Genomic DNA, 114,569 nt, shown 5'->3' on the forward strand with positions numbered 1-114,569 from the left:
GGGCCGGACGATTTTCGTCAGCCGCAACCGTCAGGACACCGGCCGCGAACTGCAGGACATGGCGGCACGCCTGTGGGACGGAGACGACATCGTCCTGTTTCCGGAAGGCACATCCTCCGACGGCTCGCGGGTCCTTCCGTTCCTGTCATCGTTCTTTGCCGTCGCAAAACCCGGCCGGCTGGAACAGGCTGGGCTTCCCAAGGCCCCTCCGGTCCTGATCCAGCCCGTCTCAGTGGTCTATGACCGCCTTGAAGGCCTGCCGGTCGGGCGCAGCCGTCGGAATGTCTTTTCATGGTACGGGGACATGGACCTTGCCCCCCATCTCTGGTCGTTCGGGCAATGGCGTTCGATGGGCGCCTCGCTGATGCTACATGATCCCATCAATCCCGAGGATTACCGCTCCCGCAAGGAACTCGCGCGCGCCACATTCAAGGTCGTCAATGACGGCGCAGCGGAACTCCGTCGCGGCCAGACAGACACGATCCAGTCCTGAAATCTGCGCGAAACCGGGCCCTGTCATCATGTTTGTCTTGACTTGAAGCCTGCCCACACGCCACCTTCGGATCATGACACGGCGGTAATCCAGCCTGCGTGTCCGGAGGTGGTGATACCCATTCAGGCCCGTCTGACAATCCGTCGGCCCGTGACATTCGGTTCGCCGTTCTCCGGAACAGGCTTGACCCCGTGGATGTCTGCCCCGATGTGTGTGCCTGATTCTGCCATTCCCGGACCGAGACCTTGACTGCCCCAACTTCCCCAGCCGTGCCTGCCTCTTCCGACACCGCGCCCACCGGGCCTGCTCCACGGGGCCTTCATGTCATTACATGGGGCTGCCAGATGAATGTCTATGACAGCGCACGCATGGCCGATGTCCTGCGGCCGCTGGGTTATGGCCCGGTCGAGCGCCCCGAAGACGCCGATATGGTCATCCTCAACACCTGCCATATCCGCGAACGGGCAACCGAAAAGGTCTTTTCCGAGCTTGGTCGCCTGCGCAAGATCCGCGACGAGCGGATGAGCCATGGGGCTGACCGGACCATCATCGCGGTTGCGGGATGTGTGGCCCAGGCGGAGGGTGAAGTCATCCTCTCCCGCGCGCCTTATGTGGATCTGGTGCTCGGGCCGCAGACCTATCACAAGCTGCCCGAAATGGTGGCTCGCGCCGCCCGTGCGGGTGGGGCTGTGATCGAGACGGATTTCCCGGTCGAGCAGAAATTCGATTTCCTGCCCACGGATGCCGCCCCACAGACACAGGGCAATCTCACGGCGTTTCTCACCATTCAGGAAGGCTGCGACAAGTTCTGTTCGTTCTGCGTCGTGCCCTATACCCGTGGTGCGGAAACGAGCCGCCCGGTCGCTTCGGTTCTCGCCGAAGCCCGCCGGATGACGGAAAGCGGCGTACGCGAGATCACGCTGCTCGGGCAGAACGTCAATGCCTATCACGGCGATGACGGCAAGGGCGGCAGTGCGACGCTGGCGGGACTGGTCGAACAGCTCGCGCAGATCCCCGGTCTGGGCCGCATCCGCTACATGACGTCCCACCCCCGCGACGTGGATCAGAGCCTGATCGACGCGCACCGGGACAATCCCGCACTCATGCCGTTCCTGCATCTACCGGTGCAGAGCGGCTCGGACCGGATCCTCAAGGCCATGAACCGCGGCCATACGGCGGACGAATATCGCGAGAGCGTTCGCAAGCTGCGTGAGGCCCGTCCGGATCTAGCCCTGTCTTCCGATTTCATCGTCGGTCATCCCGGCGAGACGGAAGAGGATTTCGAAGCGACGATGCAGCTCGTGCGCGATATCGGTTTCGCCATGGCCTACAGCTTCAAATATTCCCCACGTCCTGGCACCCCAGCTGCTGGCCAGCCGATGCAGGTGCCCGAGGACGTGAAGGATCGTCGTCTGGCCGAACTGCAGGCGCTTCTGCGCGAACAGCAGGACGCCTTCAATGCCGACATGGTCGGAACGGTGCAGGAAATCCTGGTGACGAACCGGGGCCGCAAGCCCGGGCAGATCGCCGGGCGTTCGCCTTACCTGCAACCCGTTCATTTCGACGGGCCGGATCATCTGATCGGGTCCACCGTCAAGGTCGCCATCACCACGCGCCGCACCAACTCCCTGGGCGGCACCCTGATCCGGGAGACAGCCTCCGCTTGCTGACAACGCACCCGACCCGTCCCGTCGCCACCAGCAGTGGCTCCGAAGGCAACCGCACCGTTGCCCTTCGCTTCAACGACAACATCCTGCTCCAGCGCCTGCTGGGGGACCACGACCGGCATCTCGTCCGGCTTGAGGAAGGATTCGACGTCAAGCTGTCCTGTCGTGGCAACAAGATCGCCATTTCCGGAGAGACGGAATCGGTCGGCCGCGCACAGGCGGCCATCATCGCGCTGTACAACCAGCTCGAACAGGGCGGCACGATCGATGCCTCGCAGGTCGATGGCGTGATCCGCCTGACGGCCCTGCCGAGCCGCCCGGAACGGCCGGTCGACACGAGGCAGGCCCGGCCCGCTCCCGAAGAACGCCCGCGTGGCAACAACGGTCATCGGCGCCCGGAAAAGGGCCATGGCAAGCCGCATAACGCGCCCGCAACGGCATTCGGGGATCTGCCCGCCATCAAGACCAAGCGCGGCGTCATCGCACCGCGTTCGCATGGTCAGGCCGCCTATATGGAAATGCTGGCCAATACCGACATGGTGTTCGGCATTGGCCCGGCCGGTACGGGCAAGACCTATCTGGCCGTGGCGCAGGCCGTGGGCATGCTGCTGGCCGGACAGGTGGACCGGATCGTGCTGTCGCGCCCGGCCGTTGAGGCTGGTGAGCGCCTCGGTTTCCTGCCCGGCGACATGCGCGAAAAGATCGATCCCTATCTGCGTCCGCTCTATGACGCCCTGCATGACATGATGCCGGGCGATCAGGTGGTGCGCCGCATGGGGACGGGTGAGATCGAGGTGGCGCCGCTCGCCTTCATGCGCGGACGTACCCTGGCTCATTCCTACGTCATTCTGGACGAAGCCCAGAATACGACCGCAGCCCAGATGAAGATGTTCCTCACCCGCATGGGCGAAGGCACACGCATGGCCATTACGGGCGATCTGAGTCAGATCGATCTGCCGAATGGTGTATCATCCGGTCTGCGTGAAGCGGTCGAGACCCTCGAAGGCATCAAGGGAATCGGCATCACGCGCTTTTCTTCAGAAGATGTGGTGCGCCATCCGCTGGTTGCCCGTATCGTCGATGCCTATGAACAGAAAGCGCCAGCCCCCCGGGACGTGTTCCGGAACAGGCTGCGCCGGGAAAACAATGGAACCTCCAAGTCGACACGCCGGTACTGACATCATCATCGAGGACGCGCGCTGGCGCGCCTCGGTTCCGGGGACGGAGCGTGCAATCCGGCGCGCCCTCGTCGCGGTCGCCCGTCAGGGTGGACCCGACTTCACGCAGTCTCCGGCTCCTTCGATCCTTCTGGCGACAGACCGGATCGTCAAGCGCCTCAATGCGCGCTTCCGGGACAAGAACAAGCCCACGAATGTCCTGACGTTCGAGCCTCTCTCGCCCATGCATGGCGGAGACATCGTGCTGGGTTACGAGACGGTACGCCGCGAAGCAGCGGCTGCCCGGCGCTCACTGAGGGCGCATCTGTCGCATCTTGTGGTGCATGGCGCACTGCATCTTGCCGGTTACGATCATCATCATCCCGGCGAGGCCCGGGAAATGGAAGGAATTGAGACCCGTACCCTGCGGTCCCTCGGTTTTGGGGATCCTTGGCGCCAGGGGAACTGGCAGCAGGCTGGGAGTGTCCGGATATGAGTGACGATTCACACGACCGCCCGACCGAAGAGTCGGGCAAGAGCCGCCCTTCCCGCGGCCTTTTCGGACTTTTCAACCGCCGCGGGCGCGATCAGGGCCTGCGCGAGTCCATCGCCACCCTCGTTCAGGAAGCCGGACAGCCGACCGAGGATGCAGGCGACGAACCGGAACTCGACCGGCAGGAACGCGCCCTCATCATGAACGTGCTGCGCCTGCGGGACATCACGGCGGATGACGTCATGATCCCGCGCGCGGACATCGTCGCCATGCCCGAAGCCCTGCCCTTCAACGAAGCGCTCGACCTGATGCGCCGGGAAAACCATTCCCGCCTTCCGGTCTATCGCGACCAGCTCGATGACATCGCGGGCATGATCCATGTGAAGGACCTGATCGCCTATGTCGGCGATCCGGAAGCCTTCGATATCCGCCCGCTCCTGCGTCAGCCGCTGATGATCGCACCGACCATCCCGGTGCTGGACCTGCTGCTTCAGATGCGTCAGCGCCAGATGCACATGGCCCTCGTGATCGACGAATATGGCAGCATCGACGGGCTCGTGACGATCGAGGATCTGATCGAGACCATCGTGGGCGACATTTCCGACGAGCATGACGATCCGGTCACGACCATGTGGGTGGAGCGCCCGGACGGTTCGTTCGACATCGATGCCCGTCTCCCTGTCCGGCAGCTTGAAGAACGGCTTGGCGCCGTACTGACGGATGCCGAACGCGAGGCCGAGATCGAGACGGTCGGTGGGCTGGTCTTCCGTCTGGCCGAGCATGTCCCGGCCAAGGACGAGGTGCTGACCCATGAAAGCGGCCTGGAATTCCGGGTGCTGGATGCGGATGCCCGGCATATCCGCTCCCTGCGCATGCGAGTTCCGGAAGGCTGGGAAAACAAGCCGCTTCCCGCTCTCAAGACGCAGGAAGATGACCGGGGCTCTTGACGGAGGCCCCGGTTCATCGTTCGAGTAGCACATCGTTTCCAGCGGAGCCCCGCCCATGTCTGCCGACCAGCCTCTCGGCCGCCGTACCCTTCTCGTTTCCGGAATGGCCCTTGTGGCCAGTGCGGCCGTGCCGTTTGCACGGGCGGATGACCTGCCCGCCAGCGATCCGCGCATGGGGCCCCGGGTCATCGGCTTGCCGGATGCAAAGGTGATCGTGGACGAGTGGTTCTCGCTGACCTGCTCGCACTGCGCCCATTTCGCGCAGGAGATCTTTCCCCAGATCCGCAAGAACCTGATCGACACGGGAAAGATCCGCTACCGCTTCCATGACTTTCCGCTTGATCAGGTCGCCCTGCTGGCGTCCATGGTCTCACGCTCCCTGCCCGCCGATCGGTACGAGCCCTTCGTGACGGATCTGCTCGACCATCAGGACGAGTGGGCCTTCGCACAGAATATTGACCCCGTGGCTGAGCTGAAAAAGCGCGCGGCGCTGTTCGGCGTGAGTGCTGCCGAATTCGACAAGATCAATGCCGATAATGCCCTGCGCGAGGCCATTATCAACAGGCAGGACCGTGACGGCGCTTTCCTCCAGATCCAGGGCACGCCATATTTCCGCATCAATGATGTTCCCGCGCCCGACGTGGTCGGGAGCTATGATGATTTCGCCAAAGCAGTTGCAAAGGCTTCCTGAATGACCCGTCTTTCCCTTTCCCGCCGCTTTTTCGTCTCTGCCGCGCCGGCTCTCGCCGTGGCCGGAACTGCCGCCGGCACGGCCCGCGCGGCCGGTGCAGGTTCGACCGATGCCCGGCTGAGCCCGCGTATCATCGGCAACCCGAATGCCAAGGTCCTGGTTCAGGAATGGTTCTCCCTGACCTGCACGCACTGCGCGCATTTCGCGACGGAAGAATTCCCCAAGATCAAGGAACAGCTCATTGATACCGGCAAGATCCGCTATCAGTTCCATGATTTCTGCGGAGATCGCGTCGGCCTGACGGCGGCCATGGTGGCCCGCTCCCTGCCGGAAGAGCGTTACGTCCCCTTCCTCGAAGCCCTGTTCTCCAGCCAGATGCAGTGGGCCTTCGCATCCGGTGGCGACCCGATGCAGCGCCTGCAACAGATGTCCGCTCTCGCCGGCGTTTCGGCTGCGCAGTTCGACGCCATCAGCAAGGATAACGTGTTCGCCGAGGCGCTGTTCGATCAGGTCAAAAAGGATTCGGACACCTACAACATCCAGGGCACGCCGTATTTCCGCTTCAACAACACGCATTACGACCAGGATCCGGAAACCTACGAAAAGTTCGCCGATCTCGTCGCCAAGGCGTCCTGATCCGCTAAGGTAGGGCCAGTATTTCCATACCCTGATGTCGAGCCGCGCCACGACGATCGACCGCCTGAGCATTGGCGGTTTCAAGAGTTTCGCCGATGAGGTGCGTCTCGATATCCTTCCGGGCCTGACGGGGATCATCGGGCCGAACGGCTGCGGAAAATCCAATGTCGTCGAAGGCCTGCGCTGGGCCATGGGCGAGACCTCCGCCCGTGCGCTGCGAGGCGGAGAACTCGATGACCTGATCTTCGCGGGCACCGGCGCGCGCTCGGCCCGCAATATCGCTCAGGTCACGCTTCATCTCAGCAATGCGACCGGTCTGGCCCCATCCCCGTTTCAGGACGCGGACGAGCTGGAAATAAGCCGTCGGGCCGAGCGCGGATCAGGCAGCGAATACCGCATCAACGGCCGCGTCATGCGCGCCCGTGACGTCCAGACGCTGTTTGCCGATCTGGCATCCGGCGCGCGCAGTTCCGCCATCATCAGCCAGAACCGCGTCGGCCAGCTCATCGCGGCCAAGCCCGAGGAACGGCGCCTGCTGCTCGAAGAGGCCGCGGGCATCACCGGTCTGCATGCCAGACGTCACGACGCCGAACTCAAGCTGCGCCAGACCGAGACGAACCTCTCCCGCGCCGAAGACCTGCGCCTTCAGCTTGAGGAACGCCTCGAAAGTCTTGAAAGCCAGACCGTCCAGGCCCGGAAATACCGCGAGATTTCCGAAAAAATCCGCCAGACGGAAACCGAGCTTCACGCCCTGCTCCATGCCCGCGCCAATCTGGCCGTCCAGCGCAGCCGGGACGATCTGGCCAAGGCGCGCGAAGACCTGAAAAAGGCCGAGCTGGCCGCCGAAGCCGCCGCCACGGCCGAGTTCGAGGCCCGCAAGGCCGCCCCGCAGGCCCGCGAGGAAACGGACCGTCTTCGCAGCGCTCTGGAGCGGCTGAAGGTCCAGTCCGAAATCCTGAAGCAGGATCTCGACCGCGCCCGGCAGACCGAGTCCGAAACCCGCCTGCGTCTTGAACAGGCCGAAGGAGACCTGACCCGAAGCGAAGCCAGTCTGACGACGGACCGAGAAGCCGGGCAGAAGGCCGCGGAAGAATGTGCAGGCCTTGAAGCCGAAATAGCCGCTCTGCCCGGTCTGCGCTCATCCTGCACAGCAGAGTGCGAACGTCTCGATGCGCTCGAAAAGGAGCAGGCCCTCGCTCTGGAAAATGCGACCCGCCTGCGTGATGCCGAAGCCATCCGCAGGGACGGCGTGATGGAAGGGCTGGATGCCCTGACCCTTCGTCTGGATGCGGAAATCGGCGCGCTGGACGCTCTTGAGGCGGAAATCGCGGCACTGGATCAGGCGACACCCGATAACGATACACTGGAGACGCTGCGTCAGAAAGCCGCGTCGATGCAGGAACAGGCGCAGCTCGCCAGCGGCCGGGAACAGGACTGCACAACCGCGTTGCAGGAGGCGCGCCTCAAGGCCGAGCTGGACGGACGGGCACTGGCTGAAGGCAGAAGCCGCCTCGAAGCGCTTCAGGCCACGGAAGCCGATCTGGACAGACGTCTTCAGACGACCCAGACCCAGATCTCGCAGGACCGGACCACACGGAATACCGCTCAGGCCGCACTGCTGACCGGAGATGCAAGAGCGGATCTTGAAACAGCCCGCGACAACACGGCACAGGCCCTGACCGAAGCCCGCGAGCGCGAGGACCACGCCCGTCAGGAACAGGAGCGGCTCGGCGCCCTCTGGCTGGAAACCCGCGCTGCGGCAGAAGAAGGCACGCAGCGTCGCAAGGCGCTTCTCCGAACCGTTGAACAGGCTCGGCAGTCCCTCGATCAGGCGCGGCAGAAGGTTCAGTTGGCCACTACAACGGAGACAACGGCCCGGGCTGCCCTTGTGCCCGAACAGACCGTTCAGGACGCCCGCAATACCGTCACGCAGACCGAAGAGCGCCTGACAGGTCTGCAAAAGGCTCTCACAGAGGCGGAAGCTACACTGGCAGAGACGCGCGAACAGGAAGCACAGGCCCGGCAGACCCTGTCCGCGCTGGAAACGCTCATCCTGCGCACACAGGGCGAATGCGAAGGGCTGGAGCAGAGCCTCAACGCTGTTGCCGCCCAGCCCGATCCGCTGGAAGACGCGCTGGACCTCCCGGCAGACATGGCCCGCGCCGTCGCGGCAGTGCTGGCGGACGGGCTGGACGCGTCCCTGGCCCCGGACAGCATTCCCGCCGACCGGCGCTGGCGCTCTCTGGACCGGCTTACCGTCGCGGAACTGGCGGGCTGTCGTCCACTCTCGGATCTCGTTCAGGCCCCTGCGGCGCTCCAGCGCTGTCTGGACGCCGCATTCCTGCTTGAGGATGCCAGCGCCGGACCGGATCTGCAAAAAACCCTTCAGCCGGGACAGGTTCTGGTCTGCCGCAGCGGCGCGCTCTGGCGCTGGGATGGATTTACCCGCTCTGCCGATGCCCCGGATGCCGGAGCAGCCCGGCTGGAACAGCGGCGCCGTCTGACGGAAACCCATGCCCTGCTTCAGTCCCATCAGGCCGATCAGCCCCGCCTGAGCCAGACCTGCACCACAGCCATCGAGGCGCGCGAACAGGCCGAAACGGCCCTTGCGGCCCTGCGTCGCGACCGCACAGCGCTTGAGCCGCAGCTTGCTGAAGCCCGGACCGTGGCATCGCGGATCGAGCAGAAAGCAGCCTTGGCCCGCACCCAGTGGGAACAGGCCGCAGAGCGCCTGAAGGACGCCGAGGCTACACTGGAAGCTGCCCAGGGCGCAGCAACACAGGCCGAAGCCGAACTGGAAGCCCATCCCGCTCCCGACGACCTGCTGCTCAGGGCACAGACCAGCGCTCAGGACGCTGAAAACGCCCGCAATGCCCTGCGAAACGCCAGCAGCAGGCTTCAGGATGCACGGAGCGCCGCGGACACCGCAGCACGCGTCCTGGATCAGGCTCTTCTGCGGCATGACAGCACGCTCACCCGCCTGCGGGATCTGGATGAAGGGCTGACGCGGCTGGAGCAGGAACACGAGCGTCTGACGGCCCAGCGTGTTGCACTCCAGCAGCAGGACAACCGGCCCGATATCCCCACACTGCAAGCCGCGTCTCAGGCCTCGCAGCAGGTTTTCGATCAGGCACGTTCCTCTGCCGAGGCAGCATCGCAGGCGGCACGGAAAAGCCGTGAAGACGCCACCCGCCTGACGCGGGAGCTTCAGGCACTCGACCAGTCCGCCGCAACGGCCCTCGCCCGGCGTTCCGCGCTGGAACCGCGTCAGCGGGAGTTGCACGACCTCGTCAGCCGCCTGCGCGACGATCATGCCAGACGAACGGCCGAGCTGGCCGAGAGGCCGGATCCTGCGGTGCTGGAACAGGCAGTTCTGGACGCCACGACGCCCCTTCACGAAACACGCCATCTGTTGGATGCCGCCCGGACCGAAAGCGCCCGCCTGTCTCTTGAAGACGTCCGTCTGACAGGCGCCCTGGCTGCGGTCCGTGCCCGGCTTGAGGCACTCGGCACCCGGATCGCGGGCGAAGAAGCCAGTCTTGCGCATCTCCGCAGCCGACGGGACGAACTGCGGGACAGCTTTCAGACGCACAGCGCAGTCCCTGCCGAGCTGGAACGGAAACTCGCCGGTCACGATCAGACCCTGACGGATGCCCAGAACGCTTATGACGTGGCACGTACCCGGGACGAAGCGGCGGGGGCTGCGGGGCTGGAAGCGCAGGAGCAGCGCCGCAACGCCGACCTGGCACTGGCGGCAGGACGCGAAGCGATCGCACGCCTGACCGAGCGCGCCGAACAGGCCATCGCCGCCCGCGAACGCCTGCTGGCCGACAGCGAACCGCCTGAAGGCGGAGCACAGGGCGCCGCCTACCCCTCCGATCTTTCCGAACAGGCCGAGACCTCGACCCGCCGCCGCCTTTCCCGCCTGACCCGCGAGCGCGAAGACCTGGGCGCGGTCAATCTGCGAGCCGAAGCCGAGTTCGAGGAAGCGCGCGAAACAGCCGAGACCATCGCCCGCGAACACGCCGAACTGACGGCGGCCATCAACAGGCTGCGCGGCGGGATCGGCACGATCAACCGCGAAGGACGCGAGCGCCTGCTGGCGGTCTTCTCGGAAGTGGACCGGCATTTCCAGTCCCTGTTCGCGCGCATGTTCGGCGGCGGACGCGCGCATCTGGGCATGGTCGGCAGCGATGATCCGCTGGAAGCGGGACTGGAAATCTTCGCCCAGCCACCGGGCAAGAAGCTCTCGACGCTCTCCCTGCTTTCGGGTGGCGAGCAGGCCCTGACTGCGCTTTCGCTGATCTTCGCAACCTTCCGCTGCAACCCCGCGCCGATCTGCGTGCTCGATGAAGTCGATGCGCCGCTGGATGATGCGAATGTCGAGCGTTTCTGCTCCCTGCTGTCCGACATGACAAAGGAAGCCGGCACGCGCTTCCTGGTCGTGACGCATCATCAGCTGACAATGGCGCACATGGATCGTCTTTATGGTGTCACGATGCAGGAACGTGGTGTAAGCCGGGTCCTGTCAGTCGATCTGGGGCGCGCCGTCGCGCTTGTGGACGGCTGAGGTCAATTTTCTCAAACAGATAAATTGACGTTGGACCGTTCTGGCCCTTTGATAGAAGGAAAACCGGAAAGCACGCGCCATCTTCGTTGATCCACCCCTTCCCGAACCCATCATGACGCGAATCCGTGAACACGGCATCCGTGTCGTGGGAGACGTGCATGGTGATTTCAACGCTTTCCGTCATGCCACCGCAACCGACCGCTTTGTCATCCAGCTCGGAGACCTCGTCGATCACGGCCCCGACAGCGCCGGCGTGATGGAACTGATGCTCGAACTTCTGGAGCAGCAGCGTGGGCTGTTCATTCTCGGCAACCATGACCGCAAGCTGGGCCGCGCCCTCGAAGGCAGGCGCCTGCGGCGTGACCCCCCGCTTGAGGAGACGCTGCGCCAAATTTCGCTGCCGGAATATGAGGGGCTTCCCGAACGCGCCTACAGGGCTATCGATCAGGCGCCGACATGGCTGCGGATCGGCCGCTCCCTGTTCGTGCATGGCGGATTTCATACGGCCATGCTCTCCCATTCCCCGGTGCCGGGTCTGGGCGAGATGTCCGCGCCGCTGTCCCGCGCCCTTTTTGGTGAAACCACCGGCCGCATGCAGCCGGATGGCTATCCCGAACGCCGCCTGACCTGGATCAACCGCATCCCTGAAGGGATGACGGTCTATGTCGGCCATGACCGCCGCTCGACCGACGGACGCCCCTGGCGCCGGACGGGACGTCTGGGGGGCACGGCTGTCTTTACCGATCTCGGTGCCGGAAAAGGCGGCCATCTTGCATGGATCGATCTGAATGAGCCCTGAGCCCTCCAACATGCCTCACACATCCAAGCCGGCTGCCTCCGACCCTGCCCTGGCCGAACTCGAACGCCTGCGCGCGAGCATCGACAACATCGATGCCGCCCTGATCCATATGCTGGCAGAACGCTTCCGCTGTACGCAGGAAGTCGGAAAGCTCAAGGCCCGCGCCCATCTCCCGCCAGCCGACCCGTCCCGTGAGACGCGTCAGATCGAACGCCTGCGCCAGCTTGCCCGCGATGCCCATCTGGATCCGGATTTCGCCGAGAAGTTCCTGGCCTTCGTCATCCGTGAGGTCATCCGCCATCACGAAGCCATCGCCGCAGACGCCCGCCGGGCATCGGAAGGCTGATGCGCCGTCTCCTGCTTCTGCGTCACGCCGAGGCCGTCCCCCATGTCCTGACGGAGAAGGGTGACCGCGCCCGCGCGTTGACCCCGAAGGGACAGGAGCAGGCCGCCAGCATCGGCAGACAGCTTTCCACACTGGACCTGCCTTCCCCCATCCGGATCCTGTGCAGTCCCGCCATCCGCACCCGGCAGACCGCGCAGGGCGTGCTTGCCGCTTCTGACACGGATGCCTCGCTTGAAATCGAAGACAGCCTGTACTCCGCAACGGCCGACGATCTTTACGGCCTCATTCACGCTACGCCGGAAACCGTCGGGACCCTGCTGATCGTCGGCCATAACCCGACCATCGGCGACTTTGCCTGCGATCTTCTCGGTCTTGCCCTTCAGAGCGCCCGGTTTTCCACGCTCTACCGGTCTTATCCGCTGGCAGGCCTAACGGTTCTGGGCGTTCCGGGGCAATGGCTGGATGTCCGGCCGTCCACGATCCAGCCCATTACGCTCCTCCAATCCTGAAAGAGCGTCCGGAGGGCTTCTCTGGACATAAAAAACCTTTCAGAGATAAAACAGAACAACATCCTTACATTCCAGGCGGGTTATCAACTGCATGTCCGAAAACCGTTCCGCAACCTTTGGTCTCGATGGCCTGAGCCGTCAGTTTCCAGTTCTGGAAGGGACGATCGGTCCGGATGTCGTGGACATGCGCGCCCTGTCCCAGAAAACGGGTGTCTTCTCCTTCGATCCGGGACTGGGCAGCACCGCGACCTGCACCAGCGCCATCAGCTATATCGATGGTGACAAGGGCGTCCTGCTGCATCGTGGCTATCCGATCGAAGACCTGGCCCTCAACGCAAGCTTTACCGAGACGGCCTATCTGCTGCTCTATGGCGAGCTTCCGACAGCCGCGCAGTATCAGGCGTTCCGCACGGACATGAACACCCACCGGCTGCTGAACGAGCAGATCCGGAACTTCTTCAACGGCTTCCGTCGCGATGCGCATCCCATGGCGATCCTGTGCGGAACGGTCGGCGCACTTTCAGCCTTCTATCATGACGGTCTGGACATTTCGGAGCCAAAAGCCCGGGACCTCTCGGCCCGCCGGCTGATCGCCAAGGTCCCGACCATCGCAGCCTGGGCCTATAAATATTCCATCGGAGAGCCCTTCATCTATCCCGATGAAGAAATGTCGTTCTCCGAGAACTTTCTGCACATGCTGTTCGCCCGGCCCGGCAACCATTACCGGGTCAATCCCGTGCTGGCCCGCGCGATGGACCGCATCCTGCTGCTGCACGCCGATCACGAGCAGAACGCCTCCACGACGACTGTCCGCCTCGTCGGCTCGACCGGCGCAAACCCCTATGCCTGCATCGCAGCCGGCATTGCCGCCCTGTGGGGACCCGCGCATGGAGGGGCCAACGAGGCTGCGCTCGGCATGCTGGAAACCATCGGCACCCGCGACGGCATCCCGGCCTTTCTCAACGAGGTCAAGAACCGCAATTCCGGCGTGCGCCTGATGGGCTTTGGCCATCGCGTCTACAAGAACTTCGATCCGCGCGCGAAGATCCTTCAGGCAACCTGTCACGAAGTCATCGAGGAACTCGGACTCAAGCGCGACCCTCTACTGGATCTGGCGATGGAGCTGGAGCGCGTGGCGACCGAGGACGATTATTTCGTCAGCCGCCGCCTCTATCCGAATGTGGATTTCTATTCCGGACTGATCCTCAAGGCTCTCGGGATTCCCAAGAGCATGTTCACCGTTCTGTTCGCAGTCGCGCGGACAGTCGGATGGGTCAGTCAGTGGAAGGAAATGATCGAGGAACCGTCCGTTCGCATCAGCCGCCCGAGACAGCTCTATATCGGTGCGGCAGAACGGAGTTTCATCCCCATGAGCGAGAGGCGCTGAAGCGCCTCCCCGGCGTTCAGCAGTCGCAGCCCGGCGTCTGGCCGCGGGCCTGACGGACGACGTGATGGTCGATCCATTCGGCCACGAGGCGGCGTGCTTCCTTCACGGAAGATTCGGGATGGTGGATGCGATACAGCGTCGTGCAGGCCGCAAAGGCCTGCATGTCCGGCTGGCCGACTTCACGCAGTTCCTGATAGGCCGTCACAACAGCGCGTTCGCATTTCCGGCCGATCCGACTGGTCTCTATGCTCACTTCTGTTCCTGCCGTAAATGAGAATGAATATCGATATCTCTCCCTAGAACTCCGGACGCTCCCATGCAAGCACGAAGATCGATGGGACCGGTAACACTGACAGGCAGCAGATAAAATTCACACAGCCCGGAAGCGGGACATATTGCCCCTACCCTTCCCGGCAACAGCCCGGTAAACCACGAGAAAACGACGTCAGCGGAGACAAGCATGACCCAGTTCGCCGAAAGCCCGATGGCGGGCCGCACCCAGTGGGACCGTGACGCGGCCCTCACCACGGCCCGTATCCTGCTTGAGATCAAGGCCATCAACTTCCGCCCGGAAGAGCCCTACACCCTGACGTCCGGCTGGAAGTCCCCGGTCTATATCGACTGCCGCAAGATCATTTTCTTCCCGCGCGCCCGCACCAAGATCATGGAACTGGCCGTCGAGAAGATCGGCCGCCATATCGGCTATGAAAGCATCGACGCTGTCGTCGGTGGTGAGACCGCTGGCATCCCGTTCGCCGCCTGGATCGCGGACCGGATGATGACGCCGATGGCCTATGTGCGCAAAAAGCCCAAGGGCTTTGGCCGCAACGCCCAGATCGAAGGCGATGTGCCCGAGGGCATGCGCACCCTGCTGGTCGAGGACCTGACGACGGATGGCGCGTCCAAGATCCGATTCGCCAATGCCCTGCGTGATGCAGGCGCCATCGTGAACCACACCTTCGTCGTGTTCTTCTATGGCGTGTTCCCCGGCGCTCACAAGACGCTGGCGGACATGGACATCTCGCTCCACTCGCTCTGCACCTGGTGGGACGTTCTGGAAGCCTGCGCCGGCGGTGACTACTTCTCCGAAAAGGACAGCGCCGAGGTCCGCCGCTTCCTGGAAGACCCCTGCGGCTGGTCCAAGAAGCATGGCGGCGTGAGCAGCGCGGAAGAGGCGCTGGCTCTCAAGGCCAAAGCCGAAGCCTGATGGACACTGGCGCATCCGTGCCAGCCGGCCGGAGTCTGGTTTTTGACTCCGGCATTGGCGGGATGGGTGTCGTGCAGGCCCTGCGCGATCTCCTCCCCGCCCTACATATCGACTATCTCGCCGATACAGCGCTCTTCCCATATGGCGAACAGCCTGACGATCTGCTGACCTCCCGGATCGTCAGTCTTCTGGTTGCCGCCTGCGAGCGCCTCCAGCCCGACGTTCTGGTTATTGCCTGCAATACCGCCAGCACGATTGCGCTTCCCGCCCTGCGACAGCGCCTGAACATTCCCGTAGTCGGCTGCGTACCACCGATCCGCTGGGCCGGGCGCGTTTCCAAGAGCCGGGTCATCGGTCTGCTATCGACGTCGGCCACGGCGCGACGCCCTTACATCCTCCAGCTTCATCGCGATTTTGCGCCCGACTGCCGCCTGATCACTCATGGTGCACGCCGACTGGCGGATCTGGCAGAGCGCGCCTTTCTGGGTGAGGCCATCGCAGATTCAGACGTACAATACGAACTGACCTGCCTCTTCAATCAGCCCCATGGAGGCGAGATCGACACCGTGGGCTTGGGCTGCACGCATTACACATTTCTGATGGACGCTTTCGAGCGCCTGTCTCCCCCCCGCATCACCTGGCTGGACCCCGCTCCAGCCGTTGCACGGCAGGTCAGGACTGTCCTTCAGGACGGCCCATGCCCTTCAACATCCCGACCCGGCAGACTTCTGATGACCTGCGCACCACAGGACGCCGCAAGACTGGAAGCTGCGGCACAAAGACTCGGTTTTTCGCAATGGGATGTGTTCGCGGCTCCCGCACCGGGCATGGTGGAAGCCTGAAAAAACGCCCTGTCCGCTCTGGAACAGGGCGTGTCAGAACTTCTCAGCGGGCGCGATCGACGGTGTACTGAACCGTCTCCGTCATGAGACGACGCAGTTCACTGTCCGGGAAAATCGACAGCGCATCGACGGCCTCAGCCGCATAGGCCTGCGCGCGGGCAATCGTCGTTGCAATGGCGCCGGTCTTCTCGATCAGGGCCAGGGCATGCGGCAGATCGGCTTCCGTCTGCTCACCTTTTTCAATGACACGTTCCCAGAAAACACGGTCTTCGGGAGAACCGGCTTCATAGGCGGCCAGAACCGGCAGCGTGATCTTGCCCTCGCGCATGTCGTCGCCGACCGTCTTGCCGAGAACCTGCTGGTCGGCCGCGTAGTCCAGCGCATCGTCAACAAGCTGGAATGCCATGCCCAGATTGGTCCCGAAACGGTCCAGCGCCAGCTCTTCCGCTTCCGGACGATCGGCGACAACAGCGCCAACACGACAGGCCGCCGCAAACAGGGCGGCTGTCTTGCCGTGAATGACTTCAAGATAACGATCGACCGGCGTGGACAGGTCGTTCTGCGTCACCATCTGCAGGACTTCGCCTTCGGCAATGGTCGCCGACGCGTCGGACAGGATCGCCATGACCTTGAGCGACCCGTCCGCCGTCATCAACTGGAAGGAGCGCGCAAACAGGAAATCGCCCACCAGGACGGAGGCCTTGTTGCCGAACACCGCGTTGGCAGACGCCAGACCCCGGCGCAGGTTGCTCTCATCAACCACGTCATCGTGAAGCAGCGTTGCGGTATGGATGAACTCCACACAAGCCGCCAGACCGACATGACGCTGGGTTTCCGGCGTCGACTGGTAGCCGCACAGACGGGAGGAGGCGAGTGTCAGCAGGGGTCGCAGACGCTTGCCGCCAGCCGCGACAAGATGGGCGCCAAGCTGCGGAATGAGCGGGACCGGGCTCTCCATCCGCGCGATGATGGCGCGGTTGCAGGCCTGCATGTCCTGTTCCAGGTAGGCGGACAGAGCGGAAAGGGCGCTCTCGCCCCCTGCATCCCTGACCACAGCTTTCTCAACGGTCGCAGAAACGTCCGGTGCGGCAGAATCCAAGGGTCATTACTCCAGTTCCCGCAGCGGACCCGGAGACTGGCCCAGGACCGCACGGGCACGATATGATGTGGCGTGGCCCCGTTCTTTCTCTCCTGTCACGGGAAGAACGAACGGACCATGTAACGCCGGACGACAGGTTGGAAAGACCATATGAGCGGCAGCAGGAAGACGGTCAACCCATTGCAGCCCCCGAAGTCCCATACCGGGAACCCATCAGCCCCTCCTGCCCCCACACGGGAAGAGGGTTTCCTGCTGGGCGGCCGGGTCCGCTACGACCAGTTCGCCAAGGGCTACAGGACCGGCCTTGAGCCTGTCCTCATGGCGGCCTCGATCCCCGCAAGACCAGGCGAAACCGTGCTGGAAGGGGGATGCGGTGCAGGGGCTGCCCTGCTCTGCCTCTCGGCCCGTATTCCGGGCATGCATGGAGTCGGACTGGAGTCCGATCCCGAGACACAGGCACTGGCCGAACAGAATATCCGGAACAACATGCTTTCGGACGGCATCCCGAGGCTCCGGATCCTTCAGGCCCATCTGCCTGATATCCCCAGGAGCCTGCGTGTCCTCACGCCCACCGCGAACGGCCGCTTCCATCACGTCATGGCCAATCCGCCATGGCACAGCCCTTCCGGGACACCGTCGCCCGACAGCCGGCGCCGTCTGGCCCTGAGCGCGGAGACAACTGCGCCGGAAGAGTGGATCCGCGCCCTGACGAAATGGGTGCTTCCGGGTGGAACACTGACCTTCGTCCTGTCCACCGCCGTCGCGGACCGGGCCTGTCAGACATTGCTGGAAAATGGATGTGGTTCGATCCAGTTCTACCCCTTCTGGCCCCGGGCGGGGCGCGAAGCGAAACTGGTTCTGGTCCGCGCGGTTCATGGAGGCCGCGGGATCTTCCGGCTGCGGGCCGGGCTGGTCCTGCACGAGGCAGACGGACGTTTTACGGCTGCCGCCGAACATGTCCTGAGAGACGGAGAAGCCCTGCCCGAAGACTAGGATTCTCCGTCTCAGATCTCAGCTGAAGACGTTGCCTTCGAACGCCTCTTCCCAAGTCCCGGACGTGGACGCACGGGAATATTCGGTCGAACGGTTCTCGAAGAAGTTGGCATGTTCGACAGCATTCAGCATATCGTCGATCCACGGCAGCGGGTTGTTTTCCTGCCCATAGATCGGGTCCAGGCCCAACTGCGTCAGGCGGCGATCCGCGATGAAGCGGATGTACTTCTTCACGTCATCGGACGACATGCCCTCGACCGGCCCCATCTCGAACGCCAGATCGATGAACGCATCTTCATGCTCGACCGTCGTGCGGCAGACCTGCGTCAGTTCCTCACGGAAGTCAGCGGTCCACAGTTCCGGATTCTCACGGATGAACGTACGGAACAGTCGAATCATGGACAGGCAGTGCAGCGTCTCGTCACGCACCGACCAGGACACGATCTGCCCCATGCCCTTGAGCTTGTTGAAGCGCGGGAAGTTCAGCAGGATCGCAAAGGATGCGAAAAGCTGGAGCCCTTCCATGAACGCCCCGAAAGCCGCCATGGTCTTGGCGATTTCACGCTTGTTGTCGATGTTGAACGACTGCATGAAATCGTATTTGTCCTTCATCTCCTTGTATTTCAGGAAGGCCGAATACTCGGTCTCGGGCATCCCGATGGTATCAAGAAGATGGGAATACGCGGCGATGTGGATCGTCTCGATATTCGAGAACGCGGACAGCATCATCAGCACTTCGGTCGGTTTGAAAACCTGGCTGTAATACTTCATATACGCGGAATTCACTTCCACGTCGGCCTGCGTAAAGAAGCGGAAAATCTGCGTCACCAGATGCTGTTCGGCTTCCGTCAGCGTCCGGTGCCAGTCCTTCACGTCATCGGCAAGCGGCACTTCCTCGGGCAGCCAGTGGACGCGCTGCTGCGTCAGCCAGGCGTCATAGGCCCAGGGGTAGCGGAAGGGCTTGTAGACCGGGTTGGCGGTCATCAAGTCGAAATGCTGCTCGCCCTGATGATCGGTGGTCGGAGTCGTGTCGCTCATGATCGCGTCCTTTCACATCCCGCCATTACTGGCAGGACAGGCACTCTTCGTAATCGCCGCTGCTCATCTCGCCGCGCGGGGCAGCCTGAGCCGTGGCTTCGTATTTTTCATCTTCCAGAATGTCACTCTTCACCGCGAGATTGGACACGGCATCCGCGCGCTGCACGGACAGAGAGCGGCAGTAATAGAGGGACTTCAGGCCCTTCTTCCACGCCTGGAAATGGATCTGATGCAGGTCGCGCTTGTGAACGTCGGCCGGCAGGAACAGGTTCACCGACTGCGCCTGACAAATGAACGGCGCACGGTCGGCGGCATGTTCGACGACCCAGCGCTGGTCGAGTTCGAACGCCGTCTTGAACACGTCCTTCTCGTCCTGCGTCAGGAAGTCGAGGTTCTGCACGGAGCCTTTGTTCAGCGTGATCGCCGACCAGACCTCGTCCGTGTCATAGCCGCGCTCTTCCAGAATTTTCTTCAGGTGGCGGTTGCGGACCGAGAACGAGCCCGAAAGCGTCTTCTGCAGGAACACATTCGCGCTGATCGGCTCGATGCCGGGGCTGGCATTGCCCGTGATGATGGAAATCGAGGCCGTCGGCGCAATGGCGAGCTTGTGCGAGAAGCGCTCCATGAAGCCGTATTCCTCGGCATCCGGGCACGGGCCACGCAGTTCCGCCAGATGCTTTGACGCAGCATCGGCCTGCTTGCGGATATATTCGAAAATCTTCCGGTTCCAGACCTTTGCCATCACGGATTCGAACGGAATCATCCGGGCCTGAAGGAAGGAATGGAAGCCCATCACGCCCAGACCAACCGAACGCTCACGCGCGGCAGCATATTTGGCGCGCGCCATATCGTCCGGCGCGCGGTCAATGAAGTCCTGCAGCACGTTGTCGAGGAACAGCATCACGTCCTCGATGAACTGCGGATCATCCTTCCACTCGTCCCAGGTCTCAAGATTGAGCGAGGACAGGCAGCAGACAGCCGTACGGTTCTTGCCGTGATGATCGATGCCGGTTGGCAGCGTGATCTCGGCGCAGAGATTGGAGGTCTTCACTTCCAGCCCGGCCAGCTTGTGATGCTCCGGACGGGCGCGGTTCACATGATCGGAATAGATGATGTAGGGCTCGCCCTGCTCCATCCGCGCCGTCAGGATCCGGATCCACAGACCACGCGCCGAAACCTTGCGGATCGTGCTGTGATCCTTCGGGGACAGCAGCGCCCATTCCTCGTCATTCTCGACCGCACGCATGAACGCGTCCGTCACGAGCACGCCGTGATGCAGGTTCAGCGCCTTGCGGTTCGGATCGCCACCCGTCGGGCGGCGCATTTCGACGAATTCTTCCACTTCCGGATGCCAGACCGGCAGATACACCGCAGCCGAACCACGACGCAGGGAGCCCTGCGAAATCGCCAGCGTGAGGCTGTCCATGACTCGAATGAAAGGAATGACGCCGGACGTCTTGCCGTTGCGGCCGATATTCTCGCCGATGGAGCGCAGATTGCCCCAGTAGGACCCGATGCCACCGCCCTTGGACGCCAGCCAGACATTCTCGTTCCACAGCCCCACGATTCCCGAAAGGCTGTCCTCGGCCTCGTTCAGGAAGCAGGAAATCGGCAGGCCGCGCTCGGTGCCACCATTGGACAGAACGGGCGTGGCCGGCATGAACCAGTGGCGGGAAATGTAGTCGTAGATCCGCTGGGCATGGCCCGCATCCGCGCCGTAATAAGAGGCCACACGCGCAAAAAGCGCCTGATAGTCCTCGCCCGGAAGCAGGTAGCGGTTGTTCAGCGTCGCCTTGCCGAAATCCGTCAGCAGGGAATCGCGCGAACGGTCCACCCGCACGGCATGATGGCCCGGAAGCTGCACGACATCGTCGAACATATCTGCAGAATCGGCATCACCCGGTAGCGGCGCTTCACCGATGGGATGATCGACAGGCGGACGCACATCATGGGCGCGATCAGCCTTGTCGGACACGTCCATTGTCACGTCATGAAGGGTCATCGCTCTCTCCGCCGGGCATCTATTTCTGGTATCTCGAGCACTCATTTCCATCACTCCGAACCCGATCGCAAGCACGAAGTTCGCTTGCAATCTCGGAAGAGCTGTGAATTGGAACCATCCCATATCTAGGGCACGAAATGGTTAATGTCCCTATATATAGTGCTGATCGCAGAAAACTGCCGCTACCTCACTGTTATCCCCAGACTTCTCCTCTCCCTTCGCCCTTGGGTGTGTGCCGTGGGTCACAGAATGGAGAAATTTCGTGATCGCCAGTCCGGGCAACGATCCGTAACGGACCACGTTTGAGAGAAGGACCCAACATTCCGGAGCATTGATCCATGACCATCAAGAAGACAGCCTCAGCCCACTGGACCGGCGGCCTCAAGGACGGCAAAGGCACGATTTCCACACAGAGTGGCGCCCTGCACGACCAGCCCTATGGCTTCAACACCCGTTTCGAAGACAAGCCCGGGACGAATCCGGAAGAGTTGCTCGGCGCGGCCCATGCCGGCTGTTTCACCATGGCGCTGTCCATGATGCTCGAACAGGCGGGCTTCAAAGCCGAATCCCTGGAAACGAAAGCCACGGTGTCTCTGGACAAGTCCGGCGAAGGCTTTGCCATCACGCAGTCTCACCTGACCTTGCGTGGCAAGGTTCCCGGCGCATCGGAAGCGCAGTTTCTGGACATTGCCAACAAGGCCAAGGAAGGCTGCCCGCTGTCGCAGGTCATCAAGGCCAGGATCACCCTGGACGCCACGTTCGAAAGCTGAGGCAGCCGGTATCGAAGGCTGGGGCCTAGCGCCCCCAGCCACATTGCGCATGATCGCGCAGCAGGTGATCGGCCAGCACACAGGCCATCATCGCTTCAGCAACCGGCACGGCCCGAATGCCAATGCAGGGATCGTGTCGTCCCTTCGTCATCACCTCGACGGACTCGCCATTACGCGTGATGCTCGGAACAGGCGTGAGGATCGAGCTGGTCGGTTTGATCGCAAAACGCGCCACGATGGGCTGCCCCGTCGAAATACCACCCAGAATGCCGCCGGCATGGTTGGATGCGAACTGTGGTCCCGGCGCGATCGGATCGGCGTTTTGCTCACCGCGCAAAGCAGCCACAGCAAAGCCGTCCCCGATTTCGACACCCTTCACACCGTTGATGCCCATCATGGCGCCCGCCAGATCGGCATCGAGCTTGCCATAGACCGGCGCACCGAGTCCGGCAGGCAGACCTTCCGCAACGACTTCCACAGTCGCGCCGATCGACGATCCATCCTTGCGAATGGAGTCGAGCAGCGCCTCCCACGGACCTACGGATTCCGCATCCGGACACCACAGCGGATTGCGCTCGACTTCGTCCCAGTCCCAGCGGGACGGATCGATGGTCTGGCCACCGATTCCCGTCAGGGCCGCACGAATCTTCACGCCCTCACCCACCAGCGTTTTGAGCAGCACACGCGCCACGGCCCCTGCCGCAACCCGCATGGCCGTCTCGCGCGCCGAAGAACGTCCGCCTCCGCGATAGTCGCGAATGCCGTATTTCATGTCGTAAGCAATGTCGGCATGACCGGGGCGATAGCGGGTTGCGATATCACCATAATCCTTCGACCGTTGATCGGTATTCTCGATCATCAGCGAAATGGGCGTGCCGGTCGTCTGCCCTTCAAACACACCCGAAAGGATCCGGACCTGATCCGGCTCCCGGCGCTGCGTGGTAAAGCGGGACTGCCCCGGCCGACGACGGTCGAGCCAGGGCTGGATGTCCTCTTCGGACAGCTTCAGGCGGGGTGAACAGCCATCAATGACGCAGCCAATGGCCGGTCCGTGACTTTCACCCCAGGTGGTGACGCGAAAGAGCTTCCCGAAGCTGTTGTCCGACATGTCAGTTCCCGGAGCCGACCGCTGCGATGTCCGGCGCGTCCGGGTTCTTCATGCCGACCGTGTGGTAGCCGCAGTCCACGTGATGGATCTCGCCCGTGACACCACTGGACAGGTCGGAAAGCAGATACATACCCGAACCGCCAACATCCTTGAGGGTCACGTTGCGCTCCATCGGAGCATTGAGCTGGTTCCAGCGCAGGATGTAGCGGAAATCGCTGATCCCGTTGGCAGCCAGGGTCATGATCGGACCGGCGGAGATCCCATTCACGCGGATATCGTCGCGGCCCAAATCGGCAGCCATGTAGCGCACGGAGGCTTCCAGAGCCGCCTTGGCCACGCCCATCACATTGTAATGCGGCATGACGCGCTCGGCGCCGAGATAGGTCATGCTCAGGAACGACCCGCCCGGATTCATCATTGCGGATGCACGGCGTGCAACAGCCACGAAGGAATAACAGGAGATATCCATGGCCTGCAGGAAGGCATCGCGCGGCGTATCGATATAGCGGCCACGGAGATACTGCTTGTCGGCGAAAGCGATGGCATGGAGCACGAAGTCGATCTTGCCCCAGACCTTCTCGATCTCGTCGAACGTGGTGTTGATGGCATCGTCATTGCTGACATCACAGGGAATGACGAGTTCGGACCCGACGCTCTCGGCCAGCGGACGGACGCGCTTGCCCAGCGCCTCGCCCTGATAGGTGAAAGCAAGTTCTGCGCCCTGTGCAGCACAGGCACTGGCAATGGCCCAGGCAATGGAGTGCTTGTTGGCAACACCCATGATCACACCGCGCTTGCCCTTCATGAGCGTGCCGGTCACTGGAGCCGGGATATTGTCTTCCGTTTCAGACATGGTGATTTCCTGAATCGCGTTGGCGTATTGAGGGCCGTGGTTGCACAAGCGCCCGTTACAGACAAGACTTTGCGACGATTGCGCCGTTTTTTGCCCCCTGACAGGGCATTAAGGCATCACTCCGGCGCTAAGGAATTTCTGCCCATGTGTTCGAAATCCGCCTACGCCACCATAGAACCGTTCGATTTTTCCGAACATCATTCCATCCTGATCCGCGCTCGGCCCGGCGCCATCCTGAACTCCGTGCGGCACTACCGCCTGGGTGATGATCCGCTCTTCCGTCCGGCCCTTTACCTGCGTGAACTGCCCGCCCGCCTGCTGCGCGCGCGCCCTCCGCTGCCTCTGGACCTTCAGGACTTCACGCTTCTTTCCCAGACCAATCGCAGTCTGGTCTACGGGCTGAAAGGCGCTTTCTGGCAGACGGATTACGGCCTGCGCCGTTTTGACACACCCATGGAGTTTCTCGGTGACAGGGATGCGTCCGCTGCAACCCTGATCCTGTCCTTTATGACAGTGCCAGCCACGCCGAAACGGACGCGCCTTGTCACGCAGACACATGTCCTGTGCCCCACTTCTCATGTCCGGCGGTGCTTCCTGCCCTACTGGCTCGTGATCCGTCCTGTCAGTGGCCTGCTGCGGCGACGCATGCTGTCCCAGATCAAGGCGCGATGTGAGCGAAGTGCGTAAACTGTTCCCATAGCGGGCCGGATGGCTGGAACGTGCCATCCGCGTTATGATCCTCACACTGGCGAACCGGTCTGCGTTGCTCCTGCCGCGTCAGGCCTGTTCCGCCAATCCAGTTCCAAGGAGAGTCCCATGTCCGACATCCCCCTGATTGACCTGAAGGCCGATCCCTTCGCCCTGTTTGCGGCCTGGATGTCGGATGCCGAGAAATCCGAGCCGAACGATCCCAACGCCATGGCCGTGGCCACCGCAACCCCTGACGGGCGACCTTCCGTCCGGATGCTTCTGCTCAAGGGCGTGGATGAGCGCGGCTTCGTTTTCTATACCAATCTGGAAAGCCGCAAGGGACGCGAACTGCTGGCCAACCCGCATGTCGCCCTGCTGTTCCACTGGAAATCCCTCCGCCGCCAGATCCGGATCGAAGGCCCGGTTGAAGCCGTCAGTGCCGCCGAAGCCGATGCGTATTTCGCAAGCCGCTCGCGCATGTCCCGCCTTGGCGCCATTGCGTCCGACCAGTCACGCCCGCTGGATGACCGCAGCACCTTCGAGGAACGCCTGAAGGCCGTGGACGAGAAATACGGCGACGGTCCGATCCCCCGCCCCGCCAACTGGTCGGGCTTTCGCGTTCTGCCCGAAGCCATCGAATTCTGGCAGGATCGCCCCTACCGCCTGCATGACAGAGCCGTGTGGACCCGTGACGGAAACATCCATGACGGAAACGGATGGAACGTCACACGACTTTATCCGTAAATACATCATAACGACGTTCTGCAGATTTTGGCCGGGGAGCCCTGACCCATGCTTATCGACATCAAGAATATCCTTCTCCCCCTGAACGGCTCCGGTGACCTCGAAGCCGTCATGTCGGTCGCGCTTGATTTCGCGCGCCGTTTCGATGCCCATCTGTCCGCTGTCGTGGTCGGCTCGGACCCGTCCGAAGTCGCGACGCTAGCCGGTGAAGGCATCTCGGCCGGCATGGTCAATGAAATGATCGACACAGCCACGACCGAAGCGCAGCGCCGCGCGATCGCGATCCGCAAAGCCTTTGATGCCTTCATCCGTGAGCATGACATCCGCCGTGTCGAGCCTTCGAAGATCGGCTCCTCTGCGGGCGATGGCGTCAGCGCCAGCCTTGATGTCCTCAACGGGACCGAGCACGATTCCCTGACATGGCGCTCGCGTCTGGCCGACATGACTCTGGTCCCGAACCTCGCCAAGGACGGCGATCCGCGCGCCTCCGAAACGCTGCATGCCATCCTGTTCGACAGCGGACGACCGCTCGTGATCGCCCCGCCCGCCCCGCCGAAAACCGTCGGCAAGCGCATCGCCATTGCCTGGAACGGCACGCCCGAGGCCTCGCTGGCCCTGCGCTGCATCCTGCCCTGGGCCCACAAGGCCGAAGCCGTGCAGGTCCTGACCTGTCAGGACTACCAACGTCGCGGACCGGGCGCGGACGAAGTCGTGACCTATCTGCGGATGCATGGCATTTCCGCCACCGCCCGCGAGTTCGAAGCCGTAAACCGTGACATCGGCGCGGGGCTCCTGAAAGCGGCTACCGAGTTCAACGCCGACATGCTCTGCATGGGCGCCTATTCCCACTCGCGTCTGCGTCAGATGATCCTGGGCGGTGTCACCCGTCACATTCTGGAACAGGCGCAACTCACCGTTCTCATGAGCCGCTGAAACGCCTTTTCATGCCTGCCTGCCGATCTGAAGGAACCGTCATGTCCCTGCCCCGCCTCCTCTGCGCAACCTGCCTGACCCTCGCACTGGCAGGAACCGCGCTGGTCCCCGCCTCGGCCATGGACACACGGTCTCCGCCGCAGGCAGGCGGCTTCACTCTGCAGGAACCGCAGGCGCGGCTGAAACTGCGCCTCGTTCCGAGCACGACGCTCGCAACCGGCTATCACAGCCCGTTCTATCAGCAGAATCCCGCAACAGGCGCCCTCACCCTGCGGACGGACGGGCTTCAGCCGTCCATCCGCGGACAGACGGCCCCCGCAACCGTCCTGCGTGAAGGCACCGCCTGGTATTTCCAGCAGACCCCGGCCGACATGAATGCCAGCCTGCATATCGACACCTGGCCCAGCGACCAGCGCGTTATCATCGGACGCATCCAGAGTCCGCACGGCCCTGTCGTGGAACTGGTCGCAAACGGCCATCGCTCGCAGGTGACCGTCACCGTCCACGATGGCAGTTCGACCCACAACATCGTCGCCGGTACGATCTATCCGGACCGCAACGTCAGCTATGCCATCTCCTCACGTCCCAACGGAACGCTCGTCGTTGTCGTCAACGGCAGTCGCAGCGTACTCGCCATGCCCGCTGCCGCGACTGCGCCTGTCATGTGGTTCGAGGCCGTTGCGGGCCAGACCGGATGGCATATGCCCTGTCATGGCGACATGGCGCAGGTAACCTTCACGTCCCTTGAGGTCCGTCATCCGGCGCAGTGAGGACCAGGACTGTACGGGAAAGCCTTTCCAACCTTTGCCGCCTGTAACGCCGCGTGCTACCCGACACGGCATGACCCTGTTTCCGCGCCTCCTGCGCCTGTGGCTGGGAACCTGCCTGCACACCACACGCTGGCAGGTCAGTGGCTCACCCCGCGCCCTCGAAACCCTGACAACCCCGGCGAAGGGTACGGTCGTCGCCTTCTGGCACCGCTCGCTGACACTCAGCCCGGCCCTGTGGTTCTGGGCGCGGACGCTGGAACCCCGCCTGGAACTGCGAGTACTGATTTCCCGTAATCCGGACGGAATGCTGATCGCAGACGTCGTCCGCCCTTGGGGCATCATCGGCATCCACGGCTCCTCCAGCAAGAAGGGCAAGAACAAGGGTGGAGCGGCCGTTCTGCGCACTGCTCTGAAGGAACTTGAAAAAGGCTCACTGGTCGGAATCACACCGGACGGCCCCCGCGGCCCGGCGGAACAGGTGCAGCCCGGAGCCGTCGCGCTCTCCCGCCTTGCGGTCTGCGCGGTCGTCCCCGTCGGGATGGCCAGCACGAGTCTGCGCCTGCCCTCATGGGACGGGCTGGCTTTCCCGCTACCGTTCGGACGCGGCGCCCTCATCATGGGCGAGCCGCTCTTCCAGCCCGACGCCACCATCCTTCAGAATGCCCTGAACGACGTCTCGCTCCGTGCCGAGAGCGTGGTGCGGCACCGGCAATCCAATCTGGCGGACCGTCTGTGGCGCCTGGCTGGAACCCTCATGGCCCCGGCGCTGACGGTCATGCTGCGCATCCGTCTGCATCGCGGCCGCGAACTCCCCGACCGCCTGCGTGAGCGCATGGGACTGGAGCGCACGGGCCCGCGCCGAGGCCACCGCCCCCCCGGGCAGCTTCTGTGGATCCATGCCGCCAGCGTCGGCGAGACCCTCTGCGCCCTGCCGCTCGCCGAGGCCCTGCTCGAAGCCCGGCCCGAAATGCGCATCCTCTTTACGACCGCGACAGTCACCGGCAGCGAGATCGTGGCCCGGCATCCGCTCTACGGGCAGCGGATCATCCACCGCTTCATTCCCCATGACGTGCCACGCTGGCTCAGGCGCTTCCTGAACCTCTGGCAGCCGGAAGGCGCCATATTCGTGGAAAGCGAACTCTGGCCCGGCATCATCGCGGCCTGTTCGCGCCGCGATATCGCGGTCATGCTCGTCAACGGGCGCCTGTCGGACCGTTCAGCCCGTCTGTGGACCCGTCTGGGAGACCCCGCACGCCGCATGATGAAGCGCCTGTCCTGGGTAGCAGCCCGTGGTCCCGAAGACGCCGCCCGCTTCCGGGCACTGGGAGCGCTCCCGGTCTATGAAGATGGCGACCTCAAGCAGGACGCACCGCCTCTAGCCTATGACGAGGCGGAATATGCCCGGCTGAGGAGCCTGATCGGCGACCGTCCGATCTTTGTTGCCGCTTCCACCCATCCCGGCGAGGAAGAACTTGTCCTTAAGGCCGCGGAAAAATCCCGCAGGCTCCAGCCCGATCTGCTGACCATCATCGTCCCGCGCCACCCGGCCCGCGGCGCAGAGCTGGCAGCCCGCTTTGACCTGCCCCGACGGGCGGCAGGTCAGGATCCGACACCGCAGACACAGATCTGGCTGGCCGATACGCTGGGCGAACTGGGTCTGTTCTACCGTCTGGCGGATCGCTGTTTTCTGGGCAATTCCCTTGCCGGAAAGGGCGGCGGCCACAACCCGTTCGAGCCGCTCCGTCTGGGCGTTCCCACGGCTACGGGGCCGAAAATGGAGAACTGGCGGGAGGCAATGGCCACCGTTTCTGATACAATCCATGTCGTGAACGATGTGGAGTGTCTGACACGATGGCTCGAATCCCCTCTCCCGCCCGTCAGGACAACGGGATTGCAGCGCTCCGTGGTGAGCGTCCTGCGGGACCGCATCCTGAAAACGGTTGAGCGATGACGCGTCGTCCACCCCGTTTCTGGCTGCGCCCCACCCGCAGCATCGCCGCCCGTCTCCTGCGGCCGTTTTCCTTCATCGCCACGACACTCACCCGCCGCCGCCTCAGACAGCCGACCTTTCATGCTTCCGTTCCGGTCCTATGCTGCGGCAACATCACCACAGGCGGCACTGGCAAAACCCCCCTCACCCTTGATCTCGTGCACCGCCTCAGGGACCGGGGCCATCATCCCCATATCCTGAGCCGGGGTCATGGCGGCCGCGAGCGCGGCCCGATCGGCGTCAATCCGAACCGCAGCACGCCGCGCGATGTGGGCGACGAACCGCTCCTCCTTGCACAGAGCGCCCCGACCTGGATCGGGGCCGACCGTGCCGAAACCGCCCGCCTCGCAATCTCCCAGGGCGCGGACTGCCTCGTCATGGATGATGGCTTCCAGAACCCCACCCTCCATCAGGACGTCTCCGTTCTCGTGGTGGACGGCGCGACCGGCTTCGGCAACGGATGCGTCCTCCCCGCAGGCCCCCTGCGCGAACCGATCGCCGACGCCCTAGCACGCGCCCAGGCCGTCGTCGTCATGGGCGACGATCGGCACAACCTGATCCCGACGTTCCCGCCATATCTCCTGACCGCGCAGGCCAGACTGGTGCCCGGCCCCGAAATCCGGACCCTCCAGGGGCGACGCATTGTAGCCTTTGCAGGCATTGGACGCCCTGAAAAATTCTTCGACATGCTCCGGGACGCAGGCGTCGCCCCCATCCGTTCGCTCCCCTTCCCCGATCATCATTTCTATACGCCCCGTGACATCCAGCGCCTCGAAGCCCTCAGCCGGGAATCGGGAACCACGCTGGTCACGACCGCCAAGGACGCCGTGAAACTCCCATTCCCATTCCGTACGCAGGTGAAGGTCATCGGCGTAGAGCTGCTCTGGGCCGACCCGAAATCCCCCGAACGCCTCCTCGATCTGCTGTTTTCCGCCTCGTGACGTCTTTCCTGTACCGCGCGGAAACCCTTCTGGTCCGTGCCCTTCTGGCCGCGATCCGCACCCTCCCGCCCGCAGCCTCTTCCAGTCTGGGAGGGTTTGTGGCGCGCACAATCGGACCGCTGCTGCCCGTCTCGAAAGTCGCAGACCGGAATCTTCAGCTCGCCCTGCCGGAATATGACGCTTCCGCGCGCCGCCGCATCGTCCGCGACTGCTGGGAAAATCTGGGGCGCACGGTGGGTGAGTTCCCCCATATCAGCCGCCTGAAACAGAACACGCCCTCCGGCGCGGGATGGAGCGTCGAAGGCGCGGAGCATCTTGAAGAGGCCAAAGCATCGGGCCGGCCAGTCATTTTCTTCTCGGGTCATATCGGCAACTGGGAACTCATGCCGCCTGTCGTGGCGCGCTATGGCATGCCGTTTGCGTCCTTCTACCGCGCAGCCAGCAATCCCGGCGTTGACCGCCTGATCCACAGGCTCCGGCAGGACGCGATGGGACAGGACGTGCCCATGTTTCCCAAAGGCGCAAAAGGCGCGCGCGCAGCCCTGAAATACCTGTCCAAAGGTGGGAATCTGGGCGTTCTGGGCGATCAGAAAATGAATGACGGGATCGAGGCCAGACTCTTCGGCCGCCCCGCCATGACGGCCTCCGCCGCAGCCGTGTTCGCCCTGAGACATGATGCCCTGATCGTGACCGGACATGTTCGCCGCGATGGTCCAGCCAGACTCGTGCTGGTCGTGGATGCGCCCTTCATGCCGGAAAAAACGGACGACCGCACCCAAGACGTCCTCGCCCTCACGCAGTTGTTCAATGACCGTCTCGAATCATGGATCCGCGACATTCCGGGGTCCTGGCTCTGGCTGCACCGCCGCTGGGACAAATCCCTGTACCGGAATATGACAACACAGTGTTAAGCTATGCACTGAGAGCATGGCAGATTTGTCACAGTAGGGATAGTTTGTGTCGCAAAACCGTCTCCAGACGTTATTAAAGATTGTGAAACGTACCTTTCGGCCCCTAGCCTGAACTCATCACCACGACCCGGGTGCCCTGCCCGGCTTTATGATGAGGACTTCCTGATGGCGCAGGTGGCTCACCTTCACGACCTCTCTCATGGCCGCAACGCGAGCAACATCGTACCTCTGCGCCAGGGCCTTCTCCCCCGTCACCGCGAGTACCTGCTGCGCTGGCTGGAAGCCGGGCAGCGCATGGGCGTTTTCGATGCGGAAATCGCACCGGCCGCCCATGACACCGTCAATGTGGACGGCACTGTCCCCGTTGATCATGTTCTGGTCTGGGTCCGCGAAAATCCCGATCCCGCCTATATGCTGCGGCCCCAGGGCATGCGCTGGGTACTGATTGACCAGATCCGCGAGCATGAGCTTGGCAGCTATGCCAGCTTCGAGCTCGCCCTGCACGTCATCCGCCCGGTCCTGCCGCTCGCCGAGACCTGCGCCGCCTGATCCTGCGCCCGGATTTCCTCGACCAGACATAAAAAAAGCGCGCCGTTCAGAAAACGGACGCGCTTTTCTTTTGAAAAAATACCGTATCAGCTCGGACGGATCGCCACATCCCGCGAAGCTGGTACAACGATGCGGGCACCACCGCCACGCTGGATCTGATAGATCGCCAGTGCCCGCGTGACATGCCCGTCCGGCCGCAGGCGGAACAGCCCGTCCACACCCATGTAACCATCCGGCCGCGTCAGGGCCTGCATCGTCACGCCACCCTGACGGATCAGGCTTCCGGCCAGGGCCGCGGCGTCATAGGCGAAATCCGTGACGGGTGACGGCGCCTGTTTGTACAAAGCCCGGTACTGCGCGACATAGCCCATGCGGTCATGCGCATCGGACGCTGCATACCAGGCCCCATGCAGCGCACCGAGCTTGCCATCAAACGCTTTCCACAGCGCCGGCCCCATGATCTGGACCTGCGACGAATCGATATGATCCGCCTGGAGCGCCGTAATGACCCGTCCCAGTTCCAGCCCCGTATCGGCCAGCACCAACGCATCGAATGGCGGCGGCGGAACTGGTACGGCCTGAGGCGCCGGTGCCGGAGTGGCCGCTGGCGTAGCCAGCGGCGTAGTACCCGTTTCTGCCGACCCTGCCGGGTTTGCCACAGTCTCACCCGTCGGATCGATCGCGGATGGTCCGGCCGGGACATCTGTCGGCGCAGGCGCCGGAGCGGCGGGCTGGCGCGTTTCGATGGCGGAGAGCGTCTTCAGGCCGTCATCGATATTCTGCGCGTCCATCGTATGGAACACGATCTGCGGATCCTTCAGACCCGCATCGCGGCAGGCCCGTGCCAAACCATCACCCATCGCATGTCCGAAGGCATTGTCCGGCAGGAAGGCCGCGAAAGTCCGGCGTCCCGTCGCCCGGGCGGCATCCACCATCCGGCGCACCTGCTGCTCCGGTGTCAGACCCATGACCCAGACGCCCGGACGGGCCTGCGTAGAGTCGCTGGTAAAGGCCAGTTCCGGCTTGCCCGCATTGACGGCGAGCGGTGCCGCGGCAGACGTTTCCGTTGCGGTCAGAGGCCCCAGCAGGATGGCATCACCACGCGACAGCGCATCCCGGGCCGCCTGCTCAGCGCCGCCCGGGGCATTGGTGTCATGCACGTCCAGCGCAGGCGATCCCTTGGCCGAAAGGGCCAGCTTCGCCGCATCGCGCATCCGCAGACCATAAGCGGCATTGCGCCCCGTCAGCGGCAGGATCAGCCCGACATCATGCGCGCCCGGACCTTCCGAAACACCCGGAACGCCGCCCACACCCGGCACGGAAGACGACCCGCCACCCGAGCAGGCGGCAAGGGTCAGGAAGGTTCCTGCGGCGAGGCCGGTGCTTACACCCTTGCGCAGACGGCTCAACGGGCGACAATGCCCCCCTGAGTTTGTCACCGAGGATGCAGATGTCCGAAAAGTCATGTTCCGCTGAAACTCCCTTGAGCGATGCGGCTGAAACGTTACCGGCCGCCCCCCTGCCAGCGCAGGGCCAGGCCGAAGGTGGATGTCTGATATTGGTTGCAACGCCGATCGGCAACCTGGCCGATATCAGCGAACGCGCGATCGAGGCGCTGAACACCGTTGACGCGATCCTCTGCGAGGACACGCGCGTCACGGCAAAGCTCCTGCTTTCGCGCAATATTGCCACACCGACCCGGACACTGCACGACCATAACGAACAGGACCGCACTCCGTTCCTGATCGAAAAGCTGCAGGACGGCGCACGCTATGCCGTTGTCTCCGACGCAGGAACGCCCCTGGTCTCCGATCCCGGATACCGGCTGGTCCGCGCGGCCATCGCGGCCGGCATCCATGTCACAGCCATTCCCGGTCCGAACGCCGTTGTCACGGCCCTGACGCTGTCGGGCCTGCCGCCCCTACCCTTCATGTTCCTGGGCTTTCCCGCACCCCGAAGCGAAGCCCGCAAGACCGGTTTTGCCACCCTGCGCGCCGCTGAACAGGCCGGACTGCATTCCACACTGATCTGGTACGAAGCCCCACACCGGCTGATCGAAACACTCGAAGACCTGATCGACGTCTTCGGCCCGGAGCGCGAAGCCGCCGTCGGCCGTGAACTCACCAAGCGTTTCGAGGAGATGGTGCGCGGCACGCTGACAGAGGTTCTGGAACATTTCCGCACCACAGCACCGCGGGGCGAAATCACGCTCCTGATCGGTCCCTCTGCCGAAGATGACAGCGGTGCCGCCGATCTGGACACGCATCTGCGCGAGGCCCTGACGACCCATTCCGTCAAGGATGCCGCCGCCCTCGTGGCGGGAATCGTCAAGCTGCCCAAACGCACGGTCTATGCACGCGCGCTGGAGCTTTCACGCGAGCTGAAAGACTGAAGCCTCAGTCTGCCTTGGGGAGTACGAACAGGGACTGAGGCACGGTCCCGCCCAGACGTACATCGGACAGGGCAATCGTGGTCGTGCGTCCCTGCGCATCCACGACCGTCCAGCCCAGAAGCCCGAGCGGCGCATCGGACAGAACGAGCGTCAGGGTGCCTTCCCCCGCACTCTGCGTCCGCACCACCTGCACCCGGATCTGTCCGTTACTGTGCTCGAAGCCCGTCACCGTCACATCGCCCGACAGCTTGAGTTCCGGCCGCAACAGAAGCCCCAGCGGCGTGCGGTCCAGCGGAATGGTCGTGACCTGATCGACGCTGCGATCCTGAAACACCACACGCCCGTCATTGGCGACCAGCAGCAGCGGACTCGGCTTATCGTAATCGAAACGCATGCGGCCCGGCCGGTCGAGCGTCGCTGTTCCGACAGTCGTGCTGCCATCTGCCGCCGTCTGCCTGAAGCGCGCCTGAAGGGTCGTGACCTGCCCCAGCGCGTCCTCAATCCGTGAAATCCAGCCCTGATCCGCAGGACGAAGCTGGGCGGGAGTCGCCTGCGCAAAAGCCATGGATGGCAGGGCAACGGGCAGCAGCGCCACCAGAGCGGCAGCGCGGAAAAAAGAACGGTTCATCATGTCTCAGGAACTGCCAATCAGCACACCGGTTGCAAAAACGAGAGCCCCGCCGAGAAAGACCTGCACCATGGCCGATCCGAACGGTGTGTCCTGATACCGCCAGCGCACCCAGGAAATCAGCAGAAGCTCGATCGCCACGGCAATAATCGCGACACCAAAGGCGAGATGGAAATCCGGCACAAGGAACGGCAACGTATGCCCGATCCCGCCCCCAAAGGTCATGGCGCCGCAGATCAGACCACGCAGCAGCGGAGCCCCACGCCCGGACAGCTTGCCATCATCCGCCAGCGCTTCCGCCAGCCCCATGGAAATCCCGGCTCCCAGCGAGGCCGCAAGCCCGACCAGAAAGGCCGCATGCGGACTATGCGTTGCAAACGCCGCGGCAAAGACGGGCGCCAGCGTCGAAACCGAGCCATCCATGAGCCCGACCAGCCCCGGCTGCACGACCCGCAGAACAAAATCCCGGCGGCTGTGCTCGTCCTCGCGGTCACGCGTGTTGTCATTCAGATGCGCATCTTCCAGGCGCCGCGCCTCACGCTGATGCCGGTCTTCCTCGGTCGCCAGATCGCCCAGCAGCTTGCGGATTTCCGCATCATTGGTCTGCCCGGCGGCCTGACGATAGAACCGCGCGGCCTGCCGCTCCATGTCGGCCGCCTGCGCCCGGATCGCCTCGATCCCGCGATTCTGCATCTGCCAGGCGGATTTGCGGGACGGAAATCCCTGCACATCCTGCCGGCGGACCAGCGGGATATGATTACCGAACCGCCGGACGAACAGGTCGATCAGCGCGCGGCGATGGTGGTTTTCCTCTTCCGCCATGTCCTGGAAGATGGCGGCACTGTCGGGATAATCCTCCGCCAGCATCTGGCCGAAATCCGCGTAAATATGACCATCCTCCTCCTCGCTGGCGATGGCCAGCGCAAGGATTTCGCGTTCGGTCAGATCGGAAAGTTTCGTCACGTAGGCAGCAGATCCCGTCTCGTAAAATCAGATGGCGGCTTCGGTAAAGAGCGGCTTCACGCTCTGGCCCCAGGCGCCATTATACAGATCCAGCCAGTACTGGGCCTGATTCGGACCGCCATCCGCAATCAGATGCAGCGGATCGAGATAGCCGGCCTCGTTGCGCACACGCGCCCGCAGGCCCTGCTCGGCCAGTTCAACCACACGCTTGGTAAACGGTTTCAGACCACCCGGGAACGCTGCATCCAGCCCCAGACGCGGCACTTCGGCCCGAAGCTGCTGATACACGCTCCAGGGCTGCTCACGCACCAGCTTCTCGGCCGCTTCCAACGTGGCCGGATCGTAAAGCAGGCCGACCCACAGGGCCGACTGCGCCACCATCATTTCCAGTTTTCCTGCATCCGCGCCGCGCATTTCAAGGAACTGCTTGAGACGCACATCCGGAAAGACGGTCGTCAGATGGTCCTCGAAATCGCCAACCGTCGGCGTCAGACCCTTCAGCGGTTCCTGAACATCGCCAGCCAGCCAGCGCCGGAAGGAGCAGCCCGCCACATCGATGTTCTTTCCATCCCGCGAGACGAAATACATCGGCACGTCCAGCGCCCAGTCCACATACTGCTCAAAACCGAATCCGTCCTCGAAGAATACCGAAGGCTGTCCCGAACGCTGGTTGTCCGTGTCGGTCCAGATCCGGGCCCGGTTGGACAGCAGGCCATTGGCCTTGCCCTCGACGAACGGCGAATTCGCAAACAGCGCCGTCGCCACGGGCTGAAGTGCCAGTGACACGCGCATCTTGCGGGCCATGTCGGCTTCATCGCTGAAATCAAGATTGACCTGAACCGTGCAGGTCCGCGTCATCATGTCGAGGCCGAGCGAACCGACCTTTGGCATGTAGTTGCGCATGATCGCATAGCGGCTCTTGGGCATCCACGGCATTGCATCGCGCGTCCAGAGCGGCTGAAAGCCAAACGGCAGGAAACCAAGCCCGAGTTCCGCAGCCGGACCACGCACCTGATCGAAATGCGCCTGCATTTCCGCTTCGGTTTCCTGAAGCGAGACAACCGGTGCGCCCGAAAGCTCGAACTGCCCAGCCGGCTCAAGCGAGATCGCCCGTCCTGCCTGTGCGTTCTGGCCCTTCAGACCGATCAGGTTTTCACCGTCCATGATCGGCGCCCAGTCCGGTCCCTGAAGCTTCTCCAGCAGTGCTCCGATTCCACGCGGCGCGTAAGGCGGCGGGGAGAGCGGTTCGCGTCCGTCAGCAGCATGAGGAAGAACAAAACCGAATTTTTCATGTTCGGTGCCGATCTTCCATTCCGATTGCGGTTTGCAACCACGCGCGATCGCCTCGACGAGCTGCGCCCGGCTTTCGATCGACGCAGTATTGGACGTGCCGGGATTGGACATGGCGTTTGGCCTCGGTCTGAATTCGTTGTTCGATAATGATTGAACTGTAGCAGGTCCGACGGTTCTGTCACCCTCGGGCGGCATCCTCAGCCCTCGCCGCCAGACGGGACAGCCCCGCACACACGGCCGTCTCCGCTCGCAGCACCAGTGGCCCCAGGCTGAGCGCATGAACGGCAGCATGCCGCCGCAGAAGCTCCACTTCCGCCTCGGAGAAGCCGCCTTCTGGCCCGATCAGCAGGGCCGCGGCCTGCACCGCCACATCGTCACCCGGACGGCGCTCGAGCGCGACAAACAGCGGACGATCGTCCGGCCACTCCGCCAGCACCACCCGCAGCGACTCAGGCGGCAGGATCTCCGGAATATCCAGTCGTTCGCACTGCTCGGCCGCTTCGGTCGCAATGAGCGACAGCCGCTCCAGATTGAGCCGGTGCGTATTGGTCCGCTCCGTCACAACCGGCCGAAAGCGCGTCACCCCCAGTTCGGTTCCCATACGGATGACAAGTTCCGTCGCATCCCGCTTGAGCGGCGCAAACAGCAGTTCCACACCGTCCGTCGGCGCCGGAGTCCGCTCGCAGCGATACAGCAGAACACTTCCCTTGTCCTTTTTCAGGGCCGCGATCTCTGCTGTCCACTCGCCGTCGCGTTCATTGAACACGCACACAGCACTGCCCACGCCCTGACGCATCACATTGCCCAGATAATGCGCCTGCCCCGGTGGAAGCGGGACGGTCTGGCCTTCCGCGAAGGCTGTTTCAGACGCAGGGACATAAAGACGGGGGTCGGATCGGCTCATCCTTTTCCGATAGCGCGCCTCGCCCATTGACGGAAGCATGTCCGCGCAGCATCACATCTCCCATGAGCCAGACCCGCGCCCATACCGATATCCAGCTGACCGGCCGCATTGCGCGCCTGCCCGAGCCATGGCGCTCCTACGCCCTGCTCGCCCGTCTCGACCGCCCGGTCGGAACATGGCTCCTGTTCCTGCCCGGCGTGTGGGGCCTGTTCCTTGCGCCCCATGCGTCACTACAAACGCGCCTGATCGACACGGCCCTGTTCGCCTTCGGCTCGCTCGTCATGCGCTCGGCCGGCTGCGTCGTGAATGACATCTGGGACCGCGACATCGACGCCAGGGTCGCCCGCACCGCAGGGCGCCCCCTTGCCAGCGGCGCACTATCCTTGAAACAGGGCCTGCTTCTGCTGGCCATTCTTTTGCTGATCGGACTGGGCGTTCTCCTCTGCCTGCCGCCCGTCTGCTGGGCGCTTGCGCCGCTCGCGCTCCTGCTCGTCGCCCTGTATCCGGCCGCCAAGCGCATCACCTGGTGGCCGCAGCTCGTCATGGGCTTCACCTTCGGATTCGGCGCCCCCATGGGCTACGCCGCAGCCGCCGGCACACTGGATGGCAACGGCCTGCTGCTCTACGGCGCCGTCATTCTCTGGCAGCTCGGATTCGACACGATCTACGGCTTTCAGGACATGGACGACGACGCCCGCATCGGCGTCCGCTCCACGTCGCGTCTTATGGAAAAGAGCGCCCGCCCGTTCATCGCCACCTGTTACAGCCTCATGCTTCTGGCGCTGGCACTCGTGGCCATCCACGCCCATCTGCACTGGACCTTCTGGCCGTTCCTCGCCCTCGCAGCCGCAATGCTGCTCCAACAGGTCCGCGTGCTGAACCCTTATGACGCTCCGGCCTGCCTCAGGGAGTTCCGCCGCAACGTGCCCATCGGATTCGTACTGGCCGCAGGGTTTGTCGCCGCAAGACTTTTCGGATGAGCACGCCCCTGAGCGATCCCGCCGGTTTCATCCGTGACAACACCGCCATCGCACAGGCCACGCTCGTGCCTGAGATTTCCCTGCATCTGGCGACCGAAATCACCCCCATCTGGCAGGCCAGCGAAGTCTATCTCGAACAGATCGGCATCGAACCGCCCTTCTGGGCCTTCGCATGGCCCGGCAGCCAGCTCATCGCGCGCTTCATTCTTGATAATCCCGGGCATGTCCGGGGACGCCGCGTTCTCGATATAGCCTGCGGATGCGGTCTCGCCGCCATTGCCGCTGCCCTGTCGGGCGCGTCCGATGTGCAGGCCAACGATATCGATCCCATGGCGCTGGAAGCCACAGATCTGAATGCGCGCCTCAACAGCGTGACCATCGCTCCCGTCCCCGGAGACCTAATCGGAACGCTCCCGGACTGTGATCTGCTGGTCATCGGAGACGTCTGTTACAACGAAGCCATGGCGGCGCGGATCGTGCCCTGGCTGCTGGAATGTTCGAAAACCTGCGAAGTCTGGCTCTGCGATCCGGGCCGGCACTACGCCCCATCAATGCCGCTCGAAGTCCTGACGCGGCAGACCGTTCCCGTCACGCAGGAGTTGGAAAGCGCGGACCAGCGCGCCACCACGCTCTTCAGGCTGCGAGATATTTCCGCCCCAGACTGAGCGCAGATCCCGTCAGCGCCGCAATCATCGCAGCCCCGAGGCAGATAAAAGCCGGATGGGGAAAGACCGTGAACAGTCCTGCCACGAGCAGGGCTCCTGTCGTCTGCCCCGCCAGACGCGCAACGGAGAGCATACCACTCGCGCCGCCCTCACGACCCGGAGGCGCGGTGACCATGATCGCGCGGTTATTGGGCGGCTGGAACAGCCCGAACCCGCATCCGGCAAACAGCGTCCGCCAGGCGATGGCCCAGTTGCCGGCGTCCGTCGGCAGGAACCACAGCAGACAGAATCCGCTCGCCGTAATGAACAGTCCGATCGAGGATAGCACCGACGCCGGAAACCGGTCCGCCAGACGGCTGACGACAAACGACATCGTCGCCACACCGACAGCCCAGGGCGCGATCAGAAGCCCGATCGTGCCTGCACCACGATGGAACGCAGACGCCAGTGTGAACGGCATCGCCACAATGTAGAGGTTGGAGGCCACGAACCCCAGAAACCCGACCAGACAGGCCAGCAGAAACGGCCGCCGCGCCAGCAGATCGACCGGCACGATCGGCTCGAGCCTCTCACGCTGATAATGCAGCAGCATGGCCCAGCACAGCACGCCCGCAACTGTAACCGCCGCGCCCGACAGGAAATCGGCATGCATCAGACCGTCGAGCCCCACACCGGTCAGGGCGAAAGAAGCTACCGTCAGAAGAGAGCCAACCATATCGGTCGGAATATCGCTCCGGGGGGTCTGCGGCAGTGCAGCATGAGCCAGCGCCAGAGCCGCGAGGGCTAGCGGCAGATTGATCCAGAAAATCCAGGGCCAGCTGGCCACGGACAGGATGAGCGATCCAAGAGACGGACCAAGAGCCACTCCCAGCCCGACGAAAAGTCCGTTCAGAGCGATGCCCCGCCCCAGCTCCTTATGCGGGTAAATGAAACGCACGAGTGCAATATTCACACTCATGATACACGCCCCGCCAACACCCTGCAGCGCCCGCGCGAGCGTCAGTTCAAGCAGGTTCTGTGACAAGGCACAGGCGACAGACGCGATCAGGAAAAGGAAGATCCCAAGCTGACTCAGTCGTCCGAATCCCACACGGGCGCCAAGCGATGCCAGCGGCAGCAGGCATGACAGATTGGCCAGCTGATAGGCATTTACGACCCAGATGGCCCGTGAAGACGACGCATGCAGGTCTTGCGCGATCAGCGGCAGGGCCACATTGGCGATCGCATAATCCAGAACTGACAGAAGCAGGGCCAGGAGTACGGCCGACATCGCCTTGAAACGCTGGACCCCGTACAGCCCGGCATGGCGCTTTGGATCGTACTCTTCTTGCGGACCGTCTTCCGTCGTAGCCGTCATCGTCTCAGCGTCCCAGATCACGCAGGCGGGTGCCTGCAAAAAGATTGGCCTCAAGCCTTTCGAGCGAGACGCCTTTCGTTTCCGGAACGAACCATAGGGTCACAAGAATGAAAAGACCATTGAAGACGGCAAACATCAGAAACGTCGAAGACGCCCCCATCATCGCCATGCCCAGCGGGAACATGTTGGAAATAGCCCAGTTCGCGGCCCAGTTCGTCACCGTGGAGCAGCCAATTCCAAAATCCCGCCCCCGCGTCGGTTGAACTTCCGAACACAGCGTCCAGACCAGCGGCCCCTCGCCAATGGCAAAACCCGCGACGAACAGGAGAACGAATCCGCACAACAGAAGCTGTAGCCCAAAGCTCTGCGCACCCATGGCCAGCAATATCCCTACTCCTGCCAGCGAGAATGCCGCGATTCCGCAGCTGAGGATCAGCAGGGGACGCCGCCCCCACCGATCGACACAGGCAATCGCCACCCCGGTCAGCGCCATGTTCGTCAGTCCCACGAGCGTCGTGGCCCAGATGGACGCATTCGTCCCGAAATGCGCCGCCTGAAAGACGCGCGGGGCGTAATACAGAAGCGCGTTGATGCCCGAGAGCTGCTGCATGATCTGAAGCAGCATGCCGAGGAAGACGGTCCGGCGGAAATTCGGATTGCTTTTGAAAAGCCCCATACCCGCATCGCTGCTCTTCTGCAGGCGCGACTGGATGTCGACCAGTTCCGCTTCGGCCACTTCCTCATCTGAGCGCAGGCTCTGCAAAACGCGACGCGCACGCTCCTTTTCCCCCCGCATCATCAGCCAGCGCGGGCTGTGCGGCAGGATCAGGACGATTCCAAGAAAGAAACTGGCCGGCAACGCCATGACGCCGAGCATCCAGCGCCAGTGTCCGCCCGGCGCCAGGAGGCTGTCCGAGACAAACGCGAGGAAAATCCCCAAGGACACCATGAGTTGATAGAACGAAATCATGGCACCACGGACGGACTCAACCGTGATTTCGGAAATGTAGAGCGGGGCGGCAAAGGCAGCCACACCAACCGCAAGCCCGAGGAAAAGCCGCCCGATGATCATGACAGCAGGACCGGGCGCCAGGGCGCAGAGCAGTGTTCCAATCAGGAACAGGATCGCCGCCCCGAGCATGGCGCCCGTACGACCAAACCGGACCGAAATGCGCCCCGCAAACAGCGATCCGACCGTTGCCCCGGCCATCATCGACGAGACAATCCAGCCCTGAAGGGCAACGCCTGCATGGAAATCAGTTGCAATGAATGGAAGCGCACCGGCGACCACGCCGGTATCAAGGCCGAACATCAGTCCGGCCAGAGCCGCCAGAATACCAAGGGTTGTCGCCCGTGCCGTGCTGCGGGGCTGTTGCGTGGACAGCCCCTCACTGGAAGACGAAGCAATCCCAACCATACCCGTAGTCACCTCCCCCGAAACACACCCTTCTTCAAGGGGACAGGACCGAACGTTCCGAAACCGGAAACAGCCGGTCCTGTATTAATGATCGATCAGGGGTGTGGTCTATATCCAAACGAACAGAAAATCACTTTTCCGCGTAAGGATTTTTCGTTCCGCGCAGCTGCAGACGCACCGGAACACCCGGCATATGGAACGTTTCACGCAGTCCGTTAACGAGATAGCGCTTGTAGGAATCCGGAAGCTGCTCCGCCCGCGTACCGAACAGCAGGAATGTCGGCGGACGCGCCTTCACCTGCGTCATGTAACGCAGCTTGAGCCGACGACCATCCACGAGCGGCGGCTGATGACGCTCAAGCGCATCCTCGAACCAGCGGTTCAGTTCACCCGTGGAGACACGCGAATTCCAGATCTCGTAAACCTCCCGAACAGCCGGAAGGAGACGATGCACACCCGCTCCTGTCAGCGCAGAGAACGTCACGACCGGAATGCCACGCACCTGGGCCAGCGAGATTTCCAGACGGTCCAGAATCGCCTTCTTGGTCGCGTTCCGGTCCTCAACGGCGTCCCACTTGTTTAGCGCAATGACGCAGGCCCGGCCCTCACGCTCGATCAGACGGCCGATCTGGAGATCCTGCTCATGCACGCCAAGCGTCGCATCGATCACCAGCACGACCACTTCCGCCATTTTCAGGGCTTCGATGGAAGCCGAGACGGACATCTTTTCAAGATGCTGCTCAACGCGGGCGCGCTTGCGCATCCCCGCCGTATCGACCAACTGGATGGGGCCGTGCTCGTCATGCAGTTCGACGGTGATGGAATCACGTGTCAGACCTGCTTCCGGCCCCGTGATCATCCGCTCTTCGCCCAGCAGACAGTTCAGCAGCGTGGACTTGCCCGCATTCGGACGACCGATGATCGCCAGACGCAGCGGACCGGCCGGACGCTCGTCTTCCTCGCCTTCGGCCTTCGGAGCCTCACGACGACGGGATTTTTCCGCCGGCGGCAAACGCTCGGCAATCTCACCCATGAGATCGGCAATGCCTTCGCCATGCTCGGCAGACAGGGCCAGCGGCGTTCCCAGCCCGAGCGAATAGGCCTCAAGAGCCGCATTCGTCCCCGCCTGTCCTTCCGCCTTGTTGGCGATCAGCAGGACGGGGCGGTTCTGACGGCGCAGCCAGCTCGCAAAATGCGCATCCGCAGGCGTGATGCCCGAACGCGCATCAATGCAGAACAGCACCAGATCCGCCATCGCAACAGCGGATTCGGACGAAGCCCGCATCCGCCCGTACAGCGTATCCGGTGCAGCTTCCTCCAGCCCGGCCGTATCGATCAGCCGAACCCGACGACCACGCAGAAGAGCCTCGCCCTCCTTGCGGTCGCGCGTAACGCCCGGCATGTCGGAGACGATCGCCTGACGGCGGCCGACAAGCCGGTTGAACAGAGTGGATTTCCCGACATTCGGGCGCCCGGCAATAACAACAACGGGCAGGTTCTCAGAGGTCATTCGTTCAGCCATAGGCCCGCAGAACGGCGTCCTGGGACACGGTCAGCACATGACCGTCACAGACGATCGGCTGAACCTGACACGGGGCGACGGTCTTGCGGGTCAGTTCAAGTTTCCCGGTCACGGCATTCAGAACAGCCATGCCTTCTTTTGGAAAGGTGGAGAAGCAGATCAGCTTGCCGTTCACGAGAAGCGGGCCCACCCAGGCAATCGCATCCTTTTCCACGTCAACGCGGATGAAGCGACGCAGCTGCGTGATCCAGCGCACATGCCCGGACAGACGATCCAGGCAGGCGATCTGCTGATCCGTGGACAGGACATACATCCAGTCGCCACAGATCGCCATAGGACTCTGCCCGCTGACCTCACGTTCCCACAGGCGACGGCCCGAGCGCATGTCGATCGCCACCAGCACGCGGGACATGGACACGGCATAGGCCGTCCCGTCCATGATGACCGGCGCGCCGCGGATGCAGGAGAAGTCGAGCATGGCGCCCATGCCGTTGGAACCGCCGAGACTGTCACTCCAGACCATCTCACCCGACGCCGCACGCAGGGCCACCAGATCGCCACTGCCAAAGCCCGCGAGAATGACGCCATCCACGAAAGCCGGGGCGGACTGTCCGAAAATCACCGTGTCGGATGCGGTGGCCTGATACGTCCAGACCTGATGGCCGGTATTGGCGTTTAGCGCGATCAGACGCTCATCGATTGTTCCGAAGACCATGAGGCCTTCCGCGATCGTCGGCGCGGAGCGGCCCGGCGTTCCGGTGCTGACGCGCCATTTCACCTTGCCCGTCAGGGCTTCAACGGCCAGGGCCTGAGCCACGCCGTCCACGATATAGAGCGTGTCTCCATCGAGGGCGAGGCCACCGCCAATATTGGTCGAGCGGCTTCTGGCCGTAGCGGGCTGACGCGTCCAGACATGACGGCGTTCCGGCCAGGTCCAGGCCTTCACCACGCCCTGCGCATCCGTCGTGTAGATATGACCGTTGCCGATGACCGGCGGTGACTGGATCGCACCACGATTGGTCGGCATGATCGCGATCGTCGCCAGAAAGCTGGACGGATCCGTTGGCGCGCCGACCGAATGGCTCCAGGCCAGATCCGGACCATTCCACGCTGCATTCACGGCGACATGGGATGGACGCCCCCCTTCCTGCAGCCATTCCCGCACCGGCTGGACCGGGCCGAGGCTGATCGGCGTATGATCGTCATGATCGACCGTCAGCCCGGCGCCCGTGGACAGGACGTCCACGCGATGTCCGGCCAGAGGCGGCTTCCTGTCGTCTTCGAACAGGCTGCAACCGCCCAGAACGGCTAGGGCACTGCCCGAGCAGGCCGTCCGCAGAAGACCACGGCGCCCCATGGAGCGGTTCACGGAAAGGGAAGAGCGGGAAAGAACAGGACGGCGCATCAACCGGCGTCTCCAAATGTCTCGAGCAGGGCCTGCGCACGCGCACGCACCCCTTCGGTCGCGTTTTCACTGCCAACGATCTGCGTCAGGATGCGCCGGGCTTCCTTCTGCTGGTCCGCCGTCGCACCGGGGCGCAGGTCAAGCGCGGCAAGACCTTCCTGAGCCAGAGGAGCCCAGGCACCACCGCCCTGCGCCAGGGCTTCATAGCCCGGGCGGAGCGTCTTCGGATCGGCCGTCGCAGTCCGGGCGTTCAGGCTCATGTAGCGCGCCATGTCCCGCAGGGCCGGATCGGCAGCGTTATCATCCGCCACGCCCTGCCACGTCTTCAGCGCCGCGTCCGTCTGATGGGCCTGGCTCTGCAGATCGGCCAGACGCAGCGCGGCATAGGAACGCACGCCCACCGGACCATGCTCCGCCAGATCCTGGAAGGTCGCGGTGGCCTTCTGGGTGGCCGCGGCATCATGCTTGGGATCGGACAGCGCCGTCATGGCGGTAAAATACCGTGCCGATGCCGCCTGCTGTGCTGCATGACGCGCGTGACTGTTCCAGCCCCACACGCCACCACCGATGGCTCCAATCACGGCCACGACGCCCACCACGGCGCCAATGCGCCGTGCCATGGCCCGCAACCGCTGCGCCTGCATTTCTTCGTTCACCTGCGTGATGAAATCGTCTGCCACCTGGTCCCCTGCTGGATCGGTCTTCAAACTGTTTGCGCGACCATACAGGCGCCGCACCGTCGCGGCAAACGCTTCACACATCCGAAGGCCGGCTGAAGCAGTCCGTGACTGTGAAAAACGGTATCACGGCAGAAAATCCGGCCGACATTCAGACTTCCTTAACCGCACCGGAAGCATCCTGACGGCCATGAAAAAGCCTGTCCCGCTCCTGCTGCTTCCCCTGGTGTTCTGCGCGCTTGAAGGCTGCGCGCCGGATCGCATCGCTTCCGCCGTCACGGGAAAGGACTGCAACACGGCCTATCTGTACGATGACGAAAGTTTCTGCGCCCGGCCGGCCGGGCCGCCTCCGCCGCAGCCCTACTGCACCACAAGCTTCGAGGGCACGACCTGCTGGGCGCGCCCCGATCTTATGCCCAATGTCGCCCGCCAGACCTATGGCGGCCCCACATCCCTGACTCCGGCTCAGAATCAGGAACGCATGGGGCAGTAAGAATCGCGACGGGCTTTGCAGAGCGTCAGTGATGGCCCAGTTTGCGGCTGGCAGCGGCCAGATTGGCGGACAGCGTCTGGAACGACGACGCGATATGGGACTGAACAGCCGCGCTCCCCGCATGGACATGGGAAATCCGCGCGCTTGCTTCCTGGCTGATCGCCGTCTCTTCCCGGTTGGCCTGAGCCGCGACACACGCATTGTAAACGCGGGCTGCCTTTTCATAAGCCGTCACGCGATCCACGCTTTCGTTATACTGCGCGACCGTCGCGGCCTTCACCGCAGGCGCCTGCGGCTCGGCACCACATTTTGAAGCGGTCCATGCCGCCTCGGCCGCACTGGCCGACCCGGCACCGGCAATCCCTGCAAAAACCAGACCAAACAGCGCCGCCTTACGGATGGCGACAACGCAACGTCTCATACAGCTCCCTTTCCTGTTCGAAGCGTTGCGCGCCCTACGCCCAGATCAAGGCGCAAATTTGGCAGGCTCACCAGTCGGGCCGCCGGAGACCTCATTGTCCTGCATCACGACCGTTCCACGAACGATCGTCGCCATCGGCCAACCCGTCACACGCGTTCCGTCAAACGGCGTCCAGCCCGCCGGCGTGACGATCCAGTCATTCGTGATCTCGCGCTCGGCCTTCATGTCCACGAGCGTGAAATCGGCATCGAATCCGACAGCCATGCGCCCCTTGGTCTGCAAGCCGTAAACCCGTGCCGGCCCTGCTGCCATCAGGTCCACCAGACGCGACAGCGACAGACGCCCCGCATTCACATGATCGAGCATGACCGGCACGATCGTCTGCGTCCCCGTCAGACCCGCCGGGCATTTCGGCCAGGGCAGCTTTTTGGCCTCAAGCGGATGCGGCGCATGATCAGACGAAACCACGTCCACCCGGCCATCCCGCACGGCCTGCCAGCTTGCTTCCCAGTGCGAGCGGTCCCGCAGCGGCGGGTTCATGACGGCCAGACCACCGAGCTTTTCGTAACATTCCGGCGCCACCTGCGTGAGATGGTTCACCAGAACCTCGACAGTGGAAATGTCGCGGTAATCCGCCAGATAATCCAGTTCCTCAGCCGTCGAGACATGCAGGATATGCGCGGGACGGTTGGTCTTGCGCGCCAGCGCCATGATGCGGCGCGTGCCAAGGAACGCACATTCCACATCCCGCCAGACGCTGTGTGTTTCGTAAGGCTGGCCTTCATGGAACATCGGCTTGCGGGCCTGAAGACGATATTCGTCCTCCGAATGATAGGCCACGCGACGATGCCCCGAGCGCATGACCGCTTCCAGACCCGCATCGTCCTCGATCATCAGATTGCCCGTGGACGACCCGGCAAACACCTTCACCGCACACACACCCGGCTGCTGTTCCAGCATTGCCAGATCCGGCGTGTTCTCCCGTGTCGCGCCGACATAGATGCCGACATCCACGTGCGCCGTCTTGCGGATATGATCGCGCTTCCAGTCGATCATCGTCACATCCGTCACACTCGGGGACGTGTTGGGCATGTCGAAAACCGTCGCAATACCGCCCAGCGCCGCAGCCCGCGTCCCGGTCTCGAGCGTCTCGACCTCGGGCTTGCCCGGATCGCGCAGATGAACATGCGCATCAATCAGTCCGGGCAGAACATGCAGGCCGCGTGCATCGATCACCCGGTCCGCCTCATCCGCAGACCCGACGGACAGCGACGCCACTTTCCCGTTGCGCACGCCGATATCCGCTTCCGCCTCGCCCCAGGGAAAAACGCAGCGTCCACCGCGGATGATCAGATCGTAATGCATGTTCCGTCCTTGCAAATCAGTAAGATACTCATGAAGCGCGCGAGAGAGTTTCGAACGTATCCCCGTCCACGGGAACCCCTTCAATATGATGACGATGCCACAGCGCGAAAAACAGCAGCGTCCAGGCCTGCCGCGCCACACCGCGCTGGCTGGCCCGGGCAAAAAGACGCTCCACGTCCGGCCCGGGCATCATGGCCCGGATGCAGGGCTGACGTGCGACCAGTGGTCCCAGACGGTGCGCCTGCTTCTCGATCCACGGCCCGACCGGCACTGTAAAGCCCTGCTTCGGCGCAAACGGACGCGCCTGCGGTAGCGCCTCCTGAAGCCAGCGCCGCAGAAGCCATTTTCCGTAACCTTCCCGGACCTTGAAATGCTCCGGCAACGGCCAGATTGCCTTGGCAACAACCGGGTCCAGCAGCGGCGTACGCCCCTCGACCGAATGCGCCATCAGGCACCGGTCCAGCTTGAGCAGCAGATCGTTGGGCAGCCATTCCGCAATATCAAGCGCCTGAGCGCCTTCCAGCCCTGAAACCCCGAGAGCCAGTTCCGTCATGGCAATCCCGCGCCGCCACTGCCGCCCGTGCTCTGCAAAGCGCTTGCCAAACGTCCCGGACCGGTACGGCGCACGACCGCCCTTCCACCAGGGCTTCATCACGCGCCGATAGCGGCCATAGCCTGCAAAAAGCTCATCCCCGCCTTCGCCGCTGAGAATGACGGTGACGTCCTTTCGCGCCTCACGCGCCAGAAACCATGTCGGGATGACGGCATAATCCGCAGCCGGATCATCCATGCACGTCACGATGGACGGCAGATCGCGCCAGACCATCTCTTCTGTCACAGTCAGAACATGATGCTCGGCCCCGACTGATGCCGCCAGTGCAGCCGCATCGGCAGACTCGTCCGCAGCCCCGGCATCGAAACGTGCCGTCCAGGTGCGCGGATGCGGCAGTCCCAGCCGATGCGCCGCAGCCAGAATGACCGAACTGTCGATCCCGCCCGACAGGAACAGCCCCAGCGGCACATCCGCCCTCAGATGCGCGCCCACACTGTCGAGCAGCGCCGCATCCAGCCGTGTCAACGCCTGCTCGTCGCTCAAACGCGCCGGAACCGTATCCCGCGCTTCATGCAGAACATGCCGTCGGCGCGATTCCACGATTCGCCCATCCACGATCCGGAGCGTCTCACCAGGCAGAAGCCGGCGGATGCCGTCGAAAATGATGTCTTGCCCCGTCGTGAACTGAAGTTGCATCAACTCATTACGCGCACCATCCCGAATGCTGCGCTTGCCAAACCCACCTGCCAGCAGCGCCTGCGGCTCGGACGCGAAGGCAATGCCCCCCTCATAGGCCGCGATATAGAGCGGCTTGATGCCGAACGGATCGCGCGACAGTACCATCTCATGCCGGCCGTGCTCGTTCTCAACGATCGCAATGGCATACATGCCCCGCAGTTCATGCGTGTATCCCGCGCCATCATGCAGCCACAGATGCAAAGGCGGTTCGCAGTCGCTATGGGTCTGAAAACAGGTTTTGGGAAAACGCCTGCGAATAGCCGGGTCGTTATAGATTTCCCCGTTCGCGATCAGGGCCGCCGCGCCAAGCCTGAACGGCTGTGCACCACCCGCGATATCAACGATGGACAGTCTGCGGTGACGCAACGCCGCCCCACCCAGGTCCAGCCGCCCTTCCCCATCCGGCCCGCGGTGGAAAATGGCCTGCGACATGCGCTCCAGCGCGTCCTGATCCGGATGATGCCCCGGCAGGCAGGAAAGACCCGCAATTCCACACATCAGGCGCGCACTCCGTCCAGAAAAGCCGACCATCGCGCCATGACAACATCCTGAGCAAACTCCTGCTCAAACCGCGCCCGCCCGTTGATGGAAAGAGTCTGCGCCACAGTCTCATCGTCCAGAACGCTTCCGATCTGCGCCGCAAGATCGCGCTCATTCTCGACCTCGGCCAGCAGACCGTCCTGCGTCCCTTCGAGAATTTCCTGAGGTCCCTGAATATTGCTCGCCACAACAGGCACCCCAGCAGACAGCGCCTCGATCACGACATTGCCCAGCGGTTCGATCCGGGAGGGGCAGACCAGAACATCACACGCCCGCAGCCAGGGTCCGCTCTGCGCGATCCAGCCGGGAAGATGCACCCGATCCGCAACATTTTCCGCCTTCGCCAGCGCCTCAAGCGCAGGACGCTCCGGCCCCTCGCCCGCAATCACCAGATGCACGCCCGGCAGATGCTTCATCGCCCGGATCAGCACATCAAAGGCCTTGTTTTCATGCAGCCGCCCCAGCGCCAGGGCAAACGGTACATCCGGCGGCAGAAAGGCGGGCCGCAGCGGCGTCACGGACGAAAAATCCGTCGCGAAATTGGGGAGATGATGCACACGATCGGCCGCCCAGCCCTCCCCCCGCATCCACTCCGCCAGACCGCGCGTATTGCCGATCAGATGATCGCAGCGGCGATAATTCGACAGATCGTAATAGCCTCCCAGACGCCCGGCAATCTGCCACGGTCCGGACGGCACCAGCCGTGCGGCCCGGCTCATCCATGCGACGACCACATCCGGCCTGAACGCTTTGAGACTGCGCCGCAACCCCGGTGTGGTCCGCAGATCCAGCAGCCCGCCAAACCGGAAAGACTGCGTCTCAACGCCCGCTTCCTCAAGCCGTACGACCCGGCCTTCATCCTGCCGGATCAGCGCCTGAACGGGACGTCCATCCCGCGTCTGGGCCATTGTCAGACGCTCGAAGAACAGCTCCGCGCCCCCCCTGGGAGCCCCTGCCATCACATGGGCCACACGACCCCGGTATCCATTGGACGATGCAGACTTCATCTTTCTTCTATCGGCCATGACCGACAGGGCATCAAGTCAGTCCGAGCCCCCGTCCGAAGCACAAACGTCTTTTTCATGCAGGATCTCCGTCGCGGCCTTCAGCACAGCCGCAACCCCTAAGCCTTCGATGGGGGCATGTCCCTCCGGCCCCGGCGCCTCCACGAACCGGGCAAGCCGCCCGGCCGGCGCATATTCCGAAGCTCGCGACGGCCCGAACAGCCCAAGCGTCGGCGTCCCCGCAGCGGCGGCCAGATGCATCAGCCCGGAATCATTGCCAACAAACAGCGCACAGCGCTGAAGAAGTGCGGCAACCTCGCCCAGCGATTTGTCTCCGCCAAGATCCAGAGCCTCCGGCAGCGCCTTCAACACCGGTTCCGCCCGCGCACGCTCCCCCTCGCCAGGGCCATAGAACACGACGGGACGCAGATTTTCCGCCTTCAGCGCCTGAGCCAGTTCGACGAACCGCTCGGGCGGCCAGATCTTCCCGTCCCAGTTCGCCGTCGGTCCCAGCGCCAGCCATTGCCCTTCGGGCAAGGCCGCAACAGCCTCCGCACGCTGCTTTTCCGAAATCCAGACACACGGCATAGGCGTCCTGCGATATCCGAGTGCCTCTCCAAGCTGTTCAACCCGCCGACCCGGACGGCGCCCACCACGCACGATGATCCGCCGCCTCGCCCGCAGCGTCAGTCCGATCAGGGAACCCCGCAGATCGACAACCATGAACCAGCGCGTCCGGAAACAGGCGCGCCACAGATCAATCCAGTGCCGGTCATGCCGACGCTTTTCCATGGTGATAATGCGCTCGCAACGTGGATCGGCCTCGAAGAGCCCCGCCGCCACAGGGCCACAGACCACCGTGAACATCGCCGCCGGATAACGCTTCTGCAACGCATCCAGCACACCCGTTGAAATAACCGCATCGCCCAGACGGTTGGACGTGATGAACAGGATCCGCATCATTCGCGAAGCCAGACCGCATCCTTGATGGTGCTGACGAACGCCTCATGCGCCTGAAGTTCTTCCGCAGTCGGAGGCGCCATTTTCCGCGGCTTGCGGTTGGCGAGCGCATTGATCCCGTCTGTCATGCTGCGGCTGCGGGACGGCCCCGCCAGCCCCAGCCCGCGCTGACGGCCGCCCATCAGTTCCACATAGACTTCAGCCAGAAGCTTGCAGTCCAGCAGCGCGTTATGGGTGCCACGCTGCGACAGGTCGATGCCGAAGCGCCGACACAGCGCATCGAGACTGGCGGGCAGACCGGGATATTTCTTCCGCGCCATTTCCACCGTATCGATGGCCCGGCTGGCATAATCGAGCGGCTCGCGACCGCACGCTTTCAGTTCGGCATTGACGAATTTGAAATCGAACCGGGCATTATGCGCGATCATCGGGCTGTCCCCGATGAACTCCAGAAACCCGTCCGCCACCTCGGAAAATACCGGCTTCCCTTCCAGATCCTCAATGCGGAACCCGTGCACCTTGGTCGCCTCGGCCGGGATATCGCGCTCTGGATGGATCAGGACGTGATAGGCCTCACCCGTCGGCAGATCGTCGATCAGTTCGAGGGCCGCGATCTCGATGATGCGGTCGCCCATATCCGGGTCAAAGCCCGTGGTTTCCGTATCGAACAGGATAGATCGTTTCATGACGCCTCACGAAGCCGGTGCAACAGGGCATGGACCTGCCTGACGGCCTGCCCACGCGACAGGCCGGTTCGTATCACGATGTCGGCCCGACGTCTGCGCTCATGGTCGCTCATCTGGCGCGCCAGCAATCCTTTGGCATCCGCCATGCTCATACGCCCCCCACTGTGACCACGCTGCCGGATACGGGACAGACGCGTCCCCATCGGAGCTTCGGCCACCACCACCACATCGCAGCGGCGGTCCTCGCCAATTTCCATCAGTAGCGGAATGTCCAGCACACAGAACGGTTCATGCCGCGCCCGGCACTGCTTCAGAAACCGCTCGCGCTCGGCCCGAACCAGCGGATGCATGATGGCTTCCAGACGCTTCAGCGCATCGGGCTGCCCCCGCACGGCCTCGCGAAGCGCCGCACGATCCAGGCGCCCCTCGGTCACGGTTCCGGGAAATGCCTGCCCGATCAGCGGCAGGGCTTTCCCCCGTTCGCCCTGAAGAGCCCGGACACACGCGTCCGCATCAAAAACCGGCACGCCTTCTCTGCGGAACAGCGCGGCGACCGTACTTTTCCCGGCCGCCATGCCCCCGGTCAGACCAATGATTTTCACGCGTCAGTACGCAGGCTCGCCGCCAGCAGATCAAATGTCGTCCGGTCGGCCTGCGGATCAACGCCAAACCATGCCCGAAACCCTGCGCGTGCCTGATGAACCAGCATCCCCAGCCCATCCACCGTCCGCAGCCCGCGCGCCTGAGCAGCCAGCAGAAGCGGCGTTTCGCGCGGCGTATAGACAATATCCGTCACGCACAGCCCCGGTGCGGCTTCACGAAGAGCCGCATCCCAGTCCAGACCAGCCTTGCCGCCCATGCCCATCGAAGTAGCATTCACCAGCAGCGAACAGCCCGAAAGCAGCGACGGCCATTCGTACCAGGCCACGGCCTCACCGCCGCCGAGTGCCTCAACCAGTGCTTCCGCCCGTTCCAGGGTCCGATTGGCAATCACGACCTCGCAGCCCCGGTCCAGAAGCGCCGCCGCCACGGCGCGCGCCGCACCACCCGCCCCGAGAACCATGGCCCGACCGGCAATCGCCACGTCATGTGCACTCAGATTATCGCAGAAACCCGTCCCGTCCGTGCAGTCACCAATAATACGACCTGCCACGAAACAGATCGTGTTCACCGCGCCGGCCCGCTTGGCCGTCGGAGTAAGTTCATCACAGGCCCGCATCGCCGCTTCCTTGTGCGGAATGGTCACATTTACGCCCTGAAACCCGGCCGCTGCCAGTCCACGCAGGGCCTTATCAAAGCCGTCCGGATGGGTCGGCAGCGGCACATAAGCCCCGTTCACACCATTCACCCGGCACCAGTGATTATGCATCAGCGGGGAACGGGAATGCTCCACCGGCCATCCCATGACGCCTGCAAGTTTCGTGTGACCGTCAATCATGTGCCCGGCCCCTCTACCAACGTCTCCCAGACCTTCGGCAGCAGCGCGGCCAGACGCCGGGCCCAGTCCCGCTGTCCGGTCTTTTCGGCAATCAGGTCCTGCCGGATCTCGATTTCCAGATAAGGCAGCCCCGCCGCTTCCGCATGCCGTGGCACCGTGTAGTCGGACGTATCCGTCAGAACGTAAGGTTCATTGTCGCCCACACACAACGTCGCATCCTCGCGCAGCAGGTCCAGCGCAATCGAGGCCATGCGACTGTCCTGATTATGCAGAATCCCGATCTGCCAGGGCCGGTCCTTGCCGTTCATCTGCGGCGTAAAACTGTGCAGTGCGATCAGCGCCGTCGGGCGCGGTCCGCGCTCAACCAGAACCTCGGCAATCGTATCGTGATACGGGTGTAGGATTTCCCGCTCCCGTTTTGCCCGGCACGTTTCCTGCGCGGCCTGATTGGCCGGAACCGGCGTCCCGTCACTCACAAGCGGCATGGACGTCGGATGGCCCGGCGCGCGGTTACAGTCGATCACGAGGCGGGAATAAACCTGTTCGATCAGCGCAGACCCCAGCAGTTCATGCAGGACGCGCCCTACGCCTACGATGCCGATATCCCAGGCGATGTGCCGCTGCCAGTCCTCGGTCTGCACCCCCATATCTCCCAGCGCATCCGGAACCGCCCGCCCCGCGTGGTCGCTGACGAACACGAACGGCGACGGCGTCTTTTCAGGAAAAAGAAGGAAAGGCGCCGGATCACTGGCGCCGAGAAGGGGAGCAGACATCAGGACTTCACACTCTTACTATCCGGCCAAGGCCTGCACAGTATGCCTCACGGCGTCCGCAGACCAGTCCATGTTCCCGATGGACTCCGCGACAACCTCGCCTTTCGCGTTCAGGATCAGCGAACGCGGCACGCCATGCAGGGACATGACATCCGGCGTCAGATCCTTCAGGTCATCGGGACGCACCTGCCGGATGGACTGCACCAGCGCCGTCTGATCCGCCGTTTCCATCATCACGCCCGAGACCGGATCAACCAGCACCGGCAGCGTGTCGATCCCGTAGCTGTCATAAAACGCCCGGACCTTCGGAATGGTGCTGCCACGCACCGCGACCGCCACGATCTGCGGACCATCCGCATCCAGAGCCTTGGCCGTCGCATTCACCGAAGGCAGCTCGCGGATGCAGGGCGGGCACCAGGTTGCCCAGAAATGCAGGATGAACGGATTGCCGTACCAGTGCGACAGCGGCACGTCCTGCCCCTGCTCGTTCTGCACGCTCAGCGGCGGCAGAACTTTTGGCGTTGCGAGCTTTCCAAAGGAATTCGGCTCAAAAGCCAGTCCCTTGCCAGCCTCTTCCTTTGCAGCCGTTGCCGCAATGGCCCGTCCCGAAACCAGAAGGGCACCGGCCCCTCCCAGAAGATGACGACGTGTCAGGGGAAAAGTCATGTTGGAAATCCGTTTTTTCATTGCAGCAGGTCTGTCACATCGCGGCTCAGGCGCTCGTCGCGGCAAGAACCCGGCGCAGCGCGGCAGGCGCGCCGGGAGCCGTCCAGTCCAGCGATCCCGCCGCCGTTGCGCGAATGCACCCTGCACCATCAATCAGGAATGTTACGGGGATGGCAAGCGCCCTGTTCCCGCACCATGCCTTCAGATCCTCCCCGGCTACCGCCCAGACGGGCAGCCCGGCCACTTCATTGTGTTCCAGAAATGCATGGATCTCTTCCGGCGATCCACTTGAAACCGCCACCGGAACAACTGGACAGTCCGGCCCCCATGTCTTCATGAAAGCCGCCAGCCCCGGCAGTTCATGACGGCACGGCGGGCACCACGTCGCCCAGACATGCAGCAGAAATGGCACGCCCCGACGCGATGTCAGGGCATATCGCACGCCCCCGGGACCGGACAGCCCGAACCCAACAGGCCCCGAAACAGCTTTCCCCGGCATCAGACGGTCAATCGGCATACCCCGCCGTACCCCCGTCCCAGCCAGCTTCGAGGCCCCGTAACCGACCGCAACCGCGAGCCCCACCGTCCCGAAAACAACACTCCGCCGACTGAGCAAATCAGCCCTCACGCCGGTTTGGATGCCTGAAGATCCGACAGGATCTTTTGCAGAGACGCCTGGCTCTCCGGTGCAGCCCACGCCATTTCCCCTTCGACACTGGCCCGCATCCGCCCCTGCGCATCAATCACGCAGGTCATGGGCAGGCTTGGCTCACCGGATGTGAACCATTGGGAAAACTCATGCTGCCCGAGCGTCCAAGGCGCGATATGCGGCAGATTGCCCTGCGCCAGAAACACCATGACTTTCGGCATCGGGCTGGCGACGGCCACCGGGATCACGGGCACGGTCGAGCCTGTTTTCTCGATGAACGTATTGAGCGCCGGCAGCTCCAGTCTGCAGGGCGGACACCAGGTCGCCCACAGATGCAGCACAAAAGGCCGCCCCCTCATCGTGGACAGGGAAAGCGCCGTCCCCCCGGGCCCGACAAGCTGGAAATTCACGGGCTCCAGCCTGGGCGCGCCGGGCTTGAGCGACGGCAGCATCGGCTGCACACCATCCGCTGCCCGGGCAGAATTCCCCAGCCCGCAATTGCAGAGGGAAGCCGCCGCAGCTAGGCTGGCCGCTCTTCCAAGAAGGGTTCGCCGGTCGATCTGCTTCCGAATCATCTGTTTACGGTTCCCATGAAAAACGCTCCTGTCGACACACAATCAGATGCCGCTACATCCTTTGAAGGCACAGCCGCCAATCCGCAATGGGGTGGCCGCTTCGCCTCGGGTCCGGCTGCCATCATGGGCGAGATCAATGCCTCCATCGGATTTGACAAGATCCTGTGGCGACAGGACATCCGCGGCTCCCTCGCCCATGCCGCCATGCTCCAGAAGGTCGGCCTGCTGACCGAGACCGAACTGGCCGAAATCCGTCAGGGCCTGGGCGACATCGCACAGGAAATCAGCGAAGGCCGCTTAGAGTTCTCCCCCGCCCTCGAAGACATTCACATGAACATCGAGGCCCGCCTGTCCGAGCGGATCGGCGAGGCCGGCAAGCGCCTGCATACGGCGCGTTCGCGCAATGATCAGGTCGCCACCGATTTCCGCCTCTGGGTCCGCGACGCCATCGACGGCCTGCAGGAGCAGACCGCCTCCCTGATGCGCTCCCTCGCCACCCGTGCGCTGGAACATGCCGCAACACCGATGCCCGGCTTCACTCATCTTCAGGTCGCCCAGCCGGTCACGTTCGGCCACCACCTTCTGGCCTATGTCGAGATGCTGTCGCGCGATCGCGGTCGCCTGCGTGACGCCCGCGCCCGTCTGAACGAATGTCCGCTCGGCTCGGCTGCTCTTGCCGGCACGTCCTTTCCGATCGACCGCCGCATGACGGCCGCAGCACTGGATTTCGACCGCCCGACCGCCAATTCGCTCGACGCAGTTTCGGACCGTGACTTCGCGCTCGAATTCCTCTCCGCCCTATCGCTTCAGGCCATGCATCTGTCGCGTCTGGCCGAGGAAATCGTGATGTGGGCCTCCGCTCCCTTCGGCTTCATCACGCTGTCGGATGCTTTTACGACCGGCTCCTCCATCATGCCGCAGAAGCGCAATCCGGACGCCGCCGAGCTCGTCCGTGCCAAGATCGGCCGCATCATGGGCGATTTCGTGGGCCTGCTGACGGTCATGAAGGGCCTGCCGCTCGCCTATGCCAAGGACACGCAGGAAGACAAGGAACCCGTCTTTGACGCCACCGAGGCCATGACACTCTCGCTGGCCGCAATGGACGGCATGATCCGGGACCTGAAAGCCAACACCACCCGGATGCGTGAAGTCGCGGGAATGGGCTTCTCTACCGCCACCGACCTCGCCGACTGGCTGGTCCGCGAACTGCGCGTCCCCTTCCGCACCGCCCATCACGTCACTGGCCGTCTGGTCGGCATGGCGGAACAGAAAGGCTGCGATCTAGCCGATCTGTCACTTGAAGAGATGCAGTCCGTCGAACCGCAGATCAACGCTGGTGTTTTCGATGTCCTGACCGTCGAGGCCTCTCTTGCCTCCCGCACCAGCGAAGGCGGCACGGCGCCAGCCAATGTGAAGCATCAGGCCGAAGCATGGCTCGCAAAACTCGGAGAAACCGCATGAAAAAACTGCTGCTCGTCAGCATGGCGGTTATGGCCCTCGGCCTGACCGCCTGCGGCAAGAAAGGCGCCCCGCACGCCCCGGGCCCCTCGCAGGACATTACCTATCCGGGCGTCTACCCGCCGGAATAAACCCCTGTCGGCAGGCTCGCCTCCAGAGCCTGCCGCACCAGCGGGTGCTCCAGCACCTGCCGAGCCGTCCAGCCCGCCTGCCGCAGAACCCGCACACCTTCCGCGCCATCCCGCTTGGACAGTTTGTGCCCCTCTGCATCCAGAATGAGTGCATGATGCGCATAAACCGGTTCCGGCCAGCCCATCAGGTCCTGCAACACACGCTGGACTGACGTCGCCTCATACAGATCGCGCCCGCGTGTCACGGTCGTCACACCCTCAAGCGCATCGTCATGCGTGACGCACAGATGATACGACACACCCGTATCCCGCCGCGCCAGAACGATATCACCAAACGCATCGGCTTTCCCGGCAACCCGCCCATGCCCGACCTCATGCCAGCCCGGCACGCCCTGCAACACATCCAGCGCCCGCCCCATATCGAGCCGCCAGACCGGATCACGTCCCTGCCCTTCCCGTGCCGCGCTGTGTCGACAGGTCCCCGGATAAACAAGGCTCCCGTCCGGCGCGACCTGCGTCGCAGCTTCGGCAATCTCCCGTCGCGTGCAGAAACACGGGTACAACCACCCCCGCTCCCGCAGGGTGTCCAGCACGGCATGATACTCTGCCAGATGCTCCGACTGCTGCCGGACCGGCCCGTCTGAATACAGCCCAAGCCAGTCCAGATCTTCACGCAACGCCTGCGTCAGTTCCGGTGTACAGCGCGTCGTATCAATATCCTCGATACGAATCAGAAACCTTCCGGCCTCTCCAGCCATGATCCGCGAATACAGCCCCGAGACCACATGCCCCAGATGCAGGAATCCCGTGGGACTCGGCGCAAATCGTGTCGTGGCAGAAGGCGTCATGAATGTGTCACCAGCGTTAGCTTGCGGTCCGGGCAGTTTACTGGAATAGTTTTCTCAAAGAAGCCGACGACACGTGTTTTCCCGCTGTTTGTCCCGTTTTCATTCGGCGCCGTAATCCCCGCATGTGTCGTCCTTGCAGAAAGGATGCGTGTGGTGTCCGTCAGCGGTCAGCATTTTCCGGCTCTTGTCCTGAACGCGGATTTCCGTCCGCTGTCCTATTTCCCGCTCTCGCTCTGGTCCTGGCAGGAAGCCGTCAAGGCCGTCTTCCTAGACCGCGTCTCGGTCCTCTCCGAATATGAAGACGCCGTCGTCCACTCCCCCAGCCAGAGCATGCGCCTGCCCAGCGTCATCGCGCTGAAAGACTATATTCCAACAGCCCGCAAGCCGGCCTTCACCCGTTTCAACGTTTTCCTGCGGGACAATTTCTCGTGTCAGTACTGCCATGACCGATTGCCCACGCACGAGCTGACCTTCGATCACGTCATCCCCCGCGCCCGCGGAGGCCGCACAACCTGGGAAAACGTCGTCACCGCCTGCAGCCCCTGCAACCTGCTGAAGGGCTCAAAACTGCCAAGCGAACTGGGTATGCATCCTCACCGCAAACCCGTTCAGCCCAGCAGCCGCCTCCTTCAGGAAAACGGCCGGACCTTCCCGCCGCATTATCTTCACGAAAGCTGGCGCGATTATCTGTACTGGAATACCGAACTCGAAACCTGAGCACACGTTCAGTCAGTCCAACTTCTGCAAGGATGGACTTCCATGCGTACTGGACTTCTGCTGACGACACTGGCCCTCGGCCTGTCGGTGACTGCCCTGCCCGCTTCCGCGGAAACGCTGCATCTCTTCGGCCCGTTCAAGGGCGAACATGGTGCAACCGCCCCGATCAAGGGCTCGGCATCCGCAATGCTGGATACCACCAAGAATACCCTGACCTACCGTTTCGAAGATAACGGCTTGTCCGGTCCCGTGACGGCAGCCCATCTGCATGGCCCGGCTCCGGAGGGTCAGGATGCCGGCGTCCTCGCCCCGATCAACGGCCCCTACACCACCCGCATGACCGGGACGCTCCAGCTCACACCCGATCAGGTCAAGGAAGTCCAGGCCGGGCAGACCTACATCAACCTGCACACCGAAAAATACCCGGACGGCGAAGCCCGCGCCCAGCTTACGACCGACCTGACGGGTCACAAACATCACATGGAATAAGCGTCCGCTTTCCCATGAAAAAGGCCTGCCCCGTAAGGGACAGGCTTTTTTTTCGTAGCGCCACAGATGGTTTTACTGAGCTGCTGAATCGGCTTTGCTGTCCGGAGCCTTGGCGGGACTACCCGGATCAAGCTCATGAGCCGTCTTCTTCGTCCAGGCGCCTGTAGCATGCACCGCCTCTTTGGTGCCGTTCTTGGTCGCCTTCCAGCCCTTTTCGCCTTCCTTGCCAGTCCAGTGCGCAGCGTCGGAAACACCGCTCTTCGTGGCATTCCAACCTTTGACGCTCTCCGTTTTCGTCCAGTCGGCGGCATTGGACGTCCCATGACGAACCGCAGCCCAGGACTGACGCACACTCCGGCAGAGGTCCGTCTCACAGGGCTTCTCGGCGGTTCCAGCCGCCATGGCCGTCGGCGCCAGACCTATTGGCATCAGAGCAAGGCCAACAAGAAGCAGCGACGATGAAAAATCAGGAAACCGGATCGACATCGGGAGACTCCCTAAGTTTCAAAGAATGTCACACTGTCATTCCTCGAAGAACCGGACAAGCCCGACAGCAAAGGTCCGGACTTGAACAGGTAAGGCGTTATCCCCAAAACCAGAAATAGCGCTCCGGAAAAGAACACGACCAAGCGGAAAATGCATTCACCAGCCTCGGCACCAACCAACCTTGACCATATCCGGGAATGCTTTCCGAACTGCATCATCGAAGCCGCGGTGAAAACGGTACTGTGATACTTTCGGTCCTCTTCATGTTGTATTTCACGATCGAAGCTTCAAAGACGAAACTACAAGAATTAATTAAGATCTCTCTAGCGCTACAATAAGCATGGATCTCGCCATCCTGTTTCCCGACGACAATCCCCTATCCCCTCGACCAAGGGTTAAAGAAGGCCAGACCGGCTCAGCGCAGAATGTATCGCCAGCCCTGCAAGCAATAAAAAAACCCCGCATCTCTGCGGGGTTTTCAACAGGCTACAGCCTACACAAATTAACTCATACCAGACGTGGGATCATTCCCACTCAATCGTGCCCGGCGGCTTGGACGTGATATCGTAAGTCACGCGGTTAATGCCACGAACCTCGTTGACGATACGCCCGGCCACCCGGTTCAGGAATGCGAAGTCGAACGGATAGACTTCTGCCGTCATGCCATCCGTGCTGGTCACGGCACGTAGGGCGCAGGCCTGATCGTAGGTCCGGCCATCACCCATGACACCGACCGTGCGCACCGGAAGCAGAACCGCGAAAGCCTGCCAGATCGCATCGTACAGGCCGGCACGACGGATTTCTTCAAGATAGATCGCATCCACCTTGCGCAGCAGATCTAGCTTTTCCTTGGTGACATCACCCGGAATACGGATCGCCAGTCCCGGCCCCGGGAACGGATGCCGCCCGACGATGCTCTCCGGAATACCCAGCTCACGGCCAAGCATGCGGACCTCGTCCTTGAACAGCTCACGCAGCGGCTCGACCAGTTCCATGTTCATGCGGTCCGGCAGACCGCCGACATTGTGGTGAGACTTGATGGTCACGGACGGACCACCCGAGAAGCTCACGCTCTCGATCACGTCCGGATACAGCGTGCCCTGAGCCAGGAATTGCGCGCCACCCAGCTTCGCAGCCTCTTCCTCGAAGACCTCGATGAACAGACGGCCTATCGTCTTGCGCTTCGTTTCCGGATCGGTCACGCCAGCCAGTTCCTTCAGGAACAGCTCGGAGGCGTCACGATGCACGAGACGAATATTGAAGCGGCCACGGAACGTCTTGACGACTTCGTCAGCCTCACCGGTACGCATGATGCCCGGATCCACGAAAATGCAGGTCAGCTGATCGCCGATCGCATCATGGATCAGCTTGGCCGCAACGGAGCTGTCCACACCACCCGACAGACCACAGATCACACGACCCGAACCAACCTGCTTGCGGATGCGCGCGATTTCCAGTTCACGGAAGCCAGCCATCGTCCAGGTTCCGCTGCAACCCGCAACATTATGCGTGAAGTTGCGGATCAGCGCAGCACCATGCGGCGTATGCACGACTTCCGGATGGAACTGCACGCCATACAGACGACGTCCCTCATCCGCGATGATCGCGAACGGTGCCCCTTCGGAATGGGCAACGGCGCGGAAACCAGGCGGAAGCTGCGTGACGCGGTCGCCATGGCTCATCCAGACCTGCTCACGTTTGCCGCGCGCCCAGACGCCACGGAACAGCGAGCAGTCCTCGGCAATATCAATATAGGCGCGACCGAATTCGCGGTGTTCGTGGTGCTCGACCTTGCCACCCAGCTTCTGGCACATCGCCTGCTGGCCATAGCAGATCCCCAGCACGGGGCGGTTCAGCGCGAAGACCACATCCGGAATCGGCGGTGCATTCTCGTCATGCACACTGGCCGGGCTGCCGGACAGGATGATGCCGCGCGGATTGAAAGCGCGGATCTTTTCCTCGGTCGCCGTATACGGCCAGATCTCGCAGTAAACGCCGCTCTCGCGGACACGACGCGCAATAAGCTGCGTCACCTGGCTGCCGAAATCCAGAATGAGGATACGGTCTTCGTGAAGGGTTTCGTCGAGCTTTTCGACGGTGCTGGCGTCCTGCTGGGTCAATGTCATGGCCTCGCGTTCCGGTTTCATGGTGCCTTTTGAGGCTCTCCTATAAGGTGTTGTGTCGTCTGCGTCATCCATTCTGCAACACGGAACAGGAACAACATGCGCCTGCCAGCACTTTTCGCCCTCTCCGCCACGGCCCTGCTCGCCGCTTGCGCCGGCACTCCCGACCCCGGCAAGGATCCGACCGGCTCCTGGGTCGGTGCACTCGTTACGGATCAGGGCACCTGCCCGACCGAGCATCCCTCGACCCTGCGGATCCGCGGCAAGGAAATCCTCTTTACGCCGGCTGACGGCGCACAGGTCCTGCACGGCACCTACACACCCGGAAGCCAGCATTATCATGCCGAACTCGCCATGACGGATATGGACCATCACAACACGGCAGTCGTGTTCAACGGCTACCCGGTCGGACAGGCCATTGGCGGCATTTTCGGCTCGCCTTCGTGCCGGGCTCATATCACCATGACGCGAAACTGAAATTTTTTCCAAAGCGGGGTTGTCAGGTCAGTTAAGCCTCTGTAAAACCCCGCCTCACAGCGCACCCGTAGCTCAACTGGATAGAGCACCAGACTACGAATCTGGGGGTTAGAGGTTCAAGTCCTTTCGGGTGCACCACATTGCCTTTCCCCTTTACAAGTTAGTGGCGCTTCAGTGCCTCACCTGCTCCAGGCAGCGATAGACCTCGTCCCATTCGTATGGCTTGGACAGGAACATCGTGCCGCCCGGCAGCTGTCCCAGATCCTGAATCCGCGTCCCCGACGTCAGAACCAGTCCGATTTCCGGGCGATGCTCACGGATCAGGCGGGCAAGCGCCACACCGTCCATGTCGCCAGGCATGTTCACGTCTGAAAAGATGGTGCCAATATCCGGATTCCGGGCCAGCACCTGAAGCGCCTCGTCGGCATCAGCCGCGAGAGAGGCCTCATAGCCCGCCTCTTCCAGCATATCCGCCGCGAGAAAGCGCAGAAGCGCCTGATCCTCGACAACGAGAACATGCTTTCTGTTGACCCTTTTGGAGTCCCCACGAAATCCTCCTTTCGGAGCCGCTCGCGAGGATGTCTCCTTCATGGACATGACATACATGGCAATCACCTTCCGGGATTGAAAAACCTGTAACACCCAATCGGGCGTCCTGCCCTGTGCAACGTCACGACAGGGCTCATGTTTGCATGTGTGAATTTTTTCTGACGTGCGCCTGATGCATGGGAACCCGAAAAACTCAGTGCGGCAGCGGCGCGGCAAACCCGCCCCGCCCTTCCGTCGCCAGCACATCGATCCCGACAATTCCCCACTGCCCGTCAGGCTGGCGCACAAACAGTGGACCGCCACTGTCCCCCCGCGTCGCCGAGCAGTCATGATGGATCAGTCCGTTCAGCGCCAACCCGTTGATCTGACAGGAAATATCGCCATACGGAACCTCAGGCCGGTCCTGCGGATATCCAACCAGCATCGCCGCAGCGCCCATCGGCGCCGAACCATACGGAACAAGATCCCCTGACAGCACCACTGGCCGGTCCAGAACCAGCGTGGCCCGATCCTCGGATGCGGTGCCGCCTTCGTTCGTAGGATCATATCCGGGGGCAATAACAAATCGTGTCACCTGCGCGTGAAGGCGATACTGCCCCATCGCATAGCCCATCAGGACATAAACATCCTCAGGCTGGATATAATGCCGGGTCGCAGGCAGCCACAGACAATGCGCCGCCGTCAGCATCACGGTCGGCGCTACGGCAAATCCCGTACAGCGCCCACCAAGAGACGTCTGGACGCGCCCAAGGATCCGCCACGGCGCCGTATTCACATCCACGACGCTGCGATGACTGTCTGCACCGAGTCCCGGCAACGCCAAGGCCGGAGCGGCGATTGCCCCTCCGCCTGACAGACAGACAATCAGCAACGCGGCGGCGCGTTTCATCCCAGATGATCCGGCCCGAACGCGTCAGGCAGAAGCTCGGCCAACGTCCGGGTCAGGAGCAGATCTCCCGTTGGCGAGATCATATGCACCTGCAGATCCGGCAGACCGAACTCCCGCAGCTTCTGCCGGCATCCCCCACATGGCGTACATGGCGCATCCCCACCCACGATCACGATTTCCTCGATCCGACGTCCACCGCCCCGCACCATAGCAGCAATCGCCCCGGCCTCGGCACAGGTCCCAAGCGGATAGGCCGCGTTCTCGACATTACAGCCGGAATGAACCACACCCTCACACCGCAACGCGGCCCCAACCTGAAAGCGCGAATAGGGTGCGTAAGCACGCGAACGGGCCTCAAGGGCCTCTCGGATCAGTTCCTGTATCATGCCGACGATATTATCCCCTGCGGGTTCAGCTTGGAACATGCTTCCAAGAGCGATACGGTAGCACCATCATGAGTGCACCGCTTCCCTCCGATCCCGCCACCGATCCGTCCTTCTCCGACATGCTGGAAACCCGTCCCTCGCTGAAGATGGACGCACGGGACGGCCTGCTGTTCGAAGGCGTGCCCCTGCACGTCATCGCAGCCGCCGTCGGCACACCGTGCTGGATCACGGGCGCCGAAACGCTGCGCCGTCGCGCAAAAGCACTGCGTGCCGCGTTCGAGGCCCGGAACCTGCCGGTCAACATGCATTTCGCCATGAAATCGCAGGACCATCAGGCCACCCTGACCATCCTGCGCCAGTGCGGCTACGGCGTGGACATCGTCAGCGGCGGCGAAATGCAGCGCGCCCTTCATGCCGGGATTTCACCTTCGGGCATCGTGTTCTCTGGCGTCGGCAAATCCGATGCCGAACTACGCGCCGCTATCGAGCACGACATCGCACAAATCAATGTCGAAAGCGTCGAGGAACTCTACCGTCTGGACGACATCGCCCGCGCCTGTGGCCGCGTTGCCCGCGCCGCCCTGCGCGTCAATCCGGACGTGGACGCCGACACCCATGACAAGATTTCTACCGGCCGCGCCGGAGACAAGTTCGGCATCGAGCACCGCCGCGCCGTCGCGTTGTATGACGAAGCCGCCAGCCTGAAGAACGTCCGCCTTGTCGGTCTGGCCGTTCATCTCGGCAGCCAGATGCTCACAGCCGGTCCTTTCCGCGAAGGCTATAGCAGACTGGCCGACATGGTCCGCGAAATCCGCGCCGCCGGCCACACCGTCGAAGCCGTGGACTGCGGCGGGGGCCTCGGCATCCGCTATCGGGACGAAATCGCGCCCTCACCCGACATGCTCGCCGGCGTCATCGCCGAGACACTGGGCGATCTCGACGTCCGCCTCAGCATCGAACCCGGCCGCTGGCTCTCCGCTCCCACCGGCATCCTGCTGACCCGCGTGATCGAAACCAAGGCCGGCAACCCCGATTTCGTCGTGCTCGACGCCGCCATGAACGACCTCGCCCGCCCGTCCCTTTATGAATCGTGGCACGGCATCATGCCCGTCGCCCCGAGCGGCCTGACCAATCCTACGAAACTCTGGGATATCGTCGGCCCGGTCTGCGAAAGCAGCGACATTTTCGCCCGTGATCGCGCCCTGCCTGCGGACACGAAGCGCGGGGACCTGATCGCCCTGCTCGATACGGGTGCTTACGGTTCGGTCATGAGTTCCAACTATAATTCCCGCCCATTCGCGGCGCAGGTCCTGATCGACAACGGAAAATGGGAGATCATCCGCCAGCGCCAGAGCGTTGCGGAACTGATCGCTGCCGAAACCGTTCCGGAATGGCTGACAGCTAAGGACGACCATGGCTGAGCCAAACCCGGCCCTCCACTTCAAAACCCTGCGCCGGAAAGCCCAGCGTGTCCTGTGGTGGGAACGCGCCTGGGAGCCCCTGCGCTGGCCCCTGCTGCTGGTCGCGTTCTACGTTCTCGCCTGCCTTGCGCGTATTCCCCAGTCCCTGCCGGACTGGCTGCATACCCTGCTGGAAGCCGGCGTTCTCGGCACGGCCCTGTGGCTCACCATCACCGGCCTGCGCCGCGTGCCTCCCGTCAGCATCCCCGTGGCTGACCGCCGGATCGAGCATGATTCCAAACTCGCCTACCAGCCTCTCCTCAGCCTGACCGACCGACCGGCTTTTGCAGGAAATGGCGAGCAGTCCGCCATCTGGTCCCGTCACGTCGAGCGGGTCACAGCCTCCCTCGGCACGCTCCGCGTTGGCCTCCCCCACCCCGAAACCAGCCTGCACGAGCGGCTCGCGCTCATTGCCGTCCCGCTGGCCATCGTAGTTGCGGCAGTTCTCGGCGGCACGCATACGCCCTCACGTCTTCACGCAGGGCTGATCCCCGGCGTGGATGACGACAGCATTTCGCTTCCCACCCTTCAGGCCTGGATCGACCGCCCGTCCTACGCACCCGGCGCGCCAATTTTCCTGTCCGCCACGGGCCACAACACGCTGGACGTTCCACAGGGTGCCATTCTGAACGCCACCATCACTGGCGCGCATGGAAAACCCACCCTGCACGGGATCGCTACGCCTGAACAGAACAGGCTCGATGCCGAAAGCTGGAACAGCCACGGCACGCTCCAGCAGTCCGGCACCATCAGTATCGTCGTCCGTGGCCGCACGCTCGGCTCATGGCGCGTTAAAGTTGAACCCGACCTGCCGCCCACCGTCACCTGGGACGGCAAACCCGGCCCGCAGAAAGACGACTGGCGCACCGGCCTGCCCTGGCACGTTCACCAGACCTATGGCGTCGCCTCGCTCGAAGCCGAGATCAACCTTCCCGGCCTGACCCGGGGCCGCATCCTGCACGTCCCCATCCCGCTCGACGGACAGCCCAAGGATGCGAAAGGCGTCGCCACGCCGGATCTTTCCTCCGATCCGTTCGCCGGAATGGAAGTCGAAGGTCGCCTGCATACCAAGAGCGTCTCCGGCCGCGAAAGCCGCAGCGATATCGTCAAATTCCAGATCGCTGCCCGCAAGTTCACCGATCCGCTGGCCCGCGCCCTCGTCGCCCTGCGCCGCCGCCTCATGCTCGGCCAGCAACGCGCCTCGCAGGCCGCAGCCGAACTGAACCTCCTGACGCAGACGACCGACGAACGCGCCATCCTCGCAGCCCTCGGCCTTGAGATCGCCTCGCTCCAGAAAGATGCCCCCGACGGTTCCGCGGACCGGGTCCCCGGCGAACTCTGGGCACTGGCGCTTTATCTGGACGACCTGCGTCGCGACGGCCCCGACATTGCTGATGCCGCAGCCGAAGTCCGCGCCGCCCAGCAGGGCGTGCAGCAGCAGCTCGACCACATGCGCGACCTCGGCGACAAGGGCCATACACTTCCCGAACAGGAAGAACTCCAGCGCCGCACGCAGGCTCTCAAGGATGCCCTGAACCGCCGGATGCAGCTCCTGTTCTCACGCGCCGCCCAGAGCGGCATCGTCATGCCGCAGTCCGGCACCAGCTCGGCTGATCCGTTCTCGGATGAAATGCGCCGTCTCCAGTCCGAAGCCAATCAGGGCCATGGCGACGAAGCCCTCAAGCGCCTCCAGCAGATGGAAGACATGGCCGAGCGCATGCGTCAGGCCAGCCCCGAGGATCTCAAGGCGCTTGCCGAGCAGATGAAGGCACAGGCTGAAGCCCGTGCCCAGCGTGCGGCCCTGCATGATCTCGTCCACCGCGAAACCACCCTGCTCGACCACACGCAGTCCCGTCTCTCGGCAGCTCAAAAGGCTGCGGCTCCGCCCGATGACGGCAGCCGCCCGGATGTCAGCCAGATGTCCACGGCCGATCTGCTCCGTCAGCTCGGCATGCAGCCCCCGCCCGGCATGGAGCAGCCTGCCGACGCCAAACCGCCCACTCCGGTCGATCCCGCCACGGTCGCCGCGCAGTCCGACGGACGCCGCGCGGACCATGCCCTGCAACGCGCGCTACAGCGCGTGAACGACATCCTGAGCCACCGCGTCAAGGACCTGACCGGCAAACCCGCCACAGCCTTCGACAAGGCGAAAACGGACATGCAGACCGCGCGCGAAGCCCTCGCGGACCGCAAGGATGCCGAGGCCCAGACTGCCGAACAGAAAGTTCTCGCCGATCTGTCCGAAGCCGGAAAGCAGATGCGCCAGAACCAGAAATCCGGCGGATCAGGCAAGGGTCAGGGCGGCAGCCTGAGCTTCATCCCGTCCGGCGGCACAGGAGGTTCCGGCAAACCCCAGCATGGCGCGAAAGGCCAGCAGGGCGATGACGGCGACCAGCCTCAGGCCGGTGACGAAGACGGGGAGGATGACGATCAGAAGGATCAGGATCCGCTGGGCCGCAAACTGGGCGAAGGCGACAAGGGCAAGGATTCCGACGCCCATATCCCGGACAAGAGCGCCCGGGACCGCGCCCGCGACATCGAGCGCGAACTCCGCCGCCGCGCCTCGGACCGCACCCGCCCGCAAAGCGAACTGGACTATCTGGAACGGCTCCTCAAATCATTCTGACAAAAAAAGCCCGGCGCCGTCATGGCACCGGGCTTTTTCAGATCCAGTCCTTAATGGACATAAGCGGTTCTTTCACGACCCCGCTGCCCCGTCCGGGCCGCCTCCTCAATCTGAGCCGCCCCTGGCAAAACGCCGTGCATCAGCATCTTCCAGTTGGGATCGGCGACCAAAATCGCACATAAATCACTCCAGTAGAGCAATGAATCAAAATGCGAATTGGTACTGTTATGAAGCAGTGACAGCGCCTGATCGGCTTGACCCTTGAAGATCAGGTCAAGCATGATCTGCGTCGTTGTGGGCAGGCCCTGCCCGGGGCGATTATGCCGGGTTTCCCACATAAATGCTCCGGTTTCATTTCCGATGGATGCTCCCTCGAACTCCAGGGAGACAAAGGACAGGGCATTCTGCTTCAACCGCTCCGCATCCAGCGCGAATGTTCCATTGCGCCAGATCACGGGCACCGGTGTCGACACGCTGTCGGAATCGGATGCGCCGAAGGGCCTCAGCACGGGAATCGACAGTCGGAAACCGAACGGCCCGGTCACAGGTGGGGCCTGGGACGGGTATTCAGGCTGGCGGCAGTCGCCGATTTTCTGGAAATGCGGCAGTTGTGCAAAACGCAGCGCGATATAGTCGCCGCACCGTTCTACCCCGCCTGTGCCAGCGTAAAACAGGAGGTCCGGCGCTTCCCCTGGTTTCGGTCCCGTCCGCTGCCAGAGCGTCGCGACAGATCCGGGCGGTCCGTCGATATTTTCAGAAACCGGGGCGCCCTTGCCCGTCCAGATGAGACAGAACGACTGCGGCTCTGCGCTCTGAACCTGACAGGCCCGCGCCTCTACATGCCCTTCAGGCCCGGACCACAGAACCCGGGCCTTCCCGGCAGGCGTGGAACCGGCAGACGCCGCCCCGCCCCAGATCCCGACAAGAAGAAGAGCAAGAGCTGAGCGCGCGCGCATACCGGATTCCGTTTCTGAAAATTACATAACGTTACGGAATACGATAGAACGGATTGGGCAGAAGAAAACCCTTTTTCGCATAGCCCCCGCTCAGATCGGACGGCTGGTCCCCGAGGCTTGCAATGATCATATAGCCCTTGCGCTCAATCCGCTCGCGCGTCGGCGTCTTGTACAGCGCTGCATAACCATGAGACGTCATCGGCCGCAGATACAGCCCGTCCCAGTGCCGGATTCCCGCCAGATGCAGGTTCCGCTCCGTGGCCTCGCGCTCGTCCTCATGCCGCCCCGTCACGAAAAATACCGCGACATGATGGGCCTGCGCATCCTCGATCAGCGCCCGCGTGGACGCAAAAGCGGGAGCCCGCCCGCTCTTCTCCCAGGCATCCGCGCCGCACGGCCCTTTGGGCAACGCATCGCACGGACCAGCCGCGATATATCCGAAATCATTGGCCCGGATCTCGTCCCAGTTGGACAGCGTCGTCTCGTCGATATCGAGCACGATAGCCGGGCGACGCGTCTTCGACGCAGTCTCGTCAATCCACTGACGGGCCTGTGCCACAACGACATCGAAATCATGCTGATAGTCGCCACTGTCGTGATAGGCGCTGGCGGCCAGAATGGCATCGCCCACATTCGCGGGCTGTGCGGCCATGGCAGCCAGAGGCGACATGGCGCCACCGACAAACAGGCTGGTGGCGAGCAGGAGAGAACGGATCATGGAGGAGCCACCTTTCGTGACAGAAGAACAAGACCGACCCCGACCAGGGCCAGAGCCGTTCCGATAACGGAAACACCGCTGTAACCCAACCCCATGGACAGCGCGATCCCTCCCAAAGCCGCGCCAATGGCGTTTCCGAGATTGAACGCCCCGATATTCATGGACGACGCCAGAGCCGGCGCATCATGCGCGGCCTGCATCACCCGCATCTGAAGCGCGGGCATCAGCGAAAACGTGGAGGCCCCCCACAGAAGCGACGCAAACAGCGCGCCCGGCACGGTCTGCGCCATCCATGGGAAAATCAGCATGATGGCGCCAAGAATGGGGAAAAAGACCAGCAGGCTTCCGTCCAGCGAACGGTCCGCACTCCGTCCACCCACGGCATTGCCGATGGAGAAACCGACCCCCGTCAGCATGAGCGCCACGGTAATGACCGTCGGGCTCGCATGGGTGATGTGCTCAAGGATCAGCGCGATATAGGTGTAGAGGACGAACATGGCCCCTGCCCCGATCGCGGTCGTCAGCAGCGCCAGAAGCACATTGCCCTTCACGAGCACCCGCAGCTCCCGTCCGACTTCCGGCGCCGGACCAACCTCACGGGCCGGCAACGCAAGCTGTACCGCCAGCATGGTCACGAGCCCCAGCGTCGCCGTTATGCCAAAGGCACTGTGCCAGCCGAAATTCAGCCCCAGCCAGGTTGCCGCCGGAACACCAATGATATTGGCGATCGTCAGCCCCATAAACATGGACGCCACCGCACTCGCCCGCCGGGAAGGCGCCACCGACAGCGACGCCTCGACCGCACCGAGCCCGAAAAACGCCCCATGCGCCAGACTGGTCAGAACACGGGCCGCAAACAACAGTTCATAGCTGTTGGAAACGGCGGAGAGCAGGTTCCCCGCCACATACAGCCCCATCAGCAGGATCAGGGCCAGCTTGCGTCGGAACCGCGCCATCAGGAGCGTAATGACGGGCGCGCCGATCATCACGCCCATCGCATAGGCCGTCACCAGGCCGCCGGCCTTGGGGACGCTGACCTGAAGACCATGGGCGATGACGGGCAGAAGGCCCATCGGGGTAAATTCTGTCGTGCCGATGGCAAAAGCGCCAACGGCGAGCGACAGCAGGGGCCAGTTTGGTGGCGATTTCGCTGCCAGTTTCAAGACCGGTCTCCAGGACTGCAGATTGTTCGAGATTGATCGAACCCTGCCATACCCGGAATGCCGGAACAACCAAAAGTTGTTTTACATCATGCCGTTGGGATGCTCGCCCATATCCATGCCATCCATGATCATGGTTTTGTGGTGCGGATCATCGAGATGACATTCATGATCCTGAAGCTCCTCGCCCGATCCATGATCGAAGACATGCGCCATGTCGTCGAGCAGGATGAACCCGCCATGCTTGGCCGGCGTGATGACGAGCGTGTGGATGGACATGTCATCCGCCGCAATCACCCGGAACGGCGACGGATCCAGCGACGGCACGATCCGCGCCCGGTACGGATGGCCATACAGCGACACAAGCGACCAGGTCTCGGTGATCATGTTCTTGTCGAGCTCGGCCCGGGCATAGGCCGTCAGACAGTCCAGATGGATATGCAACTGGTCCTGCGTGCGGCCCGGACGCGAATTGATGGCCATCGACAGATGGGCATCCGGAATTTCGAACCCGTAGGACTGCGCCACATGCCCGCGCTCTGCCCAGGCTTCGGCGAAATAGTTCGGTGTCTCGGGCTTCAGCAGGACGGGATCTTCAACGCCCGGAACCTTCTGCGTCGGGATCACGAGATACTGCCCACGCCCGGTCTTGTCCTTGAGCAGGGCGTAACCATCCTTCTCGTCATAGACCGTGCAGGGCTTGTGAGCAGCATCCGGCGCGCACCGTCCGTGCACGACTTTCCACAGCGCACCCCGGTCATGGGACTTGCCACACCCTGACAGCCCGAACACAACCGCTGCCGCCAGAAAACCAACCCTGGCCGCCGTCCCGTAATTCCGCAAACTCATTCTTCCCTTACCTGACATTCAAGCTGCATCGCAGCCGCCAGCCTCTCGAAACGACGACGGACCGCACTGCCTGCCGCCCGGACGCTGCGCGCGCCCAGAACCAGCACGAGCGTTCCGTCTTCCACGAGAAGCCTGCACTCATCCAGCAGGACCTTCGTCCCTGCACAGAGTGTATACGCCAGCCGGAGCGCCAGACCCAGCCGCACCGCACGCTCGATTTCCGAACGCGACAGAAGCTGCCGGGAAGGTTCGATCAGGGGAGAATCCATCGAGACTTCATAACGCACCGCCAGCGTCAGCCCGATGAAGGCACGCGCGCTGTGGTCAAAGCCCACGCCATGTCCATGCATCACACGCCGGTAGGTCTGCTCCGCCCGGTATTCGGGATGATCGTAGGACCCGATGTCCGACAGCATGCAGGCCAGTTCGCGCAGGCGCCTCTGGGTCCGGGTCTCGTCGCGGAACAGCGGCGCCGTCCAGCTCACCAGAGGTTCGGCCAGCGCGGCACTGCGCGCCAGACGATTGGCCATCTCCGCCGCCAGATCCGTCATCGGATCGAGGCCAGCGACCGAAGACGCGACATGGCGCATGTACCAGCCCTCGCGCAGCCCATCGACGCTGAACACGACCTTGGACGGACGCACGCGCTCCATCAGGCACCGCAGTACGACCGCCGCAAACGGCGCATCCGCCAGACGCTTGCGGGGCGCGCCGGGAAGCTTCTCCAGAGTGCGGCGGGGCGAGGCAATGACCCAGTCCGCCATCTCCCGCGCTTCCCCTTCCGATAGGGTGAAAAGATGCACGAGGTTCAGCGGATACTGCGTCCGCGCAATCTGCAGTCGCGCCAGAGCCCGGAACGCCCCACCCACCAGATAAAGCGGCCGCCCCGTCATGCCCGGAAGCCAGTTCACGGCTGCCAGAAGTTCGTTCGCGATTTCAGCCGCGCGCTCGATGCTGCCCTTGGCGCGGTCATGCAGCCGGATCACGCCCAGCTTGGTCGTCACAGCCTCGAAATACTGACCCTCAGCCACATGGATCAGCTCCAGCGATCCGCCGCCGATATCCGCAACCAGACCGTTCGCTTCGGGCAGCCCGCACAGCACGCCGCGCGCCGCATAATCGGCTTCCTCGGTTCCTTCCAGAACCCGGATCGGCACACCTGGCATCCGGGCGCGGATCGCATCCACGAAATCCGGACCGTTGGATGCATCGCGGACAGCGGCCGTGGCGAGAACCTCGAAAGGCTCGGCGCCCATGGCGCGGGCGACGGTGTGGAACCGCCCCAGCACGTCCATCGCCAGCGCCACGCCCTCGTCATTGAGACGGCCCGTTGCATCCAGACCACGCCCCAGCTTGAGCGTGACCTTCTCGTTGAAGATCGGAAGGGGGTTGCGCGTCACCCCTTCAAAAACAACCAGCCGGACCGAGTTTGAACCGAGATCGACAATGGCGGAACGCTGTGAAGATGAGGACATGCAGATCAGTCTTCCAGAATCCTGTCGGGCCGCTCACGGGGGCGATGCGCCTCCGGAAGGACCTTCTCCCGCGCAGCCGATCCTCGGCCAGACAGGGACGGATTGTTCATGAAGTATTCGTGGGCGGAGAAAGGATGTACGCCCGGCGAAACCCGATGCCAGTAGCCGTCCCTCGTGAGCGTCCAGCTCTGAAGGTTGTCCTTGATGTTCATCGTCATGATCTGGCCAAGAATCTGCGCATGGACCGTCGGGTTCGTGATGGGCACCATGGCTTCTACCCTCCAGTCCATGTTCCGCACCATCCAGTCTGCGGAAGAAATGAAAACTTTTGCCTTGTGAGACGGCATCCGATGCCCGTTTCCGAAGGCAAAAACCCGCGCATGTTCCAGAAAACGCCCGACAATCGACTTGATTTCGATATTATCCGAAAGTCCCGGCACACCAGGACGCAGACAGCAGATTCCCCGGATAATCCCGATGATCTTCACTCCGGCCTGAGACGCCTTGTACAGTCGGTCAATCAGTTCCGCGTCCACGAGGCTGTTCATCTTCAGCCAGATCCTGCCCGGCCGCCCTGCCTTCGCGTGGTCGATCTCGTCCTGGATCAACTGCTCCAGCGTCGAGCGGATGGTGATGGGCGAGAACGCCAGCGCATCCATCTTCGCCGGAATGGCGTAGCCCGTCATGTAATTGAACAGCCGAGCGGAATCCGACGCCAGCTTCGGGTCACAGGTGAAAAACGACAGGTCTGTATAGATCCGCGCCGTGATCGGATGGTAATTGCCCGTCCCGAAATGCGCGTAAGACCGGAGCAGCCCATTCTCGCGACGGACGACAAGACTCAGCTTGGCATGCGTCTTGAGATGCGCGAACCCGAACACGACCTGCACACCCGCCGCCTCAAGCGCGCGCGACAGGCGGATATTGGCCTCCTCGTCAAACCGCGCCCGAAGCTCGACCATCGCCGTGACCGACTTGCCAGCCTCGGCCGCCTCGATCAGCGCATGCACGATCGGACTGTCGCGGGACGTCCGGTACAGCGTCTGCTTGATCGCCAGCACGTTCGGGTCCAGCGCAGCCTGACGCAGGAACTGCACCACGACGTCGAAGCTCTCGAACGGATGATGGACGAGCATGTCCTTCGCCCGGATCGCCGCAAAGCAGTCACCGTCATAATCCAGAACGCGCTCGGGAAAGCGCGGCGTATAAGGCGGGAACACCAGATCCGGGCGGTCATCAACGATGAGCTGCTTGAGATCCGTGACACCCACGAAACACGGCAGGACAACCACGTCCTCTTCGCCGACGCCAAGCTCCTCACCCATCTCACGGCCCAGCGCCTCAGGCAGCTTGCGGTCCAGAGCAAGATGGATGCACACGCCGCGACGACGCTGCTTCAGTGCAGTTTCGTAAGACCGCACCAGATCCTCGGCCTCGTCCTCGAACTCCACATCCGTATCGCGGATCACGCGCAGCACACCGGCCGCTCCGATTGCCAGACCGGGGAACAGACGTCCGGCAAACAGCGTGATCAGGTCTTCGAGCAGCACAAAGCGGATCTGGTCCGGCGTCTCCTGCCCTTCCTTCAGACGCGCCGGCAGCCGCAGGAAACGGGGCACCTGCGCTGGCAGCAGGATCAGTCCATCCATGACATGCATGGAGGATGCCGGGTCCTTGAGCCGCATGAGCAGCGCCAGCCCCATATTGGGAATGAACGGCAGCGGATGGGACGGATCAACCGCCATCGGCGTCAGAACCGGGAAGACGCGCTCGTCAAACAGTGTGGAGAGCTGCGCCAGATCCGTCTCGTCCAAAGAGTCGGTCGGCAGGATGACGATCCCCGCCTCCTTTAGCTCCCCTTCCAGCATATGCCAGACGCGCTGCTGCTCGGCCAGGAGATGCCGCGCCTTCTGCCGGACCTGCACAAGCTGCTGGACAGGGGTGAGCCCGTCCGGACTGCGGACAACCATGCCCTCGCGCACCTGCCCCACGAGCCCCGCCACGCGCACGGAATAGAACTCGTCGAGATTGCTGGAACTGATGGACAGAAACCGCACCCGTTCCAGAAGCGGATTGCGCGGGTTTTCCGCCTCATCAATGACGCGCTGGTTGAAGTCGAGCCAGGACAGCTCCCGGTTCAGGAACCGCTCCGGCGATGTCGGCATCTGCGCGTAGTCTTCGGCCCGTGCCGCGGCTGCCTGCCGACGGCGCCCGCGGTTCTGCGCCGGGGTCACGGCATTGCGGGGCTTTCGGGGGGAGCGGCGGCGCGGAGCAGGCCGGGAATCTTCAGTCGTCACGATGGGGTCTTCCGGAACACACAGAAATACGGATCGCATAAAAGGTCATGCCGCGGGATAGGCATGTCAAACGGAGTTTTTGTGTCACGCCCATGACGCCTACCCCTCGGGCGTCAGAAGATCCGGCAGCATTTCCAACGCCAGTGCCCGCGTAATCGGCTGCTTGCGCGCCAGAGCCGCCTCGTCCAGCCGCTCCACCGCCGAGACCAGCGCATTGCCCGTCCGGGGCAGATGCCGCCACAACCATTCCGTCACCGTCTGCGACACCACAAGCTGCCGGTCTGCCAATAGAGACAGCAGCAGCGTTGCCCGCAGATCGTCCTCGGGCTCGCCCGTCGCCGTAGTCGCCGTCGCCCGCAGGCGGCTCGCCAGATCGGGCAACATGAAATGACTGCGCGAGGGTGGAAGCCGCCCCGCCATCAGAACCCGGTCCCCCTGGGAGAACGCATCGTTCAGCAGATGCAGCATGGTCGCCTCGTCTCCCGGCGAATCGGCGTTGTCGATCGCAAGATTGCCCTGAACCCGGATCCGTCCACCGGCCGAAGACGTGGAAAACAGCCGCGCATCCAGCACCGTGGCATCATGTTCATGCGCCCAGGCCGTCAGAAGATGCGTCTTCCCCGTCCCCGAAGGCCCCCAGAGCCAGAGCCGCCCGTCCGGCCACTGGTTCCGCGCCAGCCAGGCCCGCGCGGCCGCATTGGACGGCCCGTTGATGAAACGCTCGGACGTCATGGCCGTCACGCGACGCAGCGGAAACGCCATCTGAACCGCCGAGCGTCCACGATGATGCTCCCGGCCGACAGCCCCGGATTCCGGCACCGCATCCCCGTCCGTGGCCCTGCCCGCATCCCGTTTCGTCATCCCAGGTCCCTTTTTCATGCCGTTACGCCTTCAAACAGGCGTTCCGCCAGCGCGCAGGATGCTCTAGAACGGCGTCACGTCAACCAGCGGGAACCTTCGACCATGACCGATCAGCCTGACACCTCCCCCGGCACGAGCCACAGCACGACCGGCGGCGCAAGCTACGCACAGGCCGGCGTGGACATCGCCGCAGGAGATGCGCTGGTCGACGCGATCAAGCCCGCAGCCAAGGCCACGAACCGTCCCGGCACCATGGGCGGCCTCGGCGGCTTCGGCGCCCTTTTCGATCTCAAGGCCGCAGGCTTCACCGATCCCGTCCTCGTCAGCTGCACCGACGGCGTCGGCACCAAGCTGATGGTCGCCATCGAAGCCGGCAAGCATGACGACGTCGGGATCGACCTCGTCGCCATGTGCGTCAACGACCTCGTCGTGCAGGGTGCCACCCCGCTGTTCTTCCTGGACTATCTCGCCACCGGAAAGCTCTCCGTCGAGGCTGCTGCGACCGTTGTGAAGGGCATCGCCAAGGGCTGCGCCGAATCCGGCTGCGCCCTCGTCGGCGGTGAAACGGCTGAAATGCCCGGCATGTACGCCCCCGGCCATTACGATCTCGCAGGTTTCAGCGTGGGCGCGGCCGAACGCAACAGCCTGCTGCCGGCCAACATCGCCGAAGGTGACACGCTGATCGGCCTTCCCTCGTCCGGCGTCCATTCCAACGGCTTCTCGCTGGTCCGCGAAGTGGTGCGCCGCTCCGGCCTCGGCTGGAACGATCCGGCCCCCTTCGCCGAAGGGCACACTCTCGCCGAAGCCCTGCTGACGCCCACGAAACTCTATGTCCGCACGGTTCTGGACCTGCACGCGAAGGGCCTGCTCCACGGCTGCGCCCACATCACCGGCGGCGGCCTGCCCGGCAACCTGCCCCGCGTCCTGCCAGAAGACCTTGGCGTGCGCATTGACGGCTCCGCATGGATCGTCCCGCCCGTATTCCGCTGGCTGGCCGAAACCGGCAATGTCGCCGCCGACGAAATGCTCCGCGTCTTCAACTGCGGCATCGGTATGGTGCTCGTCACCTCCGAGCCCGAAAAGGTCATGGCCGAACTGGATGCCCGTGGAGAAACCGGCTTCCTCATGGGCCAGATCGTCCGCTCCGACGACGCCTACACCCTGACCGCACCGGTCTCCTTCGCATGAAGAAGTCGCACACCAGAACCAGAGCGAAAGCTCCGGCCAAAAAGACCGAAAAAGTCCCCATCGCGATCCTCATCAGTGGCCGCGGCAGCAACATGCGCGCCCTGATCGAGGCCTGCGCCCGTCCGGACTATCCGGCTGAAATCGTGCTGGTTCTGAGCAACCGCCCGGATGCTCCGGGCCTTGAAGTCGCCGAAGCCGCGGGCCTGAAAACACTCGTCATCGACCATAAACCTTTCGGCAAGGACCGTGAGGCCCACGAGCGCGAAATCGACGCCGCCCTTCAGGCGTCCGGCGCCATGCTGGTCGTCCTTGCAGGCTACATGCGCGTGCTGACGCCCTGGCTGGTCAAGGCCTGGGAAGACCGGATGCTCAACATCCACCCGAGCCTCCTCCCCGCCTTCCCCGGCCTGCACACCCACGAAGCCGCCATCAAGGCCGGTGTGAAAGAGCATGGCTGCACGGTCCATCTCGTCACATCCGGCGTGGACGAAGGCCCCATCCTCGGACAGGCCAGCGTTCCCGTTCTGGAAAACGACACACCCGAAACCCTCGCCGCCCGCGTTCTGGAACAGGAACACCTGCTTTATCCGGACGTGCTGGAAATGATCTGCCGCACCGTCGGCTGAGCACGCACTGTCAGTGTCGCGGCGGGTGCGTCCGGATGGGCTGGGGTAATGGTCTCAGCCCATTCTGAAGAAGCCGAAGCTCTTCAGTCGCCATACAGCGCATGATATCGGCCCCATATCCAGTGCCGTCCACGCCGAAATCAGTCGTCGCCTTGCAACTCGACACGGCCCGCTCCCGCCACACCCCATAGGCCCGTTCATCGAACCCGATCCGTCCGTCGGAAGACAGACGAACGTCAATCACCTGCTCCAGATACGATGCGACGTTCCCCGTGCACCCATTGGCATTTTTCTGATCCGACCTGCAGGGCCGCATCGCCCCATCCACACACGCGACAACCTCGGAATCAGAGCTGTAAGGCTGGCCAATACAGGCATCCAGTCTCCGCCTGTCCGGAAGCTCCTCGCAGCCCTGGCCCGGAAAATGCGGGCCGACACCCATAACGGGCTTTGCCTCGGGATAAAGGGCGCAGTCGCGAAGACCATCACGTACAATCTCGATATGCAGAACCACAGGCAGATGACGGGCACCTTTCGTCCATGTTCCCTGCAAACCCGCCGCATTCCGCCAGTTTACCGGGCCGGGATCAGGCCTTGATGTAACGAAGCGCAGGTCAAACACGCCTCCGCCCGGCTCCACGAAAATAAAGGTTTCTCCCTGCGCCTTGGCTTTCAGCGGGATCTCCCTGTGCTGCGAGACGTAGGAATAATGCACGTCGCGCAGATGGGTATCGTCCGCTGGCGTGACGATCATGACAACGGGCAAATCCCCGATTGTCCCGCTCAGCCCCAGCATGGGGACAGGTCGCGTCACCGCGCAGAACGCGAAGTGAGAAACGCAGAGCGTCAGCCCGGCAAGAGCCCTGCGGCAAAACCCCTTCATCGCGCCTGACATGACAGTTTCCGGCCCCGGTTTTTCTTCCGGCCTACAAGCGCCGACCGGGCAGGAGGTTCCGTCCGACAACAAAAAAAGGCGCGGACCAAAGCCCGCGCCTTTTCTTCAGGACAGAAAGTCCCAACCGCAGATTACGGCAGGATTTCGGTCTCGGCGAAGAAGAAAGAGATCTCGTTCTTCGCGTTCTCGAGGCTGTCCGAACCATGCACGGAGTTGGCTTCGATGCTCTCGGCGAACAGCTTGCGGACGGTGCCTTCAGCAGCGTCGGCCGGGTTCGTCGCACCCATGACTTCGCGGTTCTTGGCAACGGCGTTCTCGCCCTGCAGAACCTGAACGACAACCGGCTCGGCAATCATGGAGGACACGAGGCTGCCGTAGAACGGACGCTCCTTGTGCACTTCATAGAAAGCGCCAGCCTGCTTCTCGGTCAGCTGGATGCGCTTCTGGGCAACGATACGCAGGCCAGCGCCTTCGAACACGGCATTGATCTTGCCGGTCAGGTTACGCTTGGTTGCGTCGGGCTTGATGATGGAAAGCGTGCGCTCGAGAGCCATCTTTCTTCTCCTGGTTAGGACCGGCCCCTTCCGGGACCAGCGGGTAAATACCGCCGTTCCACTAGAGCAAATTCATCGTTCCTGATAGGTCTGTCGCAGTATTTTAACGTCCCCTGTTTCTTTTCTTCCGACTGATCGAGGCGCCCGTGAGCCTGCTCACCATCACCGACCTGACCCTCCGCATCGCGGGCCGCACCCTGCTGGACAATGCGTCCCTCAGCGTGGATCCGGGACGCAAGATCGGTCTGATCGGCAAGAACGGCGCCGGAAAATCCACCCTGCTGGCCGCGATCGCCGGTGATTTCGCCCCCGATGGCGGCACCATCACCCTGGCCGCCCGCGCCACGATGGGCCGCGTCAAACAGGAAACGCCCTCGGGCAGCACCTCCATCCTCGATACGGTCCTCGAAGGCGATCTCGAACGCACGCGCCTGCTCGCAGAGGCCGAAACCGCGACCGACCCGGTCCGCATCGCCGACGTGCATGAACGCCTCATCGCCATCGACGCCTATACGGCCCCTGCCCGCGCCGGCGCCATCCTCTCCGGCCTCGGCTTCGATCAGGACGCCCAGAACCGCGCCGTCTCGGACTTCTCGGGCGGCTGGCGGATGCGCGTGTCGCTTGCCACGGCGCTGTTCCTCAACCCCGATCTGCTGCTGCTTGATGAACCGACCAACCATCTTGATATCGAAGCCACGCTCTGGCTGGAATCCTGGCTCGCGAAGTTCTCTGGTGCCGCGATCATCGTCAGCCATGACCGCTCCCTGCTCGACAACACGGTCGATGCCATCGCCCATCTCGATCACCAGAAAATCAGTGTCACTCCCGGCGGCTACGACAATTTCGTCCGCATCCGCACGGAACAGGCCCTCCAGCAGAACCGCGCCGCCGAACGCATTGCCGCCCAGCGTGCCCATATGCAGTCCTTCGTGGACCGTTTCCGCGCCAAGGCCACAAAAGCCAAACAGGCCCAGGCCCGCCTGAAAGCCCTCGAACGCCTCCCCCAGATCGACAGCGTCGTGGAAGACACCCCCACCCGCTTCTCCTTCCCCGAGCCGCAGCCCCTGCCCCCGCCAATGCTGAGCCTGAACAATGTCAGCCTCGGCTATGACGGACGTGTCGTTCTCAAGGGCCTGAACCAGCGTCTGGACATGGAAGACCGGATCGCCCTGCTCGGCCAGAACGGCCGCGGCAAATCCACCTTCGCCAAACTGCTGGCTGGTCGGCTGGAGCCCATGTCCGGCACCTACACCCATTCACCCAAGCTGAAGATCGGCTATTTCGCCCAGCACCAGAGCGACGAACTCGTCCTCACCGACACGCCCATCGACCATATGAGCCGCGCCATGCCGGACGCGCTCCCCGCCGCCGTCCGCGCCCAGCTCGCCCGCTTCGGCCTCGACGAAAACCGGGCCGAAACCAAGGTCGGGGAACTCTCAGGCGGTGAAAAGGCCCGCCTGCTCCTTGCCCTGTCCACCCGCGAAGCTCCGCACCTGCTGATCCTCGATGAACCGACCAACCATCTCGATCTCGACGCCCGTGACGCCCTGATCCGCGCTTTGTCAGAGTTCGAGGGCGCCGTCGTGCTCATCAGCCATGACAGTCATCTCGTGGAATCGGTAGCCGACCGCTTCTGGCTGGTCGAAGACGGCACGATCTCTCCCTTCGAGGGCGACATGGCCGAATACCGCGCCTGGCTCCTCGAACGCGCCCGCAAGGCCCGCGCTGAAATGGCGGAACGCAGCAAGACCGCCACGACATCCTCTGATGGCGGCTCCTCATCGGCCCAGAAACGGATCGACCGCAAGGAACAGACCCGCGCCCTCGCCCCCCTGCGCCGCAAAATCCGCGATGCAGAAAGCAAAATGGCCCAGCTCACCGGCGAAAAGACAAAAATCGAGGCCAGACTCGCCGATCCTGCCCTCTACCAGTCCGGCGATTCCGCGGAAGTGACGTCCCTGAACGTTCATCTCGCCGCCCTCAACGCCACCCTCGAAACCGTTGAGGAAAGCTGGCTCGAGGCCCAGGCAGAGCTTGAGGACGCCACAGGCTGACCCCTGCCCATTTCCTTGACAGGAAACTCTTAACAAAAATGATTTGTTATTTGTTAACCATTGTGAGAGATACAGGTTCTCCAGGGGGTTAACATCCTGTTTCGGTCCTGACCGGCAGCAGCGGCAGGGTGTTCCTGACCTGTCACTACACTCAGGTGCTTTTTCCAGTCCGACGTTCGGGTCTCGGAAGGGAAGGAACCTCCAGCTCTAAAAACCTGCCGTTATACAGGAGCCCAACACATGACCTGCGAATATCGCGCTCCATCCGACTGCTACTATGGCCGTCCCTTCCATGCTCCCTCCTACGACGCGAACGGCTGTTCCTACAGCCCGCACCACGCCCAGTCTGCTTCCGGCCTGACCGTCAGCGGCTATGGCCGGGTCCTGTATGTCCTTGATGGTGATTCCATCACGAAGACATCCATCGTGAATGGTGGCATGGTCGTCGTCGGATATGGCGGGTCATCCAGCTACGCCACGATCGGCCGTGACGGCCTTCAGGCCATCATTTCGGGCGGCACGTCCTCCCACACGACGGTCGGAAGCGGCGGTATTGAAGCCGTCTACACCAACGGCAGCACGACGCAGACCGTCCTCAACGGTGGCGATCAGGTTGTGTTCGGCGGCACCGCCACCAACACGACAGTCGGCAACGGCAGCACACAATACGTGCTGACAGGACAGGCAAACGGCACGACCATCGGCGCCGGTGGCACGCTGGCCGTCTCAGGCTGGGGCACCGTCAGCAACGCTTCCGTCCTGAACGGCGGTACGCTGGTCGTGAATTTGGGAGCCGTCGTCCAGAACACGAAGCTCTATACGGGCAGCACACTCGACCTGAACTTCCTGCGCTACAGCAGCAGCACGACGGCCACGATCAGCAACGACTATCTGGTCATCACCAGCGATCACGGGAAGATTTCCTTCAAGCTGGCTGACAATTACAGCGGCTACGCAGGGCAGACCGTGACCCTGTCGCGCGACAGCGACGGCAGCACGCTCATCCATCTTCAGGAAGTCTGCTTCCTGCCGGGCACCCTGATCGCCACACCCAACGGCGAGCGCGCTGTCGAGAGCTTCGAGATCGGCGACAGCGTCGTCACCCCGAACGGCGAGACCCGCACCCTGACCTGGGTCGGCCGCGCCCATGCCCGCGTCCGCGCCGGTCTCCCCGACGACCAGGCCGGCTATCCGGTGCGCATCCGCGCCAATGCGATCGCCGATGGCGTTCCGCATACCGACCTTCTGGTCACCGGCGAGCACTGCCTGTTCCTCGATGGCGGCTTCATCCCGGCCCGCATGCTGGTCAACGGTGCTTCCATCGTCTGGGATTACGCCATCCCGTCCTACGACTACCTGCATGTCGAGACGGACGGCCATTCCGTCATCCTCGCCAACGGCCTGGCAACGGAATCGTATCTCGACACCGGCAACCGCCGCAGCTTCACGCAGACCGGCCGCGTCGTCGCCTTCGGTGGCGCCCCCGCAAGTTGGGAACATGATGCCGCTGCCGAACTGGTGACCGATCGCGCCCGCGTCGAGCCGGTCTGGACGGCAATCGCAGCCCGCAGCAACGTGACCGCCCTTCCCGCAGCGACGACCACGGATGCCGAACTGCGCCTGCAGCTGCCCTGCGGAACGCTGCTCGCCCCGAGCCGCATCGCCGGTGACCGTGCGGTCTTCAGCCTGCCGGACGGTGTCAGCGATGTCCGCATCCTGTCCCGCACCAGCCGTCCCTGTGACATGGTCGGACCGTTCCTCGATGACCGCCGCGATCTCGGCGTTCTGGTCGGCGAAGTGATGCTGTTCGAAAGCGCCTCCACCCGCCAGGTCACAACGCATCTCACGACGGATGCCGAGGGCTGGCATGGCCTTGAAGCGGCCCCCCTGCGCTGGACGGCCGGTAACGCCACGCTCAGCCTCGACACCATGACAGCAGCGGTCCTGACCCTGCAGATCATGGCAGCAGGCCCCTACACCGTCGAGGACACCACTGCTCCGGTCGCCCGTCGCGCCTGAAGAGCAGTCCGGACTCCGGACATTCCGTCCGGGTCCGGCAATGTCGGCGGCGCGCATGCGGGCCTGCCGGCAAAAGAAGGGCGGCCATTGACCCCCCTTCCCTCTGCCCATAAGCCAGTCGGCAACGACTGACCAAGGACAGACCTCTCCCATGCCCATCTCTTTTTCCGATCCGGCAGAACGCAGCGAGACGGAACCTCGTGCGCGGGAACTGTCCAGAATCGCCGGTCTGCTGCGCATCGCGCTGACCCTCACACTGGGCCTGCTGGCGATCTGGCTGATCGGCGACGTCCTGGCCGTAATCTTCGCCTCAGCCCTCGTGGCGATCGTCCTGCATGGGCTTGCGCGGATGCTCCGGCGTCACGTTTCCGTCATCCCGTATCAGGGAGCGGTCGCCCTGGTCACTGTCGTGATCCTCGTGGCCCTGTTCGGTCTGGGCTGGTACAGCGGCCCGGCCATCAGCGACCAGTTCATCCGCCTCAAACAGGCCCTCATCACCCAGTCCGGCGAACTGCGCACCCATCTCTCCGGTTCAACGCTCGGCCAGATGGTCCTCGATCACCTGCCCTCATCGCTGGGCGGCAACGCCGCAGGCACCGCAAGCCTGGGCTCGCTGGGCTCAGGCCTCGCAGGCTCGGTGACGGGACTGCTCAGCTCTGTGTTCGGCATCCTCGGAACCCTTCTGGTGGTCCTGATCGCCGGGCTGTATTTCGCACTGAGCCCGGCCGTCTATATCGATGGCATGCTGCGCCTCGTCCCCACGCAGCACCGTCCTGCCGCCCGGGAACTGATGCTGACCGCCGGCTCCACCCTCTGGGCCTGGACCGCCGGACAGGCGCTGGACATGCTGGTGGTCGGAATGCTGTCGGGGATCGGCCTCTCGCTGATCGGAATCCCTCTGGCCCTGGCGCTCGGCGTCGTGGCAGGCCTGTGCAACTTCATTCCCTATATCGGCGCCATTCTCGGCGCAGTCCCCGCCGTCCTGCTCGGCCTGTCCCTCGGCACGCACGAAGCCCTGTTTGTCGGCATCCTGTACTGCGTGATCCAGTTCTTCGAAGGCAACGTCCTCGCCCCGCTGATCCAGCGCCGCGCAGTTCACATGCCCCCCGCCCTCGCCATCCTCTCGCAGACGGTCTTCGGCTCCATCCTCGGCGCGCCCGGCCTGATCCTGGCCTCCCCCATCACGGCCGCCCTGCTGGCCATGGGTGACAAGGCCACAGCCCCGCTCGAAGACGAGAACCAGACCCGCCGCGCCGTCGGCGAAGTCACGGAACAGGAAGAAAAACAGCAGTAATGATTTTCTGCTTGCTCCTGACGTACGGTCATCACCCTTGATGATGCGTCAGGAGCATGATGATAAACCCACGAACCCTGACAATCGGCAAACTGGTGGCCAAACCGGCGCAACACCACGCGCCCTCCGGCACTTTTCGAGGCAGCCGACCTGCTCCACCCATGTCGAGCGGAAAATGGCCGTCGTATCTATAGGACCATCGATGTCAGGACTCTGACCCATATCCTGCTCCTGAAAAGAGCCAGCTACACCCTGAGGGAGATCGCTTCCCTTTCGGCACGGGCCGCTCAACGCAAAACGACTTCTGGCAGGCCCAGCTCTCTGTCCTTGAAACACGTCGCACTGACCTTAATGGCATTATCGGTCAGAGTGCTGGTGGCCCGGGAAACCCTTCAGCTACCTCTTCAGAAGGCAACCGACCCTGAACTGTGGCGCAAGGCAAACCGGAAGTATCTGGAGCGTACCAACTGGGAAACACCCGAGCGGAAGCGACCCTTCAGCCCGGGCGTTCAGGACTTCATTATTGCGGTCGCGCGCCATCAGGCTGAAGCGCCATGACCTGCTCATCCGGAAAGGCATTCATCCGGTACGGACCGTTCTTTTCAAGCTGAACGCCGATAATGTCGTCCTGCTTCTTGTGCTTCCAGATGGACACGATGACCGGCTGCCCCTGCGCCGTCGTCATTTCCAGAATGACCTGACCCGGTGCAGGCGGACGCTCACCCGACGGTCCCCACGCCGTCTCATGCGACTGCAACCACAGATTGACCTTCTGAACCTCATCCGCCGTGAGTTCACGACTGACAGGCGCGCTCAGCTGCCCCGCCGTCACTTCCGGAAATTTCCAGGCATGCAGCAGCGGCCAGGTCACGAACCAGATGATACCCACCGGGATGAGAACCAGGGCCGCAAAAACCAGCAGAAGTTTCTGTTCACGTCTCACGCCTGTTCTCCTGCCCAGCGGTTAAGGGCTGCAATGATGTAGCTGACGTCATCGTCCGTCAGTTCGGGATGAATGGGAAGAGCCAGAACCCGCGCACCGAGCCCTTCGGCCACCGGCAGCACGGCGCCATCATGATGCGGCACATAGGCCGGCTGCTGATGAAGTGGCTTGGGATAATAAATGGCCGTCGGAACACCGGCTTCTTTCAGGAACGCCTGAAGCGAATCCCGCTTGCCCGCATCAGCCAACAGGATCGTATAGATCGCCCAGGCACTCTCGCTGTCGGCAACGCGCACAGGCGGAACAATGCCTTCCGGCATGGCAGCATCATAGGCCGAAGCAATCGCATCCCGACGCCTCAGCTCGTCCCCGAACACGTCGAGCTTCGCCAGCAGCACCGCGGCCTGAAGCGTATCCAGACGCCCGTTGATGCCGATCCGCTCGACTTCGTAGCGCGTGCGGCCTTCCCCATGCGTACGCAGGGAATGATACAGCGCCGCCAGATCGTCATCATCCGTCAGGATCGCACCACCATCCCCGTAACCGCCCAGCGGCTTGGACGGGAAGAAGGACAGCGTCGTCGCCTTCGCCTCATGCCCCAGACGGCGGCCATGATACGTCGCCCCAAAGGACTGCGCACAATCGGCCACCAGCGTCAGACCTTCCTGCGCCGTCCAGGCCTTCAGCTGGTCCCAGGGTGCGGGCTGTCCAAACAGGTCCACGCCGATCACGACCCGGGGCTCCAGCTCCCCGGCCTGACGCACGGCCTCAAGCCGCTCCTTCAGGGATTCAAGACTGATCTGGAAGGTCTGCGGATCCACATCCACGAAAACCGGCGTGCCACCCAGAAGCAGCACGACTTCCGCCGTTGCCGTATAGGTAAAAGCCGGCAGAAACACCGCGTCTCCCGGCCCGATCTCTTCACCCATCAGCACCATCAGCAGCGCATCCGTCCCGGACGACACGCCGATTGCATGTTTCGCACCGCCGAACTCCGCCAGACGCTGCTCCAGTTCCTGCACTTCGGGACCAAGCACGAAACGGCAATGCGCCATGACGGCGTCCACACGTTTCTGGATGCTGCCCTTCAGCCGCGCCTGCTGGGCGGGAAGGTCGAGAAAAGCAATCTGCCTTGTCATGGCGCTATCATCTCCGGATCGGGATGGGACATCGCAACCGGCATTCCGCCGTCGCGGTTATGAAGGAATTCGGGCACCAGCCTGTACAGGATGCTCATGATGGCGCCCAGATCACTCGCGTGACAGGCCGCCTCCAGCTCATCCATCGCAGCACGCGCCACCTTGAAATCGACAGTGCGCGGAGACGCCATCCGCAGGCCCGGCGCATCGGTCGGGACAGGTGCCTCACGGCCGTGAAACAGCTCTTCGAACAGCTTTTCACCTGGCCGCAGCCCGGTAAAACGGATCTCGATATCGGTCTCCGGCCGCAGCCCGGCCAGACGGATCATCTGGAACGCCAGATCCATGATCCGCACCGGATCACCCATATCGAGCACGAAAATACCGCCCTGTCTGAGACGCTGGTCCGTCGCATCGTTCTGCGCGCGCTCATGCGTGCCCCGCACGGCCGCCTGCAACACCAGCCCCACGGCCTCGGGCACTGTCATGAAATAGCGCGTCATGTCCGGATGCGTGACCGTCAGCGGCCCGCCATGCTCAAGCTGCCGACGGAACAGCGGCACGACCGATCCCGTGGACCCAAGCACATTGCCAAACCGCACGGTCACGCAGCGCATGCCGCCCTGCCCGGCCCGCGCCCGCATGTCGAGCGCCTGCCCGTACACTTCGGCACAGCGCTTGCTGGCCCCCATCAGACTGGACGGATTGACCGCCTTGTCCGAGGAAATCATGACCATCGCCTGCGCCCCGGCCCGCTCGGCCTCATCCGCTACGATCCGCGTGCCGATCACATTGGTCAACACGCCCTCAACCGGATTATCCTCCACGATCGGGACATGCTTGAGCGCGGCTGCATGGAAAACGAGATGCGGGCGGTACATCCCGAACACTTCAGCAATACGTCGCCGGTCGCGCACATCCGCGATGATCTGCTGGCGCTTCACGTCTGCAAAACGCTCGGAAATATCCAGGTTGATCTGCCACAACGCATATTCGCTGCTCTCGATCAGCAGCAGCATGGCCGGATGAAAGGATGCAATCTGCCGCGCCAGTTCGGAGCCAATGCTTCCCCCGGCCCCCGTCACGGCAATGACGCGCCCGCAGATCAGCCGCGCCATCCCCTGCGAATCGAGCGCCACAGGCGGCCGGTTCAGCAGGTCCTCGATCGCGATAGGCCGAAGCTCCACCCGGTCCGCCGGCTGCAATGCCGTGAGCGACGGTGTGCGCTGCACGTCGATGTCATAGGCCCGGGCGGCTTCAAGGATCTGGGCCAGTTCCCGTCCCTTGATCTCCCCCGCCGTGATGACGAGCGCATCCGGCAGTTTCCCCGCTGCGAAAAGCCGCTCCAGAATGGCAGGCGTTTCGCTGATCGTCCCCAGGATCGGGCAGTCATGAATCCGCCGTCCGGCCTGCTGCGCTCCACCGGTCAGCAGCCCCACTACACGACGGTTATTCCCGCTGTCCCGCTCCATCGCCCGAATGAACAGATCGGCTTCATGATCCGCTCCGAGCAGCAGGATGCGCTCGCCATCCAGCGCCAGACTTCTGCGCCGCGCCGCCAGCCGCCACATCATGCGGATCGCGCCCAGGAACACGAGCAGAACCAGCGCATGAATGATGGGAAAAGTCGGCGTCGGCAGCGGATACCCCGCCACATGCAGCAGTTCCGCAAACAGCAGCGCACTCAGAACCGACGCACAGGCGATATTGAACAGGTCCGCCACACCCGAAAACCGCCAGTACTGCTGCGGAATACGGAACGGAAGCCCCCCCACCAGCAGCGTGATCCCGCCCCCGGCAATGAACCACAGCGGATGAAGCCACCCCCCTGCCGGATCAGCCAGCCAGCGCGCCACCGGCGCCGCAGCCGCGGACACGACTCCATCCAGCACCACATTGAGAGCGATGCGCCGCGCCGGCATCGAAGAGCGCGGGGCCGGGCCTGAAGGGGGCATTGAGGCCTGGGATGTGGGCCCTGTAGGATGAACGGATGTCACGCGCCCCTTATAGCGCCAAAAGCCTCCCTCCCATAAAGTCGTCCCATGCCCTTTTCTTTCCAGAACCTGACCAGCGGCGTCACGCTCGCCTGCATCGCCGCCGTTGTCCTGTGCAATCTCCTGATCCTGCTCATGATCCGCGCGGGCGTTCTGGACCATCCCGTCGCCCGCAGTTCCCATACGCGCCCGACCCCCAAAGGCGGAGGGATCGGCATCGTCGGCGCCTTCATCCTGTGCCTGCCCCCCGCCCTGTACGAGGCCCATGCGTCGATACGCATCGTCCCTGCCATCATGGGGCTGCTGGTCGGCATGATCCTGCTCGGCACGGTGTCATGGCTCGATGACGTCCGCCCTTTTCCCGCGCGCTACAAGCTCATGGCCCAGTTCGTGGCGGCAATCGCCGCAGCCATCGGAACAGGCGCAACCCTGCCCGAACTGATCCCCTTCGTGCTGGCTGCCGTCTTCATCACGAACGCCCTCAATTTCATCGATGGCATCAATGGACTGGCCTCGGGAGTCATGGCCATTTCCGCTCTGGTCCTCGCCAGCACGGGCCTCATGCCCGTCGCCTTCGTCCTGCTCGCCGTCTGCCTGCTGAGCTTCCTGCCTTATAATTTCCCGAAAGCGCGGATTTTCATGGGCGATGTCGGCAGCCAGCCAATCAGCCTCGCCATCGCCTGGGGTGGCATGACCGGCTTCGGTACTGGCAGCGCGGTGCTCGTCATCGCCCTGCTCTCGGGCGTGCTCTGGGATGTGGCCTTCACGCTCGCACGCCGGGCACGCGCCGGTGACAGGCTCGCACAGGCCCATCGCGGCCATCTCTATCAACTGGCCGTCCGCTCAGGACTGCCTGTCCCGCTCGTCACATGTCTCTATTGGGGATTTGCCCTCTGGGGCGCTGCGGCCTTCGCCACAGGTCAGATCATCACGATGGTTCTGATGATCGTCCTGCCACAGCTTGTGTGGACAGGATATGTCTGCACGCAGGCCAGAACCCGCGTGCAGGACCGCTGGTAACCCAGCGGCTTAAATCAGCCAGCGCGACGGCTGCTCAGACGCTCGACAGAAGCCGAAGCGCGTTCCGTGCGCGTGGAGCGCGTGCCGGAAGCTTCCGCCATGACGGAGCGCATTTCACGCAGGAAGGTGGAACCCTTCAGCGTGCGCTGCACCAGCACCGAGCGACGGTCCAGCGGATCGACCTTGCGACGTGCCAGATCCAGCTCGCCCAGACGGTCGAGCGCGCGGGTGATGGCCGGCTTGGACACCTTGAGTTCCAGTGCCAGGCCACGAACCGTGTGAGCCCCGTCCCGCAGGTAGCAGGTCAGGAAGACGGCAAGCTGGCGGGCCGAAAGGTCGGGCCCGTCACGACGGACCATGGAAACGATGGTGTCGCACAGAAGGTTGAGCATCTGATCATTGGTAGCCTGGGGCATGATCTCTCTCCTAAGCAGTCCCTCCCTCATCTGTTGTCCGATCCCATAACAGGAGCCGACGGGATGAGGGTCGACGTGAAATTGTCTCTGCCTCTCCATGTCCGGAGAGACCGTAGTGGCATTCAAGTGGTGATTCGAAACGCATACGCAAGCATACGGGTTCCAAAACAATCCAGTGGACGATGACTCTGCATCGAAACGATAAAAGGGCGTATGCCTGATTGAAGCGCGTTTGACACCCTAATCTTTCAACACTCCGTCGCTCGGCCACACTGTTCGCCGAGTGAAACGCTTTATGGAAGCTCAGGAATTATTATGAATTCGTGACAAACTCTCCAGAATTGCCCGAAGACCAAGCACTTCTCCGCCCTCGGGACGGCCCGGCCGGGCGCCGTCATTCCACGCATAAGTGTCGATATGCGCCCATTTCTGGCCGTCCGGAACGAATTTCTGAAGATAGAGCGCGGCCGTAATAGCCCCCGCCATCGGCTTTGAGGTCACATTTCCGAAATCAGCCACTTTACTATCCAGCCATGCATCATAGCCATGCCAGAGCGGCATTCTCCACATCACATCGGCGGTCGTTTTTCCCGATTCGAGAATGAGTGATGCCAGTTCATCGTCGTTACTGAAGAGCGCGGGCACATCCGGGCCGAGTGCCACACGCGCAGCACCCGTCAGGGTTGCAGCATCCAGAATGGCATCCGGACGGCTTTCAGAGGCCTCCGTTATGAGATCACACAACACCAGACGCCCTTCCGCATCCGTATTGCCAATTTCAACCGTCCTGCCACTGCGCGTCCGCAGCACGTCGCCGGGCCGCATGGCATGACCCGAGACACTGTTCTCGACACAGCCCAGACGCAGCTCCAGATCCACATCCAGCCCCAGGTCGATCGCAGCACACATGACGGCCAGCATCAGCGCTGCCCCACCCATGTCCTTCTTCATGCGCAACATGCCCGCCGCGCCCTTGAGATCGTACCCGCCCGTATCGAAACACACGCCCTTGCCGATCAGCGAAATCCGCGGCGCACCCTCACGGGCCTTCCACCGCGCCACGACCACGACCGGCTTGCGCTCCGAACCCTCGCCCACTTCTGCCAGGCACGGATACGCACTCCGCAGATCATCCCCGTCCACAAGACTGACGCTCGCCCCGCGATGCACCAGCGCCGCACCAGCCATATCCGCCAGCTCCCGCGGTCCCAGCAGATTGGCGGGCATATTGATCAGATCCCGCCCGAACCACAGCGCCTTCGACAGCGCAACGAGCCGCTTCGCATCATCCGGCACGACCATCCGCGTCGTGACAGGCTTATCCTCGCCCAGACTGAAACGATACGCCCCCATGCAGAACCCGAGCAGCGCGCTCTCCAGCGCTCCCTCCTCAAGCCCGTGGAGCACCGCCGTCCAGTCCCCGTCCGGCAGAGCCGTCCCCAGCTTGCCGAAAGCCACCGGATCATTGGCCCGTGCAGACGCCACACACAGAAGCGCCGCCCCGACGCCTCCCTCACCCGGCAGCAGCGTGAAAGCGCCGTCCTTTGCAGAAAATCCCTGTCCCTGAAGAAACGCCGCATGCTCCCCCAGAAGGCGCGAGACGGTCGCACTGTCCTCACAGGCCACCAGATGAACCAGACGGGCCGAAGCCGCGTCCGCAGAGGTTACGAAGGGAAGCTGGGGATGCGGATTCATAAGACTTTCTTCCTCAAATACAGGTCCCGCCCGATAAAGATCATCCGGGAGGGCTTCAGATGCTTGCTTTTGCCCCTCAGGCACCCGACCATTCAGACATGAAGGGTGCATTCCACGGAACCTCGTCCGGTCATCATACCATGCCAGCCAGCATCCGTGCTGCCCTCGGCCCCACCAATACCGGCAAGACCCATTATGCCTTAACGCGCATGATGGCCCATGCGTCCGGCATCATCGGCTTTCCCCTGCGCCTGCTGGCCCGGGAAAACTACGAGCGCCTGGTGAAAATCAAAGGCGAGCGCAGCGTCGCCCTCATCACGGGCGAGGAAAAGATCGTCCCGCCCGGAGCACGCTGGTTTTCCTGCACCGTCGAAGCCATGCCGCTGGACCGCAAGGCCGAGTTCGTCGCCATTGACGAAATCCAGCTCGCCTCTGACCCCGACCGTGGCCACATCTTCACGGACCGCCTGCTTCACGCGCGCGGTACCGTCGAGACACTCTTTCTCGGCGCCGAAACCATCCGCCCGCTGCTCCAGAAGCTCGTCCCGGGCATCGAGATCGACATCCGTACCCGCCTCTCCAGCCTGAGCAGCACGGGACACACCAAACTCTCCCGTCTGCCGCCACGCTCGGCCATCGTCGCCTTCTCCATGAGTGAGGTGTATGCGCTGGCTGAAGTCATCCGCAGGCGTCGTGGCGGCTGTGCGGTCATCATGGGCCAGCTCAGCCCCCGCACCCGCAACGCCCAGGTCGAGCTCTACCAGAACCGCGAAGTTGATTATCTCGTCGCAACCGACGCCATCGGCATGGGCCTGAACATGGACGTCGATCACGTCGCCCTGGCCCAGCTCAGCAAGTTCGACGGCACGGTCCCCCGCCCCCTGTTCCCGCAGGAAATCGCCCAGATCGCCGGACGCGCCGGACGCGGCATGAAAGACGGCACCTTCGGCACCACGGCAGACTGCCCGCCCATGTCCAGCGCCCTCGTCGAGGCCGTCGAGCAGCACCGCTTCGACCCGATCCAGCGCCTCTACTGGCGCAATCACGAGCTGGACTTCACCAACCCCGCGAACTTGCTCAAAAGCCTGACCCGACCGCCTCCACTGCGTGGCCTGACCGCAGGCCGCGTGGCCTCGGACGTCACCACACTCGAATCCCTAATGCTCGATCCGGACATCCGCGAGAGCGCCCGCGGAAAACGCGCCACCGCTTTGCTCTGGGACGTCTGCCAGATCCCCGATTTCCGCAAGCTCGGCGATGACAGCCACACCCGCCTCTGCGCGCGCCTCTACACCCATCTGGTCAAGGAAGGCTCCGTCCCCGCCAACTGGATGGAAGGCCATATCCGTGGCCTGGCCAAAACCGAAGGCGGTATCGACACACTGATGCACCGCCTCACCGGCGTGCGCGTCTGCTCCTACGTCGCCGCCCGCACCGAATGGAGCCGCCATTCCGCGATGTGGCAGGAACGGGCCCGCGAAGTCGAAGACCTGCTCTCCGACGCCCTGCACGAACGCCTCACCGCCCGCTTCGTGGACCGCCGCGCCACAACGCTCCTTCGCCGCCTCGACAGTGACAGCGATCGCAGCCTGCTTTCCGCCGTCAAACCGGACGGAGAAGTCCTCGTCGAAGGCCACAGTATCGGCCGCATCCGTGGCTTCACACTGGAAACGGATGTCGCCGCAGGCCCCGACCGCCAGATCATCCTGCGCGCCGGCCGCAAGGCCCTGCTGCACGAAATCCCGCGTCGTATCCGCATGCTTCAGGACACGCCCGACACATCCCTCAGACTGGACACCACAAACGGCGAACTCTTCTGGGAAGACACGCGCCTCGGCCGCCTCGCCGCAGGCCCCTCCCTGCTGCGCCCCGCCATCCAGCTTTTCCCGGCCGAGTTCACCGACACTGTCCAGAAAACCCATGTCGAAACGCGGCTGCTGGACTTTGTGGCACAGCTCATCCAGCGGGATCTCAAGCCTCTCTACCGCAGTCAGACCCTCGCTGAACGCGAACCCCAGCTCCGCGCGATCCTGCACCGCCTCATGGAAGACGGTGGCATCACCGAAACCCTGCCCGAAGACCACGCGCTTCCCCCGGCCCTGAAAAGCAGACTGCGCAAGGGAGGCGTCGAGGTCGGACGTTTCTCGATCTACTGCCCCGCCCTCTTCCGGACCCGCCCACTCGCGCTTCTGGGCCTTCTCCATGCCCTGCACAACAAGACCCCGATCCGCCCGACCGCGCCCGGCCGCGTCTCGCTGCCCTGGAGCGAGATCCATGGACAATTCGGCTGGATCCGCGCAGGCGACACCGGACTGCGCCTCGATATCGCGGAGCGCTGTATCGTGGAAATGCACCAATTGACCGTCCGCCACGACCACGCCGCCCCGCTCAGCCTGGCATCCAGACTGGGCGCGAAAGCCGACATGCTCCCCTCCATCCTCAAAGGCCTCGGCATCGCACACCAGCCGGCCGAAGCCCCCTCATCCGCCCATGCAGGGCCGCCCCGTCCGCTCATGATCCTGAACGACCGCAAAACCCGGGCATCACGTCGGTGCAGATCCGCACCGCACCACACGCCGCCCAGACGTCCGGCCCCTCCCCGAACCGACAGCCCCTTCGCAGCGCTCGCAGCACTCAGGGAAAAAATCCGTCCATGAGCGAAGACTACCAGCGGCTGGACCAGTGGCTGTATTACGCCCGCGTCGCCAAGACGCGCCCCCTCTGTGCAGCCATCGTCAGCAAGGGCCGCATCCGCATCAACCGACAGCCGACCAGCAAACCCCATGCCAAACTTCACATTGGCGACATATTGACTTTTCCGGCCGTTTCTGGCGGAGAAGTGCGCGTGTGGCGCGTCTTGGATCTTGGTGAACGCCGCGGTCCGGCAAAAGAAGCCGCACTTCTTTATGAAGCCATCACAGAAGACGGCTGACGATGCTTGCGTCTGAGGCCAAACCTTCGCATATCATCCCGCTCGGATGAAACCGGCCGGATGCCGGACCAGCAAGACGATCGGAGACGTCAATGACCTATGTGGTCACCGAAAACTGCATTCGCTGCAAGTTCACGGATTGCGTGGAAGTCTGCCCCGTAGACTGCTTCTACGCAGGTGAGAATTTCCTTGTCATCAATCCCGACGAATGCATCGACTGCGGCGTGTGTGAGCCGGAATGCCCGGCAGAGGCCATCTTCCCGGACAGCGACAACCGCGCCGCCCCGTGGATCGAGATCAATGCGAAATATTCGACGCAATGGCCGAACATGACCCGCAAGATCGACGCCATGCCGGACGCCGAGGAATGGAAAGACAAGCCCGGCAAGGCCGCCATGCTGTCCGAGGCGCCCCACAAGGACTGATCCTGCTTTTCATTGGCGGCATCTTTCACCCGGTCTCCCAGGAGACCGGGTTTTTTTTATGCCCGTCCGCCGGCTCAGCGCCTTTACCGGACTGAAGCACGAAGGAAGCCGGGCATAAAAAAAGGGCTGACAGGATTTCTCCCGCCAGCCCTTCCCTCAGGTTTCGAAAGAAACCTTAGCGGGACATCATGTTGATCGCAGTGTCATGCATGATGAAGATCGTACCGCCGATGATGACAATCACCGATGCCGCAGCAAAGATGAAGCACATCAGGTTCCAGCTCTGCTCGCTGCTGGTGTTCAGGTGGAGGAAGAACACCAGGTGGACGACGATCTGCACGACGGCAAGAACCGTCAGTGCTGCAAGCGCCATCCCCGGAGACAGCGCGTGGGTCATGACAGCGGCAAAGGATGCCACTGTCAGGATCACGGCCAGAACAAAGCCGATCAGATAGGACGAATAGGAGCCGTGGCTACCATCGTGGGCTGCATGTGCCTGAGCCATTACATCACTCCTGCGAGATAGACGAACGAGAAGACACAGATCCAGACGATGTCAAGAAAGTGCCAGAACAGGCTGAGGCAGGCCAGCTTGTTCATCATACGCTCGGACAGATCCTGCGGACCCATCATCTGCACCATCAGAACGACCATCCAGATCAGGCCACAGGTCACGTGCAGACCGTGCGTTCCAACCAGCGTGAAGAACGCCGAGAGGAATGCGGAACGATCAGGACCATTGCCTTCTGCGATCATGGAGCTGAACTCGTTCAGTTCCAGACCGACGAAGGAAACACCCAGCACGAACGTAACGGCCAGCCACAGAAGGACCATCGTCTTGTTCTTCGCCAGCGCATTCAGCGAGGCGAAGCCGTACGTGATGGACGAGAACAGCAGGATAGCCGTCTCGATCCCCACATTCGTCAGGTCGAAAAGTTCCTTGCCCGACGGTCCTCCGGCATACTGGTTCCGGAGGACCGCGAAGGCAGCGAAGATCGACCCGAACAGGATGCAGTCCGTCATCAGGTAGAGCCAGAAGCCGAACACGTTGGGGGTCTCGTGGTGCTCCCCGTGGTGGTCGTCAGCGTGTGCCAGAGGCGACATTGTTGCTTCGTGAGCCATAAGTCTTATGCGCCCCTCTTACTCTGCTGCCTGGGCAGCAGCGATACGACGAGAATAGACTTCCTCGTTGTGCTCGATTTCGCTCACCGGGACGTAGTAGTCGACGTCGCGGTCTGCGCTGCGCAGGATCATGGTTGCAACGATACCGATCAGGCCGATGGCAGCGAGCCACCAGATGTACCAGATCGAAGCGAAACCGAGGATGAAGCTGAACAGACCGATGAAGACACCAGCGGATGTGTTCTTCGGCATGTGGATCGGAGCCAGCGGCTTGCCGTGAGCCTTCAGACCCAGCTGCTTCTCGGTGTGGAACGTGTCGAGACCATGAATGTCAGGAATGACCGCGAAGTTATAAGCCGGCGGCGGAGAGGAAATGGACCACTCCAGCGTACGGCCGTTCCACGGATCACCCGTCAGATCAAGGTTCTCGGGCAGGTTACGGTCACGGATGGAAACGTAGAGCTGCGTGAGCTGGCAGACGATACCGAGAGCGATAACGATTGCACCAACTTCAGCAACGAGCATCCACGGATACCAGTCGGGGTTGTCATAGTGGTTCATACGACGCGTCATGCCTTCGAGGCCGAGGACATAAAGCGGAATGAAGGCCAGGTAGAAACCGACGAACCAGCACCAGAAAGCGCGCTTGCCCCAGGCTTCGTTCAGCTTGAAACCGAAAGCCTTCGGGAACCAGAAACCCATACCCGCGATGTAGCCGAAGTACACACCGCCGATAATGACGTTGTGGAAGTGGGCAATCAGGAACAGGGAGTTGTGCAGGATCCAGTCAGCGGCCGGCATGGCCATCATGACACCGGTCATACCACCGATGGAGAAGGTGATCATGAAGCCGAGCGTCCAGTGCATCGGAGCCGTGAATTCCACGCGGCCCTTATACATCGTGAACAGCCAGTTGAAGATCTTCACACCGGTCGGGACGGCGATGATCATCGTCATGATACCGAAGAAGGTATTGACGTTGGCACCGGCACCCATGGTGAAGAAGTGATGCACCCACACGACGAAGGAGAGCACCATGATGGAGCACGTGGCGTACACCATCGTCTTGTAGCCGAAGAGCGGCTTCTGGGAGAATGTTGCAGTAACCTCGGAGAAAACACCGAACGCCGGGATGACGAGGATGTAAACTTCCGGATGGCCCCAGGTCCAGATCATGCTGAGGTAAAGCATGACGTTGCCGCCGGCATCGTTCGTGAAGAAGTGCATGCCGAGGTAACGGTCGAGGCTGAGCAGAGCCAGCGTCACCGTCAGAACCGGGAAGGACACCATGATCAGAACGGTCGTGCAGAACGCGGTCCAGGTGAAGACCGGCATCTGCATCCAGCCCATGCCAGGCGCACGCATCTTGACGATGGTCGTGAAGAAGTTCACGCCCGTCAGCAGCGTACCGACACCGGAGATCTGAACGGCCCAGATATAGTAGTCAACGCCGACACCCGGGCTGAACTGCATTTCGGACAGAGGCGGGTAAACCAGCCAGCCGCACTGGGCAAACTCACCGATGAACAGCGAGATGTTGATCAGCAGGGCACCGACCAGCGTCATATAGAAGCTGAGCGAGTTCAGGAACGGGAACGCAACGTCGCGGGCACCGATCTGAAGGGGAACAACCAGGTTCATCAGGCCCGTCATGAACGCCATCGCCATGAAGAAGATCATGATGGTGCCGTGAGCGGAGAAGATCTGGTCGTAGTGATGCGGCGGCAGGTAACCGGGATTACCCTTGTAAGCCAGCGCGAGCTGGGTACGCATCATGATGGCGTCCGCAAAACCGCGGAACAGCATGACGATCGCCAGGATGATGTACATTACGGCAAGACGCTTGTGGTCGACAGTCGTCAGCCAGTCACGCCAGAGATAGCCCCATTTGCCATAATAGGTGACAGCACCCAGTACGGCGAGACCGATGACAGCAACACCGAGGAATGTACCGACAAGAATCGGCACATCCAACGGTATGGCTGATAAGGAGAGTTTTCCGAGCATCTGTCGGTTATTCCTTCATGCCAGTGTCGGACGGTGCAGCGTTGGAAGCAGACTGCATGTGCATGACCTTGCCCGTCTTCTTGTCCACCATCATGCCGTTGTTATACTTGGCAACGATGCCGTCGAAGAGATCCGGCTGGACATGCGCGAAATACTGTACCGGTGCAGCTTCCTGCGGTGCAGCATATTTCGGGTATGTGGTGTCGTCGAGATTTTCACTTCCGCTCTTCACCTTCTCAACCCAGTCGTTGAACTGAGCCGGATCCATGGCGAGGGTACGGAACTTCATATCCGAGAAACCACGGCCGCTGAACTGTGAAGCCTCACCCAGGTAATCCCCGGACTCGCTTGCAAGCAGATGCAGCTGGGTCTGTTCACCAGGCATGGAGTAGATCATCGATCCCAGACGCGGGATGAAGAACGACGTCATGACGGTGTCAGAAGTGATCTGGAAGTTCAGCGGCGTGTTCGTGGGAACATCCAGCTGGTTGATCGTCGCGATCCCCAGGTCCGGATAAATAAACAGCCACTTCCAGTCGAGAGAGACCACCTGGACATTCAGGGGCTTGACGTTGTCAGCCGTCTGAAGCGGGCGGTACGGGTCATAGGCATGCGTGCTCCACCAGCTGATGGCACCCAGAAGGGCAATCAGGATGGCGGGAACGCCCCAGATGACATATTCAATTGCGGTCGAATGATCCCAGGTCGGGAGATATTCGGCCTCTTTGTTGGAAGCACGATACTTCCACGCAAAATAAAGCGTCGCGGCGCAGGTGGGAACCACGACCAGCATCATGATGACGAATTCCGCCACCATGACATCGCGGTTCATTTCTGCGACCGGGCCGCGCGGCTGAAGCAGATCAACCGTACAACCCGATAGCATCAGCGCCGGCAACGCTGGGAGATATCGCCAGAGTTTTTTCATCGGTCCTGCTTTCATCATCCGTTCCGGCTTGCAGTAGTCGCCGGGAAACGGTTTGACACGATAAGGTCCGCATCAGTGCCGCCGAACGCTGCCATAGTCTGCTACCTTTCTCGTTCGTATCCTGACGTCAGGAACCGGATCAAAGATCCGATCCTGAAATTCATTCAGCATGGGACACGGCTGTCCCGGTTCCTCAGGTTTTTTCCGCCTGAATCGCCTCAAAGACAAGGCTTATCACGGATTTCGTGAGCACTCCCCCGAAATGGACGTCAGAGTGAAATGGCTGTTTTTCGCCACATTTGATCTCATTACGACTTTCATTAAGCCTGAATATTACAGATTTTTAATGTAAACTCGTTTAGAATTCGCTGAAATAATTCAAGACTTTTTTAGTCCAAAAAGCAGAAAGGGGCGGCATCAACTGCCGCCCCTCTCAGGATCTCCAATATCGCGAAGAGAGTAATCTCAGTCGTTGTTACCTGAACGAACCCCCATGAACTGGATCAGGAACTGAAACAGGTTCACGAAATTGAGATACATCGTCAGCGCATCATAGACACTCAGCTTCGCAACATCTTCTGGACCAGCATAAGCCATGTACTGCTGATACGTGATCTTGATGCGCTGCGTGTCATAGGCCGCCAGCAGGGTGAAAAGGCCGACACCTATTACAGAAACAAGCATGGCAAGCGGTGAACTGTGCAGGAAAATGTTCACCACGGACGCCAGGATGATCCCGATCAGCCCCATGAACAGGAAGGAACCGAGTCGAGCGAGATTGGCGCCCGTCGTGTAGCCCCACAGAGACATTCCGGCGAATGTAATGGCCGTCACGAAGAAGGTCCGGGCCACGGAAACGCCGGTATAGCTCAGCAAAAGGCTGGCCATACTCGCCCCCATCGCCGCACTGAACAGCAGGAAGATCCCCTGCACGGCCGGACGGGACAGTCGATTGACCCCGAAGGACAGGACCATCACGAACACAAGCGGCGCAAAGATGCTGATCCCGCCCAGCAGGGTCGGACGCAGGACAATGGCGCCGTTCGGCATCTCTGCCAGATGGAAGAAGAGAGCGCGCAGGGATGTCTGCGCCACGCCATAGGCGACCAGTCCCGTGATCACCAGACCAAGCGCCATCCAGTTGAAGACCCGGCACATATAAGCACGAAGCCCGGCATCGAGACTGCCGGCTCCGGCCTGCACACCGGCTCTGCTGAAGTTGGTATTGAAAGCCATGACACCTTTTCCAATGAGATGCCCTTCTGAAAAGGGCGCTTGACGAACCCGGGAGGGCCGTCCGTACACTCGGACTGAATGTGGGGTTTTTGCCAGAAGGGTCAAGAATACTCCGCCGCCCCTTACTTCTTTTTCATGGGAAACGCGCCTCTTGAGACTTTTTGTCGCACTCGACCTTCCTGCCGATGTCCGGGAAACGCTTGCGCTGATGCGCGGTTCCATGCCCGGCGTGCAATGGGTTCCAGCCGAAAACCATCACATCACCCTCCGCTTCATCGGAGAGATCACGGACCGGCGCCGGCTGGAGGAAATCGACCTCGCCCTCTCCCGCCTCGCCTGGCAGCCTTTCGAACTCTCTCTGGCGCAAGCCGACATCCGTGAAGGCCTCACGGCGGACAGTCTCCTGATCGGGGTCGAACGCACCCGCCAGCTGGACGCATTGCAGTCCCAGGTCGAAAGCGCCCTTCGCCGTGCTGGCTGTCCACCAGCCAAGCGCCGCTTCCAGCCCGCCGTCACCTTGGGGCATTTTTTCCCGAACCAGCGGGCCGACGCCATCAAATGGGTCCAGCGGCACAATCTCTTCCGCAGCAAACCCATGTCCGTAGAGCACGTTACACTCTTCGAGAGCCTGCGGAGCCTGGGCGAACACGTCTACGTTCCCCGCGAAGAATATGCCTGGAAGCCGGAAATGCCGCTGATCCCCGAGGAAGAATGACCCTGTCCGTTCCGTCACCCGAGGAGCGCCTCAAGGCACTCCTCACGGAAGTCCGGGCCTGCCGGGTCTGCGAGGCCCATCTCCCACTCGGCGCCAGACCGCTGATCCATGCCTCAGCCACATCAAGGATCCTGATCGCCAGCCAGGCCCCCGGCACCAAGGCCCATATCGCCGGAAAATCCTTCTTCGATCCGTCCGGCAACCGCCTGCGCGACTGGCTCGGCATTTCAGAAGACATCTTTTACGACACGCGCCACATCGCCATTTTCCCGATGGGCCTGTGTTATCCCGGACGCCTGCCCAAAGGCGGCGACAATCCGCCCCGTCCGGAATGCGCCCCGCTGTGGCGCCGTCGCGTCCTTTCCCTCATGCCGGATATCCGCCTGACGCTGCTCGTCGGAAGCTATTCCCAGAACCATGTTCTGGGACGCGGTTCAGTTACGGAACGCGTCAGGAATTTCCGGGACTATCTGCCCGACTACTTTCCCCTACCCCATCCCTCATGGCGCACCGGCGTGTGGGAAAGAAAAGCGCCGTGGTTTCAGGAAGAAGTCATTCCCGCCCTGCGTGAACGCGTTCATGCGATACTGGCGGAGCGCTGATCAGGCGGCCTTGGCCTGTTTCAGCGCCTCGACAAGAAACCCTTCCACGCCCGACGCCAGGATCTGCACCCCGATCGCCAGCAGGATCAGCGCCGCAAGCCGGCTGACAATCCGCGTTCCCGTCACACCCAGCATCGCGACAACCCGCTCCGCATAGGCGTAAACGACCGCCACCACGATCGCCATGGTCGTCGCGGCAGCCGACACACCGACATAATAATCCGCGGTGGGCATGTTCGGCGGCGTGGATGAACTGAGCGCGATGGCTACGGAAATGCTGCCAGGCCCCACCGTGAACGGCATGGCCAGCGGAAAGAACGCCGTCTCCCGCAGATCCGGCGTCGTCACCGTTCGGCCACCCTGCAGCGCCTGCTTTTCTTTACGAGCCTCAGAGGTCTCGGGCTGCAACAGCATCAGCCAGGCACGCGACGCCACAACCAGACCGCCCGTAATCCGCAGCGCATTGATCGAAATCCCGAAGAAACCGAGGATCCAGCTCCCGAACCAGATGGACACCAGCATGATGCCCAGCGAATTCAGCGCCACCTGACGCGCCAGCTCGACAACCTCGCGGCGATCGCGTCCTTCCGTCGCCTGAGCGAAGATCAGTGACGCCCCGAGGGGATTGATGATTGAGAAGAGCGCCGGAAAGGCAATCAACCAGCTGCTGAGCATATTCCCCAGCCCGGGTGCCAGGCTCATGAACCGGTCAGACCTGACGCAGCCTGTGGCTGGCGCTTGCGTGCCAGCCGTTCCTCACCCTTCAGAAAAGCCCGCAGCATCCGATAATCCTCGGAAAAACAGCACACCGTCCCAGCCGTCCTGTCCGGACAGACCGTCAGTCCCAGATCGTTATAGACGGCCATCAGCGACTGGCCAACCTGAATGAAAGCGAGCTTGCACCCTTCCTGCAACGCCAGATCCCGCAGCCGCCAGATCGCCGCAACGCAGTTCCGTTCGGACCCGGCCGGATCGCCCAGCCCGATGATGAACTGACCCGTCCTCAGGAACGGAATGGCCGCACGCCCGGCCTCATCCAGCAACAGCCCGGTCGGACGACGCGCGCCCAACTGCGGCAGTGCATGGGCCAGACTGTGATAGCGATGCGCATTCTCGGCGGTCCAGGCCTCGAACCGGATCCGCGTCCTCCGCATCCCGCGCCACAGGACATAGAACCCGCACAGTGCCGAAAATCCCAGAAACCAGCGACCGACGGCCGTATGGGCGTCATAGATCATCGACCGCCACCAGATCGGCCCGAGATGCCGCTGCACGGCAACCCAGCCCACACCCAGCAGCCCGAGCCCCCAGAGCGAGAGCGGCGCCAGCATCGACGGTGTCAGCGGTGCGGCCAGAAGATGCGCCCGGCGATAATAGCAGTTCCGGAACGGCAGCAGCAGCAGCATCACGAGGATAATGACCACCGGCCCTTCCCACGGCGCATGCCGCAGCATCAGCAGCAGAGCCGCCGAACCCAGCATCCCGAGGGAAAACTTCCAGGCCAGCGCCACACGCTGCGACAGCCCCCAGGACAGTGCCACCAGCCCGACACCCGCCACCGTCAGCAGCAAATCCGCGATCTGTGACACAGCCGCCCCAAGGGATGTCTGAAGCGGCGGCAGATCCGCCACAAGCGCGTAAAGCACAAGCAGAATGCCCACGACCGCCTGAACGCTCGTCGCCACGGCCACGGAAAAATCCGCTTCCGACTCACGGATGACCTGACTGGGCCGCACCCGCTGTGGCGTCTGCCCCGCCGAAACCAGAGCCTGCTCGCCGCGCAGGAACAGTTCATGCCCCGCGAACATCAACCCCGCGAGAAGCAGCGGAATGATGTAATAGAAAAGCCTGAAAACAAGAATGGCGCCCATGATCTGCGACGCCGGCAGATAGGCCTGCAGCGCCAGCAGCATGGCCCCGTCAAAAACGCCCAGGCCACCCGGCACGCTGGCCATGAGCCCGGCTGTATAGGACGCCAGATAGATCGCAAGGAACGTCCCGAACCCGAAATGTGCCTCGGGCGGAAGCGGAGGCAGCACGCAATACGCAATCAGCGCCGTCGCGGCCATGTCCGCCGCACTGACCGCGATCTGCGCAATCGCAATACCCGGCCCCGGAAGCTCGATCTCGTATTTCCAGATCCGCACATGCCGCCGCACGCGCGCCACCAGCACATAGGCCAGCAGCACACCCCACAGCACCAGCCCCGCCAGACGAAGCAGAAACTCCGGCAGATGGGACAACACCGGCACGGCATGCGGCTCAAGGATCAGGATGCCGCCAATCAGCGCCATCGTCCCCAGCAGATAGGTTGCCGAGCAGAACGCAATGATCTGCGCGATCGCCCCGGGCGCCACGCCCCAGCTCCGATAGAGCCGAAAACGCACCGCCGCCCCGGAAATTGCCGCACATCCCAGATTATGGGACAGCACGTAGGAGCAGAACGCCGCAAAAGCCGAGCGCTGGTAGGACACCTTCGCCCGGACATGCAGACAGGCCAGCCGGTCATAGAAAGACAGGATGAAATACGACAGGACCGTCGCCGCACCACCCGCCAGCAGTGCAGAGTCCGGAATGGCGCTCAGGCTCGTGGTGATGTCATGCAGCGACAGATGCCGCAGTTCCCGCCAGATGACGACGACCGCCGCCACCAGCAGGACCAGCCCCACGAGAGCAGGCGCACGGGACATGAACACCTGCCACCGCCGCTTCCGCTGCCCGGTCTCCACACATGCCCCGTCAACCGCCCCTACATCCACAGACAGGCTCTGCTCTTCCATCACGGAAGACACCTGAACATCCTGCGGCCTGTTATCCCCGGGCATGCCCACGGCTCAGTCCTGCACAGGCTCTTCGACAGGCCGCGCGAGGGCATCCCGGATCAGGCCGACCGTCTCCGGCAGCCCGAACAGCGACGCAAAAATCCCGAAACGCGGCCCTTCGGTCTGTCCGAGCAGCACTTCATACAGGCACCCGAACCAGGACCGCAGTTCCGGCTTGGCGAAATAGCGTTTGCCAACCTCGAACACGACATCCTGCACATCGCCCGGCGCCGTGTCCGGCGCAAGCTTCGCCAGTTCGTCCGCCAGATCCTCAAGTCCCTTGCGCTCGGTCTCCGTCGGCGCACGGTAGGTCTTGTTGGGGTACACCTGCTCCTTGAAATAGGTCAGCGCACAATGCACGAGCCGGTCCACATACGGATGAGTCTCGGGCGACAGCGTCGGATCATAGCGCCGCAGGAACTTCCACAGCGTCTCCGGCTTATCGGCATTCGCCACGTTCGCAAGGTTCAACAGCGCCGTATAGGACACCGGGCTGGTGTCTTCCGGACGGATCGTTCCGCCATGAATGAACCACACCGGATTGGCCATCAGGTCTGGGCCTTCCTGCGTCTCGGCCTTCTGCACGAGCGTCAGGTAATCATCCGTTGCACGGGGAATGACGTCAAAGAACAGACGCTTGGCCCGCGTCGGCTGCTGGAACATATACTGCGCCAGGCTTTCCGGCGTGCCGTAACGCAGCCATTCCTCAACCGACAGGCCATTACCCTTGGACTTGCTGATCTTCTGCCCCTGCGCATCGAGGAACAGCTCATAGGTCAGACCCGCAGGCGGCTCCTTGCCCAGAATACGGCAGATCTTCGAGGACAGCTTCACACTGTCGATCAGATCCTTGCCGGACATTTCATAATCCACGCCCAGCGCGTACCAGCGCATGGCCCAGTCGGCCTTCCACTGCATCTTGGCATGACCGCCCAGAACGGACGTCTCGAACGTCTTGCCGGCCTCGTCCTTCCAGACCACCGTCCCGGCATCCGGATCGACCTTGATGATCGGAACCTGCATGACCTGCCCGGTCTCGGGATGGATCGGCAGAACCGGCGAATAGGTCGCCCGGCGCTCCGGACCAAGCGTCGGAATAATGGTCGCCACGACTTCGTCATGGACTTCAAGCATACGGCGCAGAGCCGCATCGAACGTGCCGTTGGTATAATACTGCGTGGCGGAGGCGAATTCGTAGTCGAACCCGAAACTGTCGAGGAACTGGCGAAGGCGCGCGTTATTGTGCGCGGCAAAGCTGTCATATTCGCCAAATGGATCAGGCACCCGCGTCAGCGGCAGCCCCAGATGCTGCGCGAGCATCTCCTGCTCCGGCACATTGGTCGGCACCTTGCGCAGAGCGTCCATGTCATCGGAGAACGCGAGCAGACGCGTCGGACGGCCCGTCAGCGCCTCATAAGCCTGGCGCACCCAGGTCGTCCGCGCCACTTCGCCGAACGTACCGATATGCGGCAGACCCGACGGACCATAGCCCGTTTCCAGAAGGGCCGGAGCCTGCTCCGAAGCATCAGATGCGCGCTCGTCCATGCGCGCGGTGATTTTTCGCGCCTCTTCGAACGGCCATGCTTTCGGAAGCGGCGCGTCAGGAGAGAGGGACGGGGCGATAGGTGTCTTGGTTTTCTGCATGATTACCGGAAAAGGTAGGGAGACACCTCTTCCCGGTCAAGCAATACGACACATTCCGGTTTCAGTCTGACGGACCCTTTACATTACGAAACATTTCAAAGACTTTCATGCCCTTCCCAAGCCCTTGCAGACAGCCAGCTTTCACGTTCCGTTCGCAAAACCCGCAAAACATCCTCGCCGGATTTTCCCCTACCCGCTACACTGGCGACAATGCCCCGCGCCCCCACCTTTCTCTCGCCATTCGACGCTCCGGCCCTCGTCGCCCGTCGCGGCCTGTCCTCGCTCCTCACCCCGGATGGCGAACTGCTGGACCTCACGGCAGAGGAAACCCGCGAGCGCCTCACCCAGCTTCTCCCGCCGCTTCTGGTCCACGGTCCCGCCGCCCTGCGCGCGCTGGATCTCTCCCCGCTTTCGCAGCCTGTCCCTTGGTTCGACCTGCTGGACCTTTTCCTGTTCGTCCGCCCCGCCACAACCGTCGCCCCCACCCCGCGCGGACTGGCCCTCGCCCTCAGCATCGAACCACCCGAAACCATCGGCGCGGACCTCCTCCCCGTCCTGTGCGAAACCCTGCTCGATGAACTGCGGCACAAGGCCGAAACACCCGAAGGCACCCGTCTGCGCGCCCTGATGGTCCCCCTGACCCGCGCCGGCTGGGCCTGGAGCGGCGAAGTCACGGACGTCCTCGGAACCCCGCGAGACACAACAGGCGCCCATCCCTACGAAGCCATCCGCATCTGGAAGCGCCTGCCACGCTGGGAAGAAACCGCTCCCCGTCCCGCGCCCGGAAGCCAGCCCGTCTCACCCAACGCCGCCCGCCAGCGCCTGCGCGAAATCCTCGGAGAAAACGCCGAAATCCGCCCCGGACAGGCCGATTTCGCTTCCGTCGCCACAGCCGCGTTCGAGCCACGCGAAAGCATCGGCTCCCCCAACGTCGTCCTCGCCGAAGCCGGAACCGGAACGGGCAAGACGCTGGGCTACATCGCCCCCGCCAGCCTCTGGGCCGAACAGAATGATGGCGCCGTCTGGGTCAGCACCTACACCCGCCACCTCCAGCGCCAGATCGAACAGGAACTTCGTCGCCTTTACCCGGACGAAACCACCCTGCGGGACAAGGTCGTCGTCCGCAAAGGCCGCGAGAACTATCTGTGCCTGCTGAACATGGAAGACCTGCTCAACGTCGCCACCTCTCGCGGCCCTGACGGTTACGCCGCCCTGCTCCCCATGGCCCTGCTCGCCCGCTGGGCCGAAGCCAGCCGCGACGGCGACCTCATGGGCGGAGACCTTCCCGGCTGGTTCGGCGAACTCTTCGGCCATGGCACATTGTTTGGCGTCGCCGACCGGCGCGGCGAATGCATCCACGCCGCCTGTCCGCATTACCAGACCTGCTTCGTCGAACACGGCATCCGCCGCGCCCGTCAGGCCGATCTGGTCGTCGCCAACCACGCCCTCGTCATGTCACAGGCCGCCTGGGCCGCCCTCGCCCCACCCGGCCTGCCCGACGAAGACACCACACCCACGCGCTATGTCTTCGACGAAGGCCACCACATCCCCGACGCCGCCGACAGCGCCTTCGCCACAGCCCTGTCCGGACTCGAAGCCGCCGAACTCCGCCGCTGGCTGCTCGGCGCCGAAGGCAGCCGTTCCCGCGCCCGAGGCCTGCAACGCCGCCTGGACGATCTGGTCGAACGCCTGCCCATGATCGACACGCCGCTTCAGGCCGCACTTCAGGCCGCCCGCGCCCTGCCCGCCCCCGGCTGGAGCACGCGCCTGCGCCCGCAGGCCGAGACCGGACAGGACCCGGACCTTCCCCCGCTCCCCGGCGAAACACCCTTGCTGATCCCGGAAGAGCCCGCACCGGAAAACCCGTCCGAAGCCTTCCTCCGCGCTCTGGACCATCAGCTCCGCGCGCGACAGACCAAGGACACCCGCGACGGCTATATTGCGGCGGAATGTGACCTTCACCCTGTCAATGACGATGTCGCCAGCGCCGCCGAAACCCTTAGCCGCGCCCTGACCCGCCTGCGCGATCCCATCAGGATGCTGGCCGACCGTCTCGCCGCACAGGCCGAGGACGACGCGGAAATGGACGCCCCGACTCGCCAGCGCATCGAGGCCATGATCCGCACCCTGCACCGTCGCGCCATCAGCCGCCTGTCCGGCTGGATCGGCATGCTGGACGCACTTCAGACGCCCCCCGAACCCGACGTCACCCCCACCTTCGTGGACTTCATCCGCACCGAACGCCTGCCCCGCACCCGCGCAACACAAGGCGATCACGACATCGGCCTGTACCGGCACTGGCTGGACCCGACCATTCCCTTCGTCTCAACAATCCAGACACCCGCGCACGGCCTGCTCATGACGTCCGCCACCCTGCGCGACCAGACCGGCCACGGAGACGCCCAGAACGAGGCGAGCTGGCACGCCGCCGAGCTGCGTCTGGGCGCCACACATTTCCTGAAACCGCCGATCCGCGCCTCGGTCATGAGCCCGTTCGACTACGCGACGCAGACGCGCGCCTATGTCATCACGGACGTCTCGGGCGAAATCCCGTCACTGGCACACGCTTTCCGCGCCCTGTTCGAAACCGCAGGCGGCGGCGCGCTCGGCCTATTCACGGCTATCCGCCGCCTGCGAGAAGTCCACCGCCGCATCCACGAACCACTGGAAACACAGGGCTTCCCGCTCTACGCACAGCATGTCGATGCCATGGACAACGCCACCCTGGTGGACGTCTTCCGCACCGAAACCCATAGCTGCCTGCTGGGCACGGACGCGATGCGCGACGGCGTGGACGTCCCCGGCGAAGCCCTGCGCATGGTCGTGTTCGAAAAAACGCCCTGGCCCCGCCCCGACATCCTCCACCGCGAACGCCGCCGCCTGCTCTCCGAAGGCCGCCCCGGCGATTACGACGACCGCATCACCCGCATGCGCCTGCGACAGGCTTTCGGTCGCCTGATCCGTCAGGGCACCGATCGCGGCGTCTTCGTCATGCTGGACCGCCGCATGCCCTCACGCCTGCTCTCCGCCTTCCCCGACGGCGTGGACGTCCGCCGCATGCCACTGGCCGAAGCACTGGAAGACATCGCCCGCTTCCTGCGCCCAGAAGAACAGGAAAACGGACCGCCCCTCCTTCAGGGCTAACCCAGGGGCTGAACCGACTGCTGGGCCAGGCTGCGCATGCTGGTCGCCAGACGGTCGCGCAGCTGGTGCAACTCCTTTTCCTGCTCCTGCGCCCGCTCGGCCGCGAGCCTGTCATTCTGCGCCATTTCGCCCAGAGCCTGCGTCACCTTGTCCGCCGCCTGCGCCAGCGCTTCCATCTGCGGCGGGTCCACACCCCGGCTCGCAGCAGTCGTCCGCGCCGCATCCAGCGCACCATCGGCCACGAGCCCAAGGATCTTGCGGTCCGCCTCGTTCAGCGCGTCGCGCGCTGTGGCGGCATTGCGGTTATCCACCTGCCCCAACGCCACCGCACAGGCCGCCTTCAGATTGGGAATGGTCTTCGTCAGCGCCGAATGGAGCGCCATGATCCGCGCTTCCGCCGCCTCACGCGTGCTCTTGATCATCGGAATGGTCAGGGCAGCCCGCATCAGCCCTTCGCGCTGCTCGCTCAGATGCCCCGAGAAATTCGCCAGACGCCCGCGCAGTTCCATGACCTCGGCCGCATCCACAGGGTCCTGCGTCTCCAGCGCATGCTGCCGCAGCGCCTCAACTTTCCGCTCGCCCTCTTCAAGCGCAAGCTGTCCGGCCGCGATGTCGATATTCAGCTCCCGAACACCCTGCCGAAGCGCCTGATACATGTCCTCGAACGACGCGATGTTCCGCTTGAGATCGGCAATCGTAACCCGCGCCTTGGCCTCCTGCTGATCCATCAGGGCATTGAACTTCTTGCGGTTCTCGGCAAATCCGCTGAGCGCATCCTTCGCGCCCCCGAGCAGACCTCCCATTTTCGCCAGAAACCCACCCGGAGCCGCACCTTCGCCCCGCGCCAGCTTCTGAAGCTCACCAATGCGCAGGATCTTCACACCATCCAGAACACCCGCCGCGATTTCTCCAACCGCATCGCTCTCGCCGAGCGTCCGCCCGGCCAGCATCCGGTCCGAAACCTTCGCAAGCTCCCCCAGAGCCCCCATGCCATGCAACAGAAGCGTGTTCAGATCTGCAAAATCGATCATCTCCGCCCGCCGATGCGCCTCTTCAACCATGTCCGCCGGCAGACGGCTGATCTCCACCAGCCGCGGAAAAGCCGGCATCGGCTCCAGCTCTGCCGATACAGCTCCAGCGGCAACCGGAACCTCAGTCTTCACAGGAGCGGGCGCAGGCTCGTCGGCATAAAGATCGCTCAGATCCAGCGGTCTGGTCTCGTCAGCACTCATGTCAGTCATCCAGCGTCAGGGTGAAGGTCGGATCGATGCGAAACTCCGGGTCGGGCTTACCGGTATCGTACATCGCCGTCCCGACTGCCAGAAACTCGACGATATGATCGCCCCAGACATGCGATTCCTCGCGCAGTGTCGTTCCGATGATCTCATTGGCCCCGACCTCCGCTGCGTGGGCCGACATCCGCTCCATCGCGTGCTCGCGCGCCGTGTAATAGGCCTGCGTAAACAGATCGAGTTCCACACACTGCATGGCCTGTTTGAGCGTCGTCATCAGGCTGCGGCGCGGAATATGCTGCACACAGCACCCCAGAACCAGATCAAGCGGCCGCCGCCCGGACCGCAGCGCCAGCGCGAAATCCTGCCCCGACAGATCGGACGTGAACGGCCGCCCGTCCGGACGCCGATATCCCGGATGCCCCTCGGCATGGACGATGGCTGTCCCAAACGCCCGGAATTCCAGCATCCCGCTATCGGCAAGCTGCGAAATCTCCAGCCGTGTCCCCACGATCCCATCCGCGCCAAGCTGCTCGGCCTCTTCGCGCATGATCTCGACCGCCTTCTCACGCGCGCCATACATGGCCCCCGTCAGATCCTTCAGCTCATAGGACGTGTTGCGGAACTGCGTATTGGCCTGCACCTTCCAGATGCTGTTCCCCAGACACAAGCCCAGCGCCCGGAACCCGGCCTGCTCCACAACCAGCAGTTCGCGCACACTGAAATCCGATGTCGCAACCCGCCCGCCAGCAGCCCTCACAGGTGGCATCTCACCACCCTGCACCGGTTCGAAAGCACCGCTGCCGCCCCAGCCCGGAGGAAGACTGTCAAAACCCGGAACCTGATCAAAGATACCCATGGGAATCCCGCTGCAAAATCCAAAAGAACACGAGGCCGTCCAAAAGCAGCCTCAGAAAAGATCACCCAGCCCGTCGAACAGACCACCGAGCCCCTCGGCCACTTCGCTGACGACCTCGCCGCCAGCCTCAAGCCCAAGAACAGCCGCCTCGACGCGCCCTTCCCCGGCCTCTTCCTCAACCTCGATCCGGTTTGAAACGCCTGCAAACAGCGGTCGATGCTGCACGGGTGAGCGCACGGCCTCATCAAGCGCACAGAGCATCGCAGGCGAAACAGAACCCTGCCCCCCAATCCGCCGATAGCCAAGAATGCTCACAGCCGCCCGCACCCGGATCGACTTCACGATACCCCGCTCCGACCGGACCATCAGCCCGACCGTCTCGTCATGCCCCAGCGCCCCGTCCCAGTCCTGACAGACCGGATCGTTCCGCAAACTTAGCGCCGCCGCATCCCGCGCTGCCCGCTTGGCCTGCGTCAGAAGCACGCTTTCCCCGAGCGTCATCGCGTCGAAAAAACCTTCCAGAGGCCCCGTATACCGGACCTCCTCCCACGTCCCGACGCCATAACTCACCGGCACGATCCCCGCCGCAAGCGCCACATCCAGCGTCGCCGCATTCCACGGCACACAGGGGATCACACCGCGACGCCCAAGCTGCGGAACCCGCACGGCCTCGCCATGCAGCATGAACCCCAGCGCTCCGCCATGATGCTCCAGCCGATACCGCAAATTCAGAACCGCATCCGCCCCCAGCGCCCGGGCCTGCTCACGGATCCGATCTGTCGCTGTCCGCCAGCCCGCCTCATGCACGGCCTGCCAGTCCAGACCGGACTTCCACCAGGTTTCCGCATGAACATTCCCGATCGGCACCATCGCCATCGACGGCGCAAGCAATGCCTGCCGCACCGATCCCAGCCGCACCAGAGGCCGGGGCCTGCCGCCCAACTCCTGAAAAGCCCGCGTTTCAAGGGCCTTTTTCGGACCTGAAGACCACGGAAACAGCCCCATCACGGCCGAAAATCCGTCAGTTCCGCCGCAGCCTGCCCCTCACCCGAAACCGCCAGCCCCGCCTCGTGCATCTTCTGGCGCAACTGCACGATCCAGTCCCGGACAGGAACCTGTTTTCGGCTGATGACCACTCCCCGAACCTCGTGAGCAATCTCCGCCACGACCGCAGCGCCCTCACGCCGAAGCGCAAAAACCCGCGTCTCGAACCGCAGGGAAAGCCCTTCGATCTCAACCGTCCGCTTCAGCCAGCCCCGGGCCCTGCGCGACACCGTCGTCTGGCGCGGAAAAGCCTGCTCGCAGAACACCGCGAACTTCTCCAGAAAGCGCTCACGGCTGCCCTCGGCTTCCCTGATCAGCGCCGCAAGATCGTCGATATTCCCGCTCATGAGCCCCTCTCCGAGATCCCTGTTACATTTCGACAGGTTGCAACCCCCGTCAATCAGGAAATTACGCCCCCGGAAAGTTCGCACAAAAAAAGCCCCCGACCACACGGGCCGGGGGCTCTTCAGGACCCCGAAAGGTCCAGGCCGTTTTTCAGACTGGCAGGATCAGAAGTTCAGACCGGCCTGCAGGAAGAAATAACGTCCCTGATAGAAGCTGCCATAGGTCGCGCCGGCGCTGTTATCCACGCCACTGGCCACGAACGGCGGCTTCTTGTTGGTGATGTTGTTGATGCCGCTCTCGAAGTTCCACTTCTTCCAGCGATAGGCCAGCGTCAGATCCTGCTCGATCATCATCGGCGTCTTGTAACGGCCAGCCGTCGTGGAGTTCAGGAACTCGGACTGATCGTTCCAGCGCATACCGCCGATGAACTGCACCATATAGGTCGCCGTGAACGCACCATGGGTCCAGCCGAACGTCGCATAGTCACGAACGCGCGGAATACCATAGGAGGCATTGGCGTT

Annotated in this window: 109 protein-coding genes and 1 tRNA gene (2 of these 110 cut by a window edge); 49 read left to right on the forward strand and 61 right to left on the reverse strand. The window is 62.9% G+C overall.

The window, feature by feature from the left end:
- From HKD31_RS06920 to HKD31_RS06975, 12 genes are all read left to right on the forward strand, one after another.
- Positions 1 to 493, forward strand: the 3' portion of a protein-coding gene (locus HKD31_RS06920) for a lysophospholipid acyltransferase family protein (RefSeq protein WP_194264800.1). It extends 464 nt beyond the left edge of the window; the window shows 493 of its 957 coding nt (coding positions 465–957); its start codon lies off the left edge, out of view; its stop codon occupies positions 491 to 493.
- A gap of 269 nt (positions 494 to 762) precedes the next feature.
- Positions 763 to 2,163, forward strand: coding sequence for a tRNA (N6-isopentenyl adenosine(37)-C2)-methylthiotransferase MiaB (miaB, locus tag HKD31_RS06925; protein ID WP_370543906.1), 1,401 nt, complete (start codon positions 763 to 765; stop codon positions 2,161 to 2,163).
- A complete protein-coding gene (locus tag HKD31_RS06930; protein WP_194264798.1) occupies positions 2,157 to 3,338 on the forward strand; it encodes a PhoH family protein in 1,182 nt (393 codons plus the stop codon). The genes miaB and HKD31_RS06930 overlap by 7 nt, the downstream gene beginning before the upstream one ends.
- Complete coding sequence (gene ybeY / locus HKD31_RS06935) at positions 3,307 to 3,813, forward strand: rRNA maturation RNase YbeY (RefSeq protein WP_011253520.1); 507 nt, start codon at positions 3,307 to 3,309, stop codon at positions 3,811 to 3,813. Before HKD31_RS06930 ends, ybeY begins: the two co-directional genes overlap by 32 nt.
- Positions 3,810 to 4,757, forward strand: coding sequence for a hemolysin family protein (locus HKD31_RS06940; RefSeq protein WP_062456716.1), 948 nt, complete (start codon positions 3,810 to 3,812; stop codon positions 4,755 to 4,757). Before ybeY ends, HKD31_RS06940 begins: the two co-directional genes overlap by 4 nt.
- Before the next feature lie 55 nt (positions 4,758 to 4,812).
- Positions 4,813 to 5,448 carry a thioredoxin domain-containing protein gene (locus HKD31_RS06945; protein WP_194264797.1) on the forward strand — a complete coding sequence of 212 codons (636 nt, stop codon included), beginning with the start codon at positions 4,813 to 4,815 and terminating at the stop codon, positions 5,446 to 5,448.
- Entirely contained in the window at positions 5,449 to 6,084 is a 636-nt protein-coding gene (locus HKD31_RS06950) for a thioredoxin domain-containing protein (RefSeq protein WP_062496804.1), read from the forward strand. It abuts the gene before it with no gap.
- Positions 6,085 to 6,118: 34 nt separating this feature from the next.
- Entirely contained in the window at positions 6,119 to 10,654 is a 4,536-nt protein-coding gene (locus HKD31_RS06955; RefSeq protein WP_194264796.1) for an AAA family ATPase, read from the forward strand.
- Between the two features lie 112 nt (positions 10,655 to 10,766).
- Positions 10,767 to 11,453 carry a metallophosphoesterase gene (locus tag HKD31_RS06960; RefSeq protein ID WP_011253515.1) on the forward strand — a complete coding sequence of 229 codons (687 nt, stop codon included), beginning with the start codon at positions 10,767 to 10,769 and terminating at the stop codon, positions 11,451 to 11,453.
- Positions 11,454 to 11,463: 10 nt separating this feature from the next.
- On the forward strand, positions 11,464 to 11,799 hold the full coding sequence (locus HKD31_RS06965) for a chorismate mutase (protein ID WP_194264830.1): 336 nt from the start codon (positions 11,464 to 11,466) through the stop codon (positions 11,797 to 11,799).
- Positions 11,799 to 12,308 carry a SixA phosphatase family protein gene (locus HKD31_RS06970; RefSeq protein ID WP_194264795.1) on the forward strand — a complete coding sequence of 170 codons (510 nt, stop codon included), beginning with the start codon at positions 11,799 to 11,801 and terminating at the stop codon, positions 12,306 to 12,308. The genes HKD31_RS06965 and HKD31_RS06970 overlap by 1 nt, the downstream gene beginning before the upstream one ends.
- A 91-nt stretch (positions 12,309 to 12,399) precedes the next feature.
- Positions 12,400 to 13,695 carry a citrate synthase gene (locus HKD31_RS06975; RefSeq protein WP_194264794.1) on the forward strand — a complete coding sequence of 432 codons (1,296 nt, stop codon included), beginning with the start codon at positions 12,400 to 12,402 and terminating at the stop codon, positions 13,693 to 13,695.
- 16 nt (positions 13,696 to 13,711) lie between these two features.
- Here HKD31_RS06975 and HKD31_RS06980 read toward each other — a convergent pair whose 3' ends face one another.
- Complete coding sequence (locus tag HKD31_RS06980) at positions 13,712 to 13,948, reverse strand: hypothetical protein (RefSeq protein WP_024716776.1); 237 nt, start codon at positions 13,946 to 13,948, stop codon at positions 13,712 to 13,714.
- A gap of 207 nt (positions 13,949 to 14,155) precedes the next feature.
- Here HKD31_RS06980 and HKD31_RS06985 point away from each other — a divergent pair, with 207 nt between their 5' ends.
- Both HKD31_RS06985 and murI read left to right on the forward strand, forming a co-directional pair.
- Positions 14,156 to 14,902 carry an orotate phosphoribosyltransferase gene (locus tag HKD31_RS06985; protein ID WP_041112205.1) on the forward strand — a complete coding sequence of 249 codons (747 nt, stop codon included), beginning with the start codon at positions 14,156 to 14,158 and terminating at the stop codon, positions 14,900 to 14,902.
- Positions 14,902 to 15,744 carry a glutamate racemase gene (murI, locus tag HKD31_RS06990; RefSeq protein ID WP_194264793.1) on the forward strand — a complete coding sequence of 281 codons (843 nt, stop codon included), beginning with the start codon at positions 14,902 to 14,904 and terminating at the stop codon, positions 15,742 to 15,744. The genes HKD31_RS06985 and murI overlap by 1 nt, the downstream gene beginning before the upstream one ends.
- Before the next feature lie 43 nt (positions 15,745 to 15,787).
- On the opposite strand, the gene HKD31_RS06995 is transcribed toward murI, so the two are convergent.
- The gene (locus HKD31_RS06995; protein WP_062496815.1) at positions 15,788 to 16,843 is read right to left on the reverse strand and encodes a polyprenyl synthetase family protein; all 1,056 of its coding nucleotides are present in this window, start codon (positions 16,841 to 16,843) and stop codon (positions 15,788 to 15,790) included.
- A 150-nt stretch (positions 16,844 to 16,993) separates the two neighbouring features.
- Here HKD31_RS06995 and HKD31_RS07000 point away from each other — a divergent pair, with 150 nt between their 5' ends.
- Positions 16,994 to 17,836 carry a tRNA1(Val) (adenine(37)-N6)-methyltransferase gene (locus tag HKD31_RS07000; protein ID WP_194264792.1) on the forward strand — a complete coding sequence of 281 codons (843 nt, stop codon included), beginning with the start codon at positions 16,994 to 16,996 and terminating at the stop codon, positions 17,834 to 17,836.
- Positions 17,837 to 17,854: 18 nt separating this feature from the next.
- Here the strand turns inward: HKD31_RS07000 and HKD31_RS07005 are convergent, their stop codons facing one another.
- Together HKD31_RS07005 and HKD31_RS07010 are read right to left on the reverse strand one after the other, a co-directional pair.
- Positions 17,855 to 18,874 (reverse strand): ribonucleotide-diphosphate reductase subunit beta, encoded by a 1,020-nt coding sequence (locus tag HKD31_RS07005; protein ID WP_062496820.1) that lies wholly within the window; start codon positions 18,872 to 18,874, stop codon positions 17,855 to 17,857.
- Between the two features lie 25 nt (positions 18,875 to 18,899).
- Complete coding sequence (locus tag HKD31_RS07010) at positions 18,900 to 20,753, reverse strand: ribonucleoside-diphosphate reductase subunit alpha (RefSeq protein WP_370543905.1); 1,854 nt, start codon at positions 20,751 to 20,753, stop codon at positions 18,900 to 18,902.
- Between the two features lie 461 nt (positions 20,754 to 21,214).
- Between HKD31_RS07010 and HKD31_RS07015 the strand changes: the two genes are divergently transcribed.
- Positions 21,215 to 21,646, forward strand: coding sequence for an OsmC family protein (locus HKD31_RS07015; protein WP_194264790.1), 432 nt, complete (start codon positions 21,215 to 21,217; stop codon positions 21,644 to 21,646).
- 25 nt (positions 21,647 to 21,671) lie between these two features.
- Here HKD31_RS07015 and aroC read toward each other — a convergent pair whose 3' ends face one another.
- Together aroC and fabI are read right to left on the reverse strand one after the other, a co-directional pair.
- On the reverse strand, positions 21,672 to 22,754 hold the full coding sequence (aroC, locus tag HKD31_RS07020) for a chorismate synthase (RefSeq protein ID WP_194264789.1): 1,083 nt from the start codon (positions 22,752 to 22,754) through the stop codon (positions 21,672 to 21,674).
- Between the two features lies 1 nt (position 22,755).
- Positions 22,756 to 23,607: an enoyl-ACP reductase FabI gene (fabI, locus tag HKD31_RS07025; RefSeq protein WP_062496828.1), complete on the reverse strand. Its 852-nt coding sequence runs from the start codon at positions 23,605 to 23,607 to the stop codon at positions 22,756 to 22,758.
- Positions 23,608 to 23,751: 144 nt separating this feature from the next.
- Here fabI and HKD31_RS07030 point away from each other — a divergent pair, with 144 nt between their 5' ends.
- The 8 genes from HKD31_RS07030 to HKD31_RS07065 all read left to right on the forward strand — a co-directional run bounded on the left by HKD31_RS07030 (position 23,752) and on the right by HKD31_RS07065 (position 31,135).
- Positions 23,752 to 24,294, forward strand: a complete 543-nt coding sequence (locus tag HKD31_RS07030) for a hypothetical protein (protein ID WP_228120321.1) — start codon at positions 23,752 to 23,754, stop codon at positions 24,292 to 24,294.
- Positions 24,295 to 24,423: 129 nt separating this feature from the next.
- Complete coding sequence (pdxH, locus tag HKD31_RS07035; protein WP_194264788.1) at positions 24,424 to 25,041, forward strand: pyridoxamine 5'-phosphate oxidase; 618 nt, start codon at positions 24,424 to 24,426, stop codon at positions 25,039 to 25,041.
- A 48-nt stretch (positions 25,042 to 25,089) separates the two neighbouring features.
- Positions 25,090 to 25,974 (forward strand): universal stress protein, encoded by an 885-nt coding sequence (locus tag HKD31_RS07040; protein ID WP_062496832.1) that lies wholly within the window; start codon positions 25,090 to 25,092, stop codon positions 25,972 to 25,974.
- 41 nt (positions 25,975 to 26,015) lie between these two features.
- Positions 26,016 to 26,744 carry a polysaccharide lyase family 7 protein gene (locus HKD31_RS07045; protein ID WP_194264787.1) on the forward strand — a complete coding sequence of 243 codons (729 nt, stop codon included), beginning with the start codon at positions 26,016 to 26,018 and terminating at the stop codon, positions 26,742 to 26,744.
- Positions 26,745 to 26,814: 70 nt separating this feature from the next.
- Positions 26,815 to 28,695 carry a glycosyltransferase N-terminal domain-containing protein gene (locus HKD31_RS07050; protein ID WP_194264786.1) on the forward strand — a complete coding sequence of 627 codons (1,881 nt, stop codon included), beginning with the start codon at positions 26,815 to 26,817 and terminating at the stop codon, positions 28,693 to 28,695.
- Entirely contained in the window at positions 28,692 to 29,675 is a 984-nt protein-coding gene (lpxK, locus tag HKD31_RS07055; protein ID WP_194264785.1) for a tetraacyldisaccharide 4'-kinase, read from the forward strand. Before HKD31_RS07050 ends, lpxK begins: the two co-directional genes overlap by 4 nt.
- On the forward strand, positions 29,672 to 30,586 hold the full coding sequence (locus HKD31_RS07060; protein WP_194264784.1) for an LpxL/LpxP family acyltransferase: 915 nt from the start codon (positions 29,672 to 29,674) through the stop codon (positions 30,584 to 30,586). The genes lpxK and HKD31_RS07060 overlap by 4 nt, the downstream gene beginning before the upstream one ends.
- 165 nt (positions 30,587 to 30,751) lie before the next feature.
- The gene (locus HKD31_RS07065) at positions 30,752 to 31,135 is read left to right on the forward strand and encodes a hypothetical protein (protein WP_062496840.1); all 384 of its coding nucleotides are present in this window, start codon (positions 30,752 to 30,754) and stop codon (positions 31,133 to 31,135) included.
- A gap of 86 nt (positions 31,136 to 31,221) precedes the next feature.
- Here HKD31_RS07065 and HKD31_RS07070 read toward each other — a convergent pair whose 3' ends face one another.
- On the reverse strand, positions 31,222 to 32,544 hold the full coding sequence (locus HKD31_RS07070; protein ID WP_194264783.1) for a penicillin-binding protein activator: 1,323 nt from the start codon (positions 32,542 to 32,544) through the stop codon (positions 31,222 to 31,224).
- Between the two features lie 149 nt (positions 32,545 to 32,693).
- Here HKD31_RS07070 and rsmI point away from each other — a divergent pair, with 149 nt between their 5' ends.
- Complete coding sequence (gene rsmI / locus HKD31_RS07075; RefSeq protein ID WP_194264827.1) at positions 32,694 to 33,527, forward strand: 16S rRNA (cytidine(1402)-2'-O)-methyltransferase; 834 nt, start codon at positions 32,694 to 32,696, stop codon at positions 33,525 to 33,527.
- A gap of 4 nt (positions 33,528 to 33,531) precedes the next feature.
- Here the strand turns inward: rsmI and HKD31_RS07080 are convergent, their stop codons facing one another.
- From HKD31_RS07080 to HKD31_RS07095, 4 genes are all read right to left on the reverse strand, one after another.
- Positions 33,532 to 34,158: a LolA family protein gene (locus tag HKD31_RS07080; protein ID WP_194264782.1), complete on the reverse strand. Its 627-nt coding sequence runs from the start codon at positions 34,156 to 34,158 to the stop codon at positions 33,532 to 33,534.
- Positions 34,159 to 34,161: 3 nt separating this feature from the next.
- Complete coding sequence (gene mbfA, locus HKD31_RS07085) at positions 34,162 to 35,118, reverse strand: iron exporter MbfA (RefSeq protein ID WP_041112190.1); 957 nt, start codon at positions 35,116 to 35,118, stop codon at positions 34,162 to 34,164.
- Between the two features lie 27 nt (positions 35,119 to 35,145).
- Positions 35,146 to 36,522 (reverse strand): glutamate--cysteine ligase, encoded by a 1,377-nt coding sequence (locus HKD31_RS07090; RefSeq protein ID WP_194264781.1) that lies wholly within the window; start codon positions 36,520 to 36,522, stop codon positions 35,146 to 35,148.
- A 67-nt stretch (positions 36,523 to 36,589) separates the two neighbouring features.
- Positions 36,590 to 37,342 carry a 16S rRNA (uracil(1498)-N(3))-methyltransferase gene (locus HKD31_RS07095; RefSeq protein ID WP_194264826.1) on the reverse strand — a complete coding sequence of 251 codons (753 nt, stop codon included), beginning with the start codon at positions 37,340 to 37,342 and terminating at the stop codon, positions 36,590 to 36,592.
- A gap of 35 nt (positions 37,343 to 37,377) precedes the next feature.
- On the opposite strand from HKD31_RS07095, the gene ubiA reads away from it, so the two are divergent.
- The gene (ubiA, locus tag HKD31_RS07100; protein ID WP_194264780.1) at positions 37,378 to 38,295 is read left to right on the forward strand and encodes a 4-hydroxybenzoate octaprenyltransferase; all 918 of its coding nucleotides are present in this window, start codon (positions 37,378 to 37,380) and stop codon (positions 38,293 to 38,295) included.
- Positions 38,292 to 38,960: a class I SAM-dependent methyltransferase gene (locus HKD31_RS07105; RefSeq protein ID WP_194264779.1), complete on the forward strand. Its 669-nt coding sequence runs from the start codon at positions 38,292 to 38,294 to the stop codon at positions 38,958 to 38,960. Before ubiA ends, HKD31_RS07105 begins: the two co-directional genes overlap by 4 nt.
- Here the strand turns inward: HKD31_RS07105 and HKD31_RS07110 are convergent.
- The 5 genes from HKD31_RS07110 to HKD31_RS07130 all read right to left on the reverse strand — a co-directional run bounded on the left by HKD31_RS07110 (position 38,929) and on the right by HKD31_RS07130 (position 45,341).
- Positions 38,929 to 40,317: an MFS transporter gene (locus HKD31_RS07110; RefSeq protein ID WP_194264778.1), complete on the reverse strand. Its 1,389-nt coding sequence runs from the start codon at positions 40,315 to 40,317 to the stop codon at positions 38,929 to 38,931. The two genes, HKD31_RS07105 and HKD31_RS07110, sit on opposite strands and share 32 nt — an antisense overlap.
- A 4-nt stretch (positions 40,318 to 40,321) precedes the next feature.
- Positions 40,322 to 41,734, reverse strand: coding sequence for a sugar porter family MFS transporter (locus tag HKD31_RS07115; RefSeq protein ID WP_194264777.1), 1,413 nt, complete (start codon positions 41,732 to 41,734; stop codon positions 40,322 to 40,324).
- A 130-nt stretch (positions 41,735 to 41,864) separates the two neighbouring features.
- Complete coding sequence (gene der / locus HKD31_RS07120; protein WP_034953656.1) at positions 41,865 to 43,244, reverse strand: ribosome biogenesis GTPase Der; 1,380 nt, start codon at positions 43,242 to 43,244, stop codon at positions 41,865 to 41,867.
- Positions 43,245 to 43,248: 4 nt separating this feature from the next.
- Positions 43,249 to 44,661, reverse strand: coding sequence for a PQQ-binding-like beta-propeller repeat protein (locus HKD31_RS07125; protein WP_062496858.1), 1,413 nt, complete (start codon positions 44,659 to 44,661; stop codon positions 43,249 to 43,251).
- Positions 44,661 to 45,341: a tetratricopeptide repeat protein gene (locus tag HKD31_RS07130; protein WP_231100601.1), complete on the reverse strand. Its 681-nt coding sequence runs from the start codon at positions 45,339 to 45,341 to the stop codon at positions 44,661 to 44,663. Before HKD31_RS07130 ends, HKD31_RS07125 begins: the two co-directional genes overlap by 1 nt.
- 187 nt (positions 45,342 to 45,528) lie before the next feature.
- Here HKD31_RS07130 and HKD31_RS07135 point away from each other — a divergent pair, with 187 nt between their 5' ends.
- Complete coding sequence (locus tag HKD31_RS07135; protein WP_024716766.1) at positions 45,529 to 45,831, forward strand: hypothetical protein; 303 nt, start codon at positions 45,529 to 45,531, stop codon at positions 45,829 to 45,831.
- Positions 45,832 to 45,856: 25 nt separating this feature from the next.
- Here HKD31_RS07135 and HKD31_RS07140 read toward each other — a convergent pair whose 3' ends face one another.
- Genes HKD31_RS07140 through HKD31_RS07195 form a run of 12 tightly spaced genes read right to left on the reverse strand, consistent with a single transcriptional unit; the run spans position 45,857 to position 56,199 of the window.
- Complete coding sequence (locus HKD31_RS07140) at positions 45,857 to 46,252, reverse strand: hypothetical protein (RefSeq protein WP_228120332.1); 396 nt, start codon at positions 46,250 to 46,252, stop codon at positions 45,857 to 45,859.
- Between the two features lie 45 nt (positions 46,253 to 46,297).
- Positions 46,298 to 47,617: a dihydroorotase gene (locus HKD31_RS07145; RefSeq protein WP_194264776.1), complete on the reverse strand. Its 1,320-nt coding sequence runs from the start codon at positions 47,615 to 47,617 to the stop codon at positions 46,298 to 46,300.
- 28 nt (positions 47,618 to 47,645) lie between these two features.
- Positions 47,646 to 49,406 (reverse strand): asparagine synthase (glutamine-hydrolyzing), encoded by a 1,761-nt coding sequence (asnB, locus tag HKD31_RS07150; protein WP_194264824.1) that lies wholly within the window; start codon positions 49,404 to 49,406, stop codon positions 47,646 to 47,648.
- Complete coding sequence (locus HKD31_RS07155) at positions 49,406 to 50,455, reverse strand: glycosyltransferase (RefSeq protein ID WP_194264775.1); 1,050 nt, start codon at positions 50,453 to 50,455, stop codon at positions 49,406 to 49,408. Before HKD31_RS07155 ends, asnB begins: the two co-directional genes overlap by 1 nt.
- A gap of 36 nt (positions 50,456 to 50,491) precedes the next feature.
- Positions 50,492 to 51,412, reverse strand: a complete 921-nt coding sequence (locus HKD31_RS07160) for a glycosyltransferase family 9 protein (RefSeq protein ID WP_194264823.1) — start codon at positions 51,410 to 51,412, stop codon at positions 50,492 to 50,494.
- Positions 51,412 to 52,098 carry a DNA polymerase III subunit epsilon gene (gene dnaQ / locus HKD31_RS07165; protein WP_062496869.1) on the reverse strand — a complete coding sequence of 229 codons (687 nt, stop codon included), beginning with the start codon at positions 52,096 to 52,098 and terminating at the stop codon, positions 51,412 to 51,414. Before dnaQ ends, HKD31_RS07160 begins: the two co-directional genes overlap by 1 nt.
- Positions 52,095 to 52,700, reverse strand: coding sequence for a dephospho-CoA kinase (gene coaE, locus HKD31_RS07170; RefSeq protein WP_194264774.1), 606 nt, complete (start codon positions 52,698 to 52,700; stop codon positions 52,095 to 52,097). Before coaE ends, dnaQ begins: the two co-directional genes overlap by 4 nt.
- On the reverse strand, positions 52,697 to 53,536 hold the full coding sequence (locus tag HKD31_RS07175; RefSeq protein ID WP_194264773.1) for a shikimate dehydrogenase: 840 nt from the start codon (positions 53,534 to 53,536) through the stop codon (positions 52,697 to 52,699). Before HKD31_RS07175 ends, coaE begins: the two co-directional genes overlap by 4 nt.
- Positions 53,533 to 54,309 (reverse strand): N-formylglutamate amidohydrolase, encoded by a 777-nt coding sequence (locus HKD31_RS07180; protein WP_194264772.1) that lies wholly within the window; start codon positions 54,307 to 54,309, stop codon positions 53,533 to 53,535. Before HKD31_RS07180 ends, HKD31_RS07175 begins: the two co-directional genes overlap by 4 nt.
- Positions 54,310 to 54,327: 18 nt before the next feature.
- Positions 54,328 to 54,975, reverse strand: a complete 648-nt coding sequence (locus HKD31_RS07185; RefSeq protein WP_194264771.1) for a TlpA disulfide reductase family protein — start codon at positions 54,973 to 54,975, stop codon at positions 54,328 to 54,330.
- Between the two features lie 46 nt (positions 54,976 to 55,021).
- Entirely contained in the window at positions 55,022 to 55,591 is a 570-nt protein-coding gene (locus HKD31_RS07190; RefSeq protein ID WP_194264770.1) for a TlpA family protein disulfide reductase, read from the reverse strand.
- 8 nt (positions 55,592 to 55,599) lie between these two features.
- Complete coding sequence (locus HKD31_RS07195; RefSeq protein WP_194264769.1) at positions 55,600 to 56,199, reverse strand: TlpA disulfide reductase family protein; 600 nt, start codon at positions 56,197 to 56,199, stop codon at positions 55,600 to 55,602.
- Between the two features lie 15 nt (positions 56,200 to 56,214).
- Here HKD31_RS07195 and argH point away from each other — a divergent pair, with 15 nt between their 5' ends.
- The gene (gene argH, locus HKD31_RS07200) at positions 56,215 to 57,660 is read left to right on the forward strand and encodes an argininosuccinate lyase (protein ID WP_194264768.1); all 1,446 of its coding nucleotides are present in this window, start codon (positions 56,215 to 56,217) and stop codon (positions 57,658 to 57,660) included.
- Positions 57,657 to 57,788, forward strand: a complete 132-nt coding sequence (locus HKD31_RS16040) for a lipoprotein (protein WP_228120333.1) — start codon at positions 57,657 to 57,659, stop codon at positions 57,786 to 57,788. The genes argH and HKD31_RS16040 overlap by 4 nt, the downstream gene beginning before the upstream one ends.
- Here HKD31_RS16040 and gluQRS read toward each other — a convergent pair.
- A complete protein-coding gene (gluQRS, locus tag HKD31_RS07205; RefSeq protein WP_194264767.1) occupies positions 57,773 to 58,636 on the reverse strand; it encodes a tRNA glutamyl-Q(34) synthetase GluQRS in 864 nt (287 codons plus the stop codon). The genes HKD31_RS16040 and gluQRS overlap by 16 nt on opposite strands.
- Before the next feature lie 144 nt (positions 58,637 to 58,780).
- On the opposite strand from gluQRS, the gene HKD31_RS07210 reads away from it, so the two are divergent.
- Positions 58,781 to 59,353, forward strand: coding sequence for an HNH endonuclease (locus HKD31_RS07210; RefSeq protein ID WP_034953612.1), 573 nt, complete (start codon positions 58,781 to 58,783; stop codon positions 59,351 to 59,353).
- Between the two features lie 42 nt (positions 59,354 to 59,395).
- Positions 59,396 to 59,842 (forward strand): CHRD domain-containing protein, encoded by a 447-nt coding sequence (locus tag HKD31_RS07215; protein ID WP_194264766.1) that lies wholly within the window; start codon positions 59,396 to 59,398, stop codon positions 59,840 to 59,842.
- Between the two features lie 72 nt (positions 59,843 to 59,914).
- Here the strand turns inward: HKD31_RS07215 and HKD31_RS07220 are convergent, their stop codons facing one another.
- Positions 59,915 to 60,328: a hypothetical protein gene (locus tag HKD31_RS07220; protein ID WP_194264765.1), complete on the reverse strand. Its 414-nt coding sequence runs from the start codon at positions 60,326 to 60,328 to the stop codon at positions 59,915 to 59,917.
- Between the two features lie 524 nt (positions 60,329 to 60,852).
- On the reverse strand, positions 60,853 to 62,454 hold the full coding sequence (gene guaA / locus HKD31_RS07225; protein WP_041112857.1) for a glutamine-hydrolyzing GMP synthase: 1,602 nt from the start codon (positions 62,452 to 62,454) through the stop codon (positions 60,853 to 60,855).
- Between the two features lie 96 nt (positions 62,455 to 62,550).
- On the opposite strand from guaA, the gene HKD31_RS07230 reads away from it, so the two are divergent.
- Together HKD31_RS07230 and HKD31_RS07235 are read left to right on the forward strand one after the other, a co-directional pair.
- A complete protein-coding gene (locus HKD31_RS07230; protein ID WP_041112170.1) occupies positions 62,551 to 62,928 on the forward strand; it encodes a hypothetical protein in 378 nt (125 codons plus the stop codon).
- 61 nt (positions 62,929 to 62,989) lie between these two features.
- Positions 62,990 to 63,066: transfer RNA gene (locus HKD31_RS07235), tRNA-Arg, on the forward strand.
- Between the two features lie 33 nt (positions 63,067 to 63,099).
- On the opposite strand, the gene HKD31_RS07240 is transcribed toward HKD31_RS07235, so the two are convergent.
- The 3 genes from HKD31_RS07240 to HKD31_RS07250 form a co-directional block, all read right to left on the reverse strand.
- On the reverse strand, positions 63,100 to 63,534 hold the full coding sequence (locus HKD31_RS07240; RefSeq protein ID WP_062456601.1) for a response regulator: 435 nt from the start codon (positions 63,532 to 63,534) through the stop codon (positions 63,100 to 63,102).
- A gap of 136 nt (positions 63,535 to 63,670) precedes the next feature.
- The gene (locus HKD31_RS07245; protein WP_194264764.1) at positions 63,671 to 64,366 is read right to left on the reverse strand and encodes a trypsin-like serine peptidase; all 696 of its coding nucleotides are present in this window, start codon (positions 64,364 to 64,366) and stop codon (positions 63,671 to 63,673) included.
- Positions 64,363 to 64,752 carry a cytidine deaminase gene (locus HKD31_RS07250; RefSeq protein ID WP_194264763.1) on the reverse strand — a complete coding sequence of 130 codons (390 nt, stop codon included), beginning with the start codon at positions 64,750 to 64,752 and terminating at the stop codon, positions 64,363 to 64,365. Before HKD31_RS07250 ends, HKD31_RS07245 begins: the two co-directional genes overlap by 4 nt.
- 68 nt (positions 64,753 to 64,820) lie before the next feature.
- Between HKD31_RS07250 and lysA the strand changes: the two genes are divergently transcribed.
- Positions 64,821 to 66,173 (forward strand): diaminopimelate decarboxylase, encoded by a 1,353-nt coding sequence (lysA, locus tag HKD31_RS07255; protein WP_194264762.1) that lies wholly within the window; start codon positions 64,821 to 64,823, stop codon positions 66,171 to 66,173.
- Entirely contained in the window at positions 66,166 to 68,838 is a 2,673-nt protein-coding gene (locus HKD31_RS07260; protein ID WP_194264761.1) for a DUF4175 domain-containing protein, read from the forward strand. The genes lysA and HKD31_RS07260 overlap by 8 nt, the downstream gene beginning before the upstream one ends.
- Positions 68,839 to 68,888: 50 nt before the next feature.
- Here the strand turns inward: HKD31_RS07260 and HKD31_RS07265 are convergent, their stop codons facing one another.
- From HKD31_RS07265 to HKD31_RS07295, 7 genes are all read right to left on the reverse strand, one after another.
- The gene (locus HKD31_RS07265; protein WP_194264760.1) at positions 68,889 to 69,794 is read right to left on the reverse strand and encodes a hypothetical protein; all 906 of its coding nucleotides are present in this window, start codon (positions 69,792 to 69,794) and stop codon (positions 68,889 to 68,891) included.
- Positions 69,795 to 69,825: 31 nt separating this feature from the next.
- Entirely contained in the window at positions 69,826 to 70,512 is a 687-nt protein-coding gene (locus HKD31_RS07270) for an HAD family acid phosphatase (RefSeq protein ID WP_194264759.1), read from the reverse strand.
- A complete protein-coding gene (locus HKD31_RS07275) occupies positions 70,509 to 71,675 on the reverse strand; it encodes an MFS transporter (protein ID WP_194264758.1) in 1,167 nt (388 codons plus the stop codon). Before HKD31_RS07275 ends, HKD31_RS07270 begins: the two co-directional genes overlap by 4 nt.
- An 81-nt stretch (positions 71,676 to 71,756) precedes the next feature.
- Positions 71,757 to 72,521, reverse strand: coding sequence for a CDP-diacylglycerol diphosphatase (locus tag HKD31_RS07280; protein ID WP_041112162.1), 765 nt, complete (start codon positions 72,519 to 72,521; stop codon positions 71,757 to 71,759).
- Positions 72,518 to 73,996: a Ppx/GppA family phosphatase gene (locus tag HKD31_RS07285; protein ID WP_062495582.1), complete on the reverse strand. Its 1,479-nt coding sequence runs from the start codon at positions 73,994 to 73,996 to the stop codon at positions 72,518 to 72,520. The genes HKD31_RS07280 and HKD31_RS07285 overlap by 4 nt, the downstream gene beginning before the upstream one ends.
- Before the next feature lie 5 nt (positions 73,997 to 74,001).
- Complete coding sequence (locus HKD31_RS07290; RefSeq protein ID WP_370543904.1) at positions 74,002 to 76,161, reverse strand: RNA degradosome polyphosphate kinase; 2,160 nt, start codon at positions 76,159 to 76,161, stop codon at positions 74,002 to 74,004.
- A 231-nt stretch (positions 76,162 to 76,392) separates the two neighbouring features.
- Positions 76,393 to 77,055 (reverse strand): DnaA/Hda family protein, encoded by a 663-nt coding sequence (locus HKD31_RS07295; protein WP_194264756.1) that lies wholly within the window; start codon positions 77,053 to 77,055, stop codon positions 76,393 to 76,395.
- 201 nt (positions 77,056 to 77,256) lie between these two features.
- On the opposite strand from HKD31_RS07295, the gene purM reads away from it, so the two are divergent.
- Together purM and purN are read left to right on the forward strand one after the other, a co-directional pair.
- Positions 77,257 to 78,342, forward strand: a complete 1,086-nt coding sequence (purM, locus tag HKD31_RS07300) for a phosphoribosylformylglycinamidine cyclo-ligase (protein WP_194264822.1) — start codon at positions 77,257 to 77,259, stop codon at positions 78,340 to 78,342.
- Positions 78,339 to 78,968, forward strand: coding sequence for a phosphoribosylglycinamide formyltransferase (gene purN, locus HKD31_RS07305; RefSeq protein WP_194264755.1), 630 nt, complete (start codon positions 78,339 to 78,341; stop codon positions 78,966 to 78,968). Before purM ends, purN begins: the two co-directional genes overlap by 4 nt.
- Positions 78,969 to 78,978: 10 nt before the next feature.
- Here the strand turns inward: purN and HKD31_RS07310 are convergent, their stop codons facing one another.
- Positions 78,979 to 79,863 carry a hypothetical protein gene (locus HKD31_RS07310; protein ID WP_194264754.1) on the reverse strand — a complete coding sequence of 295 codons (885 nt, stop codon included), beginning with the start codon at positions 79,861 to 79,863 and terminating at the stop codon, positions 78,979 to 78,981.
- A 131-nt stretch (positions 79,864 to 79,994) separates the two neighbouring features.
- Positions 79,995 to 80,417 (reverse strand): nucleoside-diphosphate kinase, encoded by a 423-nt coding sequence (gene ndk / locus HKD31_RS07315; RefSeq protein ID WP_194264753.1) that lies wholly within the window; start codon positions 80,415 to 80,417, stop codon positions 79,995 to 79,997.
- Positions 80,418 to 80,563: 146 nt separating this feature from the next.
- Between ndk and HKD31_RS07320 the strand changes: the two genes are divergently transcribed.
- From HKD31_RS07320 to HKD31_RS16340, 4 genes are all read left to right on the forward strand, one after another.
- Entirely contained in the window at positions 80,564 to 82,471 is a 1,908-nt protein-coding gene (locus HKD31_RS07320; protein ID WP_194264752.1) for an ATP-binding cassette domain-containing protein, read from the forward strand.
- A 240-nt stretch (positions 82,472 to 82,711) separates the two neighbouring features.
- The gene (locus HKD31_RS07325; RefSeq protein WP_194264751.1) at positions 82,712 to 84,490 is read left to right on the forward strand and encodes a Hint domain-containing protein; all 1,779 of its coding nucleotides are present in this window, start codon (positions 82,712 to 82,714) and stop codon (positions 84,488 to 84,490) included.
- Between the two features lie 151 nt (positions 84,491 to 84,641).
- Positions 84,642 to 85,784: an AI-2E family transporter gene (locus HKD31_RS07330; RefSeq protein ID WP_194264750.1), complete on the forward strand. Its 1,143-nt coding sequence runs from the start codon at positions 84,642 to 84,644 to the stop codon at positions 85,782 to 85,784.
- A 150-nt stretch (positions 85,785 to 85,934) separates the two neighbouring features.
- The gene (locus HKD31_RS16340; RefSeq protein ID WP_194264821.1) at positions 85,935 to 86,342 is read left to right on the forward strand and encodes a MerR family transcriptional regulator; all 408 of its coding nucleotides are present in this window, start codon (positions 85,935 to 85,937) and stop codon (positions 86,340 to 86,342) included.
- Here HKD31_RS16340 and HKD31_RS07340 read toward each other — a convergent pair.
- From HKD31_RS07340 to HKD31_RS07350, 3 genes are read right to left on the reverse strand one after another with little or no spacing between them, the layout of a single operon-like run.
- On the reverse strand, positions 86,305 to 86,727 hold the full coding sequence (locus HKD31_RS07340; RefSeq protein ID WP_194264749.1) for a hypothetical protein: 423 nt from the start codon (positions 86,725 to 86,727) through the stop codon (positions 86,305 to 86,307). The genes HKD31_RS16340 and HKD31_RS07340 overlap by 38 nt on opposite strands.
- Entirely contained in the window at positions 86,724 to 87,866 is a 1,143-nt protein-coding gene (locus HKD31_RS07345; RefSeq protein WP_194264748.1) for a DegT/DnrJ/EryC1/StrS family aminotransferase, read from the reverse strand. Before HKD31_RS07345 ends, HKD31_RS07340 begins: the two co-directional genes overlap by 4 nt.
- Complete coding sequence (locus HKD31_RS07350; RefSeq protein ID WP_194264747.1) at positions 87,863 to 89,821, reverse strand: polysaccharide biosynthesis protein; 1,959 nt, start codon at positions 89,819 to 89,821, stop codon at positions 87,863 to 87,865. Before HKD31_RS07350 ends, HKD31_RS07345 begins: the two co-directional genes overlap by 4 nt.
- An 87-nt stretch (positions 89,822 to 89,908) precedes the next feature.
- Between HKD31_RS07350 and HKD31_RS07355 the strand changes: the two genes are divergently transcribed.
- The gene (locus HKD31_RS07355; protein WP_194264746.1) at positions 89,909 to 90,880 is read left to right on the forward strand and encodes a glycosyltransferase family 4 protein; all 972 of its coding nucleotides are present in this window, start codon (positions 89,909 to 89,911) and stop codon (positions 90,878 to 90,880) included.
- 14 nt (positions 90,881 to 90,894) lie between these two features.
- Here the strand turns inward: HKD31_RS07355 and HKD31_RS07360 are convergent, their stop codons facing one another.
- Entirely contained in the window at positions 90,895 to 91,296 is a 402-nt protein-coding gene (locus tag HKD31_RS07360; protein ID WP_062495605.1) for a MarR family transcriptional regulator, read from the reverse strand.
- Between the two features lie 303 nt (positions 91,297 to 91,599).
- A complete protein-coding gene (locus HKD31_RS07365; RefSeq protein ID WP_194264745.1) occupies positions 91,600 to 92,991 on the reverse strand; it encodes a M17 family metallopeptidase in 1,392 nt (463 codons plus the stop codon).
- A gap of 98 nt (positions 92,992 to 93,089) precedes the next feature.
- Here HKD31_RS07365 and HKD31_RS07370 point away from each other — a divergent pair, with 98 nt between their 5' ends.
- The 3 genes from HKD31_RS07370 to fdxA all read left to right on the forward strand — a co-directional run bounded on the left by HKD31_RS07370 (position 93,090) and on the right by fdxA (position 96,348).
- A complete protein-coding gene (locus tag HKD31_RS07370) occupies positions 93,090 to 95,648 on the forward strand; it encodes a helicase-related protein (protein WP_194264820.1) in 2,559 nt (852 codons plus the stop codon).
- Positions 95,645 to 95,923 carry an RNA-binding S4 domain-containing protein gene (locus HKD31_RS07375; protein WP_194264744.1) on the forward strand — a complete coding sequence of 93 codons (279 nt, stop codon included), beginning with the start codon at positions 95,645 to 95,647 and terminating at the stop codon, positions 95,921 to 95,923. Before HKD31_RS07370 ends, HKD31_RS07375 begins: the two co-directional genes overlap by 4 nt.
- 92 nt (positions 95,924 to 96,015) lie before the next feature.
- A complete protein-coding gene (fdxA, locus tag HKD31_RS07380) occupies positions 96,016 to 96,348 on the forward strand; it encodes a ferredoxin FdxA (protein ID WP_011253433.1) in 333 nt (110 codons plus the stop codon).
- Between the two features lie 175 nt (positions 96,349 to 96,523).
- Here fdxA and cyoD read toward each other — a convergent pair whose 3' ends face one another.
- From cyoD to HKD31_RS07405, 5 genes are all read right to left on the reverse strand, one after another.
- The gene (cyoD, locus tag HKD31_RS07385; RefSeq protein WP_194264743.1) at positions 96,524 to 96,853 is read right to left on the reverse strand and encodes a cytochrome o ubiquinol oxidase subunit IV; all 330 of its coding nucleotides are present in this window, start codon (positions 96,851 to 96,853) and stop codon (positions 96,524 to 96,526) included.
- Positions 96,853 to 97,470, reverse strand: coding sequence for a cytochrome o ubiquinol oxidase subunit III (gene cyoC / locus HKD31_RS07390; RefSeq protein ID WP_194264742.1), 618 nt, complete (start codon positions 97,468 to 97,470; stop codon positions 96,853 to 96,855). The genes cyoD and cyoC overlap by 1 nt, the downstream gene beginning before the upstream one ends.
- An 18-nt stretch (positions 97,471 to 97,488) precedes the next feature.
- Positions 97,489 to 99,477, reverse strand: coding sequence for a cytochrome o ubiquinol oxidase subunit I (gene cyoB, locus HKD31_RS07395; protein ID WP_194264741.1), 1,989 nt, complete (start codon positions 99,475 to 99,477; stop codon positions 97,489 to 97,491).
- Positions 99,478 to 99,484: 7 nt separating this feature from the next.
- A complete protein-coding gene (cyoA, locus tag HKD31_RS07400) occupies positions 99,485 to 100,423 on the reverse strand; it encodes a ubiquinol oxidase subunit II (RefSeq protein WP_062495614.1) in 939 nt (312 codons plus the stop codon).
- Between the two features lie 447 nt (positions 100,424 to 100,870).
- Complete coding sequence (locus HKD31_RS07405; protein WP_194264740.1) at positions 100,871 to 101,641, reverse strand: Bax inhibitor-1/YccA family protein; 771 nt, start codon at positions 101,639 to 101,641, stop codon at positions 100,871 to 100,873.
- A gap of 151 nt (positions 101,642 to 101,792) precedes the next feature.
- On the opposite strand from HKD31_RS07405, the gene thpR reads away from it, so the two are divergent.
- Positions 101,793 to 102,356 (forward strand): RNA 2',3'-cyclic phosphodiesterase, encoded by a 564-nt coding sequence (thpR, locus tag HKD31_RS07410; protein ID WP_194264739.1) that lies wholly within the window; start codon positions 101,793 to 101,795, stop codon positions 102,354 to 102,356.
- The gene (locus tag HKD31_RS07415; protein ID WP_194264738.1) at positions 102,353 to 102,958 is read left to right on the forward strand and encodes a uracil-DNA glycosylase family protein; all 606 of its coding nucleotides are present in this window, start codon (positions 102,353 to 102,355) and stop codon (positions 102,956 to 102,958) included. The genes thpR and HKD31_RS07415 overlap by 4 nt, the downstream gene beginning before the upstream one ends.
- Here HKD31_RS07415 and HKD31_RS07420 read toward each other — a convergent pair whose 3' ends face one another.
- The 3 genes from HKD31_RS07420 to HKD31_RS07430 are packed head-to-tail and all read right to left on the reverse strand — an operon-like array spanning position 102,959 to position 107,424.
- On the reverse strand, positions 102,959 to 103,660 hold the full coding sequence (locus tag HKD31_RS07420) for a MarC family protein (protein WP_194264737.1): 702 nt from the start codon (positions 103,658 to 103,660) through the stop codon (positions 102,959 to 102,961).
- Positions 103,657 to 105,738: a lysylphosphatidylglycerol synthase domain-containing protein gene (locus HKD31_RS07425; protein WP_194264819.1), complete on the reverse strand. Its 2,082-nt coding sequence runs from the start codon at positions 105,736 to 105,738 to the stop codon at positions 103,657 to 103,659. The genes HKD31_RS07420 and HKD31_RS07425 overlap by 4 nt, the downstream gene beginning before the upstream one ends.
- A 54-nt stretch (positions 105,739 to 105,792) precedes the next feature.
- Positions 105,793 to 107,424 carry a lysine--tRNA ligase gene (locus tag HKD31_RS07430; protein WP_194264736.1) on the reverse strand — a complete coding sequence of 544 codons (1,632 nt, stop codon included), beginning with the start codon at positions 107,422 to 107,424 and terminating at the stop codon, positions 105,793 to 105,795.
- A gap of 210 nt (positions 107,425 to 107,634) precedes the next feature.
- Between HKD31_RS07430 and HKD31_RS07435 the strand changes: the two genes are divergently transcribed.
- The gene (locus HKD31_RS07435; protein ID WP_194264735.1) at positions 107,635 to 110,568 is read left to right on the forward strand and encodes an ATP-dependent DNA helicase; all 2,934 of its coding nucleotides are present in this window, start codon (positions 107,635 to 107,637) and stop codon (positions 110,566 to 110,568) included.
- Here the strand turns inward: HKD31_RS07435 and HKD31_RS07440 are convergent.
- From HKD31_RS07440 to HKD31_RS07460, 5 genes are all read right to left on the reverse strand, one after another.
- Entirely contained in the window at positions 110,565 to 111,800 is a 1,236-nt protein-coding gene (locus HKD31_RS07440) for a toxic anion resistance protein (RefSeq protein WP_194264734.1), read from the reverse strand. The genes HKD31_RS07435 and HKD31_RS07440 overlap by 4 nt on opposite strands.
- Position 111,801: 1 nt before the next feature.
- Entirely contained in the window at positions 111,802 to 112,659 is an 858-nt protein-coding gene (locus HKD31_RS07445; protein ID WP_194264733.1) for a heavy metal-binding domain-containing protein, read from the reverse strand.
- 51 nt (positions 112,660 to 112,710) lie between these two features.
- Complete coding sequence (locus tag HKD31_RS07450; protein ID WP_194264732.1) at positions 112,711 to 113,667, reverse strand: hypothetical protein; 957 nt, start codon at positions 113,665 to 113,667, stop codon at positions 112,711 to 112,713.
- A complete protein-coding gene (locus tag HKD31_RS07455) occupies positions 113,664 to 114,050 on the reverse strand; it encodes a hypothetical protein (protein WP_194264731.1) in 387 nt (128 codons plus the stop codon). The genes HKD31_RS07450 and HKD31_RS07455 overlap by 4 nt, the downstream gene beginning before the upstream one ends.
- A 162-nt stretch (positions 114,051 to 114,212) precedes the next feature.
- On the reverse strand, positions 114,213 to 114,569 hold the 3' end of the coding sequence (locus tag HKD31_RS07460) for a TonB-dependent receptor domain-containing protein (protein ID WP_194264730.1). Its footprint extends 2,622 nt past the window's final position; 357 of the gene's 2,979 nt are visible here — the last part of the coding sequence; its start codon lies off the right edge, out of view — the gene reads right to left on this strand; its stop codon occupies positions 114,213 to 114,215.

The organism is Gluconobacter potus (assembly GCF_015244705.1).
Classification (GTDB): domain Bacteria; phylum Pseudomonadota; class Alphaproteobacteria; order Acetobacterales; family Acetobacteraceae; genus Gluconobacter; species Gluconobacter potus.

Bases quoted from the DNA above. Each gene is read 5' to 3' on its own strand.
- HKD31_RS06955 (WP_194264796.1), top strand. From the start codon at position 6,119: ATGTCGAGCCGCGCCACGACGATCGACCGCCTGAGCATTGGCGGTTTC.
- lysA (WP_194264762.1), top strand. From the start codon at position 64,821: ATGAGTGCACCGCTTCCCTCCGATCCCGCCACCGATCCGTCCTTCTCC.
- HKD31_RS07240 (WP_062456601.1), bottom strand. From the start codon at position 63,534: ATGTATGTCATGTCCATGAAGGAGACATCCTCGCGAGCGGCTCCGAAA.
- HKD31_RS07455 (WP_194264731.1), bottom strand. From the start codon at position 114,050: ATGAGCGGGAATATCGACGATCTTGCGGCGCTGATCAGGGAAGCCGAG.
- HKD31_RS07155 (WP_194264775.1), bottom strand. From the start codon at position 50,455: ATGAAGTCTGCATCGTCCAATGGATACCGGGGTCGTGTGGCCCATGTG.
- HKD31_RS07110 (WP_194264778.1), bottom strand. From the start codon at position 40,317: ATGACGGCTACGACGGAAGACGGTCCGCAAGAAGAGTACGATCCAAAG.
- argH (WP_194264768.1), top strand. From the start codon at position 56,215: ATGAAAAACGCTCCTGTCGACACACAATCAGATGCCGCTACATCCTTT.
- HKD31_RS07030 (WP_228120321.1), top strand. From the start codon at position 23,752: ATGTGTTCGAAATCCGCCTACGCCACCATAGAACCGTTCGATTTTTCC.
- fabI (WP_062496828.1), bottom strand. From the start codon at position 23,607: ATGTCTGAAACGGAAGACAATATCCCGGCTCCAGTGACCGGCACGCTC.
- cyoB (WP_194264741.1), bottom strand. From the start codon at position 99,477: ATGCTCGGAAAACTCTCCTTATCAGCCATACCGTTGGATGTGCCGATT.
- HKD31_RS07330 (WP_194264750.1), top strand. From the start codon at position 84,642: ATGCCCATCTCTTTTTCCGATCCGGCAGAACGCAGCGAGACGGAACCT.
- HKD31_RS06975 (WP_194264794.1), top strand. From the start codon at position 12,400: ATGTCCGAAAACCGTTCCGCAACCTTTGGTCTCGATGGCCTGAGCCGT.
- HKD31_RS07010 (WP_370543905.1), bottom strand. From the start codon at position 20,753: ATGTTCGACGATGTCGTGCAGCTTCCGGGCCATCATGCCGTGCGGGTG.
- HKD31_RS07365 (WP_194264745.1), bottom strand. From the start codon at position 92,991: ATGAATCCGCATCCCCAGCTTCCCTTCGTAACCTCTGCGGACGCGGCT.
- HKD31_RS16040 (WP_228120333.1), top strand. From the start codon at position 57,657: ATGAAAAAACTGCTGCTCGTCAGCATGGCGGTTATGGCCCTCGGCCTG.
- purM (WP_194264822.1), top strand. From the start codon at position 77,257: ATGACCGATCAGCCTGACACCTCCCCCGGCACGAGCCACAGCACGACC.
- HKD31_RS07220 (WP_194264765.1), bottom strand. From the start codon at position 60,328: ATGTCGATCCGGTTTCCTGATTTTTCATCGTCGCTGCTTCTTGTTGGC.
- HKD31_RS07080 (WP_194264782.1), bottom strand. From the start codon at position 34,158: ATGATGAACCGTTCTTTTTTCCGCGCTGCCGCTCTGGTGGCGCTGCTG.
- HKD31_RS07360 (WP_062495605.1), bottom strand. From the start codon at position 91,296: ATGCCCCAGGCTACCAATGATCAGATGCTCAACCTTCTGTGCGACACC.
- HKD31_RS06965 (WP_194264830.1), top strand. From the start codon at position 11,464: ATGCCTCACACATCCAAGCCGGCTGCCTCCGACCCTGCCCTGGCCGAA.
- HKD31_RS07125 (WP_062496858.1), bottom strand. From the start codon at position 44,661: ATGCGCCGTCCTGTTCTTTCCCGCTCTTCCCTTTCCGTGAACCGCTCC.
- HKD31_RS07375 (WP_194264744.1), top strand. From the start codon at position 95,645: ATGAGCGAAGACTACCAGCGGCTGGACCAGTGGCTGTATTACGCCCGC.
- ndk (WP_194264753.1), bottom strand. From the start codon at position 80,417: ATGGCTCTCGAGCGCACGCTTTCCATCATCAAGCCCGACGCAACCAAG.
- HKD31_RS07445 (WP_194264733.1), bottom strand. From the start codon at position 112,659: ATGGGTATCTTTGATCAGGTTCCGGGTTTTGACAGTCTTCCTCCGGGC.
- HKD31_RS07440 (WP_194264734.1), bottom strand. From the start codon at position 111,800: ATGAGTGCTGACGAGACCAGACCGCTGGATCTGAGCGATCTTTATGCC.
- cyoC (WP_194264742.1), bottom strand. From the start codon at position 97,470: ATGGCTCACGAAGCAACAATGTCGCCTCTGGCACACGCTGACGACCAC.
- cyoD (WP_194264743.1), bottom strand. From the start codon at position 96,853: ATGGCTCAGGCACATGCAGCCCACGATGGTAGCCACGGCTCCTATTCG.
- HKD31_RS07000 (WP_194264792.1), top strand. From the start codon at position 16,994: ATGAGCGGCAGCAGGAAGACGGTCAACCCATTGCAGCCCCCGAAGTCC.
- fdxA (WP_011253433.1), top strand. From the start codon at position 96,016: ATGACCTATGTGGTCACCGAAAACTGCATTCGCTGCAAGTTCACGGAT.
- HKD31_RS07270 (WP_194264759.1), bottom strand. From the start codon at position 70,512: ATGATCCGTTCTCTCCTGCTCGCCACCAGCCTGTTTGTCGGTGGCGCC.
- HKD31_RS07345 (WP_194264748.1), bottom strand. From the start codon at position 87,866: ATGACAAGGCAGATTGCTTTTCTCGACCTTCCCGCCCAGCAGGCGCGG.
- pdxH (WP_194264788.1), top strand. From the start codon at position 24,424: ATGTCCGACATCCCCCTGATTGACCTGAAGGCCGATCCCTTCGCCCTG.
- HKD31_RS06970 (WP_194264795.1), top strand. From the start codon at position 11,799: ATGCGCCGTCTCCTGCTTCTGCGTCACGCCGAGGCCGTCCCCCATGTC.
- HKD31_RS07215 (WP_194264766.1), top strand. From the start codon at position 59,396: ATGCGTACTGGACTTCTGCTGACGACACTGGCCCTCGGCCTGTCGGTG.
- HKD31_RS07285 (WP_062495582.1), bottom strand. From the start codon at position 73,996: ATGTCCTCATCTTCACAGCGTTCCGCCATTGTCGATCTCGGTTCAAAC.
- HKD31_RS07090 (WP_194264781.1), bottom strand. From the start codon at position 36,522: ATGTCCAATCCCGGCACGTCCAATACTGCGTCGATCGAAAGCCGGGCG.
- der (WP_034953656.1), bottom strand. From the start codon at position 43,244: ATGACCTCTGAGAACCTGCCCGTTGTTGTTATTGCCGGGCGCCCGAAT.
- HKD31_RS07050 (WP_194264786.1), top strand. From the start codon at position 26,815: ATGACCCTGTTTCCGCGCCTCCTGCGCCTGTGGCTGGGAACCTGCCTG.
- HKD31_RS07280 (WP_041112162.1), bottom strand. From the start codon at position 72,521: ATGAGTTTGCGGAATTACGGGACGGCGGCCAGGGTTGGTTTTCTGGCG.
- lpxK (WP_194264785.1), top strand. From the start codon at position 28,692: ATGACGCGTCGTCCACCCCGTTTCTGGCTGCGCCCCACCCGCAGCATC.
- purN (WP_194264755.1), top strand. From the start codon at position 78,339: ATGAAGAAGTCGCACACCAGAACCAGAGCGAAAGCTCCGGCCAAAAAG.
- dnaQ (WP_062496869.1), bottom strand. From the start codon at position 52,098: ATGAAACGATCTATCCTGTTCGATACGGAAACCACGGGCTTTGACCCG.
- HKD31_RS07295 (WP_194264756.1), bottom strand. From the start codon at position 77,055: ATGGCGTTTCCGCTGCGTCGCGTGACGGCCATGACGTCCGAGCGTTTC.
- HKD31_RS06940 (WP_062456716.1), top strand. From the start codon at position 3,810: ATGAGTGACGATTCACACGACCGCCCGACCGAAGAGTCGGGCAAGAGC.
- HKD31_RS07260 (WP_194264761.1), top strand. From the start codon at position 66,166: ATGGCTGAGCCAAACCCGGCCCTCCACTTCAAAACCCTGCGCCGGAAA.
- HKD31_RS07310 (WP_194264754.1), bottom strand. From the start codon at position 79,863: ATGTCAGGCGCGATGAAGGGGTTTTGCCGCAGGGCTCTTGCCGGGCTG.
- HKD31_RS06985 (WP_041112205.1), top strand. From the start codon at position 14,156: ATGACCCAGTTCGCCGAAAGCCCGATGGCGGGCCGCACCCAGTGGGAC.
- asnB (WP_194264824.1), bottom strand. From the start codon at position 49,406: ATGTGTGGAATTGCGGGTCTTTCCTGCCTGCCGGGGCATCATCCGGAT.
- HKD31_RS07265 (WP_194264760.1), bottom strand. From the start codon at position 69,794: ATGCGCGCGCGCTCAGCTCTTGCTCTTCTTCTTGTCGGGATCTGGGGC.
- HKD31_RS07065 (WP_062496840.1), top strand. From the start codon at position 30,752: ATGGCGCAGGTGGCTCACCTTCACGACCTCTCTCATGGCCGCAACGCG.
- HKD31_RS07005 (WP_062496820.1), bottom strand. From the start codon at position 18,874: ATGAGCGACACGACTCCGACCACCGATCATCAGGGCGAGCAGCATTTC.
- cyoA (WP_062495614.1), bottom strand. From the start codon at position 100,423: ATGATGAAAGCAGGACCGATGAAAAAACTCTGGCGATATCTCCCAGCG.
- HKD31_RS07355 (WP_194264746.1), top strand. From the start codon at position 89,909: ATGCCCTTTTCTTTCCAGAACCTGACCAGCGGCGTCACGCTCGCCTGC.
- HKD31_RS07325 (WP_194264751.1), top strand. From the start codon at position 82,712: ATGACCTGCGAATATCGCGCTCCATCCGACTGCTACTATGGCCGTCCC.
- HKD31_RS07420 (WP_194264737.1), bottom strand. From the start codon at position 103,660: ATGAGCCTGGCACCCGGGCTGGGGAATATGCTCAGCAGCTGGTTGATT.
- HKD31_RS07145 (WP_194264776.1), bottom strand. From the start codon at position 47,617: ATGCATTACGATCTGATCATCCGCGGTGGACGCTGCGTTTTTCCCTGG.
- gluQRS (WP_194264767.1), bottom strand. From the start codon at position 58,636: ATGACGCCTTCTGCCACGACACGATTTGCGCCGAGTCCCACGGGATTC.
- HKD31_RS07230 (WP_041112170.1), top strand. From the start codon at position 62,551: ATGCGCCTGCCAGCACTTTTCGCCCTCTCCGCCACGGCCCTGCTCGCC.
- HKD31_RS07415 (WP_194264738.1), top strand. From the start codon at position 102,353: ATGACCCTGTCCGTTCCGTCACCCGAGGAGCGCCTCAAGGCACTCCTC.
- HKD31_RS07195 (WP_194264769.1), bottom strand. From the start codon at position 56,199: ATGATTCGGAAGCAGATCGACCGGCGAACCCTTCTTGGAAGAGCGGCC.
- HKD31_RS07290 (WP_370543904.1), bottom strand. From the start codon at position 76,161: ATGCCGACATCGCCGGAGCGGTTCCTGAACCGGGAGCTGTCCTGGCTC.
- HKD31_RS07405 (WP_194264740.1), bottom strand. From the start codon at position 101,641: ATGGCTTTCAATACCAACTTCAGCAGAGCCGGTGTGCAGGCCGGAGCC.
- HKD31_RS07425 (WP_194264819.1), bottom strand. From the start codon at position 105,738: ATGGAAGAGCAGAGCCTGTCTGTGGATGTAGGGGCGGTTGACGGGGCA.
- HKD31_RS07175 (WP_194264773.1), bottom strand. From the start codon at position 53,536: ATGATTGACGGTCACACGAAACTTGCAGGCGTCATGGGATGGCCGGTG.
- HKD31_RS07180 (WP_194264772.1), bottom strand. From the start codon at position 54,309: ATGTCTGCTCCCCTTCTCGGCGCCAGTGATCCGGCGCCTTTCCTTCTT.
- ubiA (WP_194264780.1), top strand. From the start codon at position 37,378: ATGAGCCAGACCCGCGCCCATACCGATATCCAGCTGACCGGCCGCATT.
- HKD31_RS07210 (WP_034953612.1), top strand. From the start codon at position 58,781: ATGCGTGTGGTGTCCGTCAGCGGTCAGCATTTTCCGGCTCTTGTCCTG.
- HKD31_RS07430 (WP_194264736.1), bottom strand. From the start codon at position 107,424: ATGCAGAAAACCAAGACACCTATCGCCCCGTCCCTCTCTCCTGACGCG.
- ybeY (WP_011253520.1), top strand. From the start codon at position 3,307: ATGGAACCTCCAAGTCGACACGCCGGTACTGACATCATCATCGAGGAC.
- HKD31_RS07185 (WP_194264771.1), bottom strand. From the start codon at position 54,975: ATGACTTTTCCCCTGACACGTCGTCATCTTCTGGGAGGGGCCGGTGCC.
- aroC (WP_194264789.1), bottom strand. From the start codon at position 22,754: ATGTCGGACAACAGCTTCGGGAAGCTCTTTCGCGTCACCACCTGGGGT.
- HKD31_RS07435 (WP_194264735.1), top strand. From the start codon at position 107,635: ATGCCCCGCGCCCCCACCTTTCTCTCGCCATTCGACGCTCCGGCCCTC.
- murI (WP_194264793.1), top strand. From the start codon at position 14,902: ATGGACACTGGCGCATCCGTGCCAGCCGGCCGGAGTCTGGTTTTTGAC.
- HKD31_RS07040 (WP_062496832.1), top strand. From the start codon at position 25,090: ATGCTTATCGACATCAAGAATATCCTTCTCCCCCTGAACGGCTCCGGT.
- HKD31_RS06950 (WP_062496804.1), top strand. From the start codon at position 5,449: ATGACCCGTCTTTCCCTTTCCCGCCGCTTTTTCGTCTCTGCCGCGCCG.
- HKD31_RS07115 (WP_194264777.1), bottom strand. From the start codon at position 41,734: ATGGTTGGGATTGCTTCGTCTTCCAGTGAGGGGCTGTCCACGCAACAG.
- HKD31_RS07095 (WP_194264826.1), bottom strand. From the start codon at position 37,342: ATGGGCGAGGCGCGCTATCGGAAAAGGATGAGCCGATCCGACCCCCGT.
- guaA (WP_041112857.1), bottom strand. From the start codon at position 62,454: ATGACATTGACCCAGCAGGACGCCAGCACCGTCGAAAAGCTCGACGAA.
- HKD31_RS07105 (WP_194264779.1), top strand. From the start codon at position 38,292: ATGAGCACGCCCCTGAGCGATCCCGCCGGTTTCATCCGTGACAACACC.
- HKD31_RS07045 (WP_194264787.1), top strand. From the start codon at position 26,016: ATGTCCCTGCCCCGCCTCCTCTGCGCAACCTGCCTGACCCTCGCACTG.
- HKD31_RS07350 (WP_194264747.1), bottom strand. From the start codon at position 89,821: ATGCCCCCTTCAGGCCCGGCCCCGCGCTCTTCGATGCCGGCGCGGCGC.
- HKD31_RS07015 (WP_194264790.1), top strand. From the start codon at position 21,215: ATGACCATCAAGAAGACAGCCTCAGCCCACTGGACCGGCGGCCTCAAG.
- HKD31_RS07140 (WP_228120332.1), bottom strand. From the start codon at position 46,252: ATGAGACGTTGCGTTGTCGCCATCCGTAAGGCGGCGCTGTTTGGTCTG.
- HKD31_RS07370 (WP_194264820.1), top strand. From the start codon at position 93,090: ATGAAGGGTGCATTCCACGGAACCTCGTCCGGTCATCATACCATGCCA.
- HKD31_RS06945 (WP_194264797.1), top strand. From the start codon at position 4,813: ATGTCTGCCGACCAGCCTCTCGGCCGCCGTACCCTTCTCGTTTCCGGA.
- HKD31_RS07245 (WP_194264764.1), bottom strand. From the start codon at position 64,366: ATGAAACGCGCCGCCGCGTTGCTGATTGTCTGTCTGTCAGGCGGAGGG.
- HKD31_RS07160 (WP_194264823.1), bottom strand. From the start codon at position 51,412: ATGCGGATCCTGTTCATCACGTCCAACCGTCTGGGCGATGCGGTTATT.
- HKD31_RS07250 (WP_194264763.1), bottom strand. From the start codon at position 64,752: ATGATACAGGAACTGATCCGAGAGGCCCTTGAGGCCCGTTCGCGTGCT.
- HKD31_RS07135 (WP_024716766.1), top strand. From the start codon at position 45,529: ATGAAAAAGCCTGTCCCGCTCCTGCTGCTTCCCCTGGTGTTCTGCGCG.
- HKD31_RS06960 (WP_011253515.1), top strand. From the start codon at position 10,767: ATGACGCGAATCCGTGAACACGGCATCCGTGTCGTGGGAGACGTGCAT.